Below are 112,537 nucleotides of genomic sequence, written 5' to 3'. Positions count from 1 at the left end.
ACCTCGGTGGTCTGCATCGCGACCTCGAGTTCGGCGAGCGCCTGGTCGAACCTGGTCAGCGCGGCCGCGGTCGCCGGATCCGCGATGTTCCCCCAGGAGGAGGACGCCGCGATGGCGAGTTGCTCGGTGGCCGTGCCGTACCGGACGACCGGCCGGATGATGATCGCTTGTTCGGTCGCTGCGTGGAGTTGCTCCATGGTGCGCAACTCGTTGTTGATACGCAGAACCGCGAACACGGTCGCCAGCAGTACCGGCAGCACCAGAACGATCCCCACCTTGCGGGTGACGGACCAGTTCGACAGGCTGAATTGCCAGGATCGCGGTGCAGCTTCCATCCGCTTCCGTCGCCTCCGCTTCACGAGTGACCCCCGGCGGCGCGTGGCTGCTCGTCGGATGTGGATCAACCCGCATCACAGAACCAACGAAGGGTCTTCTTTTTACCGCGGTGAACATACCGCGCTGCGTGAGTGTGAGCAATCTGGGGTACTCAGTATGTTTTTCTCGAATATGGCGTCACAGAACGCCTTTCGGGGCTTTCGGCCCGTCCGCCCGGAAGCACTTCGGCGACTTCGGATAAAAGGCGCTGGTCACCGTCGGTAACCGGACCGTGATCGTTCCGAGATGGATCCGCCGAGATCCCCGGCGAGTCGCGTCACGGCGTGTCGGACGCACCCTCTCAGTCGGCTCTCAGTCGGCAGGGCCACACTGGTCACATGCGGATTCTGGTAGTCGACGACGACCGCGCCGTTCGCGAATCGTTGCGCCGGTCGCTGACCTTCAACGGCTACACCGTGGATCTGGCGGTCGACGGGGTCGACGCACTGGAGAAGACGACCGCCCAGCGCCCCGATGCGCTGGTGCTGGATGTGATGATGCCACGCCTGGACGGTCTGGAGGTATGCCGCAGGCTGCGCAGTACCGGAGACGACCTTCCGATTCTGGTTTTGACGGCGCGGGATTCCGTTTCCGAACGCGTCGCGGGACTTGACGCGGGCGCCGACGACTATTTGCCGAAGCCGTTCGCGCTCGAGGAATTGCTCGCCCGGCTGCGCGCCCTCCTGCGCCGGACCGGGACCGCTCCCGGCGAGGCCTCCGAGACCCTGTCGTTCGCGGATCTGTCGCTGGATCCGGTGACCAGGGAGGTGACCAGGGACACCAGATCGATCAGCCTCACCCGCACCGAGTTCTCGCTGCTGGAGATGCTGATGGCGAACCCGCGCCGGGTGCTCACCCGCAGCCGGATCCTGGAGGAGGTCTGGGGCTACGACTTCCCGACCTCGGGCAACGCGCTCGAGGTCTACATCGGCTACCTGCGCCGCAAGACCGAGGCCGAGGGCGAGCCGCGGCTCATCCACACCGTGCGCGGAGTCGGCTACGTGCTCCGCGAGACGCCGCCGTGACCCGCGGCAGCACCAGGCGGCCGGTGATCGCGACCCTCGGCAACCCGCCCCGCCCCGAGCACCGCGCGCCGGAGCCGCTGCCGCCGGAGATGCGCCCGCCGACCCCGCTGACCCGCTCGGTCTCGCTGCGCTGGCGGGTCACCCTGCTCGCCGCCTCGGTGGTCGCCATCGCGGTCGCGCTCGCCTCGATCGCCGCCTACGCCATGGTCGCCCGCTCGCTCTACGCCGACGTCGACTCGCAGCTGCGCGCCCGCGCCGCCACGCTCATCGACAACAACTTCGACAGCCTCGGCTTCTACTCGATCATCCTGGCCGGGCTCTACTCCAACGACGTCGGCGTCGCGCTGATCTTCGCCGACGACAAGCAGTACGTCCCCCCGCAGCCGACCAACCCGCCGGTCGGCGCCGACGAGATGGCGGTGGCCGCCGGGCAGCGCGAGTTCTCCCTGCGCACTGTCGACAACCAGCGGGTGCTCGCCCGCCGCACCAACTCCGGCGCGACACTGGTGGTCTCGCAGCGGCTGGAGCCGACCAGGGAGGTGCTCGACCGGCTCGCCTGGCTCATGTTCGTGGTCGGCGGCTGCGGCGTCGTGCTCGCCGCCGCGGCGGGCACCGCGGTCGGCCGTACCGGCCTGCGGCCGATCGCCCGGCTCACCGCCGCCACCGAGCGGGTCGCCCGCACCGACGACCTCACCCCGATCCAGGTCACCGGCGACGACGAACTGGCCCGGCTCACCGAGAGCTTCAACACCATGCTGCGCGCGCTCACCGAGTCGAGGGACCGGCAGCGCAGGCTGGTCGCCGACGCCGGCCACGAGCTGCGCACCCCGCTCACCTCGCTGCGCACCAACATGGAGCTGCTCATCGCCTCCAGCCGCCCGGGCGCGCCCCGGCTGCCCGAGGAGGACATGGCCGAGCTGCGCGCCGACGTCATGGGGCAGATCGAGGAGCTCTCCACCCTGGTCGGCGACCTGGTGGACCTGGCCCGCGAGGACGCGCCGGAGACCGTCTACGAGCGGGTCGACATGGGCGAGGTCACCGAGCGCGCGCTGGAGCGCGCCCGGCGCAGGCGCGGCGCCATCGAATTCGTCGCCGAGCTGCGGCCCTGGTTCGTCTACGGCCACGAGGCCGGGCTGGAGCGCGCCGTGCTCAACGTCCTCGACAACGCCGCCAAGTGGAGCCCGGGCGGGGCCCGGGTCCTGGTCACCATGCGCGAGGTGAGCCGCAACCTGCTCGAGCTCGCCGTCGACGACGCGGGCCCCGGCATCCCGCCCGCGGAGCACGAGCTGGTGTTCGAGCGCTTCTACCGGACCACCGCCTCCCGCTCGATGCCCGGCTCCGGGCTCGGCCTCGCCATCGTCAAGCAGGTGGTGACCAAGCACGGCGGCACCATCACCGTCGATGCCTCCGAGCGCGGCGGCGCGCTCATCCGCATCGTGCTCCCCGGCGAGGGGGGCAGGCCCGAGCAGCTCTCGGGGAACTGATAGCGCCGTCTCAGTCCGTTCTCAGTCGTGATCAGCAGGCTGGGGGGTACTACGAGCAGGACCACCAGCCGAGCAACGAGGATTCGCCGTGACCGAGGAAAACCAGCGCCGCGCGGGAGAGCAGCCCGCGGGTGCCACGCACCCGACCCCGCCGCCACCCGGGCCGGGTTCGCCGTGGGCGCCGGGGCCCTACGGACCGCAGGGCGGGTACAACCCGCCGGGGCCGGGCGGGTTCGGCGCGCCGCACGCTCCCGGGTCCGAGCAGGGGACCGGCGCCTTCGGTGCGCCGCACGCTCCTGGGGCCGAGCGGGGGACCGACACTTTCGGTGCGCGGCACGGGGGTCTCGGTCCGGATCGGGAGGCGAGCGTCTTCGGCGGGTCGGACGGCGGGCGCGGAGCCGATACGGGAGCCGGTGGCTTCGGTCCGGGCGGGCCCGAGCACGCGACCAGCGTGTTCGGCGCGCACCAGGGCTTCGGCTCGGGCGCGCACGAGACGCAGGGGCGGTACGAGCCGGGGGCAGGCCCGGCTACCGGGTCGATCCCGGCCCCCTACGGCCCCGGCCCCGGTTACCCCCAGCCGGGCGGCCCGGTCCCGCCGGGCGCCCTTCCGCCCGCCTACGGCGGCGGCCCGTCGGATCCCGGCCCGGCCAGGCGCCCGCGGCGCACCGCGCTGGTCGCGGGCGCTCTCGCCCTCGCCCTGGTGAGCGGCGGCATCGGCGGCGTGGTCGGCGCCGTCGCGGTCGACCGCGACACCACCTCGAGCGTCGCCAACGCGCTCGACGCCCCGAAACCGAACGTGAACACGGTCTCCAACGCCCCCTCCGGCTCGATTCAGGCGGTGGCCCAGAAGGTGCTGCCCAGCGTCGTGATGATCAAGGTGGCGAGCAACCGCGCCGAGGGTGAGGGCTCCGGCGTCGTGCTCTCCTCGGACGGCCTGATCCTGACCAACAATCACGTCGCCACCGGCGGCGGCACCGGCGCCAGGATGGAGGTCGTCTTCAGCGACGGCTCCACCGCACCGGCGACCATCGTCGGCGCCGACCCGGTCTCCGACCTCGCGGTCATCAAGGCCGACGGCAAGACCGGCCTCACCCCGATCGAGCTGGGCAACTCCGGCGAGCTCCAGGTCGGCCAGCCGGTGATCGCGATCGGCTCCCCGCTCGGCCTCGCGGGCACCGTCACCACCGGCATCGTCTCCTCGCTCAACCGCCCGGTCTCGACCAGCGGCTCCGGCACCGCCCCCGGCGTCAACCCGGTGATCGACGCGGTGCAGACCGATGCCGCGATCAACCCGGGCAACTCCGGTGGCGCGCTCGTCGACGGCGAGGGCAAGCTCATCGGCATCAACACCGCCATCGCCACCCTCGGCGGCGAGACCGGCGGCCAGCAGAGCGGCTCGATCGGCCTCGGCTTCGCCATCCCGGTCGACCAGGCCCGCCGGGTCGCCGACCAGCTGACCAAGACCGGCCGGGCCACCTACGCCCAGATCGGCATCAAGCTGCGCCCGCAGGACACCAGGGCACAGGTGCTCGAAGCGACCCAGGACGGGCCTGCCGCGAAGGCGGGGATCCCGGCCGGTGCGGTCGTCACGAAGGTCGACGATCGGGTCATCGATTCCGGTGACGCGCTGATCGCCGCGGTCCGCTCCCACCAACCAGGAGACAAGGTGACGGTGACCTACACCGACGAACAGGGCAACAACCCGAAGACCGTCCAGGTGACGCTGGACGCCGCACCGGCGGAGGCGGGCCGATGATCCGCGTGCTGCCCGGGGGATCGGTGGGGCTGTCGCCGCTTGGCGCTACGGTGAGCACCATGGAAATCGATGCTCCTGTGGCGGGGCGGGCACTGGTGGTTGTCGTCGACGATCGCACGGCGCACGGCGCCGAAGATTCGATCGGCCCCCTGGTCACCGAACTGCTCACCGAGGCGGGGTTCCTCGTCGACGCCTCGGTCTCGGTGCAGGCCGACGAGGTGGAGATCCGCAATGCGCTGAACACCGCGGTCATCGGCGGCGTCGACCTGGTGATCTCGGTCGGCGGCACCGGCATGTCGCCGCGCGATGTCACCCCCGAGGCCACCTCGCAGGTGCTCGACCGGGAGCTGCCCGGCATCAGCGAGGCGCTGCGCTCCTCCGGCCGGGTGGCAGGCTCGCTCGACGCGGTGCTCTCCCGCGGCCTGGCCGGCGTCTCCGGCAGCACCCTCGTGGTGAACCTGGCGGGCACCCGTGCCGCCGTCCGCGACGGCATGGCCACGCTCAGCCCGCTCGCCAGCCGCGTGGTCGACGAGCTCTCCGGGTTGGCGGAGTAATTCCCACCGGCGACGCCACCGACGTCCCCCGCCCGCATCGGGCGGGGGACGCGGCGCGTCTGGCCCGCATCTTCGGCGACGCACTGCCGGAGACCACCCGCGACGAACGCGGCGACGACGAACGCCGAGACGACTCCGGCGACCACTGGCTGCGCTCCCAGGTGCCACCGCACCACGGTTGAGCCCCCTTCCCGCTTTTGGTAACTCCGCCTTGACATTCGGTCCGGTGTCACTGCGCCCCGACCGGTTGCGCGGCACCGCGCGCAACCCTTCCGGCCGGAACTTCGATAACCGATAAGTGAATGGCGTGCCGCAGCTCGTATGCCGCTTTCCGCACTTCATCGATGCCATCGGGTAGTAGCGATTTGCACTCTTACCGACCGCGATCCCGTCGGTCACACCCCGTGTTCGTGCACGTCGATCACTCGGCTGCGGCGGATGGCATATGACATGCATCACAGTGATCTTTACGAAATCTGGCCGCGCGGTTCGGTTTCCCCCCGCTTAACATGCCCTATGGGATCCGTCCGTTTCGGGCGTCGTTCACTCCGGGTCCGACCTGGAGTGGACGCCTCGTCGGGGTGTATCCCTGTTCCGATCGACCAGACCGGGGCGTTGCGCCGAAATAACAGTCGGTTACATGACGGCAACAAAGGGGCGACAAACTGAGCTGGGCCTGAGAGGACCACGTGCAGTCTCGATGGTCGAGCTGCCTGTTCGAACCTGATGAGGGGAAGTATGAGCGAGAACCGCATCAACGGTCTGCGCCGCGGTGCCCGCGTAGCAGGCGTCGGCGCTGCCGCGGCCGTTGCCATGGGCCTGCTTTCGACCGGCGCCGCCAACGCCGACACCTTCGTGCCGTTGCCGGACGGCCAGAAGCTGGGCCCGGGCGTCACCCTGACCCGCACCGCCGAGACCGCGATCGTGTCGCCGTCGCTGGCGGCCAACGGCGCAGGCCGGACGGTCTGGGTGTCGGGTACCACCACCGCCGACGTCACCGTCACCCCCGAGGGCGAGGTGGGCCCGTTCAACGGCCCCGCCGACGGGCCGGGCAGCAACAACTCCTCGACGCACGGTGCGTCGCAGGTCAACACCGGCTACATCGTCGGCTGCCAGGTCTCCATCGCCGACGACGCCATCGCGGCGGGGCTCTCGGCGGGGCTCGACCTCTCGTCGGGCTCCATCGGGGGCTCGATCGGCCTCGACCTCGGCCCCGGTGAGGTCAAGTTCGTGCAGATCGAAGCGAAGGACATCCTGAAGCCGGGTGTGTACTCGGTGGAGTACCAGGATGTGGAGATCGAGATCCAGGGCTGCGGCGGTTACGCGCAGGCCCGCGCCTACAGCGTCGTCGAGATCATCGGCGACAACTACTCGAAGACCAGCCTGTACGGCCTGCCGTTCAGCATCGGCTGATCTCGACCTCTTCCCGATTCTTCTTCTCGCTGACGCGAATACGACCCTCGAGGGGCAACACAGATGATCAACCGTAAGAACTTGGCGCGGGTGGCAGGCGTAGGTGCCGCCGCCACGGTCGCCATGGGCCTGTTCTCCACCGGCGCCGCCAACGCCGATACCTTCGTCGCCCTGCCGGGCGGCACCATCACCAAGACGCTGTCCGACGGCACCGTGGTGACGGTCAGCCTGGTCGGCGAGTCGGCCAACATCAGCCCGTCGCTGGGCTCCACCCCGGTGCACCGCAACGCGTGGGTCTCCGGCTCCGCGCAGGTGTCGATCGCCGGTGGCGAGGACGTCGGCGGCAAGATCTACCCGGGCTACGTCGTCGGCTGCCAGGTCAACATCGCCGGTGGCGGTGTCGAGGGCGGCCTCTCCGGCAGCATCGAGAGCGACGGAAACGGTGGCGGCACCGGCAACGTCGGTGGTGAGGGCGGCGGCGCCCTGTCGCTCGGCCCCGGCCAGGCGACCTCGTTCTACGTTCTCGATATCGAGAAGCCGGATGACTACGGCGACGAGGATCACGCGACCAACAACTCGTTCAAGGGCAACGACGGCTCGGTGACCTGGGCCGATTCCACCATCGGGCTGAGCGGCTGTGGCGGCTACGCCCAGGCGCGCGCCTTCGTGCGGGTCAAGGTGGAGACCGAGAATGTGCACTCGGTCGTCACCCTGTGGGGTCAGCCCTTCAGCATCGGCTGATCGCACTCCGATCCTCGTGATCACCGGCGGGTCCGTCGCTTCGGCGACGGGCCCGCCTTCGCGTTCCCCGAGCCCGGCGGTCAATGGAACACCACCGTGAGCGCGCTGCTCAGCGAAGCCGCGGCCACCGCGGTGGCGTGACCGGTGTCCATGGCGACCAGCACCACCCGCTCCGCGCCCCTGCCATCCCCGGCCGCCGAGACCAGCACCACGGCCGCGTCGGTGGCGAGGGTGCGCGGCGGACGGTCGGATTCCCGGCCCGCGCCGTCACTCGCCGCGCCGATGACATCCACCCGGTCACCCGCCCGCAGGATGTCGGCGACCGCCGAATCGGCGAGCCGCAGCGGCACGATCCTGGCATCGGGGGAACCGGTCGCGACCCCGGCCAGCCGGGGATTCACGGTGCGTACATCGGTGAAGACCTCGCCTGCCCGCATGGCACCGGTGAGGGTGGCACCCAGGAGGTCGGCCGAGTCGCGCACCACGCCATCCGGCAGCGTGCCCGATGGGTGCGCGGCGGCGCGCAGGTCGGTGTCGGTCAGCAGGCTGCCGGGAGCGATGTCACGGCTCGCGACCAGGATTTCGGTGCGGGCGGCACCCGGGTCACCCCGGAGGAAGAGCGCCCCCGCGAGCAGCGCCAGCAAACCGGCGAGCAAGCGCCGGGCGAGGATGCCGTCGAGCCAGGGCGGGCGGTTGCGGAACGCGTCGAGCACCCGGCTCTCGGAGCCGAGCGTGGAGCGGCGGAGTGCGGAATCGGTGCGAGGCATGGCCGAAGCCTAGGAGCCGGGCACCGGCCGGGAACCGGCTCGAACCGGCCCCTGTGGATAGCGATGACGCTGTGGACAACTCGGCTCGGCCGGCGCTTTCGGCACCGGCCCGAGACCTACGATCAGCTCGCGACAGCAGTACTCGTGCTCGACGAACCCGAGGAGGAAGCCGATGTCGACGGAGAAGAGGCCGCCGGAGCAGTGCTCGTGCTCGACGACGAATCGGAGCTGGACGAGCTCGAATCGGCCTTCGCGGGGTCGCTCGCGGTGGTGGAGCCACCCCGGCTGTCGGTGCGGTAGAAGCCGCTGCCCTTGAAGACGATGCCGACGGAGTTGAAGAGCTTGCGCAGCCTGCCGCTGCACTCGGGGCACTCGGTCAGCGAGTCGTCGCTGAAGGACTGGACGATGTCGAACCGATTGTCACACTGGGTGCACGCGTACGAATAAGTAGGCATCGAGATCCTCCGGGGCTGTGTCGATCTAGCACTCTACCGCCGACACTGCCAACGTTGCCAATCGGTTCCGCATTCCCGGGTCAGGAAGGGCCCCCGGCGGCGCCGAGCGGCGTGAAACCGGCGTTCGGTGTCAAGGCCCATCCCATCCGGCGGTCGTGCGGCTCCTCGGGCAATGCGGGCACGAGTTCCGCATCCCGGACCACCGCGATGAGCCGGGCCGCGGGCGACGCCAGGTCGAGGGAGCGGTCGTAGTAGCCCGCGCCGCGGCCGAGCCGGACGCCGCGGCGGTCGACGGCGAGGGCGGGGACGAGGATCACATCGGCCTCGGCCAGCGCCGCGGGCGGCAGCACCGGTCCGCCCGGCTCGCGGAGTCCGAAGCGGCGGCGTACCAGGTGCTCGGCACCGGTGTAGACGGCCCAGCTCAGCGGGCCCGGCTCGCCGGTGACGGGCAGCAGCACGGTCGCACCGGCCCCGGTCAGCGCGTCGAGCATGCGGAGGTCGCCCGGCTCGCCCCGCACCGGGACGTAGGCGGCCACCGTGGCGGGGCCGGGACCGACCGGCACGGACAGAAGTGTGGTTATCGTCTCGGCGAGCGCCAGTGCCTCGGCATCGTGGTCGGCGGTGGAGAGCCGGTTCCGGCCGGCCAGGATGTCATCGCGCCATGCATGTTTTCCGCGCTCAGCGGGCATCTCCATGAAGGTCACCATAGGCTCAGCGGAATGGCTGGTCGCCGCAGCGGCGGACCCGCGATGTAATGGATGGATAGGGTAGGCGTATGACAGCGAAGGCCGGACGGTCGGGGGATGGCGCGGTATCGGTTTTCCGCACGGCTGTGGTGCCTGCGGCAGGGTTGGGGACGCGCTTCCTGCCCGTGACGAAAACGGTGCCGAAGGAATTGCTGCCGGTGGTCGACACGCCGGGGATCGAATTGGTCGCCACGGAGGCCGCGGACTCGGGAGCCGAGCGGCTGGTGATCGTCACCTCCCCGGGCAAGGACGGCGTCGTCGCGCACTTCGTCGAGGACCTGGTGCTCGAGGGCACGCTCGCGGCGCGCGGCAAGATGGAGGCGCTGGCGAAGGTACGCAAGGCGCCGGGGCTGCTCGACGTGAGCTCGGTGATCCAGGAGGAGCCGCTCGGCCTCGGCCACGCGGTCGCCCAGGCGGAGGCGGTGCTCGACGACGACGAGGACGCCATCGCCGTGCTGCTCCCGGACGACCTGGTGCTTCCGTCCGGTGTGCTCGACGTGATGAGCCGGGTGCGGCGCAAGCGCGGTGGCTCCGTGCTGTGCGCCATCGACGTGCCGAAGGAGCAGGTCAGCGCCTACGGCGTCTTCGACGTCGAGGTGGTGCCGGACGCGGTCAACCCGAACGTGCTCCGGGTCAACGGGATGGTGGAGAAGCCCGCGCTGGCCGACGCGCCGTCCACCTACGCCGCCGCCGGGCGGTACCTGCTGGACCGGGCGATCTTCGACGCACTGCGCCGGATCGAGCCGGGCGCGGGCGGCGAACTCCAGCTCACCGACGCCATCGCGCTGCTGATCGCGGAAGGACATCCGGTTCATGTGGTCGTGCACCGTGGGTCGCGCCACGATTTGGGCAACCCGGGCGGTTATCTTCGAGCAGCGGTCGATTTCGCCCTGGAACGGGAGGAGTACGGCCCGGCCCTTCGGGAGTGGCTGCAGCACCGGCTCGGCCCGGACTGGGATCCCCAGCTGACGACCTACGACTGACGGGCGCGGTCGAATTTCACGGGCGGTGGACACGTCGGGTACGAATGTGTTCGCCGCCCGGATGTACGCACGCCGGTGCCGATGCGGTAGCGGCGGCGTGCGAGAGGAGCAGGGAAGGGCTGGATGCGCTCGGTTGAGGATCAGCAGATCAAGGTGACCGCGGCCGCGGTCGCGCCGAGGCCGGTCCGGGTCGCGATCTCGGAGGCCCAGGGTCTGCTGTGTGCCGAGGACGTCGTCACCGAACGGCCGCTGCCCGGATTCGACCAGGCCGCCATCGACGGGTACGCCGTGCGCAGCGTCGACGTCTCGGCGGCCGGCTCCGACATCAGGGACGAAACCGGCGAGCTGGTCGACCTCACCCTTCCGGTGGTCGGCGAGGTGGTGGCCGGTTCCCGGCAGCCGATCCGGCTGCAGCCGAGGCAGAGCGTCCGGGTGGACACCGGGGCGCCGCTGCCGACGCTCGCGGACGCCGTGCTCCCGCTCGATTTCACCGACGGTGGCCGCGCCCGGATCAAGGTCTACGAGCCGGTGCGCTCCGGCGACTACGTGCGCCGCATCGGCGACGACGTGCAGCCCGGCGACGTTGCGGTGCGCGCGGGAACGATCATCGGTCCCGCGCAGGTGGGGCTGCTCGCCGCGGTCGGGCAGGACAAGGTGCTCGTCCATCCGCGGCCGCGGCTCTCGGTGATCTCCATCGGCGGCGAACTCATCGACATCGATCGCACGCCGGGGCCCGGGCAGGTCTACGACGTGAACTCCTACGCGCTGGCCGCCGCGGCGCGCGACGCGGGCGCCGACGTGAACCGGGTCGGCATCGTCAGCTCCGACCCGCGCAGGCTGCGCGACGTGGTCGAGGGGCAGCTGATGCGCTCCGAGGTGGTGGTGATCGCGGGCGCCGTCGGCGGCTGGGCCTCCGAGCAGGTGCGCGAGGCGCTGGACGGGCTCGGCGAGCTGGAGATCGCCAGGGTGGCCATGCATCCCGGCTCGGTGCAGGGCTTCGGCAGGCTGGGCCGGGACGAGGTGCCGACCTTCCTGCTGCCCGCCAACCCGGTGAGCGCGCTGGTCGTCTTCGAGGTGATGGTGCGCCCGCTGATCCGGATCGCGCTCGGTCGCAGGCATCCCATGCGGCGGGTCATCCGGGCGCGGACGATCATGCCGGTCAGCTCCATGACCGGGCGGAAGGGGTACCTGCGCGCGCAGCTCATGCGCGACGAGACCACCGGCGATTATCTGGTGCAGCCGCTCGGCAACGGCACCAACGGCTCGTCGCACCTGCTGGCCACGCTCGCGGAGGCGAACAGCCTGATCGTCGTCGAGCCGGACGACACCGAGATCCGCACCGGTGACGAGGTGCGCGTCGCGTTCCTCTCCCAGCGCGGCTGAGGCGTGCCGAGTATGAGCGTTCTCCGGGGTGCGCAGCATCCGGGATGGCCGGCCAAGATCGGTCCGGTCATGGTCGCCGCCGGTGAGGTGCGGCTGCGGCCGGTGCGGCTGCGGGACGCCGCCGCTTGGAGCCGGATCCGGCTGCGCGACCGCGACCACCTGGAGCCGTGGGAACCGACCGGCCGCGGCACCTGGGAGGCGCGCAACCACGCCTCGAACTGGCCGTCTCTCTGGTCCGGGTTGAAGGCGGAGGCGCGGCGGGGCGCCATGGTCCCGCTCGCGATCGAGGTGGACGGCGACTTCGCCGGGCAGATCACGGTGGGCAACATCGTGCGCGGCGCGCTGCGCTCGGCCTGGATCGGCTACTGGGTGGCGCGCGACCTGAGCGGAAAGGGCGTGGCCACCGCGGCGCTCGCGCTCGGCCTCGACCACTGCTTCGGGCCGGTCGGGCTGCACCGGGTGGAGGCCACCGTGCGGCCGGAGAACCTGGCCAGCCAGGCGGTGCTGCGGCACGCGGGCTTCCGCGAGGAGGGGCTGCTGCGCCGCTATCTCGATGTGGACGGCGCCTGGCGTGATCACCTCCTGGTGGGTATCACGGTCGAAGAGGTGCTCGGCACCGTGGTCGACCGGATCGTGCGGGAGGGACGCGCGACACCGCTCTGAGCTGCGGTGTCGCACTGCCGAAGGGGATTCGTCATTCGGGGGAAAGGAATACGGTGGCTGCACGCGCCGCGGAACTGGTGGAAATGTGACTGCTGTGGCGCAAGTGCACGGCGCGCCTGCTCGTTGTGATCTCTACCCGGAATTAACCTACGGACGTCGGTGGTGCGTCCCGCGCCGCCGGCACGGAGCCTGTGGGGTGCTCGGCCGGCCGATGAGGGGGCGGGCCGAAGTACCTCCGCGGCGGCCGAACCGCCGCCCCGGACGAGGGCCTGAGCGGTCGCTCGGCGGGGTGCGGGCCGGCCGCGGGCCGAGTGGACCAATCCCGGCGGGGACGGAGGTGTTGACGACATGCCGAATTCGATCCTGTGGATCGGGCTCGTCGTGCTGTGGGTCTTCGTTCTCTTCCCCATGCTCGCCAACCGTCACCCGCGTATCCGGCGCACCACCGACGCCGCGCTGGCGACCCGCGTGCTGTACCGGGGCGGCTCGAAACGCCGCCGCAAGAACGGCCCGCACGATACCGACCCCGACTACCGGCCACCCCGACGCACGAGAAGGCTTCCCCAGAGCGATGATGCGGAGGATCGGATGACGACTTCGGCCGACGAGCCCGTCACCGACGACGAACACACCGTCACCGATCCCCGCGCCGAGAAGGATCGGCCCGCGGACACCGACCAGCCCGATACCGAGGGGGAGACCGCCGCCGCCGCCGAATACGACGCGGACGACGAGTACGACGACGTGGCGGACGCCGACGACCGCACCGACGAGGACGTCGACGACGCGGATGACCAGGACCCGGATCCCGCCGCCGAGGCCGCCGAGTACGAGGACGAGCCCTACGAGGACGACGACGAGTACCGGGACGACGACGCCCCCGAACCCGAAACCGCCGAGGAGGCCGCCACCCGGGTGAGCGCGCGCATCCCGCCTGCCCCCGCCAAGGCCCCCGCGCGCCTCGATGACGACGACCTCTACGAGGACGAGGAGACCGGCTCCGCCGACGAGCAGGACGCGGCGGAGCCCGCCGAGCGCACCGACGACGACTTCGTGCCCACCCGCCGCGGCCGCGGCGGCTACGACCCGGAAGCCGACGCCATCGCTCGCGCCGCTCGCTACACCTTCCGGCAGCGCGCCGTGCTCGGCCTGCTGCTCACCGGCCTGCTCTGCGGCGGCCTCGGCCTCGCCGTCGCCCCCGCGCTGTGGTGGGGCACCGGCCTCAGCCTCGTCGTGCTCGTCGGCTACCTCGCGTACCTGCGCAAGCAGGTGCGTATGGAGGAGGAGATCCGGCGCCGCCGGTCCGCCCGGCTCGACCGCGGCCGCACCCGGACCGAGGACGAAGACGCCGAGCCCGCGGCCCCGCGCCGCCCGGCCCGCGCCGCCGTCGGCATGGACCGGGACACCGCCCGCACCCTGCGCCGCCGCTCCGTCCTGCTCGAACCGGACGACGAAGCCCCCGACTTCGAACAGTTGGAGACCTTCGACCCGGCCGCCGCCCGCGCCCTCCGCAACCGCACCGACGACATGCGCCGCGCCGCGGGCGAATAGTCCCCGATCGGGGCCGTGCTGGGCATCGACCCAGCTCACGGCCCCGATTCGGAGTCTGCGGCGCCGTCCTGATACAGTGTCACAGCGCGGTTCCCAGGAGCCGCACGGGGCTATAGCGCAGTTGGTAGCGCGTCTCGTTCGCATCGAGAAGGTCAGGGGTTCGATTCCCCTTAGCTCCACAAAGTGGCCGTGCTCCGAAGGATTTCCTTCGGAGCACGGCCACTTTCGATCGGGAAGCTTCAGGGCGCGGGGTCGGCGTAGACCGCCTCGACCACCGCGGCGCGGATCGTTCTCCCCATATAGCTGTAGCCACGCCGCAGCACGACGTCGACGAGCAACTGTCCGCCCGGTTCGCCGCGGACCGCGCGCATTTCGTGGACAGCGCGGTCGATGGGCTCCCGCGCTTGGCCGAAGGATCGGACTCCGCAGTTCTCCAGGATCACGTGGATCTCGTCGAGAAGGGAGGAGACGAACGGATCGGTCTCGGCCGGGCGCTGCTCGGCTCGATCGACCAGACGGGTCAGCTGCAGAACCACCGGCAGGAGGTACTCGGTGGCGAGCCCCGCTTCCGCCGCCTCGGCGCGGACCTGCAGCGCCTCGACCAGTTGGCGATTGACCCGGTCCTCGCGCAACCGCCGGTTGAACAGGTCGGTCAGCGCCGTCAGTTCGGCTTTGACGCCGTCGATCCGGTCGGCCAGATCGCTGTCGCTCGACATCGCTACCCCTCCCGCACCTTCACGTACCGCATCTCGCTTTCGCTGTTCGCGACCTCTGCCTGCGTGTAGTTCGCGATGCGGTCGATCATCATTTCGCCGAGATGGCGGCCGTCGACCAGGTCGATCACCTCGACGTGCAGGGTGCCGTCGATGTCGCAGGAGAAGACGAGGCGGACCGGTGAGCCCGCGGGACGACCGGAGAGCTTCAGTTCCGTCGTGCCGAGGATTTTCACGTACTTCGGATCGACACCGTTCTCATCCCCCTCGGTGACCTGCAGTAACAGTGAGGTCTGGCCGTCGGCCACGGTGGCGAACCGGTCGGTGGTGACCTGGCAGGGCACCCGGGAACTCTGCCGCACGATGATGGAGTTCGCGGGAATCCCGCGCTCGTCGTCGGCCACGACCCCGAGCCCGTGCGACACCACGTCGACGATGGTGATGTCGTTGCGACCGGCCAGGACCGGTGCCCGGCCGGTGGCTTCCGAGTGCCGCAGCTCCCCGATGATCGCCGCGCCGAGCGCCACCGCCTCGTCCGGGTGCACGGAGACGTCCGGGGACCTGCCGGTGACGCGCTCGACCAGGTCGCGCACCATGGGCATGCGCGTCGATCCGCCGACCAGCAACACCTTGTCGATCTCGCGGAAGGTGAGCCCGGCGAGCTCGACCGCCTCCTCGAGCTTGTACTCGCACTGCACCAGCAGGTGGCGCGACAGCTGCTCGAACTCGGCCCGGGTCAGCCGGAGCTTGGCCGAATGATCGAGGTGGGTGAGGAAGAGCGTGGTCGAATCGCTGGTCGACAGCCTGCGCTTCGCGTCCTCGGCCCGCTCCCGCAGCTGCGCACCGGCGGCCGAATCCTCCTCGAACCGCTTGCCGCCCGCATGAAGGAAACTCTCCATCGCCCAGGTGATGATCGCGTTGTCGAAGTCGTAGCCGCCGAGCTGCGGGTCGCCTTCGACGGCGAGGACGTCGAAAGTGCCGCCCGAGCACCGCATCACCGTGACATCCAGCGTTCCGCCGCCGAGATCGAAGACGAGCAGGGTGCCGCTGAAGTCCCGGTTCAGCCCGAAGCTCACCGCCGCGGCCGTCGGCTCGTTGACGATGCCGATGACGTTGAGCCCGGCGATCTCGCCCGCCTGCCTGGTCGCGGTGCGCTGAGCGTCGCCGAAGTACGCGGGGACGGTGATGACGGCGTCGACCACGTGCTCGTCGAGTTCGCGCCGCGCGTTGAACACCAGCGATTTCAGGATCAGCGCCGAGATCTGCTCCGGCCGGTATTCGGCATCGCCCGACTCGGGGTAGAAGCGGTAGTCGGGGTTTCCCATGTGGCGCTTGATGAACTGGACGGTGTCCAGGGGAAAGGCGCTCGACTGCCGCTTCGCGTGGGTTCCGACGACAACCTCGGGGCCATCGAAGAGGACCACCGACGGGGTGATGTTTCCGCCGTCCCGGTTCGGGATGATCTGCGGAAGCCCCGACGAACCGATCGCGGAGACCGCGGAGAAGGTGGTGCCGAGGTCGATTCCGATGACCCGCGCGGTCATCGAGCGATCCGGGCGGCGGCCTTCCAGCGCGGCACCCAGCAGGTCGTGTACGTCAGGAAGCCGAGGCCGGCGGCGGCGAGCAGGAACAGGAAGCCCGCACCGGGGACCCCGGAACCGAACAGGACGAACGCCAGCACGATCGCGGCGAACGGGATGCCGACGGCGCGGAGGCTGGAGAAGCCGAAGAGCCCGGGCACCTGCCAGGACATCTCCTCCATGCGGTCCAGGTACTGCTTGATGTCGTGCACCCGGCGGGGGATCTCGGGGTCGTTCGTGTTGAGGTTGCCCGCGCGCTCGATGAGCTTCCGCATGGCCACGATCTCGTCGACGGACGACGCCGCGTAGGTATCGGCGGACTGGATCCGCGGTGTCTGCTCGGCCTTGTCGAGCAGAGCGCTCGCGAGATAGAACGCGACCAGCGGCTCGGCGGGATATGCGGCGTACACCGGCTCCAGCACGTCGAGCGCTTTGTCGGTCATTTTGTGCTGCAGGAAGACGCCGCCGATGGAGATCTGGTAGATGAATTCGTTCGGCGCGATTCGCGCCGCGGCCTGGTAACTGCCGAGGGCATCCGCCCACTGCTGCATCTGTTCCTGGATGACGCCGGTCTGGAAAAGGTAGTCGGCGTTGTTCGGCGCGATCGTCGTCGCCTGCTTGGCCTCGTAGAGCGCGTCCTGCAGCTGGCCGAGTCCGGCATTCGCACGCGCGCGGAGGATCCATGCCTCTGGCGAATTGCCCGTCGAGTGGGTGGCTTCCCGAGCGGCGTAGGCGGCACTGCGGTAATCGCCCCGGCCCAGCGCGGCCCGCGCCTGGGTGACCCAGTCGCCGCCGCCCTGCTGCGCTACCGGCGCGGCGACCCCGCCCGCCGCCAGATCGCGGTCGTAGGCCTGGCGTTTGGCCGGATCGAGCAGGACGTCGAAGGCCTGCCGCAGGAAGGACGTCTTGGTCTCCGCCTCCTGCCGCGTGCTCTGATCGGCGCTGGCGGTTCGCTTGGTCCAGATGCGCGTCTGGCGTTTGTGCGCGTCGCGAACAGCGTCGTCCGAGGCGTCGCGCGCTACGCCGAGAAGATCGTAGAAATCGACCTGTACGGTCACTGACGTACTCCAAATCGGTCGCGGAAATGAGATATCGCGGGCAGCAACAAATGCCCGGCGCCTATCTCTGGAGACACCGCATTTCGTCCACCGACGAGCTGTACTGCACGCGACACAAACTATGGCAGCGGCGGGTGCGGTCGCGCTGTCGCTCATTCGGCCCACATTCGCGCCGACGCGGCTCCGGCCATTCCTGTTCGGCTCTTCGGGAGTGCGATTCCGCCGTTCCGGCGGCGGGCTGCCCGGTGCCGAGCCGGTGTGCCGCACTGTCGTCCGCTGTTCACCGGCCATTCGGACCGGCGGGTCCGACGGCCCCGTACCCTGTGCGCGTGGGGCCGACGGGCAGGGTGCCGAGCACAGCGGCGCGACCGGTCACGGCACTCGCGGCGGTCACCGCCGTCGTGTTCGTGACCTTTCTCGACACCACCGTCGTCAGCGTGGCGCTCGGCGCGATCCGGAACGAGCTGCGCACCGATGTGAGCACGCTGCAGTGGGTGGTCAACGCCTACACGGTGGTCTTCGCCGGGCTCATGTTGGCGGGCGGCTCGCTCGGCGACCGGTGGGGGCGCAAGCGGGTGCTGATCGCGGGGCTGGTGGTCTTCTGCGCGGGGTCGGTGGTGGCGGCGCTCGCGGCCACCGTGCCGCTGCTCATCCTCGGTCGCGCGATCATGGGGGTCGGGGCGGCGGCCTCGGAGCCGGGCACGCTCTCGCTGCTGCGCCAAATCTTTCCGGACGAACGCGCCAGGGCCCGCGCGCTCGGCGTGTGGGCGGCGGCGGCCGGGCTGGCGCTGGCCGCGGGGCCGGTGCTCGGCGGAGTCCTGGTGCACGCCTACGGCTGGCGCTCGATCTTCTGGTTCAACCTGCTGCTCGGGGCGGCGGCGCTGCTCGCGGCGCTGTGGGCGGTGCCGGAGAGCTCGGATCCGCCGGACGGGCCGATCGACTGGGCCGGGTTCGTGCTCGGCGCCGGTTTTCTCGGTGCGGTGATCTATGCCGCCATCGCCGGTGAGCACGAGGGGTACACCTCGGGTCCGGTGCTCGCGCTCTTCGTCGCGGGCGGGCTCGCCTTCGTCGCCTTCGTGGTCGTCGAGCTGCGGGCCCGCGCGCCCATGCTGCAGCTGCGCTATCTGCGGCCACCGGCGGTGCGGAGCGCGTTGGTGGTGGCGTTCGCCGTGTACTTCGGCATCTTCTCCATTTTCTTCTTCACGGCGCTGTACCTGCAGGTGATGCAGTCGTACTCGGGGGCGCGGACGGCGACGGTGTTCGCGCCGATGGCGGTCGCGATCGTGGTCGGGTCGCTCGCTGCGGGGTTCTGGGTGGCGCGGCGCGGGGCGCGGACGCCGATGATCGCCGGGTGCCTCGTCGGGGCCGCGGGCATTCTGCTCACCCGGTCCGCGCTGGCGGGGGCGATCGAGGACGGGCCGCTCGCCGCGGCCATGGCGCTGGCCGGTCTCGGGTTCGGCGTCGCGGTGGTACCGCTGACCTCGGCGGTGCTCTCCGGGCTGCCCGCCGAGCACTCGGGGATGGCGGCGGCGGCGACCAATACGATGCGGCAGGTCGGCTCGGCGGTCGGTGTGGCGGTGCTCGGCGCGCTGGTGAACTCGCTGCTCACCGCGGATCTGAAGGCGCGGATGTCCGAGCTCGGGCTGCCGTCGGAGCTGCAGCCCTTCGTGGTGGACGCGGTGCAGCGGGGCGGAATCCCGGAGGGCACGAACATCACCCCGTACCTGCCGTACCTCTCGAAGCTGAACGACGTGTTGAACACCGGCAAGGTGGCGTTCCACCACGGGCTCGACGTGGCGCTGCTGGTGTCCGCGATCCTGATCCTGGTGGCGGCCGTCGTCACCGCGTTCGACGCGCCGGGGCGCGCGGGTGGGGACCGCTGAGCGAACCCTCGGAATTACATCTGTGCAGTTCGTGCCGTACTTCCGAACGGTACTTCCGAATGGCAACCTCCCTCGACGGATCGCCGGACCGGGAGATCTGGATCACAGTTCGTGAAGGGGTTACTCGAAAGACGCCGGGCTCAGCGTAATTCGGGGTGCACCCGGAAAACTTTGTCGTTCACTGTGGGTTTGCGGAGTGGGCGAGGTGACTGTCAGCTCCGGCCGGTCCGCGCCATTCGAGCAGCGTGAACAGCGGATATATGCAATCTTGTTATTGCACAACGGCATTGAGAGGGACCCACGGGGCTCGGTGGTGCGGGGCTCCGGCAGAGGGAGTGTGGCGAGATCATGATGTCGTGGAACGCGTCCGAGCCGAGGGAAAGGGGCGCCGCGGGACGGGCGGCTCCCCAGGGTGAGACGCTTCGCGATGCCGCGCGCCGGGAGAGCGGGCGCCGCGGCTCCTCGCGGCGCGCGGACGCGCAGCGGGAGGGGCCTGCGCCGGAGCGCGGGCCCGACGTGCCCGGGTTCCCCGGGATGGTGCGGCGGGTGCGCAGTGACGAGTGGGGGCAGGTTCGGTTGCCGCCGCCGGCGGACGGAGCCGTGCCCGAGCGGTTGCCGCGCGGTGGGGTGCCGCAGCAGTGGTCGCATGGGGCTGATTCGGCGCCCGAAGTCGGGCCGGAGCCGTGGTCGCAGGAGGGGGCAGTCCCGCCGCGCGGGGTTGCGCCCGAGCCATGGCATCAGGGTGCGGCAGTCCCGCCGCGCGAAGCGGCGCCTGAGCCGTGGCCGCGAGGTGCGGGACGCTCGCCGCTCGGGGGATCGCCCGAGCCCTGGGTGCAGGGTGGGGAAATCCCGTCGCGTGGGGCGGCGCCGGAGCCGTGGCCGCGAGGTGCGGGACGCCCGCCGCTCGGGGGATCGCCCGAGCCCTGGGCGCAGGGTGGGGGAGTTCCGTCTCGCGTGCCCGCGCCCGAGCCGTGGCCGGTGCGGGACGGGGGACCGCCGGCGCGGGGTGTACCCGACCCGGGACCGTTCGGGCGCGCGGTGGGGCGTCGCGGTGAGATGATGCCCTACGGCGACGGAGCGGGGCGCCCTCGGCAACCCGGTCCGTACGACCCGCCGGGTCGCCGGGGCGAAGCGCCCCACGGCGAAGCGCGGCGCAGCGGAGGGACTTTCGGGGTGGGGCCTGCGGGCGGCGCCCCGCGACGTGGAGGCGGTGCGATGACCGGCGCCACACCGTTCGGTGAGCAGGGGAGCGGCGGGCCGCCGTCCGGGGAGTTCCCGCAGGTCGGGCGGCGAACCGGGGGTGCCCACCGGTCCGGGGAGATCCCCCGGGTGCCGCCGGATGCCTACCGCACCGGCGAGTTCCCGCGCCTCCGCCCGGAGGCGTCCGGTTCGGGAGCACTACCGAGGCGCGCCGACACAGGCGAGGCCGCACGTCCACGTCCCGATGCCCCGCGCTCGGGTGAGCTGCCGCGCGTGCGCCCGGATTCCCCACGCTCCGGTGAGCTGCCGCGGGTGCGTCCGGATGCGGTCGCTCCGGCACCGAGGCGCGCCGACTCCGCGCGCTCCGGCGCACCCCAGCGCCCTGACACCCCCGACTCGGGCGCGCTGCCGCGCGTCCCGCGCTCCGGCGAACTTCCGCGCACCCCCCAGGGCAGACGGCGTGGCGAGGGCCCACCACCCCCTGGCTCCCTGCGCGACGCAGTACGCCGCGACCGCCCCCTGCCCCCGCAGCGCATCCCCCCGCAGCCGAAGAAGGGGAGGGCGTCGGCCCCGCTCTGGCCAGGCATGCTCACCCCCGGCCTCTCCGCCGCGCAGCAACCGGTGCCCGCGAAACCGCGGGTGCGCCGCTCGCTGCTGGTCGGCCTGGTGGCGGTGGCGGGCTCGCTGGCCACCGCGGCGGTGGTGCTCACCTACACCGCGGCGGCGACGAACCCGCGGCAGCCGGTCGCGGCGATCACCGACCCGATCCTCGGCGGCGGCCCCGGCTGCGAGCCGACCAGGGAGAACGGCCTGGTCCGCGGCAACGGGCTCGGTTCCACCGATACCGGCCCCGAGGCGGTCCTCGCCTTCCAGCACGCCTACTACGTGACCCGCTCCGGCATCGCGGCCCGCGCGGTGACCGCCCCGGACGCGGCGGTCTCCACGGTGGAGGTGATCGACGCGGGCATCGCCTCGGTGCCGCCGAACACGCAGCACTGCGTGCTGATCACGCAGATGGCGGACGGCCGCTTCGACGTGGTGATCACCGAGGCCCGCCCGGACGGCGCCGTGCGCACGTACCGCCAGTTCGTCACCGTCACGGTGTGGGAGGGCCGGGTGGTGATCGCCGCTATCGCCCGTCCGTCCTGACCGGGAGCCCGGCCGCGCGGCCCGCCGCGGCGAGCACCTGCTCCAGCATGGCCGGGGTGAGCCTGCCGGTGAAGGTGTTCTGCTGGCTGACGTGGTAGCTGCCGAAGACGTGCAGCGGCTCCCGCTCCGCGCCGCTCGGGGCCAGCGTCACCCGCGCGCCGTGGCCGAAGCGGGGCCGCGGCCGCGGCACCTGCCAGCCGTTGGCGCCGAGCACGGGAAGCAGCGCCTGCCAGCCGAACCCCCCGAGCACGACGACCGCGCGCAGCGTCGGCGCCAGCAACCCGAGTTCCAGCTCCAGCCAGTGCCCGCACCGATCGCGCTCGTCGACGGACGGCTTGTTCTCCGGCGGCGCGCAGTGCACCGGCGCGGTGATCCGGACGCCGTGCAGCCGCAGCCCGTCGTCGGCGGCGACCGCGGTGGGCTGGTTGGCCAGCCCGACGGCGTGCAGGGCGGCGTAGAGCACGTCGCCGCTGCGGTCGCCGGTGAACATCCGGCCGGTGCGGTTGGCGCCGTGCGCGGCCGGTGCGAGCCCGACGACGAGCAGCGCGGCGTCCGCGGGCCCGAAGGCGGGGACGGCCCGGCCCCAGTACGGCTGCTCCCGGAAGGCGGCGCGTTTCTCCCGCGCCACCCGTTCCCGCCAGGCCACCAGCCGGGGGCAGCCGAAACAATCCGCGACGGCGGCGTCGAGCTCCGCGATCGAGTGCACGGCGGTGATCCCGGCGGGATCCGTGATGGGCGCGCGCGCCGATTTCCGGCCGGTCGCCGGTGGCGCTCCGATTCCGTCGGCGGGAACTTCCGGATTACCGATGGTTCACTTTCCCTTCGTCGGCGCAGGAATCTGATACCGGACGTCGATCAATGCCGCGGGAATGACCGGTGCCACGGCCGGGCGATCGATCATCGGATCTCCGGGTTGATAGCATGGCACCTCCGAAGAGCCCCTTGGCTGGAGCTACCCCGGTTTCACCCGAAAGAGTCGATCCATGCAGTTCGAAATCGTCGAGCGGGACGAGACGTGGGTTGCCGGGCTGCCGGTGCGCAGCCCGAAGCGCGCGCTCGGAGAGCTGCGAGACCAGGCGCTGGAGGCGGCCTGGGCAGCGGTGCTGCACCAGGACCTCGGTGGTCCGCTCGCCAGCGCCTACACCGATTACTCGGGTGAGCTCGGGACGTACAACACCCAGATCGTCGGATATCGGTGTTCGTCGTTCGAGGAAGTCACCAGGGGTCATATCGTGGCCAGGTTGCCGCGCGGAAAGTATGCGAAATTCTCGTCGATGGGTAATTTCCCGCAGATTATGACGGATTTGTGGACGCAAATATCGTACGCCGAGGAGCACAATCAGCTGAAGCGCACCTACTCGGGTGATTTCGAGTGGTATCCGCACGCCTACAAGATCGAGCTCTACCTGGCGGTAGAGCCGCGATGACCTACACGATCGCGGTGCGCCCCGAGGCGATCTACGGCGGGCTCGTCGTTCCCCGGGTGCGGCCGAGCTTCAAGGTCAGCAACAGCGACCTGATCGAATTCCTCAAGGATCGGCTGCGCGACCGGGACATCGCCGACCGCGTGCTCTACACCCTCTACGTGCCCGACCCCGCAGGCAGCTACAACGCCGTCGTCTGCCTCGACTACCCGCAGCCTGCCGAGGTGCCGGTCGGCGATGTGCTCGTCCGGGTGCCGAAGGGCGTCTTCGCCCGTTTCGAGCCGAACGGCGACTACCACGACCCGGTCGAGGACGTCTGGGCGCAGGTCGACGACGCCACCGCGTCGGCCGAGATCACCAGGGCGTACCGGGAGGAGATCGAGGTGTGGCGCAAGCCCGACTCGGTCGAATTGTTCATCTCGATACTGGTCTGACCAGCACCCTTCCGCTAGGTTGCCACCAGGTTGCCATGAGGAGACCAACCGGTCTAACCGGTATCACTCCTTATTGTGTCCCGCTCCGCCTCGGGGCGAATTAATAGAAATGTGACATGGTCACGGGAGATTAACCGGATAAGTGGTCAATTCCGGTCGAATGACGGATACTTCCACTGGCGGGCCGACCGGACAGTACGTTCGAGCAGGCTGCCGCATCGGTTCGAGGGCCGCCCGGCGGCGGTAGCAGGAGTTGACTCATGACTGTCGAAACGATCGCAGTCGGCCCCGCCGGCGCACCCGACGACCGTTCCCGGCGCACGACAACCACCGCGGGCGGCCACTTCCTCGACCTGGCCTCCGGCTGCCGCATCCGGCTGGCGACCCCCGCCGCCGAGCCCGGGCTCTGGGCCCGCTACCTGGACGGCGCGCTGCGCACCTACCGGCACTTCGGGGTCGAGGAGGCGCTCGAGCTCTCCGCCACCGCCGACGGCGACACCACCGCGCTCTTCTGCACCGCCACCGACGCCGACGGCCGGATGGTGGCCGGGGTTCGCGTGCAGGGCAGGTATCGCCGGGTCACCGACGCCACCTCGCTGCTGGCCTGGGCAGGCCGCCCCGGCGAGAGCGCGCTGCGCATGATGATGGCGGGCAGGCTGCCGTTCGGCGTCGTCGAGGGGCGCGGCGCCTGGGTCTCGCGGGAGACGCCGTACCGCAACGAGCTCGGCGCCGCGATCTCGCGCTGCCTCGCGCACGCGCCGCGGCTGCTGGACGCGCGCTTCTGCTTCGCCACCGTCGCCTCCTTCACCGCGAGCAGACACGCGGCCAGCGGCGGCCTGACGGCCACCGACATCGCCCCGGTGCCGTACCCGGACGACCGCTACCGCACGGTGCCGATCTGGTGGGACACCAGGCGCTACCGCAGCACCGCGGCGCCCGACCAGTACGCGGCCATGCGGGCCGAGTGGGTCGAGCTCGGCCTACCCGAGCCCGACCCGCGGCCGTTCCATGGCTGCTGAGCCCGGCGCGGAGCACCGGCCGCTCATCATCGACCCCGCCGCCCCCGGCGCCGCGGCCGCCATCGCGGAGCTGCGCGAACGCCCCGGGATCGAGGTCACCGACCTGCGCGCGCCGCTGCGCGCCGAGCTCGCCGAGATCCCGGAGCCCGCGCCGCGGGCCGGGGACCGCTGGGTCTACTACCCGTGGCGCAACCGGCTGCTCGGGCTGCCCGCCGAGCCGGAGTTCCGCGCGGTCCGGCTGAACCGCAACCGGAACAAGCTCACCGCCGAGGAGCAGGCGGTGCTCGGCGCGCTGCGGATCGGGGTGGTCGGGCAGAGCGTCGGCCACGCCGTCGCCTACGCGCTGGCGCAGGAGGGGGTCTGCGGCTACCTGCGGCTGGCCGACTTCGACGCGATCGCGCTCTCCAACCTGAACCGGGTGCCCGCCACGCTCTTCGACATCGGGGTGAACAAGGCGGTGGTGACCGCGCGCCGGATCGCCGAGCTCGACCCCTACCTCCCGGTCGACATCCACCCGGGCGGCGTGCACGGCGACTCCATGCCGGAGTACCTGGCCGGGCTCTCGCTCGTGGTCGAGGAGTGCGACTCGCTCGACGTGAAGCTGCTGGTCCGCGAGCACGCGCGCGCCGTCGGGCTGCCGGTGGTGATGGAGACGAGCGACCGCGGCCTGCTCGACATCGAGCGCTACGACCTGGAGCCGGAGCGCGAGCCGTTCCACGGCATGCTCGGCGGGGTAAAGGCCGCGGATCTGCGCGGGTTGGCCTCCCGGGACAAGGCGCCGTACGTCATGGGCATCCTCGGCGCCGACCAGATCTCCGCCCGGATGGGCGCCAGCATGGTCGAGATCGATGAGACCCTCGCGGCCTGGCCGCAGCTGGGCAGCGAGGTCATGCTCGGCGGCGCGCTGGTGGCCGCCGCGGTGCGCCGGATCGGGCTCGGCGGCGCGCTGCCGTCCGGCCGGGTCCGGATCGACCTGGAGGCCGAGCTGGACCGGGTGGCCGCGCCCGAGATCCCCGCCGCCGCGGCCGCCGCGCCGGACGAGCTCGACCCGCACCTGCCCCCGCCCGACGCCTCGGACGTGCGCACGGTGCTGCACTGCGCGCAGCGCGCCCCCTCGGGCGGGAACGCGCAGCCCTGGACGCTGACGGCGGACGCGGGTGAGATCCGGATCGCGCTGCGCACCGACTACCGCACCGGCCTCGACCACCGCTTCCGCGGCAGCGCCGTCGCGCTCGGCGCCGCGCTCTACAACGCGCGGGCGGCCGCCGCCGCGCTCGGCATCCTCGGCGCCGTAGAACTGCGCGAATCGGACGACGATGGACTGATTGCGAAGTTGCGTCTGGGACGCGGCTCGGATCCGGCGCTCGCCGCCGACTATCCGTGGGCGCTGCGGCGCGAGACCAATCGCAGGCTCGGCGCCGGTGGCGCACTGGACGGGACACTCGCCGCCGAGCTGCGCAACGCCGCAACGGCGGAGGGTGCGATGTTGCGGATCGTCGACGATCCGGACGCGCTCGCCGAGGCGGCCGCGATCCTGGCCGCGTCGGATCGGGTGCGCTACCTGGAGCCCGAGCTGCACCGCGAGCTGTTCGACGAGGTCAGAGCGGTCGGCGATGATCTGGCGGCCGGGATCGATGTGCGCAGCCTGGAGCTCGCGCCGGACGAGCAGGTGGCGTTCGAGGTGGCGCGCCGCCCCGACATCATGGCGAATCTGCGGGACTGGTCCGGCGGGGCCGCGCTGGGCGACAGCACCCGCGACCGGGTGCTCACGGCCGCCGCGATCCTGGTCGTGACGGTACCGGCCGAGACGGTCGACGCGCCGGGATTGACCGCTTACGCCCGCGGCGGCGCCGCCGTCGAGCGGGTGTGGATCGCGGCGCAACGAGCGGGTCTTGCGGTGCAGCCGATCTCCCCGGTCTTCCTGTATGCGCGCGACGTCAGCGAACTGGCCGCGATTTCCCCCGGCTTCGTGGATACACTGACGTCACTTCAGGGACGATTCCTACACCTCGTCGGCGTTCCCGAACGTGAGACCATGGCATTGGCGCTGCGCGTGAGCCGGGCCGCCGACGCGACGGTCCGAAGCAGGCGACGCCCGATGCCGGGCGTGGACACCAGCGGCTAGTGCGATCGGAGACAAGGTGCCTCGGCGGACACTCGACTCACTGGTGACCGAAGTCGCCTCCGAGCTGATGGGTGTCGACGCGACCACGATGGTGGCGGCCACCGAACGGGTACTGGCGACCCTGGTGGAGTACTTCGACGTCGATTTCAGCTATGTCCGGCATACCGACCGCGAACGCCGCGCGACCGTCCTGGTCGCCGAGTGGCCGCCGCGCGAGGACGTGCCGGAGCCGGACCCGCTCCGGGTCGTCTACTTCGACAAGGCCGACTCGGTCTTCAAGGCGCTGGAGAATGCCACCGAGCCGTTCCTGGTGACCAGGGACGACGCGGACTACCAGGAGACCATCCGCCGCGCCTCCGGCCTGCCCTACGTGACCTCGGCGGCAGTGCCGCTGCTCTCCCGCGGCGAGTCGACCGGGCTGCTCGGCTTCATCAAGGTCGGCGACCGCGAGTGGAGCACCCGCGAGCTCAACGTGCTCAAGGCGATCGCCGCGCTCTTCGCCCAGTTGCAGGCCAGGGTGGTGGCCGAGGAACGGCTGCGCTACATCGCGCTGCACGACGACCTGACCGGGCTGGCGAACCGCAGGGCGCTGCTCGAGCACATGGAGGAACGTTTGCGGGCCGGTAGCCCGGGTCCGGTCGCGACCTTCTTCCTCGACCTCGACCGGCTGAAGGCGCTCAACGACTTTCTGGGACACACCGCGGGCGACAATTTCATCCGCTCGCTCTCGGCCCGGCTCCGGGAGAACCTGGACCCGACCGACATGATCGCCCGGCTCGGCGGCGACGAGTTCGTGATCGTCCCGGCCAAGCCGATGGACGCGGTGGCCGCGGAGAACGAGGCCACCCGGATCCAGCAGCTGATCGGGCGCCGGGTCACGGTGGGCGGGGAGTCGGTGAGCCGCGGCGCCAGCGTCGGGGTCGCGCTCGGCATCCCCGGCGAGACCACCGTCGCCGACGTGCTGCGCCGGGCCGACCACGCGCTGCTCTCGGCCAAGTCCGGCGGCGGCAACGGGGTCGCGGTCTTCACCGACGCCATGCGCGCCCAGTTCGAGCTGCAGGACGACGTGGAGCTGAACCTGCGCGGTGCGGTCGCCGACGGCTCGCTGATCCTGCACTACCAGCCCGAGGTGGATCTGCGCACCGGCCGGATCGTCGCGCTGGAGGCGCTGGTCCGCTGGCTGCACCCGACCAGGGGGCTGCTGCCGCCCGGCGCCTTCGTCAGCGTCGCCGAGGCCACCAACCTGGCCGGTGAGCTCGGCCGCTGGGTGATCCGCTCGGCCTGCGCGCAGTTCGCCGAGTGGCGCAGGCGGGGGCTGGCCGCCGACGTCGTCATGCGGATCAACGTGTCGCCGGTGCAGCTGGTCAGCCTGGACTTCGTGGAGCGGATCGAGGACATGCTCCGGCTGTTCGGCATCGATGGCAGCTCGATCTGCCTGGAGATCACCGAACACGTCGTCGTGCAGGACCTCTCGCGCACCCAGGTGACGCTGCGCGGGCTCAAGCGGATGGGCGTGCAGATCGCCATCGACGACTTCGGCACCGGCTACAGCTCGCTCTCGCACCTCAAGGCGCTGCCGGTGGACGCGGTGAAGATCGACCGCGGCTTCGTGCAGCGGCTCGGCGCCAGCGCCGACGACCTCGCCATCGTGAAGTCGATCATCGGGCTGGCCGGGTCGTTCGGGCTCGGCGTCGTCGGCGAGGGCGTGGAAACCCCGGTCGCTGCCCGCACCCTGGTCGGGCTGGGCTGCTACCGGGCGCAGGGGTTCCTGATCGCGCGGCCGATGCCCGCCGAGCAGGCCGAGGTGCACCTGGCCGAGGGGCGGATCCCGCTCGACCTGGATCTGCCGCGGCCGGATCGCAGCGCGCCCGCACGCTGAAGCGCGCGATTCGTCGCCTCTTCGTACGGCGTTCACACGGCGTTGGTCGCCGGGCACGCCGCCGCCTCCACGATCGGCGGGTGCGCATCGTGCAGCTCGCCAATTTCTACGGCCCGCGCTCCGGGGGGCTGCGCACCGCGCTGCACCACCTGGGTGACGGCTACGTCGCCGCCGGTCACGAGGTGGTGCTGATCGTGCCGGGCCCGCGCCGCACCGAGGAGGTGCTGCCGACCGGGGCCGTGCGGATCACGCTGCCCGCGCTGCCGATTCCGGGCACCGGCGGATACCGCGCCGCCGACCCGAGCCGGGTGGCCGACGTGCTCGCCGGGCTGCGGCCGGACGTGCTCGAGGTCTCCGACCGGCTCACGCTGCGCGGTTTCGGCCGCTGGGCGCGGCGCCGCGACGTGGCGAGCGTGATGATCTCGCACGAGCGGCTCGACCGGTTCCTCGGTCAGGTGCTGCCCGGCCCGGCCGCGCGGCGCTTCGCCGACTTCGCCAACCGGCGCACCGCCGAGCAGTACGACGTGGTGGTCTGCACCACCGAGTTCGCCCGCGCCGAGTTCCGCCGGATCGACGCCCCGAACGTTGAGCTGGTTCCGCTCGGCGTCGACCTGGAGCTGTTCAGCCCGAACCGGGTGGACGAGCGGCTGCGCGCCGAGCTCGGCGTGGCCGGGCACCCGCTGCTGGTGCACTGCGGCAGGCTCTCGGTGGAGAAGCGGGTGGACCGCAGCATCGAGGCGGTCGGCGAGCTGGCCGACGCCGGGATCGGCGCCCGGCTGGTCGTCGCCGGGGACGGCCCGCGCCGGGAGGCGCTGGAGCGGCGCGCCCGCCTGCTGCCCAAGCTGCCCGGCGGCGCTCCCGCGGTGCACTTCACCGGCTTCATCACCGATCGCGACCGGGTCGCCGCGCTGCTCGCCACCGCCGACGTCTCGCTGGCGCCCGGCCCGCACGAGACCTTCGGGCTGGCCGCGCTGGAGGCGCTGGCCGCGGGCACCCCGGTGGTGGCGAGCCGCTCCTCCGCGCTCGCCGACATCGTCACCGCGGAGTGCGGCGCCGTCGCCGCCGACCACCCGGCCGCCTTCGCCCGCGCCGTGGACGGCGTGCTCGCCATGCCGACCGCGGGCCGCAGGCTGGCCGCGCGCAGCCGGGCCGAGCAGTTCACCTGGCCGCGCGCGGTCGCCGGGATGCTCGCGGTGCTCGCGCGCTGAGCACGGCAACACCGGAGCAGCAGGCACGTCGAAGTACCCTGCGACAACGGGACGCGCGCCGACGAGAGGAACGTGCTGTGACTGTGGTGGGTATCCGGCGGGGTCGCAAGGTGACCGTGCGGAAGGCGAAAGCACTGGTGACCGGGGCCGCGAGCGGGATCGGGCAGGCTACCGCCGTCGCGCTGGCGAAGCAGGGCGGGCAGCTCGTGCTCACCGATATCGACGAGCCCGGGCTGACCGCGACCGCCGATCTGGTCCGCGCCGCGGGCGGCACGGTGCTCGCCGCCCGCGCGCTCGACATCACCGACTACGACGCGGTCCGCGCGTTCGCCGACGCGGTGCACGCCGAGCACGTCGCGCTGGACATCGTGCTGAACATCGCGGGCACCTCGGCCTGGGGCACGGTCGAGAACCTGGAGCACAAGCACTGGCGGCGCATGGTCGAGGTCAACCTCATGGGGCCGATCCACGTCATCGAGACCTTCGTGCCGCCGATGGTCAGGGCCGGGCGTGGCGGCGCGCTGGTGAACGTCTCCTCGGCGGCCGGGCTGATCGCGCTGCCCTGGCACGCCGCCTACAGCGCCAGCAAGTTCGGCATCCGCGGCGTCTCCGAGGTGCTCCGCTTCGACCTGGCGCCGCACGGCATCTCGGTGCACGTGGTGGCGCCCGGCGCGGTGAACACCCCGCTGGTGCACTCCTTCGACCTGGTCGGCGTCGACAAGGACGACCCGCGGGTGCGGCGGCTGCACGACCGCTTCACCGGGCACGCCGTCGCGCCGGAGAAAGTGGCCGAGGCCATCGTGCGGGGCGTCGAGAAGGACCGCTTCCTCGTCTTCACCTCGTTCGACATCCGCTTCGCCTACTGGTGGAAGCGGAAGTTCGCGCTGCCCTACGAGTTCGTGATCGGGCAGGCGTCGAAGAAGTTCGCCCGGTTGCTGCGCGAGCCGCGGCGCTAGCCGACGCTCTCCATCGGCTCGCAGGGCTCGGCCGGGGCGGCGTCGGTGGTCTCCTGGCAGTTCAGGTGCACGTCGAGCACCCGGGCGCCGGGCCCCTGGTCGCCGAGCCGGTCGCCCTCGTTGGCCAGCTTGCAGCTGCCGAGCGAGAGGCAGCCGCAGCCGATGCAGCCGGTGAGGTTGTCGCGCAGCCGGACCAGCTGGGTGATGCGTTCGTCCAGGTCGGTGCGCCAGGCGGTGGAGAGCGTTTCCCAGTCGCGGCGGGTCGGGGTGCGGCCGGCGGGGAGCCGATCGAGCGCGTCCCTGATCTCGCTGAGCGGGATGCCGACCCGCTGCGAGATCCGGATGAAGGCCACCCGGCGCAGCGTCTCCCTGGTGTAGCGCCGCTGGTTCCCGCTGGTGCGGCGGCTCGAGATGAGACCTTCGCGTTCGTAGAAGTGCAGGGCGGACACCGCTACTCCGCTACGCTCGGAAAGCTGCCCGGGGGTCAGCTCCTTCGCACGCCAATCGGCAGTCGTCATCGGATCCTCCATTCACCTCAACAATACTTCAGGTTCCTTCCGTCCGGGACCGAATCGCCGTGCCGTGCGCCGCCGGTGCGACTACGGTCGGTTCATGGACGAAGGGGAAGGACGCGAGGCGAAGGCCGGGCTCTCGGTGACCTCCGAGGTCGGCCGGCTGCGCGCGGTGCTGCTGCACCGCCCCGGCGACGAGCTGCGCAGGCTCACCCCGCGCAACAACGACCAGCTGCTCTTCGACGCCATCCCGTGGGTCGAGCGGGCGCAGCAGGAGCACGACACCTTCGCGGGCACGCTGCGCGACCGCGGCGTCGAGGTGCTGCTGCTCGGCGAGCTGCTCGCCGAGACGCTCGGGGTCAGCGGCGCCGCGCGGGTCCAGGGCATCGCGGGCGCGGTGGACGCGCGCAGGCTCGGCCACCCGCTCGCCGAGCAGCTCGCCGCGCACCTGCGCGGGGTGCCCGGCCCGGAGCTGGCGAACGTCCTGATCGCCGGGATGACCTTCGACGAGCTGCCGTTCGGCCCGGACACCGCCTCGCTGGTGCGCCGGATGCACCAGGGCGGCGACTTCGTCATCGACCCGCTGCCCAACCTCATGTTCACCAGGGACTCGTCGTTCTGGGTCGGGCCGCGGGTCGCGATCACCGCGCTGGCGCTGCCCGCGCGCGGCCGCGAGACCTCGCTCACCGACCTGATCTACGCCTTCCACCCGCGCTTCCTCGGGGTGCGGCGGGCCTACGAATCGCACACCGCGCCGATCGAGGGCGGCGACGTGCTGCTGCTCGCGCCCGGCGTCGTCGCGGTCGGGGTCGGCGAGCGCACCACCCCCGCCGGGGCGGAGGCGCTGGCCCGCAGCCTCTTCGACGACGACCTGGCGCACACCGTGCTGGTGGTGCCGATCGCGCAGAACCGGGCCACCATGCACCTGGACACCGTCTGCACCATGGTCGACACCGACGCGGTGGTCATGTACCCGGCGGTGCGGGATTCGCTGACCGCCTTCACCATCCGCCGCGAGGACGGCTACGGCGGCCGCACCGGCAACGGCGGGGTGAGCATGGCCGGGCCCGACCCGTTCCTGCCCGCCGCGGCCGAGGCCATGGGCATCGGCAAACTCCGGGTGATCGACACCGGGCTGGACGGCGTCACCGCCGAGCGCGAGCAGTGGGACGACGGCAACAACACGCTCGCGCTCGCCCCCGGCGTCGTTGTCGCCTACGAGCGCAACGAGATGACGAACGCCCGGCTGCGCGACGCCGGGATCGAGGTGCTGCCGATTCCCGGCTCGGAGATCGGCTCCGGGCGCGGCGGGCCGCGCTGCCTCTCCTGTCCGATCGCCCGCGACGAGGTGTGAGACCGTGCTCGAGCTGGAGATCACCCACGATTCCTCGGTGCCGCCGTACGAGCAGCTGCGGATCGGCGTCGTCGCCAGGGTGCGCTCCGGCGCGCTCACCGCGGGCACCAAGATCCCGACCGTGCGGGCGCTGGCCGAGCAGCTCGGGCTCGCCCCGAACACCGTCGCCCGCGCCTACCGCGAGCTGGAGGCCGACGGGGTGCTGGAGACCAGGGGCAGGCAGGGCACCTTCATCGCCTCCTCCGGCGACCCCACCCGCGACCTCGCGGGCCGGGCCGCCACCGAGTACGTCGCCGCGATCCGGCGGCTCGGCCTCGACGACCGCAGTGCACTGCGCTATATCCGCTCCGCGCTGGAGGCCAACCCGCCGACCGGCTGATCAGCGCCAGCTGGGCAGCCAGAGGTGGTCGTGCCAGTTGCCCGGCGTGATCGGCAGGGCGGTCAGGATCGGCCACAGCCAGATGAAGTTCGCGATGACCAGCCCCAGGTAGAGGCAGACGCCGAGCAACCCGAGGCTGTGCCGCTCGCTCGGCGCGCGCGCGGGCCCGGGCACCCCGCGCGGCAGCGGGAGCCGCCGGGCCGGGCCGAGCACGTCGCCGAGCACCAGCGCCACCCCCATCACCAGGAAGGGCGCGAGCGCGACCGCGTAGAAGTAGTACATCTGCCGGTCGAGGGTCAGGAACCAGGGCAGCCAGGCGGCGCCGTAGCCGGCCAGCACCGCGGCGTAGCGCCAGTCCCTGCGCACGATGCCGCGCCAGATCATCCAGGCCAGCGCGGGGAAGGCGATCCACCACAGCGCCGGGGTGCCGACCAGCATGACCGCCTTGACGCACTGCGTCTGGCCGCAGCCGGTGACGCCGCCGTCGGCGTAGTAGTAGAGCATCGGCCGCAGCCCCATCGGCCAGGTCCACGGCTTGGACTCCCACGGGTGGTGGTTGCCCGCCGAGTTGGTCAGCTCGGAGTGGAAGCGCAGGCTCTCGCCGCTGTAGTACCAGAGCGAGCGCAGCGCGTCCGGCACGAACGCGAACGGCCCGCCGGTGCCGACCTGGTTGCCGACCGCCCAGCGGTACACCCCGACCTCGCTCGCGAACCACGCCGCGTAGCTGCCCAGATACACCAGCAGCGGAATCAGCACCAGCGCGTACAGCGCGGGCCCGACGTCCCGCACGAGCGTGCCGAGCCACGGCCGCCGCACCCCGTAGGTGCGCCGCGCCGCTACGTCGAAGGCCACGCTGAGCAGCCCGAACGCCACCACGAAGTAGATCGACGACCACTTGGTTCCGCAGGCGAGCCCGAGCAGCACGCCCGCGCCGAACCGCCACCAGCGCACCCCGACCCGCGGCCCCCACGCGGTGAACTCGGCGCGGCCCTCGAAGTCGGCGAGCGCCAGCCGCTGCCGCACCTCGTCCCGGTCGACGATCAGGCAGCCGAAGGCGGCGACGACGAAGAGCGCCATGAAGATGTCGAGCATGCCGATCCGGGACGAGACGAAGGTCAGCCCGTCCGCGATCAGCAGCAGCCCGGCGATCGCGCCGACCAGCGTCGAGCGCGCCATCCGGCGCACGATCCGGATCACAAGCAGCACCAGCAGTACCCCGGCGACCGCGGCGGAGAAGCGCCAGCCCCAGGCGTTGTAGCCGAAGATCGCCTCGCCGATCGCGATCAGCTGCTTGCCGACCGGCGGGTGCACCACCAGCCCGTACCCCGGGTTGTCCTCGACCCCGTTGCCGGTGAGCATCTGCCACGCCTGCGGCGCGTAGTGCTTCTCGTCGAAGACCGGGGTGCCCGCGTCGGTGGGGTAGCCGAGGTAGATGAACCGGGTGAGCGCCGCGATCACCGTGAGCACGCCGGTGACGATCCAGCCGCGGGCGGTGTCGACCGGGCCGAAGTCCGGGACCGGGCGCCGCGGCGCCGGGCTCGACCGCGCGGGCGGGGGCACGGAGGGCGCCGTCGCGCGCTGGCCGGTCACCTGGGTCACGCCCCGATCGTAGGCGGTGGAGAATGGAGCACCGTGACCGAACCGGGCAGGCTGGTACTGGCGGCAACGCCGATGGGCGAGATCGGCGACGCCTCGCAGCGGCTCCGCGACGCACTCGGCACGGCCGAGGTGATCGCGGCCGAGGACACCAGGCGCACCCGCTCGCTGGCGAAGGCGCTCGGGGTCGAGATCACCGGCCGGGTGGTGAGCTTCTACGACCACGTCGAGGTGGCCCGCATCCCGGCGCTGCTCGGCGAGATCGCCGACGGCAAGACCGTGCTGCTCGTCACCGACGCGGGCATGCCGTCGGTCAGCGACCCCGGCTACCGCCTCGTCGCCGCCTGCGCCGAGCGCGACCTCCCGGTCACCTGCCTGCCCGGCCCCTCCGCCGTGACCACCGCGCTCGCGCTCTCGGCGCTGCCCGTCGAGCGGTTCTGCTTCGACGGCTTCGCCCCGCGCAAGCAGGGCGCCCGCCGGGAGTGGTTCGGCACCCTGCGCACCGAATCCCGCGCCTGCGTCTTCTTCGAGGCGCCGCACCGGCTGGCGGACTGCCTGGCCGACGCCGTCGCGGTGCTCGGCCCCGACCGCCGCGCCGCCGTCTGCCGCGAACTCACCAAGACCTACGAGGAGGTCGTCCGCGGCACCATCGGCGAACTCGCCGCCTGGGCCGCCGACGGCGTGCGCGGCGAGATCACCGTGGTCCTGGCAGGCGCCACCTCGGTCGCCGCGGACCCGGCCGACCTGGTCGCCGAGGTCGAGGCCAGGGTCGCCGCCGGTATCCGGCTCAAGGACGCCTGCGCCGATCTCGCCGCCGAGACCGGCGCATCCCGCCGTGCGCTCTACGACGCCGTGCTCGCCGCCCGCCGCGCCGACGCGCCCGCCTGACCGGCGGGTATGCGGTAAGCGCCCGGACCGCGCATGATCGGGGCATGACCTCTCTGGAGAGCAAGGCCAAGACGTTCCTGGAACTGCACCGCCCCGGCACCCCCGCCGTCCTGCCCACCGTGTGGGACGCGTGGTCCGCGAATCTCGCCGTCGCCGCCGGTTTTTCCGCGCTCACCGTCGGCAGCCACCCGGTCGCCGATTCCATCGGCCGCCCGGACGGTGAGGGGATGAGCTACACCGAGCTGCTCACCCGCGCCAAGCAGATCACCGAATCCGTCGAGGTGCCGGTCTCGGTCGACATCGAATCCGGCTACGGGCTGGAGCCCGCGCAGCTCATCGACGGGCTGCTGGAGGCGGGGGCCATCGGGCTCAATATCGAGGACACCGTGCACAGCGAGGGCAAGCGGCTGCGCGGCGCCGAGGAGCACGCCGAGCTCGTGCGCGGGCTGCGCCAGTTCGCCGACGCCGCGGGCGTGCACGTCGTCGTCAACGCCCGCACCGACCTCTTCCTCCGCCAGGACGGCGACGAGAGCGACCGCGTCGACCGCGCCATCGCCCGGCTGAACCTCGCCGTCGAGGCAGGCGCCGACGTCCTCTACCCGGTCGGCAGGCACAGCGACGCCGACCTCCGCCGGCTCACCTCGGAGCTGTCGAAGCCGGTGAACGCCATCGGCGTTCCGGATGCCCCGAACCTGAAGGAACTCGCCGACGCCGGAGTCGCCCGCGTCAGCTTCGGCCCGTTCCTCCAGGCCGCGCTGGCCAAGGAGGCCGACCGCCTCTTCGGCGCCTGGAAGTAGCGCCGGGCACCGGCGTCCGCCGAGCCGATCGACCCCCCGGGGCGTGCCGAGCAGCAGGTGCTCGGCACGCCCGCGCGGCATCCGGAAACTCTCCGGTGCCGAGGGACCGAAGCGTGGCATCATGGGCGATATGACGACTCGAAAGGGCCATGCCGCGTAGCCGGCCAGGTCAGCTCCGCACCGGCGCCGCCCGATCCCGGATTCCGGCCGCCGATCCCGACATCGATGGATTGTCCTCGCGCGCGCTCCGAGGTCCGCCACCTCGAGCGCACCCGCAACTACCTGAAGCCGGGTGCCGTCGACGCGGCCCTGCGGACGTGGAGAGAGTACGTGCACCGCCCCCGGCGCGAGCTCTGGCGCGACCACGAACACGGCAATGTGTACTGGTCCTACTGCTGCGCCAACCCCTTCGAAGCCCGCGAACTGCTCGACACCGTGCTGGGGGCGATGTCGCCGAGAAGCGCTCGCGAACTCCGGAAGGTCGTCGGCCGAGCCGATGCGGTCTGGGACCGATCAGCCTCGTACGACGGGACTCGCTACTTCGGTTCGATGTAGCGCGGGAAGACCGCCTCGGGCTCCGGCAACTGCACCCCCGCGACGAGGGGAACCGCGATATCGGCGAAGGTCCGGTTCGGCTGGGCGAGGAGATCGAGAATTCGCCCGGCCGAACCCGGGATCACCGGCTGCACCAGGATCGCGACGATCCGCACGAGTTCCAGCGTGACGTAGAGGACTGTGCCCTCGCGGGCGGTGTCCCCGGCCTTGGCGAGCGCCCACGGCTGCTGCGCCGAGAAGTACTTGTTCGCCTCGCCGAGCGTGAGCCAGAGCGCCTCCAGCGCGAGATGCAGCTGCTGCTGGTCGAATTCGGCCCGAACCTGCTCGAGCAGGCCGTTGGCGCGGTCGAGCAGCGCCTGATCCGCCGCGGTGAACTCGCCGGGAGCCGGGACGACGGAGGCGAAGTCGCGGGCGACCATCTTGAGGCTGCGCTGCACGAGGTTGCCGAACTCGTTGGCGAGGTCGGTGTTGATCCGCCCGACGATGGCCTCGTGGCTGTAGTTTCCGTCCTGCCCGTAGGAGATCTCGCGGAGCAGGAAGAAGCGGACGGCGTCAAGGCCGTAGGCGTCGACCAGGGCGAGCGGGTCGACCACGTTGCCGACCGACTTCGACATCTTCTCACCCCGGTTGTACAGAAACCCGTGCACGAAAACGCGTTTCGGCAGCTCCAGCCCGGCGGAGAGCAGGAAGGCGGGCCAGTAGACGGTGTGGAAGCGGGTGATGTCCTTGCCGATGATGTGCACGTCGGCGGGCCAGAAGCGCCGGTAGGAGTCGGATTCGGTGTCCGGGAAGCCGACGCCGGTGAGGTAGTTGGTGAGCGCGTCCACCCAGACGTACATGACGTGGTCCGGGTGGCCGGGCACGGGGACGCCCCAGTCGAAGGTGGTGCGCGAGATGGAGAGGTCCTTGAGCCCGGCCTTGACGTAGCTGACGATCTCGTTGCGCCGGGTCGCGGGGGCGATGAACTCGGGGTGCTCCGCGTAGAGCGCGAGCAGCCGGTCCTGGTAGGCGGAGAGCCGGAAGAAGAAGTTGGACTCCTCGGTCCAGGTGACCGGGGTGTTGGTCTCGGTGGAGTGGCGGGTGCCGTCCTCCCGCAGCGTGGTCTCCTCCTCGGTGTAGAACGCTTCGTCGCGCACCGAGTACCAGCCCGAGTAGTTGCCGAGGTAGATGTCGCCGCTGGCGAGCATCCGCTCCCAGATGGCGACGCTGGCCGCGAGGTGGTCGGAGTCGGTGGTGCGGATGAAGCGGTCGTAGGAGATGTCGAGCGCCTTGTCCATGGCCTCGAAGACGTCGGAGTTCCGCGCGGCGAGCTCCTCCACCGGGACGCCCTCCGCCTGCGCGGTCTGCTGCATCTTCTGGCCGTGCTCGTCGGTGCCGGTCATGAAGAAGACGTCGTATCCGTCGAGCCGCTTGAACCGGGCGAGCGCGTCGGACGAGATGTACTCGTACGCGTGCCCGATGTGCGGTGCGCCGTTCGGATAGGCGATGGCCGTGGTGAGGTAGAAGGCTTCGCTCATGGTGTGTCTACTGTAATGCGCGTGCCCGCCCCGCTTCCCCTCGATATCGCCCGGAGCCTCCGATGAGCCGCACCCGCCCCGCGCCGGAGCCGCCGGAGCCGCTCGCGCCGCTGGTGGACGCGCACACCCACATCGACGCGTGCGGAGCGACGGATCCCGCAGGCGTCGCCGCGCTGGCCGACCGGGCGGCCGCGGTCGGGGTGGGGACGATCGTCACCGTCGCCGACGACCTGGCCGCCGCGCGCTTCGCGGTCGCTGCCGCGCACTGGGACGACCGGGTCTACGCCGCCGTCGCGCTGCATCCGACCAGGGCGAACGCCCTCGACGATGCCGCGAGGGCCGAGCTGGAGCAGCTGGCCGCCGACCCGCGGGTGGTCGCGGTGGGGGAGACCGGGCTCGACTACTACTGGCCGGGCAAGCTGGATGGCTGCGCCGACGTGGAGACCCAGGTGGATGGCTTCCGCTGGCACATCGACCTGGCCAAGCGGCTCGGCAAGCCGCTGATGATCCACAACCGGGAGGCCGACCACGACCTGCTCACCGTCCTGCTGGACGAGGGCGCCCCGGACACCGTGATCTTCCACTGCTTCTCCGGCGACACGGCCATGGCGCAGGCCTGCGTGGCCGAGGGGTACGTGCTGAGCTTCTCCGGCACGGTGAGCTTCAAGAACGCGCACGAGCTGCGCGAGGCGGCCACCGTGGTGCCCGCCGCGCAGCTCCTGGTGGAGACCGACGCGCCCTACCTGACGCCGCACCCGTTCCGCGGCGCGCCGAACGAGTCCTACTGCCTGCCGTACACCGTGCGGGCGCTGGCCGCGGTGCGCGGCGAGGACCCGGCGGAGCTGGCCGAGATCAGCACCGCCAACGCGCGCCGGGTGTACCGGCTGCGGTAACTGCCGATCTTCCGGGTTTCCGGCGATTCATGATCGAAAACAGTAGTGTGTCCCGGGTCACTTTTACCGCGATCAGGGCGTTATCTACCTGCGGCTGCGATACCGCGCCGTGACCTGGAAGGACGCTGTTCACATTCACACGGTTGCCCAGAGCGGCTCGCTTCGTTACCGTCTTGTGACCATGTCGCACTTCACGCGGATCAACCGGTCGCGTTCACCGCTGCTGTACAGCGCGGTGGCCGCCCTGTTGCTCACGCTGATCGTCGGCTCGGCGCTCGCCATCGTGAACCGGAAGACGGTGACCATCGTCGTCGACGGTGAGCAGACCGTCTTCACCACCATGTCCACGGATGTCGGTGGCGTGCTGCGCGCCGCCGGATTCGAGCTGAGCGACCGCGACCTGGTGCTCCCCGGCGTCGGCAACGGGCTCTCGGACGGCGCCACCATCACCGTGAACCGGGCCCGCCAGGTGGAGCTCACCATCGACGGCAAGCCGGAGAAGGTGTGGACCACCGGGCTCACCGCGGGCGACGCGCTGGCCCAGCTCGAGCTCCCCGGCGACATGTACGTGTGGCCCGCCCGCGGCGACCGGCTCCCGCTGGCAGGTGGCTCGCTGCAGATCGCGAGCCCGCGCGCGGTGTCGCTGGCCGACGGCGGGGTGCCCGCGGTGGATCTGCGGCTCGCCGCGCCGACCGTCGGCGAACTGCTCCGGGTCGCGGGCGTGCCGCTGCAGCAGCAGGACACGGTCGAGCCCGCCGCGGCGACCCCGCTGGTCGACGGCATGCGGGTCACCGTGACCCGCACCAGGACCGAGCAGAAGATCGAGACGCTGCCGCTGCCGCCGCCGGAGAACGTGATCGAGGACCCGGAGCTGAACCAGAGCCGCACGGTGGTGGAGAACAAGGGCGTCCCCGGCGTGCAGGACGTGACCTTCGCCGTGACCACCGTGAACGGCGTCGAGATCGGCCGCGAGCAGGTGGGGAGCACGGTGAGCGTGCCTGCCCAGCCGAAGACGGTGCGCAAGGGCGCCAAGCCGGGCACCGAGGTGCCGACGGTGCGCGACGGCGGGGTCTGGGACGCGCTCGCCAAGTGCGAGGCCAACGGCAACTGGTCGATCAACACCGGCAACGGCTACTACGGCGGCATCCAGTTCGACCAGAGCACCTGGGAGCGCCAGGGCGGCACCAAGTACGCGCCGCGCGCCGATCTCGCCACCCGCGAGGAGCAGATCGCCATCGCCGAGGTGACCAGGGCGCGGCAGGGCTGGGGCGCCTGGCCCGCCTGCACCGCCCGGCTCGGCATCGGCGATTGATAGGTTCCCCGGGTGCCCGAACCCGAATCGACCGCAGCCGCTCCCACTCCGCGCGGTGAGGCCGCGCTGCTCGGCCCCGCCGAGGTGCGGGTGCTGGCCGAGCGGTTCGGCATCCGGCCGACCAAGCAGCTCGGGCAGAACTTCGTGCACGACGCCAATACCGTGCGCCGGATCGTCACCGTGGCGGGCGTCGGGCCGGGGGACACGGTGCTCGAGGTCGGCCCCGGGCTCGGGTCGCTGACGCTGGCGCTGCTCGACGTGGTGCACAGCGTGGTCGCGGTGGAGATCGATCCGGCGCTCGCCGACGCGCTGCCGGGCACCGTCGCGGACCGCGCGCCGGGGCTGGTCTCGCGGCTGCACGTGGTGCGCGCGGACGCGCTGCGGGTGAGCGCGGGCCAACTGCCCGCCGCGCCGACCGCGCTGGTGGCGAATCTGCCGTACAACGTCGCGGTGCCGGTGCTGCTGCACCTGCTCGCCGAGCTGCCAGGGCTGACGACGGCGCTGGTGATGGTCCAGGCCGAGGTCGCCGATCGGCTGGCGGCGCCGCCGGGTAACCGGGTGTACGGGGTGCCGTCGGTGAAGGCAGGATTCTATGGCGCCGTGCGCCGGGCCGGTGCGGTCGGCACCCAGGTGTTCTGGCCGGTGCCGCGGGTGGAGTCCGGGCTGGTGCGGGTCGACCGCTACGCCGAGCCGCCGTGGGCCACCGACGCCGCGCACCGCGCGCGGGTCTTCCCGGTGATCGACGCCGCCTTCGCCCAGCGTCGCAAGACCCTGCGCGCCGCGCTGGCGGGCTGGGCCGGCTCCGCCCCCGAAGCCGAGCGCCGGTTGCGCGCGGCGGGGATCGATCCCGCCGCGCGCGGGGAGACGCTGGACACCGCCGCCTACGTCCGGCTGGCGGAACAGGGCTGAATCAGCCGGCCGCCGCAGGGGCCGATGGGTCCGCCCGGGCGAATCGGACAGCCCACCGGAGCGGGTGCTCAGCCGTGGCCGTGCTCGCCGGAATCGGAACCGGTGCCGTGATCGTGGCCGTGCCCGTCACCGGACGCCCGCTCCACCACCGACGCGGTGAACTCCGCGGTGTGCACCCGGCCTCCGTGCTTGAAATCCAGGTACAGCCGGTAATCCCCGGCGCTCGGCGCCTCGGCGTGGAAGGACACCTCGGGACCGGGTGGCGTGCGCCCGACCTCGCCCTCCGGATGAACGTGCAGGTACGCCAGGTCCGCGGCGCGCAGCGCGACCAGGTGGGCATAGGCGCCGAGGTACGGCTCCAGATCGGTGACCGGGACCCCGTCACGCCGGACCGCGAAGCGCAGCGCACTGCCCGCGGTGCTCAGATCACCGGTCAGCGTCACCTCGTACCCGTCCACCCGCGCGACCGCGGCGGGCGGCGGCAGCGGCTGTAGGGCGACCGGCCCGGCGACCTCGACCGCGCGGCTGAGCACCAACTCCTCGGCCCCCTCCGGGGCGAAGTCGGCGAAGACCCGGTAGCTGCCCGGCTCCGCCCAGCTCCAGTCGATGGACCACAGCCCGGCCGCGTCCATCGCCGGATGCACGTGCCGGTATCCGGTGCCGTCGCTGCGCACCGCGATCAGGTGCAGCTTCTCGTCGTGCCTGGTCGCGAAGCGGGTGACCGCGGTGCCGTCGGGGCCGGTGATGCGGAAGCGGAGCGTGCCGGACGTGTCCGGCGCACCTGGCGCCTCGATCGGGGTGAGCGTGTACCCGCCCGCACTGTCCGCGAGACCGGCCGGGGTCGGCTCGTCCGGCACCGAATCCGGCGCCGCCAGCTTGCCGATCCCGAGCGCGGCCGCGAAGACCACGACCAGCGCGACCCCGAAGCCGGCGAGCTTCAGCCGGTCGGACATCAGCGCGCGACCTCGTACCCGGCCTCGTCGACGGCGGCGAGCACGGCGTCGTCGCTCAGCGCGGCGGAGCTCTCCACCCGCACCGCGCCGGACTCCAGGTCGACCTCCACCCCGGTGACCCCGTCGATCTTGCCGATCTCGGACTTCACCGAGGCCGCGCAGTGGCCGCAGGTCATCCCGGTGACGGTGTAGGTGGTGCTCGACATCTCGGCTCCTGTGCTCGTCGGTCTCCCGGCCATACTGCCGGGGGGTATCTCGAAATCCGACCATACCCCCGCCCGGTATGGACCGCAATGCGCGCGGGCCGGGCGTCCGGCCGTGGCACCGGTTAGGCTCGGCTACCGTGCTGTCAGTTGTGCCGAGCCCCCTCACCGTGCGCGCACCCGCCAAGGTGAACCTGCACCTCGGCATCGGCGATCTGCGCCCGGACGGCTACCACGATCTCACCACCGTCTTCCAGGCGCTCTCGCTCGCCGACGACGTCCGGATCACCCCGGCGAACTCGCTCACCGTCAAGGTCACCGGGGAGGGCGCCGCCGACGTCCCGACCGACCGCACCAACCTGGTCTGGAAGGCCGCGGTCCGGCTCGCGCACCTGGCCGGGCGGGCGCCGCTGGTGGAGATCGCCATCGGCAAGGGCATCCCGGTGGCGGGCGGTATGGCGGGCGGCAGCGCCGACGCGGCGGCCGCGCTGGTCGGGCTGGACGCGCTCTGGGAGCTCGGGCTCGGCCGCGACGAACTCGCGGGCATCGCCGCCGAGCTCGGCAGCGACGTGCCGTTCGCGCTGCACGGCGGCACCGCGCTCGGCACCGGCCGCGGCGAGCGGCTGCTCCCGGTGCTGGCCAGGAATGCCTTCCACTGGGTGCTCGCGCTGGCCAAGGGCGGGCTGTCGACGCCTGCGGTCTTCGCCGAGCTGGACCGGCTGCGCGCGCAGGGCGAGCCGCCCCGGCTCGGCGAGCCGCAGCAGCTCATCCAGGCGCTCGCCGGCGGGGACGCCGCCGCGCTCGCCCCGCTGCTCGGCAACGACATGCAGGCGGCGGCGCTCTCGCTGAAGCCGGAGCTGCGCCGCACGCTGCGCGCCGGGGTCACCGCGGGGGCGCTGGCCGGCATCGTCTCCGGCTCGGGCCCGACCTGCGCCTTCCTCTGCGAGAGCGCGGACGCCGCGGTCAATGTCGCCGCCGAACTCGCCGGCGCGGGCGTCTGCCGCAGCGTGCGCACCGCCACCGGCCCCGTCCCCGGTGCCCGCATCGTCCCCGGCGAGGACGCGAAGCAGCACTGACGCGGCCCGCGGCAACCCCGCGCCCACCGGCGCCGAGCGGCCGCTCGGTAATCTGGACCGTCGGTCTCCCGCATTTCCCCGGAAGGATCCATGTCCAACCTGATCAACCTGGAGCAGGTCTCGAAGAGCTTCGGGATCACGCCGCTGCTCGACGGCGTCTCGCTCGGTGTGCACGCCGGGGAGCGGATCGGCGTCGTCGGCCTGAACGGCGGCGGCAAGACCACCCTGCTCGAGGTGCTGACCGGGTTGGAGCCGCCGGACGCGGGCCGGGTGAGCAGGCTGGGCGGGCTGCGGATCGCGGTGGTCACCCAGCGCGGCGTGCTGCCCCCCGGCGCCACGGTCGGGGCGGTGGTGCTCGCCGGGATCGCCGACGAGGCAGGCTTCGCGCACGCGGGCGAGCTGGCCGAGCACGAGTACGCCGCCAACCCGCGGATCCGCGGCGTGCTGGAGGGCATCGGCATCGCCGGGCTCGGCCTGGAGACCTCGGTCGACTCGCTCTCCGGCGGCGAGCGCCGCCGGGTGGCGCTGGCCGCCGCGCTGGTGCGCGAGCTCGACCTGCTCGTCCTGGACGAGCCGACCAACCACCTCGACGTCGAGGGCGTGCAGTGGCTGGCCGAGCACCTGCTTTCCCGGCGCAGCGCGCTCGTCGTCGTCACCCACGATCGCTGGTTCCTCGACACCGTCGCCACCCGCACCTGGGAGGTCGTCGGCGGCAAGGTGGAGAGCTACGAGGGCGGCTACGGCGACTGGATCTTCGCCCGCGCGGAGCGCGCGCGGCAGGCCGACTCCACCGAGTCCCGCCGCCGCAACCTGGCCCGCAAGGAGCTGGCCTGGCTGCGCCGCGGCCCGCAGGCCCGCACCTCCAAGCCGCGCTACCGGGTGGAGGCCGCGGAGGCGCTGATCGCGGATGTGCCGGAGCCGAGGGACAGCGTCTCGCTGGCGAGCTTCGCGCGCAAGCGGCTCGGCCGGGTGGTGGTCGAGCTGGAGGAGGCCGCGCTGGCTACCCCGGACGGCCGCGAGCTGCTCCGCGACCTCACCTGGCGGCTCGCCCCCGGCGAGCGGGTCGGGCTGGTCGGGGTGAACGGCAGCGGCAAGACCACGCTGCTGCGCGCGCTCGCGGGCGATGCCGAGCTGGTCGCAGGCAAGCGGATCCAGGGCCAGACGGTCCGGATCGGCTGGCTGCGCCAGGAGCTCGACGACCTGCCGGTCGAGCTGCGGGTGCTGGAGGCGGTGCAGCAGGTGGCGCAGCGGATCGAGCTGGGCGACGGCTACGAGCTCTCCGCCGGGCAGCTCGCCGAGCGGCTCGGCTTCAGCCCGGCCAGGCAGCGCACCCCGGTGCGCGACCTCTCCGGCGGCGAGCGGCGCAGGCTGCAGCTCACCCGCATCCTGATGGCGGAGCCGAACGTGCTGCTGCTCGACGAGCCGACCAACGACCTCGACATCGACACCCTGCAGCAGCTGGAGGACCTGCTCGACAACTGGGCGGGCACGCTGGTGGTGATCAGCCACGACCGCTACCTGATCGAGCGGATCTGCGACTCCACCTGGGCGCTCTTCGGCGACGGCGGGCTCACCAACCTGCCCGGCGGCATCGAGGAGTACCTGCGCAGGCGCGCCGCGCTCGGTGCGGGTCCCGCCCTCCGCGCGGCGGCGAGCACCTCCGACGAGCCGAAGTCCGCCGTCGACCCGGCCACCTACCGGGCCGCGCGCAAGGAGCTGTCCAAGCTGGAGCGGTCCCTGGACAAGCTCACCGAGCGCGAGCGGACGCTGCACGGCGCACTGCTCGACGCCGCCACCGAGCCTGCCCGGCTGGCCGACCTGAACGCCGAGCTGCTCCGGGTGACCGCCGAGAAGGAGACCACCGAGGAGCGCTGGATGGAGCTGGCCGAGGAGTTCTAGCTGGACTCGGCGGTGCGCCCGTCGACGACCACCGGCAGGCAGGTGCGCACGAAGTCGGCGCCGAAGCCGCTGAGCAGCACGCTGCGGTACTGCAGCTTGGCCCCGCGCCCGGAGCGCTTGAGCAGGTCCCGCACCACGGCCTGGGCCTCGATGATCTGGTACCGGTTCGGGTTGCCGACCGGCTCCCGGTCGAACTCGATCAGCCCGAGCCTGCGCAGGTTGGTCTGGTACTGCTGGATCCGGTTCGGGAAGCGGAGGCCCGCGTGCTCGCCGAGCACGGTGATCCCGGTGATCTTGCGGTCCGAGCCGAGCGTGCGCGGGCGGCCGAGCCGGATGTCGATGGCGGGCTGCGGGCCGTCCAGGTGCAGGAAGCGCAGGACGCGGGCCTCGTCGGGGGTGAGCTCGGCCAGGATGCGCGCGAAGGCCGGGTGCAGCTCGGCGCTCTCGGCGCTGGTGCTCGCGGAGAGCCGGAGCAGCGCGGCGCCCTGCTCGCGCAGCGTCGGCACCCCGCCCTCGCCGCCCGCGTGCTCGGCATCGACCCCGAGCGCCCGGCGCAGCCGCCCGCGTACCTCGGACTCGGCCTCGGCCAGCACCTCGCGCGGCGGTGTCCCGGCCATGCTGCCCCTGACAACGGTCGAGGTGACGCCGAGCGCGGTGTCGACGGTCCATGAGGTCACCTCGGAGGCGGCGGTCCAGGCCACCTTCGCCACCCCGGTGGCGGCGCGCACGGTCTCCCGCGGCGTCACCGGCACGATGCGCCGCGCCTGCCCGCGCACCGCGATCTCGCGGCGCGGCGGGGCGCCGAGCACCTCCGGTTCGGCGTCGTTCCGGGCGGGAACTCCGCCGGTCTCGGGCGCCTCGCCGCCCGGATCGCTCACAGCCATGTGGTTGCCACTCCCGTTCCGAAGACCAGAATATGAGCGTATCCGGCAATCAGCCCGAGCACGCCGCCATGGACGAAAAGCAACCATTCGTCCTGTTTGATCGCGGCGCGCAGCATGTCGACGAAGTCGGGCGGCGAGAGCGCCGACATCTGCTTGGCGATGTACTCGTTGACCTGCTTGCCCTGCTGCTGGTTGAAGTCCGGGTCGGCGAAGGCGATCGGCGCGATCGCCATCGCCTCGCTGGTGAAGGTGTTCTGCAGGGTGTCGTAGTCGCGGCTGCCGAGCATGAACTTGACCGCGGGTCTGGCCGGGCCGAGCGCGCGGTCGGCGGCCGGGCGCAGCGTGTCCTCCAGCATCTGCATGGTGCGGTCCGAGCGCGGGCCGTTCAGCAGCTCGTCGCCGATATTGGCGAGCGTGATCACCTGGGTGGAGACCAGCTCGGCGTAGCCGTCGGTGATCTCGTTCTGCCGTTTGATCAGCAGCCCCTGCCGCCACGGGCACCACCACCTCGGGTAGGCGGGGGCGAAGATCATGTTCAGCCCGACCCAGTTCACCACCCAGCCGATCACGATGCCGCCGATCGGCAGCACCGCCAGGCTGGACCAGCCGGTCAGGTGCAGGATCCCGACGAGTACAACGCCCATCGGGGCGCCGAAATAGAAGCCGAAATTCTGCATGAAGCGCAGTTCCTTGGCGCCGAGCACCTGGAAGAGCTGGTTCAACAGTTGCGGTCGGGCCTGGAAATAGCGGATGACCATCTGCTTCACATCGAGCAGCTGATCGATGTTCTCGCCCAATTCCAGGGTGAGCTCGTGCAGAATATCCGGCAGTTGCTGCTTGACCCGCTCGTGCACCTTCTCGCGTACCTGCGCGGGCAGGTTGAACCAGAGCTGCGGATGCTCGCGCCGCAGAATTTCCTCGACGATGTCGCGGATCTGCGCGTCGGCCACCCGGGTCAGATGTTCGGCCAGCTTTTCCGGGTCCAGCTCGCGATAGAAGTCGGAGACGCTGCCCAGTTTGGAGAGCCCCTTGTCCACCGCGATACTCGCCATCTTGTCGGCGCGCGAAGGGACGATGCCCTGCCAGCCGAGCCTGCCGTCGTAGCTCAGCAGCGGCAGGATCTGAATTCGCTTGGGCAGGTAGGGAAACAGCGCCTTGAGGCCGGGCAACCGGAAGCCGTGGAATGCTATCGGCCGGAACAGCATGAGGATGCCGGTCCAGTTGGTGATATAGCCGATGACGCCGGTGAAAAGCGGGATGGTCAACAACTCGAGGAGAATGGTCGGATGGACCCCGAAAGCACTCTCCAACACGACTTCCTCCTGCCGACACACCAGTGACCGCCGCCGCACCGGCACCCCAAACTAGCACCAGCGAGGCGGCGGAACCGCACGGTGAGCCCGAATGCGCGGGTCCGGCATACCGGTCGCGGGTGCGGGGCAATATTCTGGGGACGGTTTCCATCCGCGGTCGAGAAGTTCGGAGTTGGACGTGGCAGACGACAGAACCGGACGGACCGCCACCGGGCAGTCCGCCCAAGGACAGAATCTGGCCCGGCCCGGCCCCCGCGCGGTGGAGCGCAGCGCGGACGTCGAGCAGCGGCAGATCAGCAACGAGGCGCGGCTGATCCGCGGCGTCTTCCGGGCCGCCGGGGTGGCGGCGGGCTCGGTGGTGCGCGGCGGGCAGTGGGCCGTCGGCACCGGCTACGAGGTGACCCGCGAGATCGCCCAGGCGGCGCTGGACGGCGAGTCCTCCGCCGATATCGCCGAGCGCACCAGCAACGCGCTGCGCTCCATCGCGCGCAGCGCGCTCGGCGTCACCGAGGGGTCGGTGCGCGAGATCGTCAGCTACGTGCCGACGCCGAACGGCAGCGGGAGCAGCCAGCAGCAGCAGGCGCTGGTGATCGGGCAGAACCTGCGCTCGGCCAGCTCCCAGGAGCTGCGCCGCCGCGGCGACGCGCTGCTGGCCCGCTCGGCCGACGTCTACTTCACCGAGGACGTGCACCCGGCATACGACCGGATCCTCGACGAGCTCGCCCCCGACGAGGCCCGGATCCTGCGCTTCATGGCGCTGAACGGCGCGCAGCCCGCCGTCGACGTGCGCACCAACCGCCCGCTCGGCATCGGCTCCGAGCTGGTCCAGGGCGACCTCACCTCGGTGCCGGAGCAGGCGGGCGTGCGCTACCCGGACCGGTCCCGCGCGTACCTGATCAACCTGAACCGGCTCGGCCTCACCCGGACCTCGGACGACCCGGTGGTGCTGAGCCGCTACATGGTGCTCGAGGTGCAGCCGTCGGTGGAGGCGGCGCTGAAGAAAGCGGGGCGGGCGCCGAAGATCGTGCGCAAGAGTCTCCGTCTCACCGAGTTCGGCGAGGACTTCTGCCGCACCTGTTTCACGATCGCGACCTGACCGCCGCGGTGCGTCGCCCGCTGCGGTGATAGCGATCTGATACAAATCTTCGCGATTCGGTCGAGCGTGCCCGAGCGGATGGGATCGTGGAGTCATGGACGAGGAGCGCAGCGAAACGGCCGGTGGCGCGGCCGAGCCACGCGGGGCAGCCGCCCCGGGTGGTGCCCGCTCGCGCCCGGCCGCGGTCTCCGAGCGGCCGCCCGACGCCGACGGGGTAGCGCCGGATCCGCCGATCTCGATGGGCGAGCGGCTGGCGGGCCAGGCCGCGAGCGGCCGGATCGGCGCGGATTCCGACCTCTCGCTGGTCGGGCTCGGCGGACCGGCCGGACCCCCGCCGGCCGACGGCGCCGCGGGGCACCGCGCGACCGCCGACATCGCCGCGATCGAGCGGCTCAAGTTCCGCTACCTGCGCACCATGGACACCAAGGACTGGGACGAGTTCGCCGACACCATGATCCCGGAGGCCACCGCCACCTACAGCGAGTACCTGCAGTTCGAATCCCGCGAGGCGTTCCTGGCCTTCCTGCGCAACACGCTCGGCCCGCACGTCATCACCGAGCACCGCTGCGACCACCCGGAGATCGACGTGGACGGCGACACCGCCACCGGCACCTGGTACCTCGCCGACACCGTGCTGATCCCCGCGCACAACATGCTGCTGCGCGGCGCCGCCTTCTACACCGACCGCTACCTGCGCTGCGACGACGGCCGCTGGCGGATCGCGCACACCGGCTACGAGCGCACCTACGAGGTGGTGCTCTCGCTCAGCGACCTGCCAAGCCTGCGGCTGACCTCCAGCCGCTGGGGGCTGCTCGCCAACGAGGACGGCATCGCCCCGCTGCAGCGCGACCCCGGCGGCACCGCCTAGTCCGCGGCCGCGACGAGCGGCTCGAGCATGAGCCCCTTGTGCTCCTTCTCGATGTACTGCAGCCGCCACTTGTCACTGAAGAGCGCGAGGATCGCGCCGTCGCTGCGGGTGAAGACCTCGACCCCGCGCTGCCGATCCAGCTCCGCCGCGGAGGCGGCGTCGGTGCGCCGCGCGATCGAGTAGCCGAGGAAGTCGAGCTTGGTCTCCACGTTGTACTCGCCGAGCATCCGCGCGGTGACCACCTCGAACTGCATCGGCCCGACCGCGGCGAGCACCGGCGAGGCGTCACCGCGGGCGTCGTTGCGCAGCACCTGCACCACGCCCTCGGAGTCGAGCTGGTCCATGGCCTTGCGGAACTGCTTGTACTTGCCGGCGCTCTCCGCGCGCAGCACCGCGAAGTGCTCCGGCGCGAACGACGGGATCGGCGGGAACTCCACCTTCCGGTCGACGAAGAGCGTGTGCCCCGGCGCCAGCGCGGTGGCGTTCACCAGGCCGACCACATCGCCCGGGTAGGCGGTGTCGACGGTGGTGCGCTCCCGGCCGAAGACGGTGAGCGCGTACTTGGTGGCGAACGGCCGCCCGGTCTGCGCGTGCGTCACCACCATGCCGCGCTCGAACTCGCCGGAGACGATGCGCATGAAGGCGAGCCGGTCGCGGTGCGCGGTGTCCATCCCGGCCTGCACCTTGAAGATCACCGCGCTGAACGGGTCGGTGGTCTCCCGCGGCGTGCCGGCGATATCGGTCCGCCCGCGCGGGGGCGGGGCCAGCTCGATCAGCGTCTCCAGCAGCTGCCGGACGCCGAAGTTCAGCATGGCGGAGGCGTAGATCACCGGCGAGGTGTGCCCGGCGAGGAAGAGCTCCTGGTCGTGGTCCTGTCCGGTGGCGGAGAGCAGCTCGCTCTCCTCGGCGGCGGTGCTCCACGCCTCGCCCTCGCGCTCGGCCGCGCTCGCCGGGGCGACCGACTCCTCCGGCGCGATGGTGGCGCCGCCCGCGGTGCGGGTGAAGTGGATGTACTCGGCGGCGGCGCCGTCGGGGCCGCGGCGCAGCAGCCCGCGGAAATCGCCCGCGATGCCGACCGGGAGGAAGAGCGGGGTCGGGGTGAGCCCGATCCGCTCCTCGATCTCGTCCAGCAGCTCCAGCGGGGCGCGGCCGGGGCGGTCCCACTTGTTGATGACGGTGATCACCGGGATGCCGCGGTGCCTGCAGACCTGGAAGAGCTTGAGCGTCTGCGGCTCCAGCCCCTTGGCGGCGTCGATCAGCATGACCGCCGCGTCCACCGCGGTGAGCACGCGGTAGGTGTCCTCGGAGAAGTCGGAGTGGCCCGGTGTGTCGACCAGGTTGATCACGTTGTCGATGTCGGAGCCCGCGGTGCGGTAGTTGAACTGCAGCGCGGTGGAGCTGACCGAGATGCCGCGGGCCTTCTCCATCTCCATCCAGTCCGAGACGGTCGACTTGCGCCCGGCCTTGCCGTGGATCGCGCCCGCCTCGGAGATCACCCGCGCGTGCAGCGCCAGCGCCTCCGTCAGGGTCGACTTGCCCGCGTCCGGGTGCGAGATCACCGCGAAGGTGCGGCGGCGCGCGACCTCCGCCGGCAGCCCGCGCGGGACGGAGACGACGGCGCCGTCGGGGGAGGCGGTCACTGGATTCGACCTTTCGGGAGCGGATTTGCAACCTGTCCAGCCTACGCGATTCGCGCGTGACCTCCCGATTCCAACGGTGCTGCGCCGCTGGGGTATGGTGGTCGGGTTGTCTCGGCGAGGGTGACCGCCCAGCGTGCACCGTGATCGACGCGGCTCGGCCTTCCGGCCGTCCGGTCGTTTCCATTCGCCCGACGAGTAGACCATCGCGCAGGACGTCCAGCGCGTAGCCCGTGTCCAGCCCGGAAGAGCCGTAGGAGTATTTCAGTCATGTCCGACGTCAACGTCCTCGAGGCCGTCGTACGCACCGAGTTCGGTAAAGGTGCCGCCCGTCGCACCCGCCGCGCGGGCAATGTCCCCGCCGTGCTGTACGGCCACCAGTCGGATCCCCAGCACCTGGCCGTGAACGCCCGGGATTTCGCCGCGATCCTGCGGCAGCACGGCACCAACGCCGTGCTGAATCTGGTGATCGACGGCACGCCGCAGCTCGCGCTGACCAAGTCCGTTGTCGTGCACCCGATCCGCCGCTACATCGAGCATGCCGACCTGCTCATCGTGAAGCGCGGCGAGAAGGTCACCGCCGACGTGAACATCGTCGTCACCGGTGAGGCCGCGGCAGGCACCCTGGTCACCCAGGACGCCACCACCGTCGCCATCGAGTCCGACGCGCTGAACATTCCCGAGTCCATCGAGGTCTCGGTCGACGGCGCTGAAGAGGGCACCCAGATCAACGCCTCCGACCTGTCGCTGCCCAAGGGCGTCGAGCTGGCCGTCGATCCGGAGACCCTGATCGTCAACGTCATCACCGCGCCGGTGGCCCAGGACCTGGAGGCGGAGACCGCCACCGACGAGTCCGCCGAGGCTGCCGAGGGCGACGAGGCCGACGAGGCCGCCGCCGAGAGCGCCGAGTAACACCGGGTCGTGTCCGAACCCGCCGCCGGGCCTGCGCTCGTCGCAGGCCTCGGCAACCCCGGGCCCGAGTACGAGCGGACCCGGCACAATGTGGGCTTCCTGGTCGCCGACGTGCTCGCCGAGCGCGTCGGCGGCCGGTTCGCCGTGCACAAGAAATCCGGCGCCGATCTGCTGCAGGCCCGGCTGGACGGGCGGCAGGTGCTGGTCGCCAAGCCGCGCTCGTTCATGAACGTCTCCGGGCGGCCGGTCGCCGCGCTCGCCCGCTTCTTCTCGGTGCCGCCGACCGAGGTCGTCGTCGTGCACGACGAGCTGGATCTGCCGTTCGGCGCGATCCGGATCAAGCGCGGCGGCGGCGAGGGCGGCCACAACGGCCTGCGCAGCATCTCCTCCGCGCTCACCACCAAGGAGTACCTCCGGGTCCGGATCGGCATCGGCCGCCCGCCCGGCAGGCAGGACCCGGCCGACTTCGTGCTCAAGCCCTTCGCCGCGCCGGAGCGCAAGGAGGTCCCGGTCATCGTCGAGCAGGCCGCCGACGCCGTCGAGCTGCTGCTCCGGGTCGGCCTCGAAGCCGCGCAGAACCAGTTGCACTGAGGGGTCATGGCTTCGAACGCACAGCGCGCCGCCGCGCACCGCATCGCGCCCTTCGTCCTCGGCCCGGTCGGCGGCACCCGCCGGGCGGACGCGGTCCGCCTCGACGGCACCCGAATCCTGCTGACCGGCGCCTCCTCCGGGATCGGCCGGGCCGCCGCGCTGCGTACCGCCGCCCGCGGCGCCGAACTGCTGCTCGTCGCCCGCCGCGCCGACGAGCTGGAGCGGCTGACCGCGGAGATCACCGCCACCGGCGGCAAGGCCGAGTACCGCGCCTGTGACATGGCCGACCAGGCGCAGGTCGCCGAGCTGGTCGAGAGCCTGGACGGCCCGGTGGACGTGCTGATCAACAATGCCGCGCGCTCGATCCGCCGCCCGCTCACCGAATCCTTCGACCGGCTGCACGACTTCCAGCGCACCATGGCGGTCAACTACTTCGGCGCGGTGCAGCTCACCCTCGGCGTCGTCCCCGGCATGCTGGCCGGCGGCGGCGGGCACGTGCTCGACGTCTGCACCTGGACCGTCGCCGCCGACAGCTCCCCGCGCTTCGCCGCCTACCACGCCTCCAAGGCCGCGCTGGCCGGCTTCAACCGCAGCGCCGGAGCCGAATTGGCCGCCGCCGGAATCGCCTTCACCACCATCGGCTACCCGCTCGTGCACACCGCCATGAGCTCGCCGACCGAGCGGTACCGCCGCCTCCCCGGGCTCACCCCCGAGCAGGCCGCCGACTGGATCCTCACCGCCCTGCGCACCCGCCCGGTCCGCATGGTCCCGCGCTACGCCGCCCTGCTCCGGGCCGTCAACCAGTTCTCCCCCCGCACCGTCGACCGCCTGCTCGTCGGCCGCGCCTGACGCTCAGTCCAGGTGTGCCGCGGTGGCGGCGCGGCGCAGCTTTCCGGAGGAGGTCTTCGGCAGCGCGCCCGGCCCGAGCACGGTGACCGAGCGCGGCCGCACGCCGACCTCGGAGAAGACCGCGTGCACCACCTCGCGCTCGAGCCGCTTGACCTGCTCCTGGTCCTCGTGGTCGTTGCTCTCCACGACCACCGCGAAGCTCTCCCGCTTCTGCCCGGCGTCCAGCCGGACGGCGACGGCGTTGCCGGGCCGCACCCCGGGGACCCGGCCCGCGGCGCGCTCGATGTCGGTGGGGTAGATATTGCGGCCGCCCATGATGATGACGTCCTTGATCCGCCCGCAGACCACGATCAGTCCGCGCTCGGTGAAGTAGCCGATGTCGCCGGTGTCGAGCCAGCCGTCGGCATCCTGCGCGGGGCGGAAGCCGTCGACCGTGACGTAGCCCGCGGTCACGGCGGGGCCGCGCAGCTCGATGACGCCGACCGAGCGGGTCGGCAGCGGCTGCCGGTCGGCGTCGACGACCCGCCCCTCCAGCTGGTCGACCAGGTAGCCGAGGGTGGGCAGCGCGCGCACCGGGCCGTGGTGGCCGCGCTGGTCGCGGATCGGGACCGCCTTGCCGATGGCCTCCAGCAGGTCGGCGTCGACCACGTCGACCACCTGGCCGAGCCCGGGGTCGGGGATGGAGACGGCCAGCGTGGTCTCGGCCATGCCGTAGACCGGGGTGAGCGCGGCCGGGTCGAGGCCGAAGCGCTCGCCCGCGACGGCGAGCGCGTCCATGGTGTCCGGGTCGACCGGCTCCGCGCCGTTCCACATGTAGCGCACGCTGCTCAGGTCGTAGGCGCCGTCCTCGGCGCGGGAGAGCCGCCGGGCCAGCAGCGAGTAGGCGAAGTTGGGGGCGGCGGTCACGGTGCCGCGGTACCTGTCGATCAGCTCGGCCCAGAGCAGCGGCTTGGCGAGGAAGTCGAGCGGGGTCACGCAGACCACCTCGGCGCCGAGCTGCATGGGCACGCTGAGGAAGCCGACCATGCCCATGTCGTGGAAGAGCGGCAGCCAGCTCACCATGACGTCCTGGTCGAGCTGGAACTTGACCCGGTCGAACATGGCGTAGGCGTTGACGAAGAAATTGCCGTGCGTGATCCGCACCGCCTTCGGCGACCCGGTGGAGCCGGAGGTCAGCTGCTGCAGCGCGATGTCGTCCTCGCCGGTGGGCAGCGGGTCGGTGTCGGGGCCGTCGTGCAGCCGGTCGATCAGCACCACCTCGATGCCGCGCTCCCGCAGCAGCGGCTCGGCCACCTCGAAGGGCGCGCCGAGCACCACCGCCTTCGCCTCGATCATGCGCAGCACGGTCTCGGTGTCCTGCGCCCAGACGGCCAGGTCGGTGCGGGGCGTCGGCTGGTGCAGCATGGTGATGGAGGCGCCGCGCATCCAGACCGCCTGGCAGGCGGGCGCGATGTCGACCGGCATCCCGGCCAGCACCCCGACCGCGTCGCCGTGCCCGATCCCGGCCGCGGCGAGCCCGCCCGCCATCCGCCGCGCCTGCCCGTGGATCTCCCCCCACGTCTGCCTGCGCGGCTCGTTCGGCTCGCCGGTGACCAGGCCGCGGGGACTGGCCGCACCGGTCGTGTACATCTCGTCGGTGAACCTGCTCACGTTCCACTCCCTCGCCTCGGCCCTGCCCTGCTATCCCGCCGGAGCGGGCGGACGTTAACTCCCGGTGGTGATTCGCCCGGAGGTAGCGAGCGGACGAGTCAGCGCCGCGGTGGGAGCGGTACCCGCTGCAGATCGTGCGCAACCACGAGTTCCCCGTCGAAGTGCCGCCCCGCCTCCCTCCGATGCTCATCCAGGGTGCGGTAGCGCTGCGAGAAATGGGTCAGAACCAGCGTCCGAACCCCGGATTCGGCGGCGACCCTGGCCGCCTGGGCCGCGGTGAGGTGCCCGTACTCGGCGGCCAGGTGCGCGTCGGAATCCAGGAAGGTGGCCTCGATGACCAGCATGTCCACCCCCGCCGCCAGCTCGAACACGCCGGGGCAGAGCCTGGTGTCCATCACGAAGGCGAAGCTCTGCCCGCGCCGCACCTCGCTCACCTCGGCCAGCGTGACCTCCCGGTCGCCGATCGGGAGCGCGCCGGTGCGCTGGAGTTCGCCGACCGCTGGCCCGCGCACCCCGAGCGCGGCCAGCCGCTCCGGCAGCAGCCTGCGGCCGTCCGGCTCGGTCAGCCGGTAGCCGAACGCCTCCACCGGGTGCGAGAGCGCCGCCGTCGTCAGGGTGAACGGCGCCCCCGGCGCGGCGAGCGGGCCTGCCGCCGCGATCGGGTGCTCGGTGAGCTCGACGGTCCGGCGGAAGGCGCTGGCGTCGCAGAGGTTGCGGAACCAGTGCGCGCCGGAGGCCGGGTAGTAGGCGTGTACCGGGTGCGCCACGGCGTCCAGGCTGATCCGCTGCACGATGCCGGGCAGCCCGAGGCAGTGGTCGCCGTGGAAGTGGGTGAGCGCGATCCGGGTGATCGCCGATACCGCGACCCCGGCGTGCGTGAGCTGGCGCTGGGTGCCGTCGCCCGGGTCGAAGAGCAGCCCCTCGCCGTCCCAGCGCAGCAGGTAGCCGTTGTGGTTGCGCTGCCTGGTCGGCACCTGGCTGGCGGTGCCGAGCACGACGAGTTCGCGGGCCGACATCTACAGCGCGGCCACGGCGGCGACGAACCGGTCCAGCTCGGCGTAGGAGACGAAGCAGTGCGGCGAGGCGCGCACCACCGCGTCCAGCCCGCGCTCGGTCATGTCCAGCAGCGTGGAACTCGCGCGGCTCACCGTCACGGTGATGTTCCGCTCGGCCAGCCGGTCCCGGATCGCCTCCGGCGCGATGCCGTCCTTGGTGAACGAGACGATGCCGCCGCGCGCGCCCGCCTTGCCGCCGAGATCACGCACCGTGACCCCGGCCAGCGCGCCCAGCGCTCTGCGCAGGTGCGCAGAGCGGTCCGCGACGGCCGCGTAGACGGCCTCGGGGCCGAGATCGAGCAGGTAGCGCACGGCCGCGCCGAGCCCGAGCCGGGCCGCGACATCGTGCTCCCAGAACTCGAAGCGCCGCGCGTCCGGGGCGAGCTCGTAGCTCTCCGGCCCGGTCCAGGTCGCGCTGTGCAGGTCGAGCCGCTGCGGCTCCATGGTCGCGGCCAGCTCCGGCCGGAGGTACAGGAAGCCGGTGCCGCGCGGGCCGCGCAGCCACTTGCGGCCGGTGGCGGAGAACGCGTCCACGTCGAGTTCGGTCACATCGAGGGGGAGCTGCCCGGCGGCCTGGCAGGCGTCGAGCAGGACCAGCGCGCCGCTCGCGCGGGCCAGCCGCGCCGCCTCGGCGACCGGGTTCACCACCCCGCCGTTGGTCGGCACGTGCACCAGCGAGACCAGCTTGACCCGCTCGTCCAGCATCCCGGCCAGCGCCTCGAGGTCGAGCAGCCCCGATGCGTCGCTGGGAATTCGCTCGACACTCGCCCCCGCCGCCCGCGCGCGCTGGAGCGTGGCGATGGCATTGGCCGCGTAGTCGATGCCGCAGATCAGCACCCGGTCGCCGGGGCCGAGCGGCACCGAGTAGAAGAAGTCGGTCCAGGCCCTGGTCGCGGAGTCGCTCAGCGCGATGGCCCCCGGTACCGTCCCGAGCAGCTCCGCGATCGAGCGCCTGACTCCGTCGAGCTCGTCGATCCGCTCGTTCGCGGCCCGGTAGCCACCGACCTCGGCTTCGCGCCGCAGATGCGCGATCACGGTCTCGGTGACGACGCCGGGCGGTAGCGAGGAGCCCGCGCTGTCCAGGAATACGTGACCGGTGGCCGGGTCGGTGGGGTCGAGCCCGGAGCCGAGGCCCGGGGTGTCGGCGCGGAGCCTGGCGTCGTCCATGTCGCGACCCTATCGGTAGCGGCCGACGGAGTTCCGGCCCTTTTCTTGTCGGCGGACGCCGCTACCCTTGACGGTACGACGCGATCCGGTCCCCGTCCGCGAACACTCGACCCGCTTGCCCGAGCTCGAACGACAACCCGCCGACCGGGTTACCCCGGCCCATCGCAGTGCCCCGCCGGATCGAACCCCCTTGCACAGCAGCAGTACGGATACGAACGACGCACCACGGTGGAGGTTGGCATGTCGGTTACGCTCGAGCACCCGGAACCGCCCGGTCAGACGGTCGATCAGGAGGTCATGTCGTCCCGCGCCGCGGCGGAGGCGTACGTCGGCGGGGTCTGTTTCAAGCTCGGTCCACCGGCGCTGATCGGCGCCGAACTGGAGTGGCTCACCGTCCAGGGTGGGTCTTCGGCGTACTCGACGGACGCCCCCCGCCCCGCCCTGGACGATCTCGCGGCCGCACTCGGCCCGCACGCCCCGCGCTCGCTCGCCCCCGGCTCGCCGGAGCTGGCCCTGCCCGGTGGTAGCCGGGTCACCGTCGAACCCGGTGGCCAGATCGAACTCTCCAGCTCCCCCTACCCCGATGCGCAGGCGCTCTCCGCCGCACTGCGCGCCGATGCCGCCGTGCTCCGCGACCTGCTCGCCACCCGTGGCATCCGCACCGTCTCGCTCGCCGCCGACGCCTCCCGTCCGCCGCGGCGGCTCCTCGAACTCCCGCGCTACCGGGCGATGGAACGGCACTTCGCCGGGATCGGCCCGTTCGGCAAGCTCATGATGTGCAATACCGCGGCCGGCCAGGTCAGCGTCGACGCCGGAGCCGATCCCGCCGAGGTCGCCGCGCGCTGGCACCTGCTGCACGTCGCGGGCCCCGCGCTGGTCGCCGCCTTCGCCTGCTCGCCGCGGTTGAAGGGCGCGCCGGGCGGGGTCTGGGCCTCGCAGCGTATGCGCACCTGGCTGCGGCTCGACCACAGCCGCAGCCGTCCGCCCGCCGAGCAGTGGGCCGACCCCATCGCCGGGTACGCGAGCTGGGCGCTTGATGTCCCGCTGCTCTGCGTCCGGCCCTGCGGCCAGGACCCGGCCGGCCCGAAGTGGACCGCCCCGCCCGGCGCCACCTTCGCCGACTGGCTCTCCGGCGCGCTGGACGACGAGATCGGCCGCCGCCCGGCCACCGCCGACCTCGACTACCACCTGACCACGCTCTTCCCACCGGTGCGCGCCTCCGGCTACCTGGAGATCCGCTACCTGGACGCACAGCCCGGCGACACCTGGAGCACCCCGGTGCACGTCGTCGAGGCCCTGCTCAGCGCCCCCGCGGTGGTCGCGGAGGGCACCGCGCTCGCGGCGCCGACCGCGGGTCGCTGGCAGGAGGCCGCGCACGCCGGGCTCGCCGACCCCGAGCTGCGCGCCTGCGCCGAGGCGCTGCTGCGGCTGGCCGCCGCGCACTCCGGGCAGGCGGCCGAGATCGAGTCCGCCGCCGAACGATGTCGCACCGGTCGCACCCCGCACGACGACGACCCGGAGGTGAAGGCATGACCATCCAGTTCTCCGACAACGCGACGACCGATCGGCTGCGCGGCGAGATCGCCGAGGTGCTCACCAGGGCCCGCGCCCGCACCCTCGCACTCACCGGCTGCCTGGACGACGCCGAGCTGGCCGCGCAGCACTCCCGGCTGATGAGCCCGCTGGTGTGGGATCTCGCGCACATCGGCAACCAGGAGGAGCTCTGGCTGGTGCGCGACGTCGGCGGCCGCGCCGCCGTGCGCGGCGACATCGACGAGCTCTACGACGCCTTCAAGCACGCGCGGGCCGACCGCCCCGAACTGCCGCTGCTCGACCCGGCCCAGGCCCGCGGCTACGTCGGCTCGGTGCGCGACGAGGTGCTCGACGTGCTCTCCAGTGCCCCGCTGCGCGGGAATCCGCTGGTCGAGGGCGGCTTCGCCTTCGGAATGGTCGCCCAGCACGAGCAGCAGCACGACGAGACCATGCTCGCCACGCACCAGCTGCGCACCGGCCCCGCCGTGCTGGCCGCGCCGCCCCCGCCCGCAGCGCGGGTCCCGGTGCGCGGCGAGGTGATCGTGCCGGCAGGCGAGTTCGCCATGGGCACCTCCACCGACCCGTGGGCGCTGGACAACGAACGCCCGGCGCACCCGGTGCACGTCCCCGGCTTCGCCATCGACGCGGCGCCGGTCACCAACGGGGAGTACCTGGCCTTCCTCGCCGACGGCGGGTACGAGCGGCCGGAGCTGTGGTCCGAGCGGGGCTGGCGGCACCGGCTCGACGCGGGGCTGGTGGCGCCGCAGTTCTGGGAGCGCGACGGCTCCGGCACCTGGTGGCGCCGTGCCTTCGGCGCACCGACCCCGCTGCGGCCGAACCAGCCCGTCGTGCACGTCTGCTGGTACGAGGCCGAGGCGTACGCGAACTGGGCGGGCAAGCGGCTGCCCACCGAGGCGGAGTGGGAGAAGGCCGCGCGCTTCGACCCGGAGACCGGGGTGACCCGCCGCTACCCGTGGGGCGATGCCGACCCCGGCGTGGCCCAGGCCAACCTGGGCCAGCGGCACCTGGAGCCCGCCGACGTCGGCGCCTACCCGGCCGGCGCCTCGCCCGCCGGGGTGCACCAGCTCATCGGCGACGTCTGGGAGTGGACCTCGTCCGGGTTCGAGCCGTACCCGGGGTTCCGCGCCTTCCCGTACGCCGAATACTCCGACGTCTTCTTCGGCGGCGACTACCGGATGCTGCGCGGCGGCTCGTTCGGCACCGACCCGGTCGCCTGCCGCGGCACCTTCCGGAACTGGGATCACCCCATCCGCAGGCAGATCTTCTCCGGCTTCCGGCTGGCGCGCGACCTGCGCGCCGGCGAGGGCCGGTGACCGGGGCCGAGCGGCCCGCGCGTTCCGGGGGGCGGCGCTGATGTGCCGTCACCTGGGATACGTGGGCCCCGCCGTGCCCGTCGGCACTGTGCTGACCAGGGGTTCGCACTCGCTGCGGACCCAGGCGTGGGCACCGCGCGACATGCGCGGCGGGGGGACCATCAACGCGGACGGGTTCGGGGTCGCGTGGTGGCGGGAGCCCGATGTCTCCGCCGGGCCGCCGGCCGCCGGGCGCGAACCCGGCGGGCCCGTCGGTGGGGCTGGGCGCGAACCCGATGGGTCCGTCGCGGGGGCTGGGCCCGTGGGTGCCGTCGCGCCGGGGGAGACCCCGGCCGATCAGCGGCCCCGGCCGGAGCCGGTCGTGACCCGCTACCGCAATCCCGCGCCGATCTGGACCGACCCCGCGGTGGACGAGGTGCTCCCGCAGCTCGGCTCCACCGCGGTGCTCGCCGCGGTGCGCTCGGCGACGGTCGGCACCCCGATCGAGCGCACCGCCTGCGCGCCGTTCACCGGCGGCCGCTGGGCCTTCAGCCACAACGGCGTCGTCCCGGACTGGCGGCTCGCGCTCTCCGCCGCCCTCTCGGACCTGGATATCGCCGCCACCACCGCGGGCGCCACCCGCCGCTTCCAGACCATCGACCTGCTCGCCGCCGAGGCCCCCACCGACGCCGCCGCGCTCTGGGTGCTGCTGCGCGGCCTGCTCGGCGCCGTCGAACCCGGCGACGCCGACGGCCCGGCCACCGCGCTGCGCGACCTGGCGGCCGCGGTGCTCCGGCACGCGCCGGAATCCCGGCTCACCCTGCTCCTCGGCAACGGCGAGCGGCTCTGGGCCAGCACCGTCCACCACGGGATGTCCGCGCTGGTCACCGCCGATTCCGCGGTGCTCGCCTCGGAGCCCTACGACGACGACCCCGGCTGGCAGCCCATCGCCGACCACATGCTGGTGACCGCCGCCCCCGGCGACCTCACCGTCCAGCCCCTGCTCGATGCCAAGGAAGGCGCCCCGCGATGACCGCACCGACGCTGGAGATCCACCTGTCCGACGCCGACCTCACCGCCGCGCTCCGCACCGACGCGACCACCGGCCTGACCTCCGCACCGAAGACCCTGCCCCCCAAGTGGTTCTACGACGCCCGCGGCAGCGAACTCTTCGAGCGGATCACCGCGCTGCCCGAGTACTACCCGACCCGCACCGAACGCGCCCTGCTGGAGAGCGTGGTCGACGAGATCGCCGCCGCCGCGCAGGCCGAGGTGCTCGTCGAACTCGGCGCGGGCTCCGCCGCCAAGACCCGGCTGCTGCTCACCGCCGCCCGCGCCGCCGGGCCGCTGAAAACCTATGTGCCGCAGGATGTCTCCGCCGCCGCACTCCGCGAGTCGACCAGGGAGATCGCCGCCGAGTTCCCCGACCTCGCGGTGCACGGCGTGGTCAGCGACTTCACCGACACGCTGCACAACCTGCCCGGCGGCGGCAGGCGCATGGTGGTCTTCCTCGGCGGCACCATCGGCAACCTGGTCCCCGCCGAGCGCGCCGAGTTCCTGGCGAGCATCCACGACGTGCTGGAGCCGGGGGAGCGGCTGCTGCTCGGCGCCGGCCTCGTCATCGACCCCGCGATCCTCGTCCCCGCCTACGACGATGCCGCCGGGGTCACCGCGGAGTTCAACCGCAATGTCCTGCACGTGCTGAACAACCGCCTCGCCGCCGATTTCGAGCCGGAGAAGTTCGCGCACGTCGCGCTCTGGGACGCCGAGCGGGAGTGGATCGAGATGCGGCTGGAAGCGGCCGAGGACATGACCGTCCGGGTCCGCGAACTCGACCTCGAGGTGCGGTTCGCCCGCGGCGAGCAGCTGCGCACCGAGATCTCGGCCAAATTCCGCGTCGACGGCCTGCGCGCCGAGCTGGACGCCGCCGGATTCGACACCGAACACACCTGGACCGACCCGGAGAATCGGTTCGTGCTTGTGCTCGCCGGGCGGCGGTAGCTCAGTCGCCCGCGCCGCCGACGACGGCGGAGAGCCACTCGACAAGGGGGCGCACGTCCTCCCATGCGGTCCTGATCTCGTCGGCGGTGCGCGGCGTCTCCAGCCAGTCCGGGGCGCCGAACTGCCTGCCCGCGGTGATCGACTTGTGCCGGAGCAGGTCGATCCGCGGGTGGTCGGCGGCGAACCCCTTCGGCTTGGTCTTGAGCTTCTCGCCGCCGATGGTGAAGCCCGCGGCGGCGGTGGCCGCCAGGATCGTGCGCAGCTCGGTGCCGCGCACCTCGTCGTCGACGGTGCTCCGCAGCTGCGCCAGCTGTCCGGGCGAGCCGTGGTAGAAACCGCCGCCGACGAACAGCCCCGGCGCCCCGATTTGCACGTACCAGCCGACGCCCGGCGCGGTGTGCACCACCGCGCCCTGCGCCGTCTTGTACGGCGTCTTGTCCTTCGAGAACCGCACGTCCCGGTACGGCCGGAACAGTTTCGCCGGGCCGAAATCGGGCTCCAGCAGTGCGGTCAGCGCGGCCATCGGCTCGCGCACGGCGCTCTCGTACACGTCCCGGTGCGCCGTCCAGAACGATTTGGAATTGTCCGCCTCTAGATCCTCGTAGAAATCCAGGCCGGCCAGCGGGAAACCCGAGAAACCGCTCATACTCGCAAACTACGCCGCGCTCACGGCCAATTCACGCCGGGGATCACGTTGCGGCCGAACGCGAGCTGCACCGCGAGCCCAACAATCATCGCGCAACCCGCCGTGACCGCCGCCCATTTCCCGCGTTCCTCCCTGCGGGTATGGCCGGTGATTCCCAGCGCGATTCCCGCCGGGCCGAAAAGGACGGGGACCAGGAACAGTGCGGCGAAGGCGCAGACGAAACCGAGGATCGCGAAAAGCTGGATCTCCGTCTTCTGCCGTTCCAGGGGTTTGCCGGGCAGGTAGTTCGGGTCGTTCTGCTGCCAGTCGGCGGGGATGCGGACGGTCGCGCCCGCGTCCGGGGTGAGGGCGCCGCGCGGGATGCGCACCGTCTCGCCCGCGCCCTGGTTCACCCAGTTCTGCGGTGCGGGCTGGTCGTTCGCGCGTGGTGCAGGGGCACTCGGGCTGCCCAGCTTCCAGCCGCTCGCCGGAGCCGGGGGAGGGGAAGGGGGGTGGGGGCGGAACGCGTTCTTGGGGTCCCGGGCGGGCGGAGTTATTGCCGGGAAGCCGGTCGGCGGTCCCACCGGTACCGGGCCCGGCCCGGGTACCTGTGGGCCGATCGGCGGGGCCGCCGATGCCGCCGGGGTACTCGGTCTGCCGGGCGCAGGACGGGCGCTCGGGCGAATCGCAGGCACGGGTGGGCCGCCCGCGGGTGCGGGCGGACCGCTCGGCGGAGTCGCGGGTGGACGGGCCGTCTTGTCGTGGCCGATCGGCGCGCCGAACACCGTACTCGGGAGGAAGACGGTCGGCGCGGCAGCCGCAGTGGAGTGCGCCTGCTTGTCCAGCGGGACGTCGTCGGCGACGGCCCCCTGGTCGACAGTCGGCGCTTCGGCCACTTCCGCCGCGGAGAGTTCGACGGTGCCCACGGCTTCGGCCGATTCAGTCGGCGTCCCGACCTCCGCCGCGGCACTTCCGGCTTCGCCGGAAAGTGGCACGTCCGCCGATGTTTCCCCGCCCGCACGCGGCGCCGCACTGTCGCCGGAATCGGCAGCGCTCGTACTCGGCACCACACCTGCGGCGATTCCCGCGGAATCCGCATCCGGTGGCGCCGCGGGCTTCGCGAATCCTTCGCCAGGGGTCCGGCCCTCGACGGTTTCCGAGGGTTCGTTGCCCGATGCCTCGCCCGCACCGAGCTCCTCCGGAGCCGGTTCCTCGGCAGCTCCCGACACCTCCTCGACCGGCGCCCGATCATCCGCCACCGCCGCAGCACCTGCACTCGGCACCGCCTCGGCCGATTCCAGAGCGTCCTCGTCACCACCCGTCGGCTGCGCGTCGCCTGCTTCCGAGGCTTGGTCATCGATCGGCTGCGCGTCACCCGTCTCCGGGGCTCGGTTGTCGGTCGGCTGCGCGTCGCCTGTCTGTGGGGCTTGGTCATCGATCGGCTGCGCGCCGCCCGTCTCCGGGGCTTGGTCGCCGGTCGGCTGCGCGCCGCCTGTCTGTGGGGCTTGGTCGTCGGTCGGCTGCGCGTCGCCCGCTTGCGGTACCTCGTCGTCGACGGACTCTGCGGGTCCATCGGCGGGTGCTTCACCGGCCGCAGGTGCTGCGGTGCCGTCGATCGGCGCCTCGGCATCGGCGGGCTTCGCGGCGGGCGCGTCCGTGGATTCGTCCGCGGCGAGGCCCCCCTCGCTCGGCGCATCTCCGGCCGGGGCGTCCTCGACCGCCGGGATGTCCGCCGACTTCGCAGGCGCGGACTCGCCGCTCGACTCCACGGCCTCGGCACCCGAATCCTCGCCGATGACCTTCGCCACACCGGCCGATTCCTCGGCAGTTTCTCCACCACCAGAGCCTCCCGCACCGGCCCCGGGCGACCCCGGCTCCGGCTCGTGCGGTCGCCGCTCCTGCGGTGTACTCATCAACGCCTCCGTTCGGTCGAGCTACCGGCGGGGTACCCACTCGGGCCGTCACTGTACGTGCGGTAGCTGAGAGCGGCCTGGGGCGGAAACGGGGACGGGCCCGAGGTCACAGAAACCCCGGGCCCGTACCGAACGAAGAACTCAGGCGTTGCCGTTGAACAGCCCCGTGACCGAGCCGTTCTCGAACACCTCGCGAATGGTCCTGGCCAGCAGCGGCGCGATGGAGAGCACCGTGAGCTGCGGGAACTTCTTGTCCTCGGTGATCGGCAGGGTGTTGGTCACCACCACCTCGCGGGCGCCGCAGGCGGCGAGCCGCTCGGCGGCGGGCGCGGAGAGGACGCCGTGCGTGGCGGCGATCACGACGTCGACGGCGCCCGCCTCGCGCAGCACGCGCACGGCCTCGGCGATGGTGCCGCCGGTGTCGATCATGTCGTCGATCAGGATGCAGGTGCGGCCGTCGACGTCACCGACCGGGCGGTGCGACTTGACCTGGTTCGGCACCAGCGGGTCGCGGGTCTTGTGGATGAAGGCGACCGGCGCGCCGCCGAGCGCGTCGGCCCACTTCTCGGCGACCTTCACGCGGCCCGCGTCCGGCGAGACGACGGTGACGTTGTCCAGGCTGTAGTTGGCCCGCACGTGCTCGGAGAGCTGGAAGAGCGCGTGCATGTGGTCGACCGGGCCGTCGAAGAAGCCCTGGATCTGGTCGGTGTGCAGGTCGACGGTGATGATCCGGTGCGCACCGGCGGTCTTCAGCAGGTCGGCGACCAGGCGGGCGGAGATGGGCTCGCGGCCGCGGTGCTTCTTGTCCTGCCGCGCGTAGGGGTAGAAGGGCAGCACCGCGGTGATCCGCTCGGCCGAGCCGCGCTTGAGCGCGTCGATCATGATGAGCTGCTCCATGAGCCACTGGTTCAGCGGCGCGGGGAAGCTCTGCATGACGAAGGCGTCCGAGCCGCGCACCGACTCCTCGAAGCGGACGAAGATCTCGCCGTTCGCGAATTCCCGCGCGGTCTGCGGGGTGACGTGGACGTCCAGCTCCTTCGCGACCTGTTCGGCCAGCTCAGGATGGCTGCGCCCCGCGAAGAGCATGAGGTTCTTCTGGTTGTCGGTCGAGAACGCGGTCACTGCTGTTCGCCATCCTTTTGCTCTGTTGCCTGACTCGCTGTATCGCTGGCCGCGATGGCCTCCGTCGCCGCGTGCGCCGCCGCGGTTCCCGGCCGGTTGCGCGGCACCCAGTTGTCGAGATTGCGCTGCGCTCCGCCCGACACCGCGAGGGCGCCGGGTGGGACGCTTCTGCGCAGTACGGTACCCGCTGCCGTATAGGCGCCGTCACCCACGGTGATCGGCGCGACGAACATCGTGTCGCTGCCGGTGCGCACGTGCGAGCCGACCACGGTGTGATGCTTGCGCACCCCGTCGTAATTGACGAAGACGCTCGACGCGCCGATGTTGCTGTGCTCGCCGATGGTGGCGTCGCCGACGTAGGTGAGGTGCGGGACCTTGGAGTGATCGCCGATGGTGGCGTTCTTGGTCTCCACGAACGCGCCGAGTTTGCCCGATTCGCCCAGTACCGTTCCCGGTCGCAGGTAGGCGAACGGCCCGACGGTCGAGCCCGCCCCGATGGCGGCCCCGGTGCCGTGCGTGCGCACCACCGACGCCCCGTCGCCGACCAGCACGTCGGTGAGCGTGCTGTCCGGCCCGATCTCGGCGTCCTCGCCGATCACGGTGGTGCCGAAGAGCTGCGTCCCCGGCCGCAGCACCGCGTCCCTGCCGATCCGGACACCCGCGTCCACCCAGGTGGTGGCCGGGTCGATCACGGTGACCCCGGCCCGCATGTGCCGCTCCAGGATGTAGCGGTTCAGGGTGCGGGTGGCGGCGGCCAGCTGCACCCGGTCGTTGACCCCGGTGACCTTGGCCTCGTCCACCAGCCGGGCGCCCTGCACGGTGTGGCCGTCCTCGCGGGCGAGCCGGAGCACGTCGGTGAGGTACAGCTCGTGCTGGGCGTTCGCGGTGGAGAGGTGGGTGATGGTGCTGCGCAGCACCCGGGCGTCGAAGGCGTAGACGCCGGAGTTGACCTCGGTGATCGCGGCCTGCTCCGGGGTGGCGTCGGCGTGCTCGACGATCTCCAGCACCTGGCCGTCGGCATCGCGCACGATCCGGCCGTAGCCGTTGGCGTCGTCCGGGACGAAGGTGAGCACCGTCACGGCGGGGCGCTCGGCGTAGCTGCGGTGCTCGTCGAGCAGCGCGGCCAGGGTGTGGCCGTCGAGCAGCGGGACGTCGGCGGAGGTGACGAGCAGGTCGCCGTCGAAGTCCTCCGGCACCGCGCGCAGCGCGCACTGCACCGCGTGCCCGGTGCCGAGCTGCTCCTCCTGCAGGGCGGGCAGGATCTCCCGCCCCTGCTCGGCGGCGACCGCGGCGACCGCGGCGCCGACCTGTTCGCGGTCGTGCCCGACCACGGTGATGAGGTATGCGGGGTCGATCTCGTTCGCCGCATGCAGCGCGTGCGCGAGCATGCTCCGGCCGGCCAGCGAATGCAGCACCTTGGGGGTCTTCGACCGCATTCGCGTTCCGGCGCCAGCGGCGAGAACGACGACGGCGGTCTGCTGTGGCATGGATCTCCCTCGGCTGCCTGTCATCGTGCTGGGCCAAACGCGGGGCCCACGATAGTCACATGTGCGTGCTCCGCCGCCAGGACTCGAACCTGAACTATCTGAACCAAAATCAGAGGTGCTGCCATTACACTACGGCGGATCGTCACACCGGCCGGCTGTGCCGTTTCGGCACGACCCGCCGCTGTGCCCACGGCACGGCATGAATCCTCGCATGCCGACCTCGCTTCCGTCGAACCCGCGCGGCCGCGAGGAAGTGCCCCACTGTTACGCCCGGGACGCTGTCTGGAACAGTTGAAACCTCGGAGGGCCCGGACCCGTGACCGCGGTACCACGACATCGCAGGAGGCGAAGCGATGCCATCGGGTGAGACCCAGCGGCCGCAACGGCCGCGCATGACGGGTACCCAGCGGCGCCAGCAGCTGATCGAGATCGGCCGTTCGATCTTCGCCGAGCGAGGGTACGACGGCACCTCGATCGAGGAGATCGCGCTGCGCGCCCAGGTCTCGAAACCCGTGGTGTACGAGCACTTCGGCGGCAAGGAGGGGCTCTACGCGGTCGTCGTCGACCGGGAGATGTCGATGCTGCTCGACATGATCACCTCCTCGCTCACCCGCAACCGCTCGCAGGAGCGGCTGGAGCAGGTGGCGCTGGCGCTGCTGACCTACATCGAGGAGCGCACCGACGGGTTCCGCATCCTGGTCCGCGACCAGCCCGCGGCAACCGCCGACGGGCGCTACTCCAGCCTGCTCAACGAGGCGGTGAACCAGGTCGCGCACATCCTCGGCAACGACTTCGGGCGGCGCGGTTTCGACACCAGCCTCGCCACCCTCTACGCTCAGGCGCTGGTCGGGATGGTCTCCACCGCCGCGACCTGGTGGCTGGACGTGCGCGAACCGTCGAAGGAAGTGGTGGCCGCGCATCTGGTGAATCTGTGCTGGAACGGTCTGAGCCACCTGGAGGCGGCTCCCCGGCTGACCTCGCAGCGCAGGGCCGAAGCGGGGGACGCGGTCGAGTGTTAGCTCGCGAATTGCGCGGTGCGCCCGGGCGAATGCGCGAATTGCCGGGGGCGGTGCCGCCGGGTGGTACGGTTCACGCATCCTCTCAGTGCTGTTCGGGTGGTAAGTCGGTCTACTTCGGGATGTCGGTCTACTTCAGGATGGCTGGTTTTTGGATGACAGGCGGATCTGATGGCTAGGCAAGCGCGCGCGGAGATCACCCGCGATTCCGTTCTGGCAGGCGCTGCCGATGTCTTTCTGCGCTTGGGATATGCGAACGCGAGCCTGAGCGAGATCATCGCCCAGTCGAACGTCACCAAGGGCGCACTGTACTTTCATTTCGGCTCCAAGGAAGAACTGGCCCGCGCCGTCGTCGATCAGGGCAACGAGCGGCTGATCAGTTCCTGCCAGGGGTTCTTCGATTCCCGCGTGCCCGCCCTGGAGGCGTGCATCGGCATCACCTACGTCGTCGCCGACCTATCGATGAACGACCCGATGGTCGGGGCCATGCTCAAGCTGACCCACCAGATCGGCGACTACCGCGGCGCCCAGGGCGACAACATCGCCAAGACCTGGGGCGAGACGTACCGCGTCCTCTCCGAGCGCGCCATCGCCCAGGGTGACCTGGAGCCCGATCTCGACGCCGAGGTGATCGGCCTGCTCCTCCAGGAGATGACGGCGGGCGTGCACATCACCGCCGTCGGCACCGAGTCGATCGACCAGATGGCGGTCCGCATGGAGCGCGCCTGGTACTTCCTGCTCCCCGCCATCGTGCCGGGGGAGAAGCTCTCCTACTTCCGCGAGTTCGCCGCCCGCAGGCTGCGGAGATATGTGCCGTAGGGGGTAGGCACCCCGCGCCGGGGAGCTGTCACCCAGCACCGATAGACTTTTTTCATGTCTGCCCAACCCCCACCCCTGGCGGGGCTGGCCGCGGCGGCCGGCGCCGATCAGGCGCTGCGCACCGTCGCCGATCTGGTCGGGAAGTCCTCGGTCGCGCTGGTCGCCCCCGGCCCGGCGCGCTCGTTCGTCGCCTCCGCGCTGGCGAACGAGGAGAGCAGGCCGCTGGTGGTGGTGACGGCGACCGGGCGCGAGGCCGACGACCTCACGCTCGAGCTCACGGAGATGCTCGGCGCGAGCGTCGCGCAGTTCCCGTCGTGGGAGACGCTGCCGCACGAGCGGCTCTCCCCCGGCGCCGACACGGTGGGCCGCAGGCTCTCGGTGCTGCGCAGGCTGGCGCACCCGGAAGACGCCGTCTCCGGCCCGCCGCTGCGCGTTGTGGTCACCACGGTGCGCTCGCTCATGCAGCCGATGGCGGCCGGGCTCGGCGATATCGAGCCGGTGGTGCTGCGCCGCGGCGCCGAGTTCGATTTCGACGAATTGCTCACCCGGCTGGTCGAATTCGCCTATTCCCGGGTGGACATGGTCGGCAAGCGCGGCGAGTTCGCGGTGCGCGGCGGCATCCTCGATCTCTTCCCGCCGACCGCCGACCACCCGGTGCGCGTCGAGTTCTGGGGCGACGAGGTGAGCGAGCTGCGCGCCTTCTCGGTCGCCGACCAGCGCTCGCTGCCGGAGATCACGGTGGCGACCGTGGTCGCCCCGCCCTGCCGGGAGCTGCTGCTCACCGAGGCGGTGCGGCTCCGCGCGGCCGAGGTGGCGATCGACAACGCCGCCGACGCGGCGCTCTCCGAGATGCTGGCCAAGCTCTCCGACGGCATCCCGGTCGAGGGCATGGAGGCGCTGCTTCCGGTGCTGCAGCCGGGTGCGCTGCGGCTGCTCACCGAGGTGCTGCCGGAAGGTAGCCACATCCTGCTCTGCGACCCGGAGAAGGTGCGGACCCGCGCCGCGGACCTGGTGCGCACCGGCGAGGAATTCCTCGAGGCGTCCTGGACCGCGGCCTCGTTCGGCGGCACCGCGCCGCTCGGCGCCAACGGCCTCGACCTCGCCGCATCGGCCTATCGCCCGCTGCCCGTCATCCGGGAGAGCGCGGACCGCAACGGCCTGCCCTGGTGGACGCTGAGCCCGCTGGCCTCCGGCGACCCGGCCGAGGTCGAGCTGCCGATCACCGCGGGCGCCACCGCGCGCGGCTCGGACGAACTGGTCGCCATGCTCTTCGCCTCGCTGCGCGCGCACCTCGCCACCGGCGGCCGGGCGGTCGTCGTCGTCGCCGGGCACGGCACCGCCCAGCGCGTGCTGGAGCGGCTCGCCGACGCCGAGGTGCCCGCCGCCGCACTGGATCCGGGCGCCGAGCCCGCGCCCGACGTGGTCGGCGTGCTCTGCGGCTCGCTGCACGGCGGCGTGGTCTTCGGCGGCGCCGGGCTGGTCGTCGTCGCCGAGTCCGACCTGACCGGCAACCGGGTGGCCGCCGCGGGCGAGGGCAGGCGGCTGCCTGCCAAGCGGCGCAACCAGGTCGACCCGCTGGCGCTCGTCGCGGGCGACATGGTGGTGCACGACCAGCACGGCATCGGCCGGTTCGTGGAGATGATCGAGCGCACCGTCGGCGGCGCCAGGCGGGAGTACCTGGTGATCGAGTACGCGCCGGGCAAGCGCGGCCAGCCCGGCGACCGGCTCTTCGTGCCGATGGAGTCGCTGGACCAGCTCTCCCGCTACGTCGGCGGCGAGCTGCCGAGCCTCTCCAAGCTCGGCGGCTCGGACTGGGCGAACACCAAGCGCAAGGCGCGCAAGGCCGTTCGTGAGATCGCGGGCGAGCTGGTGCAGCTCTACGCGGCGCGCCAGGCCGCGCCCGGCCACGCCTTCGGCCCGGACACCCCGTGGCAGCAGGAGATGGAGGACGCCTTCGCCTTCACCGAGACCGTCGACCAGATGACCGCCATCGCCGACGTCAAGGCTGACATGGAGAAGGCGGTCCCGATGGACCGCGTGGTCTGCGGCGACGTCGGCTACGGCAAGACCGAGATCGCGGTGCGCGCCGCCTTCAAGGCGGTGCAGGACGGCAAGCAGGTGGCGGTGCTGGTCCCGACCACGCTGCTCGCCCAGCAGCACCTGCAGACCTTCGCCGAGCGGGTCGCCGGGTTCCCGGTGAACGTCAAGGGGCTCTCCCGCTTCACCGACACGGCCGACGCAAGGGAGGTGCTGCGCGGCATGGCCGACGGCGAGGTCGACATCGTGGTCGGCACGCACCGGCTGCTGCAGACCGGCGTCCGCTGGAAGGACCTCGGCCTGGTGGTGGTCGACGAGGAGCAGCGCTTCGGCGTCGAGCACAAGGAGCACATCAAGGCGCTGCGCACGCACGTCGACGTGCTCACCATGTCGGCCACGCCGATCCCGCGCACGCTGGAGATGAGCCTGGCAGGCATCCGCGAGATGTCCACCATCCTGACCCCGCCGGAGGAGCGCCACCCGGTGCTCACCTACGTCGGCAGCTACAACGACAAGCAGGTCACCGCCGCGATCCGGCGCGAGCTGCTGCGCGACGGCCAGGTGTTCTACGTGCACAACCGGGTCTCCTCGATCGACAAGGCCGCCAAGCACCTGCGCGACCTCGTCCCGGAGGCGCGGATCGCGATCGCGCACGGCCAGATGAACGAGGACACCCTGGAGCGCACCGTGCAGGGGTTCTGGGAGCGCGAGTTCGATGTGCTGGTCTGTACCACGATCATCGAGACCGGCCTCGACATCTCGAACGCCAACACCCTGCTCGTCGAGCGCGCCGACAACCTCGGCCTCTCCCAGCTGCACCAGCTGCGCGGCCGGGTCGGGCGCAGCAGGGACCGCGGCTACGCCTACTTCCTGTACCCGCCGGAGAAGCCGCTCACCGAGACCGCCTACGACCGGCTCGCCACCATCGCGCAGAACTCCGACCTCGGCGCGGGCATGGCGGTGGCGATGAAGGACCTGGAGATCCGCGGCGCGGGCAATGTGCTCGGCGCGGAGCAGTCCGGGCACGTCGCCGGGGTCGGTTTCGACCTGTACGTGCGGCTGGTCGGCGAGGCGGTGGAGGCGTACCGGGCCGCCGCCGACGGCAAGCCGATCACCACCGAGGAGGTCAGGGAGGTCCGGGTCGACCTGCCGGTGGACGCGCACATCCCGCCGGACTACGTCGCCAGCGACCGGCTGCGCCTGGAGGCGTACCGCAAACTCGCCGCCGCGCACGACGATGCGACGCTGGCCGGAGTGATGGAGGAGCTGGTCGACCGGTACGGGCCACTGCCGGAGGAGGTCGGGCGGCTGGTCTCGGTGGCGCGGCTGCGGCTGCTCGCGCGCGAGTACGGGGTGACCGAGATCGCGGTCACCGGCACCACGATCAAGATCGCGCCGCTGACCCTGCCCGACTCCAAGCAGCTGCGGCTGAAGCGGCTGCACCCGAGCGCGAGTTACCGCGCCGCCGCCGGCATCGTGCAGCTGCCCATCCCCCGGGTCGAGGACAGCGTCGGCGCCGACCGCATGCGCGACGTGCAGCTGCTCCAGCTGATCGCCGACCTGCTGCTCGCGCTGGACGGCAAGGCGGCGGGCGCGGTCGACCTGCGGGTGCGCGCCGAGGCCACCGCGCGGTGACCGCCGAGCTCAGCGGCGCGGTCGAGCTCATGGACCGGCTGTGGCGGTTCGGCGGGTGGGAGAGCACCCAGACGCACGATTCGCTGCGGCCGTACCTGCTGGAGGAGACCTACGAGCTGCTCGACGCCATCCAGCAGGGCGATACCGAGACGATCCGGGAGGAGCTCGGCGACCTGCTGCTGCAGGTGCTCTTCCACGCCAGGATCGCCGAGGCGGCGGGGGAGTTCACCGTCGCCGACGTGGCCGCGGTGCTGATCGCCAAGCTGGAGCACCGCAGCCCGCACCTGGCCGCGCCCGAGGCGTTCGCCGGGGTCGCCGAGCGGATCGCCGCGCAGGAGCTGGCGTGGGAGGAGCGGAAGTCCGCGGAGAAGGCGCGGCGCTCCTGCCTGGACGGGATCGCGCTCGCGCAGCCCGCGCTCGCGCTCGCCGAGAAGGTGATCGCGCGGGCCGGGCGGGCCGGGTTCCCGGACGAGCTGATCCCCGAGGAGCTGCGGGTGGTCCGGCTCGGTGGCGACGAGAGCGCCGAGGAGCGGCTGCGCAAGGCCACGCTGCGCTTCGCGGACGTCATCCGCGCCACCGAGGACGCCGCCGAGCGCGCCCGCGGCGCCCGGCTGTCGCTCACCGCCGACGACTGGCGCGCATACTGGCCGGTCTGAACACCGGCTCTCAGCGTGACCTGGACCTCTGTATCGGGTCGCGTTCAGCCTCCTTCGCTATCCTGGCGACAACCTCGAGCCGAGGGCGGGCGGAGTCCGCCGGGAGGGACGTCGGGTCGATGCGCATCGACAGGGTCGCGGAGTATCCGCGACCGGATCACGTGTTGTTCCATTTCAGCGATACCCATCTGGTCGCCGAGGGCGACCTCTACGGCGACGTCGACGCCGAGCGGCCGCTGCGCGCGCTGCTCGCGCACGCCGAGACCACGGGCATCGTCCCCACCGCCATGGTCTTCACCGGCGACCTCACCGACCGCGGCGAGCCGGACGCCTACGCCCGGCTGCGCGCCCTGGTCGAGCCGTTCGCCGCGCGGATCGGCGCCCCGGTGATCTGGGTGGCGGGCAACCACGACGACCGCGGCGCGCTCCGCCGCGGCCTGCTCGACCGCCCCGGCTCCGCCGAGCCGCTGGACGAGGTGCACCTGATCGACGGCCTGCGCGTCATCGCCCTCGACACCACGGTCCCCGGCAAGCACCACGGCGAGCTCACCGACGAGCAGCTGAGCTGGCTGCGCGACGTCCTCGCCGAACCGGCCCCCTTCGGCACCATCCTGACGATGCACCACCCGCCGGTGCCCTGCGTGCTCGACCTCGCCGTCACCGTCGAGCTGCGGGACCAGCGCCGCCTGGCCGCCGTGCTGGCAGGCACCGACGTGCGCGCGATCCTCGCGGGCCACCTGCACTTCTCCACCAGCGCCACCTTCGCGGGCATCCCGGTGTCGGTGGCCTCGGCCACCTGCTACACCCAGGACCTCGCGGTCGAGCAGGGCGGGCAGCGCGGCCGGGACGGCGCGCAGGCCTTCAACTACGTGCACGTCTACCCGGACACCGTGGTGCACTCGGTGGTCCCGATCGATGCGGGCCCGACGGTGGGCGAGCCGGCCACCCCGGCTCAGGCGGCGGCGCGGCTGGCCGCGGCAGGCATCGTGATCCCGCCCGCGGCCCGCATCCCGCACGTCATGCGGCGCCCGGCGCGGACTCCGGAATCGGGTGGCGAGGCGGTGCGCTGACCCGCTCCCACGGTGCGGGCTCCGGGAACCAGCCGTCCAGGAACGCGGAGACCCGGCGCACCCGCTCGGCCTCGGTGACCTCGGGGAAGCTGCCGTCGTTGAGGCAGAAGAAGTCGACGTCCCTGGTGGCGCCGAGCTCGTCGAGCAGCGCGAGCCCGGACTCCGCGGTGGTGTCGACGTAGCGCATCCTGGCCGCCTCCTGCGGCACCGCGCGCCCGGTGAGCAGGGCGTAGTAGTGGTAGAGCGAGTTCGTCACCGAGATGTCGGTGGCGGCGCGGAACCGGCTCGCCGCGGTGCGCGCGAAGTCGGCGGCGAACTCGCTCTCCATCTCGTGCAGCACGCTGCGCCGCAGCGGCACCGGGGTGTGCTCAAGGTGCCGGGTGATGACGGTGCCGAACCGCTGCGCGAGCACTGCCCGGTTCACCCGGGCCGCGTTCTCGAACCCGCTGCGCCGCTCGGTGTTGCGGCCGGGGCCGATCCTGGTGTCGGCCTCGATGAACCGGCTCACCCCGGCCGGGGTGAAGAACATGGACGGCCGCACCGGGCGGGCGAAGAACATGTCGTCGTTGGAGTACAGGAAGTGCTCGGCCAGCCCGTCGATGTGCTGCAGCTGGCTCTCCACGGCGTGCGAGTTGAAGGTCGGCAGCCCGGCGGTGTCGGCGAAGTGCGCGAGCGCGGGGACGACGGTGACCTTCGGGTGCTCGGCCAGCCAGGACGGCGGGGTGGAGTCGGTGCAGAGGAAGATCCGGCGGATCCAGGGCGCGTTCTTCGCCACCGCGCGCAGCGCGTAGCGCAGCTCGTCGATCTGCCGGATGCGGGCGTCCGCGTCGTCGCCCTCGCCGACCACGACCTGCGCGAGCAGCCCGGCGCGGCGGGCGCGGAACTCCGGGTCGGAGCCGTCCACCCAGGAGAAGACCAGGTCGATGTCGAACTCCACGTCGGTGCTCTGCGGCGCGAACATCCCGGTGAGCGTCGGCCAGACCCGATCGAAGAGCAGCACCTGGCCGAACTCCACGTCGGCGAGGTCGAAGACGGTGCGGGTGAGCGCGTTGGGGCGCGGGCAGGTGACGGTGTCGCCGTGGTAGCCCCACAGCTCCAGCTCGACGTGGTGCGCCGGGTCGGCGTCCCGGCCCAGCCGGAACACCGCGGTGTCCAGCGGCTCGACCCGGAAGCCCGCGGCGCTCGCCGAGCTCACCACCCGCGCGACCATGGCGCCGTGCGCCGCGTCGGCGGCCAGGATCAGCCGGTGACCGCGATCCCGGACCAGCACGAACGGCACCTCGGCCGCGGCCAGTTCGGTGCGCAGGTGGATCAGATCGGCCAGCGTCGCGTCGGAGACGGCGAGGTTGCCCGCGGTGCGGTGCGCGGTGATCGGAATCGGCGTGATGTCGGGGGACACCTCGCGGGGCAGGTCGGACGAGAAGACCATGGCGCACTCACCTCACTCGGGACGGGACGCCCAAGGCGTCGGCTTTCGTAACGTGGCCGCTGATATTCGCGCAGCCGAGCCTTGCGGGCGTTTACCCGTGAGTGGCGCGTCGAATCAGGCGACCGTTGCCGGACGGTCGTCGGCCGGTAACCAAGAAGCCCCCGCTGAGCAGGGAACTGTTCACGATGATGCAGGCGTTTCGGGGATCCGTCAATCGGGTCCTCGCCGATGTTAGGATAGCCTCACCATAGTTCCAGGTGAGAAGGAGTGCAGCTCGTGCGGATCGTGATCCTGTTCGGGTCGGAGATGGGGACGGCCGAGTCGGCGGCCGAGGTGATCGCGGGCGAGCTGGCCGCCCATGACGTCTCGCTCTCCGACATGGGCGAGTTCGACGTCGACGACCTGGATCCCGGCGCGCTGCACATCATGGTCTGCTCCACCTACGGCGACGGTGAACTACCAACCAACGCCGAGCCTTTCGCGGCTGCGCTGGACAGCAGGCGTCCCGCGCTCGACGGGCTGCGCTTCGCCGTCTTCGGGCTCGGCGACAGCATCTACGGCCCCACGTTCAACCGCGGCGGCGAGATCATCGCCGAGAAGCTGAGCGCGCGCGGGGCGGTCCAGCTCGGCGAGCACGCGCGGCACGACTCCTCCACCGAGGTGAAGGTGAAGGTGCTGGCCGCGGCGTGGGCCAGGGAGCTGCGCGCGCTGCCGAGCTTCGAACTCGCCACGGCCTGAACGCATCTGCCCGGCGGGATCGCACCGGGCGCCAGCGGCGATGTCGGCCGTGGACTTAAACTGCTGGGGAAGCGCGGGAACAGCCCACCGCGCCGCAGCGATCCCCACGAGGTGACGAAAATGGCAGCAGGAGCGAGCCTGACCGAGCACGACCACACCGCCGACGAGCATCCGGAACTCGAAGCCCTGCCCGTGTGGCCGACCGAGACCATCGCGGTACTGGTGACGACCGACCCGTCCCCGCACGCCATCCCGGTCTCCTGGCCGGTGCGCGCGGGCGACCGGCGCATTCTGATCAGCCTGAAATTCGACCGGGGTTCGCTGGCGCGGCTGCGCGAGCAGCCGCAGGTCGCGCTGCTCATCCTCGGTGGCGGCGACGTCGCGCTCTGCGCGCGCGGCACGGCGACGGTGCTCGCCGACGGGATGCCGGGCGCGAGCGACTATGTTCCGGTACAGATCGATGTCGACACCATCGACGACCATCGGCAGTCGGCGTTCACGGTCGCGCAGGGCATCCAGCGCACGGTGCTCGACGAAGCCGAACTCGACGCGCTGCGCGGCCGGGTGGCCACGCTGCGCGAATGGGCGGAGCAGAACCCGAACACGGAAGGATGACATGAGCGTCACGCTGGCCAAAGGCGGCAACGTCTCGCTGTCCAAGCAGGCACCGAACCTGACGAAGGTCTCGGTCGGCCTCGGCTGGGACGTCCGGACCACCACCGGAGCCGACTACGACCTGGACGCGAGCGCGCTCGCGACCGGGCCGAACCTGAAGGTGCTCTCGGACCTGCATTTCATCTTCTACAACAACCTGCGCTCGCCCGAGGGCACCATCGAGCACACCGGTGACAACCTCACCGGCGAGGGCGACGGCGACGACGAGACGATCAATGTCGACCTCGCGGCGACGCCGCCGAGCATCACCAATATCTTCTTCCCGGTCTCGATCCACGACGCCGACGCCCGCGCGCAGTCCTTCGGCCAGATCCGCAACGCCTACATCCGCGTCACGGACGCCGTGACCGGTGCCGAGCTGGCGCGCTACGACCTCTCCGAGGATGCCTCCACCGAGACCGCCATGGTCTTCGGCGAGCTGTACCGCAACAACGCGGAGTGGAAGTTCCGCGCCATCGGCCAGGGGTACGCCTCCGGTCTGGCGGGCATCGCCCGCGACTACGGCGTGAAGATTTAGCGGCGAGCGGGTTCGTGCCCCGGCACGAACCCGCTCAGTTGTTGCCCGCCGCCAGGCCCAGGGGCGGGGTGTGCGCGTGCAGTGTCACTGTTTCGCGTTCGCGCTGGTCGAGCAGGGCGAGGTAGCGGTGCAGCATGAGCCCGGCGGTAGCCGCGAGCCCCGCGGTGAGGCCCCACCAGATGCCCGCCGCGCCGAGGCCGAGCGGGAAGGCGAGCAGGAGGGCGGCGGGGAGCCCGACGCCCCAGTAGCCGACCAGCGAGAGCCGGAACCCGGCCGAGGTCTCCTTGAGCCCGCGCAGCAGCCCGGTGCCGATGTTCTGCGCGGCATCGAAGAACTGCAACACGATGCCGATCAGCAGCAGCGTGTGCGCCAGCGCGACGGCCGACTCGTCGCCGGTGTCGATGAACGGGGCGAGCACCAGGTCGGGGGCGAAAATGTACACGAGCCCGGTCACCACCGCGACCAGCGCGGCGCCCTGCAGCGCCAGCCGCGCCTGGGTGCGCGCCCGGTCGAACTCGTCCCTGGCCGCCGCGTGGCTGACCAGGATGGAGGCGCCGTGCGAGATGCCGATGGCGACCTGGAACACGATGTAGATGATCTGGTAGACGACATTGTGCGCGGCCAGCGCGGCCGGCCCGATGGTGCCCATGGCCAGCGCGAGCACCGAGAACATCCCCGCCTCGGAGCCGTAGGTGAGCGCGATCGGCACGCCCAGCTTCAGCTCGGCCCGCACCGTGCGCGCCCGCACCGGCCACGGCCTGCGCGGCAGCGCACCGGCGAGCCGCGGGTCCCGCCGCACCAGCACGCCGAAGGCGAGGAACATGGCGAGGAAGACCAGCGAGGTGGCGATGCCGATCCCGGTCAGCCCGAGCGCGGGCAGCCCGAGCCAGCCGTGCGCGAGCGGAAGCGCGAGCCCGAGGTTCAGCGCCACCGAGCCCAGCGTCACCAGCAGCAGCGCCTGCGGCCGCCGCATGCCGACGGTGTACTGCCGCAGCACCTGGAACCACAGGCAGGGCAGCAGCCCGGGCGCCAGCGCGACCATGAACGGCCGCGCCGCCGCGAGCACATCGGCGTCCTGCCCGAGCCACTGCAGCGAGTAGCCGAGCCCGACCAGCACCGCGCCACCGAGCAGCCCGGCGACGGTGGCGATCAGGAAGCTGCCGCGCACGATGTCGCGCACCTCGGCGTCGGCGGAGTCGCCGCGCTTGCCCGCGGCGCCGACCGCGCCCGCGATCCGGTTGCCGCTCGCGGTGATCAGCCCGACGCACATGGTGCGGATCTGGTTGAAGAGCACCAGCGCGAGCCCGCCCGCCGCCACCGCGCCGACCCCGAGCGAGCCCATGAGCGCGATATTCGTGGTGGAGACCGCGATCTGGGCCAGCTGGGTGGTGGCGATCGGGGTGGCGAGCGCGGCCAGCTGGCCCGCGTCCGATCTGCGCATCCGGTCGATCATCGCGCCGCCACGAGGTTCGTGCCCGCGAGCGCGGGCGACCAGCGGTCGAGCAGGGCGCCGACCGCGCGCTCGGCGCCGGGGTCGAGCAGGTCGCGCTCGGCCATCCAGGCGTCGTCGAAGACGGTGTCCAGGTACTTCTCGCCGCCGTCGCAGACCAGCGTCACCACCGTCGAGCCGGGCGGGAACTGCTCCAGCCGGACCAGCGCGGCGTGCACCGAGCCGCCCGCCGAGCCGCCGATCAGCAGCCCGAGCTTCGCGGCGACGGCGCGCGCGGTGGCGAAGGCGTCGGTGTCGGTGACCTTCACGCCCTCGTCCAGCAGCGTGTAGTCGACCGCGGTGCCGATGCTGGCGCCGGGCGGGGTGCCGGTGCCGGACTGCCAGTACGGCCCGCCCTCGCCGCCGAAGGCGATCGAGCCCTCCGGCTCCACCCCGACCACGTACGGCACGTGGCCGAGCTGCCGCAGCCGGGTCGCGGTGCCGAAGAGCGAGCCGCCGGTGCCGACCGCGGAGAGCAGGATGTCGACCCGCTCGACCTCGGCGAGCAGCTCGTCGGCGACCGGGTAGTAGCCGACCGCGTTGGCGTCGTTGTTGTGCTGCTCGGTGAAGTAGGCGCCGCCATCGGCGGCCGCCATCGCCTCGGCGAGATCCTCCCGCGCCGAGGTGGCGAGGCTGTCATCGCCCGCGTCGGCGACGTACACCAGTTCCGCTCCCATGGCTCGCATCGCGCGCAGTTTGTCCTTACAGGCGTGGTGATCGACGACCGCGGTGAAGCGGTACCCACGTTCGGCGGCGACTACCGCGAGGCCGAGCCCGGTATTGCCGGACGTGGACTCGATGATATGACCGCCAACTCCCAGCAAACCACGCCGCTCGGCGTCGAGCACCATCTCCCGCGCCATCCGGATCTTCGCCGTTCCGGTCGGGTTGAAGGTCTCCAGCTTGAGCAGCAGCCTGGTGCCGGTCGCGGTGCGGGCGAGCTCGAACAGCGGGGTACGGCCGATCAGGTCCGTCACGCGCGTGACGAGCGGCATGGGATTGTCTCCTCTTCGATCTCAGGCAGGCGCCGCGTCGAGGCGCCAGCGCAGCGCCTCCCCGTGCTCGGTGAGCACGATCTTCGGCGGCACGGGAAGGTCGTGGAAGGCGGACTCGTTCGAATCCATCTGGTAACCGGCGGTATTCGGGTAGATCAGCAGGTCGCCGGGCTCGGCCCGGCGGGGCAGCGGCACCCGGCGGCGGCTGAGCATGTCGGAGTCGAGGCAGGTGGCCGCGCCGACGCTGGTCGGGGTGCGGACGCCGGGTCGCGGCGGCCACAGCACCGGGTCCGGCAGGTATTCGCTGTCAAACCACTGCTCGGAAAGGCTCAGGCTGGTGCCGTCGACGGTGAGCAGGTCGTAGGGCTCGCCGCCGACCAGCCGCGTCTTCCGGCCCTGTACCCGGAACACCGTACAGCCGGCGCGGTCCAGCAGGGCCCGGCCCGGCTCGACGGCGAGCACGGTGTCGGTGGCGACGAGCCGCTCGGCGAGCCCGCGGTGCCGCAGGATCGCGGTGAGCATGGCCGCGCCCGGCACCGGGAAGTGGTACGGGTAGTAGGAGCCGGGCTCGGTGTCGCCGTGGAACCAGTGCGGTCCGGCCGCCGCGGTGAACTCGGCCCACGCCGCGGCGGGGACGTAATCGACCCCGAAGCCGCCGCCGATGGAGAGCGTGCGGGCCGGGTGCCCGCTCGCCGCCGCGCTCGCCAGCCGATCCAGCAATTCGTGCGCGAACTTCGCGCGCTGCGCGGCGTCGTAACCGGAGAGGTGGAAGCTCAGCCCCTCCCAGCGGACCCGGCCCGCGAGCCCGTCCAGCCGGGCGTGCGCCTCGTCCAGCTCGGCATCGGTGAGCCCGAACCGGCTGGTCGAGCCAGCGGGCAGGGCGCGGAGCAGGATGCGCGGCGGCGGCGCGCCGTCGGTGGCCGCGGGCAGCCGGTCCAGCTCGTCCAGCGCGTCGACCGCGATCAGCGCGCCGTGCCTTGCGGCCAGCCAGAGCAGCTCGTCCGGCTTGGCCGGGCCGGTGACGACGAGCTCGCCGCCGCGCACGCCCTGCGCCAGCGCGCCGACCAGCTCGCCGGTGCTGGCCACGTCGATCCCGGCGCCCGCCCTGGCGCAGGCCCGCGCCACGCAGGCCGCCTTGTTCGCCTTCTTGCCGTAGTAGATCGCGCCGGTGACGCCCGCGGCCTCGAAGGCCGCCCTGAACTCGTGCACCGCGCGCAGCACCCGGTCGGGGAAGAGCACGTGGAAGGGGCCGCCGAGGATGCTCGCGAGCTCACCGAGGAGCACGGGATCGGCCAGCAACCGCTGCTCCCACCGGTCGCGGTGGGCAGGCAGCGGCGCGGCGGCGATCCCGGTCAGTCCCACAGCGGCACCTCGACGCCGCGGCCCTCCGCGATCGCGCGCTCGGCCAGCGCGTGTGCCACCGCGACATCGGTGAGCACCAGCCCGCTGTTGTAGACGAAGATCTTCTCCTCGTCGCTGCGCCTGGCGACCGCGCGCCTGCTCAGGATGCGCGGCAGCTCCGCGTCCACCGCGCGCAGCACGCCGTCCGGGCCCGCCATGTCGGTGCCGGTGAGCGCCATCTGCTCGGCGCTGGTGGCGATCACCCGGTCCGCCCGCTCCAGCGCCGACGGCGCGAGCCCGTACCCGACCAGCACCGCGGTCGATCCCGGCGCCAGATCGGCGGCCTCCAGCGCGACCTCGGTGCCCGGCCCCGCGGTCGCGAGCACCACGTCCGCGCCGCTCGCGGCGGCCACCGGATCCTCGACCACCTCGAGCAGCGCGTGCGGCTGGTGCACCGCCAGGTTCTCCCTGACCGCGACCAGCCCGTCCGGGTGCGTGCCGTAGACCATGAGCTTGCGCAGCTGCGGATTCGCCGCGAGCAGGTGCGGCAGCGCGTTGCGGCCCTGGGTGCCGGTGCCGATCAGCAGCACGCTCTCCGCGCCGCGGCGGATCGTCTCGCGGACCAGCAGCGCCGAGACCGCCGGGGTGCGCAGCGCGCCGACCCTGGCGCAGTCCATCATGGCGATCGGCGCGCCGGTGGTGTCGTCGTAGAGCGTGATCGTGGTGTAGTACCGCTTGGTGCTGCGGTCGTGGCCGGGATCGAACTTGTACGAGGTCTTCATGGCGACCACCCGGCGCCTGCCGTCCCGGCCGAGCATGGCGTAGGCGACCGACCAGCCGTCCGGGTTGGCGACGCTGAGCTTGCGCGGGTTGTCCGATTCGCCCGCGGCCAGCGCGAGGTACGCCTCCTCCACGGCGCGCACCACGTCGGCGGGGGTGATCGGCACGTCGGCCAGATCGCTACGGCTCAGCACACGCAGGGGCGTGCTCCGGTCACGGTTGCTCATCGCTTCCTCGATCATCGGAGGTGTCCCGTTCTGTCACCGTGCGAAACGGGGCAACGATCTGCTGCCCGTACCCATTCTCACGGTTCTCGGCGGCGCGCCTGCGCCGCTCGGGAAGACGAATGTTGACGCGTTTGAGCCACCGGTCGGTGCCGTCGTAGCGCGCGGTGAACGGCACCCGGCCGTGCACCGCCACGTCGTTGTCCACCAGCAGTAGCTCGCCGGGGACGAGCGCGGCCACCCGGCAGACCCGCTCCAGCTCCGCGCTCAGCCGGGCGTAGGCGCGGCGGAACTCGGCGTCGGCGTCGTCCAGCGGGGTGTAGGCGGGGTCGTAGCGGGTGGTGAGTCCGGTTGCGGCATCGGCGGATTCGATATCGCCCTCGTGCCAGAGCGTCGGTAGCGCGGGTGCGGTGGCGCGGTCGTGCGCGTCGCCGTAGGAGACGTCGGGCAGGATCGGCAGCACCGGTGCCGCGAGCAGGCGGCGCTCGGCGGCGGTGAGCTCGACCTGCCGCACCGAGGAGACGGTGGTGCCGACCATGTCGTGGTTGCGCAGGCAGCCGAGCATGAGCAGGTGCGCACGCTCGGGGTGGAAGGCGTCCTCGGTGTGCGGGGCGAGCAGCGTGCTGCTGCTCGCGCCGGATTGCTCGTGCTCGTGCCCGGCGGCCGGGACGATGTTGTTCACCAGCCGCCCGCCCTGCTGGCCCCGCCAGCCGAACGGCTCGCCCGCCGCGGCGGCGAGCAGCAGCATGGCGATATCCAGGCGCAGCGAGGCCGCGGTGGGCGCGGCGGCGCCGTCCCGTCCGGCGGCGGCGCGCCAATTCGCCGGGGTGCGGCCGATTTCCGTCTCGCGCACCGGCAGCCCGCCGACGATGGTCGCGCCGGCGGAGGTGCTCGGCGGGCGCACCGCGGCCGCGATCGAGCCGGGTAGCCCCTGCGCGTAGCGCCGGACCGCCGCGACCACCCGCGGATCGGTCAGCGTCTCGGCGGCGACCCGGTCGCCGTCCAGGCCGAGTGTGATGCAGATCGCATCGGCGGCGGCACGGATCGCGGCACCCGCGGCGGGTGCGATCTCGCGTCGTTCGACGGCTTGCGGGTGAAACGTCCGACGTTCGGAGAGAACGCTTTTCACCGAGTGGGGTCCCTTCTTCGGATCGAGCCGGAGGCAGATGAGACGATTCGAGTCCGAAGGTAGTTGGTCGGCATTGGGTTAAGCAAGGCTTGCCTAATTTGCAAGAACACACATAGCGGTATGACATGACCGGAACGGGCGCCGACGATACCCTTTCGGCAACTTCCGGGCGAATTCCGGCTGCGGCGAGTCGCGCACATGCCGCGCGGCCGAGAACGCGCGAGCATTAGGCTAGCCTGGCCTTGCTGGTGTGTCGACGGCGCGCGGCGAGGGCGTTTGTGACGCACCGGATTACGCGACGCGGCTGTGCGCCGTGCCGGAGCTGAACAGCCGCCTCCGGTCCGGTTGATGACACTGAGTTCGATTGTGCACAGCATCGCCGACCCGGGGAGCGAACTCGGCTCCGCGACAGCGTTTTCCGACTCCGCCGATCGCCGAAGTCCCATCCGGCGACATCGCGCTCAGCACCGCACCGTCGCCCGGCTCACACCGCTCCAGGGCATATTCGCCACGATCAGCCCGCCTACGTCTACGGCTGACAGCAGCCGCGCTGAGCTGGGTATCTACCCATACCCGGCACAATGGACCGGGTGGTGTGGAGAAGAGCGGGTGCGGCGACGCTGATCGTGGCGACCCTGGTGCTCGCCGGGTGCGGGTTCGGGCCGGAGCGGGAGCCGCTGCCGGAGGGGATTCCACCGGGGCCGGGGACCCCGCTGCCGGTGATCGACGTGCACGCCCCGGGGCGGGCGGCGCTGCAGCTCAGGGGCTGGGCGGAGGAGCAGGCGGATCGGATGGCGATCCCGGTGCAGGCGCTGGAGGCGTACGGGTACGCGGCGGCGGTGCTGACGAACTCCCGCCCGGACTGCGGCATCGCCTGGACCACGCTGGCCGGGATCGCGAGCGTGGAGAGCAAGCACGGCACGTACCGCGGCTCGCAGGTGGGGGAGGACGGCGTGATCCGCCCGCCGATCATCGGCATCCCGCTGGACGGCGGCCCCGGCGTCGCCCGGATCGCCGACACCGACCGCGGCGCCCTCGACGGCGACCGCGAGTTCGACCGCGCGGTCGGCCCGCTGCAGTTCATCCCGGAGACCTGGAAGCGCTGGGGCGTCGACGCCAACGGCGACAACGTCGTCGATCCGCAGAACATCGACGACGCCGCGCTCACCGCGGCCCGCTACCTCTGCGCCAGCGGCGGTGACCTCACCTCCGAGCTGGGCTGGCAGCGCGCGCTGATGACCTACAACCAGTCCAACAGCTACCTGCTCACCGTGCGCGACCGCGCCGCCGCGTACAGCATCGGCCGCCGGGTGTAATCGCGTCGGAGTGCCGGTTATCGGCCGGGCCGCAGGAACGATAGGCTCGCAGCGCACGGGTCCGTCTCGTGTGATCATGCCTGTCAGCTGCCGAAGGAGTTCGTTTTCGTGGCCATCATCGAACAGGTCGGAGCACGCGAGATCCTGGATTCTCGCGGTAACCCCACCGTCGAGGTCGAGATCGCCCTCGACGACGGCACCCTGACCAGGGCGGCCGTGCCGTCCGGCGCCTCCACCGGCGAGCACGAGGCGGTGGAGCTGCGCGACGGCGGCGAACGCTACCTGGGCAAGGGCGTCCAGAAGGCCGTCGAGGGCGTGCTGGACGAGATCGCCCCGGCCGTGATCGGGCTGGACGCGGTCGAGCAGCGCACCGTCGACCAGGTGCTGCTGGATCTGGACGGCACCCCGGACAAGTCGCGGCTCGGCGCGAACGCCCTGCTCGGCGTCTCGCTGGCGGTGGCGCGGGCGGCCGCGGAGTCCTCCGGGCTGGAGCTCTTCCGCTACCTGGGCGGCCCGAACGCGCACGTGCTCCCGGTGCCGATGATGAACATCCTGAACGGCGGCGCGCACGCGGACACCGGCGTCGACGTGCAGGAGTTCATGGTCGCCCCGCTCGGCGCGCCGACCTTCAAGGAGGCGCTGCGCTGGGGCACCGAGGTGTACCACGCGCTCAAGTCGGTGCTGAAGAGCAAGGGGCTGGCAACCGGGCTCGGCGACGAGGGCGGCTTCGCCCCTGACGTCGCGGGCACCCGCGAGGCGCTCGACCTGATCGCCACCGCCATCGGCAAGACCGGGCTCACCCTCGGCCGTGACGTGGCGCTCGCGCTCGACGTCGCCGCCACCGAGTTCTACAACACCAGCACCGGCTACACCTTCGAGGGCACCGCGCGCAGCGCGGACGAGATGGCGCAGTTCTACGCCGAGCTGCTCACCGCCTACCCGCTGGTCTCCATCGAGGATCCGCTCTCCGAGGACGACTGGGACGGCTGGGTCGCGCTCACCGACCTGATCGGCGACAAGGTGCAGATCGTCGGCGACGACCTCTTCGTCACCAACCCGGAGCGGCTGGAGGAGGGCATCGTCAAGGGCGCCGCCAACGCGCTGCTGGTGAAGGTGAACCAGATCGGCACCCTGACCGAGACCCTGGACGCGGTCGAGCTGGCGCACCGCAACGGCTACAAGACCATGATGAGCCACCGCTCCGGCGAGACCGAGGACACCACCATCGCCGATCTCGCGGTCGCGGTGGGCAGCGGCCAGATCAAGACCGGTGCCCCGGCGCGCAGCGAGCGGGTCGCCAAGTACAACCAGCTGCTGCGGATCGAGGACGCGCTGGGCGATTCCGCCAGGTACGCGGGCGACGTCGCGTTCCCGCGGTTCGCCTTCGAGGGCTGACGGATCGGTGATCGGCGGTAAGGGATGACGGAGCGGCGGACGCGCGGCGCCGGCCCCGGTGGCCGGGGCGATCGGCGCACGTCGCGGTCCGCCCGCTCCCGCCCCGCCGCCGATCACGCCGCCGCGAGCCGGGCGCCGCGCAGGCGCGCGGAATCGGAGAAGAAGCGCGAGCGGAAGCTCGGTGAGGGTGGCCGCCGCTCCCGCCGCGCCGACCGGCCGGAGCGCACCTTCCTCGGCCTCTCCACCGGCCGGGCGGTGATCCTGGCCATGGTGGTCTTCGGGCTCGGGCTCACCCTCGCGGTGCCGATGCGCACCTACTTCTCCCAGCGCGCCGAGGCCGTGCAGCTCGCCAAGGACCGGCAGCTGCTGGAGGCCGATGTCGCGGAGCTGCGCGATCGTCGTGTGCAGCAGCAGGATCCGGCCTACATCCGCGCCGAGGCCAGGGACCGGCTGCGGCTCGTCCTGCCCGGCGAGACCCCCTACATCGTGCAGGTGCCCGGCATCGAGGCGCCGCCGGTCGCCGCCGCGCCGACCCGCTCGCGCGAACCCGACCCCTGGTACACCGACCTCTGGCGCACCCTCGACCAGCCAGCCCCCACCCCGGAAGGACCCCGGTGACCGCCCCCACCCAGCACGACCTGGAGATCGTCGCCCGGCAGCTGGGCCGGGAGCCCCGCGGGGTGCTCGGCATCGCCTACCGCACCCCGGACGGGCTGCCCGCGGTCGTGCGCACCGCCCCCAAGCTCCCGGACGGCACCCCCTTCCCGACGCTCTACTACCTGACCGACCCCCGGCTCACCGCCGAGGCGAGCAGGCAGGAGTCGGCGGGTGTCATGCGCGAGATGACCGAGCGGCTCACCGCCGACCCCGCGCTGGCCGCCGCCTACCGCGCCGCGCACGAGAGCTACCTCGCCGAGCGCGACGAGATCGAGCCGCTCGGCACCGATTTCACCGGCGGTGGCATGCCGGACCGGGTCAAGTGCCTGCACGTGCTGATCGCGCACGCGCTGGCCAAGGGGCCCGGCGTGAACCCGCTGGGCGACGAGTCGGTGGCGCTCGCCGCCGAGCACGGGCTGCGCGGCACCGCGGTCCCCGCCGACTGGCCCGAGTACCGGGTCCTGCGAGAGGAGAACGAGGCATGAGCAACCGGGTAGCGGCCGTGGACTGCGGCACCAACTCCATCCGCCTGCTGATCGCCGACGTGCAGCCGGACGGCACCCTCGCCGACGTGCACCGCGAGATGCGGATCGTCCGGCTCGGCCAGGGGGTCGACGCCACCGGGGCCTTCGCGCCCGAGGCCATCGAACGCACCAGGGTCGCGCTGGCCGATTACGCCGCCACCATGCGGGAGGCGAAGGTCGACAAGGTGCGCATGGTCGCCACCTCGGCCACCCGCGACGCCTCGAATCGCGAGGACTTCTTCGGTATGGCGCGCGAGCTGCTCGGCACCGTCGTGCCCGGCGCCGAGGCCGAGGTCATCACCGGGGACGAGGAGGCCAGGCTGTCGTTCTCCGGCGCCATCGGCGAGCTCGCCGCCGACGAGGCACCGTACGTGGTGGTCGACCTGGGCGGTGGCTCCACCGAGCTGGTCTTCGGCGACGCCGACGGGGTGCGCGCCGCCTTCTCCGCCGATATCGGGTGCGTGCGCATCACCGAGCGGAGCATGCCGGGGAATCCGCCGACTCCCGACCAGCTCGCGGCTGCCCGTGAGTTCGCCGCCGAGCGGCTCGCCGCTGCCTTCGCCGCCGTGCCGGTGGAGGAGGCGCGGACCTGGGTCGGAGTCGCCGGGACCATGACCACCATCGCGGCGGTCGCGCTGGAACTTCCCGAGTACGACGCGTCGAAGGTGCACCTGAGCAGGCTCTCGCTGGAGCAGGTGCACGCGGTGTCGGATCGGCTCACCTCGCTAGACCACGATCAGCGGGCCGCGCTCGGGCCGGTGCACCCGGGTCGGGTGGATGTGATCGGCGGGGGTGCGCTCATCGTCCGGGTGCTCGCCGATGAGCTGTCCCGACGGGCGGGGATCTCCGAGCTCGTGGTCAGTGAGCACGACATCCTCGACGGGATCGCCCTCTCCATCGCCTGACCCGTGCTGCGCTACCTGGAAGCCGTCCGGCACGGCCAGACGCCGATCAACGCCGCCGGTCCCGCCGTGGCACGGCCCTATCTGCCCGACTCGGAGGTCTTCCTGACCGAGCTCGGCGAGCGGCAGGCGCTCGACGTCGGCCGCCGCTTCGCCGCGCTCCCGCCCGACGAGCTCCCGGACCTGGTGCTCTGCTCCCCGTACCCGCGCGCCCGCCGCACCTGGGAGATCGCCGCCGCCGAGCTTCGCTCACCCCCGGAGTTCCGCATCGATGACCGCCTGCACGACCGCGACCGCGGGCAGTTCCGCGTGATGTCGCAGGCGCGTGCCCGGCTCCTGCACCCCGACGAGGCCGCCGCCGAGGACCGCGACCCACTCGGCTACCGCCCGCCCGATGGCGAGTCTTTTCGTGACGTGGCCGACCGGGTCGGCGCCGTCGTCACCGAACTGCTGGAGCCCGGTCCCGAGCGGGTGCTGATCGTCGCGCACGACGCCGTCGTCCTCATGCTCCGCCAAGTCCTGGAGCGGCTCCCGAACGCGGAGATCCTCGCGCTGGCCGAGCGCGGCTTGGCGGGCAATGGCTCGGTCACCTCCTGGCGCCGCGACCCCGGCTCCGGCTTCCACCTGCTCTCGTACGACGACCGAACCCATCTGACCAGCTGAAACCTCCCTGGTTTCGAGCTGATCATGGGAGGTATTCGCGGTTCGTGCGCCTCCTCCGACTACCGGGCGTCTACCGCCCGCAAGCCGATACCTGGTTGCTGGCCCGGGCCCTCGCCGATGCCGCCCTGCCCCGGAACCCGCGGGTGGTCGACATCTGTACCGGAACCGGCGCCCTGGCCCTCACGGCCGCCCGCGCCGGAGCCACAGAGGTCACGGCCGTCGACATCTCCCGCCGAGCCGTCTCCACCGTCTGGCTCAACAGCCGGGCGCGCGGTCTCCCGATCGAGCTGCTCCGCGGCGACTTCCGCGAGGTGCTCCGCGACCGCACCTTCGACGTCGTCCTCTCCAACCCGCCCTACGTCCCGTGCGCCGACCCCGACCCGGCCCGTGGGCTGGACCGGGCCTGGGACGCCGGCTTCGACGGCCGTTCGGTCCTGGACGACCTCTGCGCGACGCTGCCCACCCTGCTCGCCCCCAACGGCGTCGCCCTGCTCGTCCACTCCGAACTCTCCGACGAGCAGCGCACCCTGCGCATGCTCCGGGAATCCGGCCTCAAGGCGTCCACCGTCGCCCGCTCGCTCACCCCCTTCGGCCCGGTCATGCGCGGCCGCGCGGAGTGGCTGGAGGGGGCCGGGCTCATCGCGCCCGGGCAGCGGGTGGAGGAGCTGGTGGTGATCCGTGCCGACCGCATCGAACAGTGAGCCGGAGCGGCGGCGGGTCACCCTGGAGCAGGGTGGTCCGGCGCTGATCGAGGGGCCGGTGGAGATCATCGGGGAGGACGGCTCGGTCGTGAAGTCCGACCGCTTCCTGGTCGCCCTCTGCCGCTGCCACCGCAGCGACATCTACCCCCTCTGCGACACCAGCCACCGCCGCCGCGCCCGGCGCACCGAGGACTGAAGCGGCTACAGGCCGAGCGAGCGCACCAGGTCGAGCAGCTCGATGCGGAAGAGCTTGCCCGGATTCTGCGATTGCGGACGCAGGTGCCCGTACACCTCCAGCGCGATCGGGCCGTGCATCCGGCCCCACATGCGCAGCGCGAGCGCCAGTGCGGCCGGGGGCAGGTCGGGATAGCCGGTGCGCACTTGTTCGGCGAGCTCGCGATCGAAATCCGACCAGGTCGAATCGCCCTCGGACTGCGTCCGCTTCGCACGCGGCCACGCCGCGGCGGCCAAGCCGACCAAGCCGTCGCAGGCGCGCAGCTCGGCGCCGCGCGCCGGGCCGCCGGGCGGCGGCCGGTACCCCGCGACCGGGTCCCCGTAGATCAGCCGGAACCCGGCCGGGTGTGCCACCGCCCAACCGCGCACCGCCTCGCCCCAGGCCACGATGCGCCCGCCCGGGTCGTCGGCGGGCACCGAATCGCGCGCGGCCTCGAGCAGAACCACCAGTTCGGTGTAGACGTCGGAAATCAGGGTGCTGATCAGATCGTCGCGGGTGGGAAAGTAGCCGTAGAGCGCACCCGCGGTCATTCCCATCTCCCGGGCGATGGCGCGCAGGGTGATCGCGTCCGGCCCGCCTTCGGTGAGCAACCGGAGGGCGGTGCCCTTGATCTCCGCCACCGTCTCCGCACGCAACCGTTCCCGGCGGTTCCTCACTTCGGCCACGGTTGACACCCTACAGCGTGCGGATACTATAACCCGTGTAGTTACTGAACGGCGTGTAGTAGTGAGGAGTGGTGACTGTGCGGATCGGGGTTTTCGGAGCCAGCGGGGTGATCGGCGGCCGGGTGGTGCGGGAGGCAGAGCGGCGCGACCACGAGGTGACGGCGTTCGCGCGGGACGCCGCGCGCCTCCCGGACGGGCTCGGAACGGCTCGGCGGGTGGTCGCGGACTGGCTGGACGCGGATGGCATCGCCGCCGCGATCGCCGAGCTGGACGTGGTGATCAGCGCGGTGAACGTCGGGCACGGCGTCGCCGACACCATCGCGCACGCCGACGATTTCGTGGCCGGAGCACACGCGATGGTGGCGGCGCTGCACCGGCACCCCGGTGTGCGGCTCGTCGTGGTCGGCGGTGGCGGCAGTCTGGAGGTGGCACCCGGACTCCAACTGGTCGATACCGGAGCGGATTTCACCGCGGTGCTGACCGAACGGCTCGGGGTGCCCGCCCAGTACCGCGCGGTGGTACTGGCGCTGCGCGAGGCGCTGGACGTCTATCGGCGGTCGAATCGGAACTGGACGTATCTGAGCCCGTCGTCCGGGTTGATCGAGCCGGGCGAGCGCACCGGCCGGTACCGGGTTGGCGGTGACCAGCTGCTGGCCGGGGACGCCGACATCTCGGCGGAGGACCTGGCAGTGGCGCTGCTCGACGAGGTGGAGGGGGCACGGTTCGTGCAGCGCAGGTTCACGGTCGCCGCCGCCTGATGCGCGAGGCGCAGGCTCCGGCGGCGCTGCGCGGCCGCGCCGAACAGGATCACCGGCGTTCCAGCGGCCACGGCACCGGTGGCTGCCCGTCGACCACCTCGGCCACCAGGTCCGCCCAGTGCGTAGCCAGATAGCCGACGTCGAACCAAGCGGCATGCAACTCCTCGGCGCTCGGCGGTGCCGGGCTGTGCATCGGTGTGCCCGATGATCCATTCCGCGATCTGACAACGCAGCGCCATGCGGCTCGCCTCGAATTCGGCTCCGCAGCCCGCGGAGTGGCCGCGCACGCGGTGCAACATGGCGAGCATCCTGGCTTGCTCCAGCAACCTGGTGCCGTGCCGACCGATCGGGAACCGGAAGGCCGTGGTGTCCGGCGATCGGGATCGGCTGATCCACGGACTCGGGTTCGCCGGATACGTGGAGTGGAGCGCGACGGGGGACTACGCCGCGGTCACCGGGCTTTCGGAGGCGGCGCTGGCGGTCCGAGGTGCGCACCCAGCGCTCGTTGCCTACGCGCAGATGCGTCGCGCGGAACTATCGGCTGCCCGCGGCGAGCCGCAGGACGCATATCGGACTCTGCTCGCAGCGGACGCGGCAACGACCGAGGCGAACGGCATGGAGCCTCCTGCGGCGATGTACTGGTGGACCCCGGGATTCGCCGCGGTGCAGCGCGGCGGGGTGCTGTCGCTACTGGGCGACAATGCCCGGGCAGTGGAGGAAGCGACCGAAGGTCTGTCGGAGATGCCGCCCGCACACCGTCGCACCGAGTGGCTGGCCTCTGCGCTTCGACGAGTAGATCCGGACATGAGCCCGTCGGGCTGAGGCCATTGCCTACTCCAACGGCTCGAGCAGGGAACTCCTCCCCGCCTCCCACGCCTCCAGCAGCACCCGATCCACCTGCTCCTCGAGCAGGTTCGTCACCTGGATCCCGAACACCACCGACTCGGTGAGCTCCGGCTCCTCGGCCACCAGCGGTGCGATCACCTGATGCCGCATGACCTGCTCATGCACCGCATCGGCCTCGACGTGCTCGGCATAGAAGCGCACGCACTCCGGCGCCGCGTCCAGCCGCTCCAGCACCGAAACCATGCGCCGCGACCCCGGCGACGACGTGATCTCCACCGTCGCGAAGTGCCCGACCAGCGCCCCGCGCAATTCCCGGTGCAGCCCGAACAGCGACATCATGTTCACCAGCGCCAGCATCGGCGCGGGCACCACGTCCAGGTAGTGCAGGTACCCGTCGTCCAGTCCGGCCGCAGCCATCAGGTCTGCGTAGAGCTTGGCGTGCACGCGGTCGGCGTGCCCACCCCCGTACTCATCGAACTCCACGGCGACCAGGGAAGCCTTCGCCTGACCCCGCAACCGCGGAATAGCCCAGGCGTACGGATCCGCCTCTTTGTGGTGATAGATAGACCGATGCGTGAAGTACTCCCGCACATGCCACCACTCGGCCCGCTCCAGCAGAAAGGCCCCGACCCCGGCCGGCTCACCCGGCTGCACCAGCAGCGCGTTCAGTTCGGCGTCGAGATCATCCCCACCGGGCACATCGGCCCGCATAGCCGCCAGGAACCGGCGCTCCAACTCAGCGCGAAATGCGAGCAGCCCGGGATCCCACTCCCAGCCGGACGCGACCCCGTCGAACCCCTGATAGTGCAGCTCGTACAGCGTGTAGAGCGCGAGATGCAGATCATCGCCGTACGGATCGACCTCACCCGCGGGCACGGAAACGGAAGTACCCGGCTCCGAGCGCAGCGCGGTGAGCACGGCTTCGGAGAGCGCACCCCGGGCACGCGGCAGGGCGAGACGGGTGCGAACGCTGGTCGTCATAGTGGCCGACTACCCGGATAAACCCAGCTCTACCTGACCCCGGACCCCTTGTCCGCCCGCCCGTTGATCAGATCGGCGAGCCGGTGCAGCGACTCCCGATTGCGCGGCGTCAGCAGCACCCCCTGCACGCGATCGGGCACCAGCACGCCGGGCCCCTTGACAGCTTTCTCGGCCATCTCGATCCGGGTGCGGCCCGGCCCCTCCTCGTGCAGCCGCAACCGGATGTAGGCGGCGCCGAACGGCCACAGCCGAGCTTCCAGCTCCAGTTGATAGGGCTGCTGAACAGCGCGAACGGTGGTGTGGTCCTGCATGGTGAGCGGCCACGGCCCGACGCTGTGGTGGATGCGCGAGCCGACCGCGGGCCACTCCGGGTCGACCGCGCGGATGTGCGAGGCGCCGACGACCCACGACGAGTAGAGCCATCCGTCGGTCAATGTGGCGAACGCCTCGTCGATGGGTACTTCCACGGTGATACCGATCTCGATCACGGGGGCCGAATGCCCTCGCCCGGCCGGGTGAAACCGGCCGGAGTGGCCTACCGGACCGAGTCGGGCGGTATGGGAAGGTGTGGCGCATGGCCGATACAGCGAATATCGAGCAAGCGGAAGTTCCGGAGCGCACCTTCTTCGGGCACCCGATCGGCTTGACCAACTTGTTCGGTGTCGAGCTGTGGGAGCGCTTCTCCTTCTACGGCATGCTCACCATTCTCGGCTACTACCTGTACTACTCGGTGACCGACGGCGGGCTCGGGCTCTCGCAGGACACGGGCGTCGGCATCGTCGGCGCCTACGGCGGCCTCGTCTACCTCTCCACGGTACTCGGCGGATGGATCGCCGACCGGTTGCTGGGAATGGAGCGGACGGTCTTCTACGGCGGCGTCGTCGTGATGGCCGGGCACATCGCCCTCGCCGTGCTGCCGGGGCTGGCCGGGGTCGGCGTCGGGCTGGTGCTGGTCGCGCTCGGCAGCGGCGCGCTCAAGGCGAACGCCTCCTCGCTGCTCGGCACGCTCTACCCCAAGGGCGATGCCAGGGTGGACGGCGGCTTCACCCTCTTCTACCTGGGCATCAACCTCGGTGCCTTCGCGGGCCCGCTGCTCACCGGGCTGCTGCAGCGCGAGTGGGGCTTCCACTACGGCTTCGGCGCCGCCGCGATCGGCATGGCGCTCGGCCTCACCCAGTACGTGATCTTCCGCCGCAACCTCGGCACCGCGGGGCGCGAGGTGCCGAACCCGCTGCCGCGCGGGCAGATCGGGCGGATCGCCGGGGTGCTGGTCGGGGTCGCCGCGCTGGTCGCGGTGGTCTGGCTGCTCGGCTGGGTGCGGCTGAGCAACCTCGCCGACGTCACCACCGGCGTGATCGCCGTCGCCTCGGTGCTCTACTTCGCGATCATCCTGCGCAGCCCCAAGGTGACCCCGGTGGAGCGCACCCGGGTGCGCGCCTTCATCCCGCTGTTCATCGCCAACGCGGTGTTCTGGTCGCTGTTCCAGCAGATCTTCACGGTGCTCGCGGTGTACTCGGACGAGCGGATGAACTGGTCCATCTTCGGCTGGACCGCGCCGTCCAGCTGGATCGGTTCGGTGGAGCCGGTGTGGATCATCGCGCTCTCCCCGCTCTTCGCCCTGCTCTGGACCCGGCTCGGCAGCCGCGCGCCGGGCACCCCGCTCAAGTTCGCGCTCGGCGTGCTCGGCATGGGGCTCTCGTTCTGGCTGTTCCTGCTGTTCGCCGGGGGCGAGGGGCGCAGCACCCCGGCGGTATTCGTGCTGCTCATCATGGCCGGCTTCGCCGTCTCCGAGCTGCTGATCTCGCCGATCGGGCTGGCCGTCACCACCCAGCTGGCGCCGGAGGCGTTCCGCGCGCAGATGATGGCGCTCTACTTCTTCTCGGTCGGCTTCGGCACCTCGATGGCGGGCGTGCTGGCGGGGTTCTACGAGACCGACCGGGAATTCGCGTACTTCGGGCTGATCGGCGCGGTCGCCGTCGTCGCGGGCCTGATCATGGCCGCCCTCGCACCGTGGGTGCGCAGGCACATGGAGGGCGTGCATTGATGCGAGGAACGGAGTCACCATGAGCACGACCCGCACCGGCGGATTGTTCCGGACCAAATCGGTCGAGCAGTCCATCCGCGACACCGACGACCCCGACTCCAAGCTCCGCAAGGACCTGACCGCGTGGGACCTCACCGTCTTCGGCGTCGCCGTCGTGGTCGGCGCGGGCATCTTCACGCTGACCGCGCGCACCGCGGGCAATGTCGCCGGGCCGTCGGTCTCGCTGGCCTTCGTCTTCGCCGCCGTCGCCTGCGGGCTGACCGCGCTCTGCTACGCCGAGTTCGCCTCCACCGTCCCGGTCGCGGGCAGCGCCTACACCTACTCCTACGCCACCTTCGGCGAGCTGGTCGCCTGGATCATCGGCTGGGACCTGATCCTGGAGTTCGCGCTCGCCGCCTCCGTGGTGGCCAAGGGTTGGTCGCAGTACCTGGGCGAGGTGTTCACCGGGATCGAGCCGGTGATCCACCTCGGCTCGGTCGAATTCGATTGGGGCGCGGTGGTTCTGCTCGCGGTGCTCACCGTGCTGCTCGTCGTCGGCACCAAGGTGTCGTCCCGGGTCTCGGCCATCGCGGTGGCCATCAAGCTCGGCGTGATCGCGCTGGTGGTCGTGGTCGGGCTGACCTACTTCGACAAGGACAACCTCTCGCCCTACATTCCGCCGTCGCAGCCGGGCGAGGGCGAGGGCGGCTTGCACCAGTCGCTCTTCTCCTGGGTCACCGGCGCCGGGAGCAGCAACTTCGGCTGGTACGGGCTGCTCGCCGCGGCCAGCCTGGTGTTCTTCGCCTTCATCGGCTTCGACGTCGTCGCCACCACCGCCGAGGAGACCAAGGACCCGCAGCGCGCCGTCCCGCGCGGCATCCTCGGCTCGCTGGCTATCGTGACCGTGCTGTACGTGGCGGTCTCGCTGGTGCTCACCGGCATGGTGCCCTACACCGAGCTGGCCGGCGACGACTCCACGCTCGCCACCGCCTTCGCGCTGAACGGCGCGGACTGGGCGCAGAAGGTGATCTCCATCGGCGCGCTGGCCGGCCTCACCACCGTGGTCATGGTGCTCTTCCTCGGCCAGACCCGGGTGCTCTTCGCGATGTCCCGCGACGGCCTCATGCCGCGCGGGCTCGCCAAGACCGGCCGCTTCGGCACCCCCGCCCGGCTCACCGTGCTGGTCGGCGTCGTCTGCATGCTGCTGGCCGGCTTCGTCCAGTTCGGGACGCTGGAGGAGATGGTGAACATCGGAACGCTCTTCGCGTTCGTGCTGGTCGCCATCGGAGTGCTCGTGCTCCGCCGCACCCGGCCGGAGCTGGAGCGCGGTTTCCGGGTGCCGCTGGTGCCGTTCGTCCCGATCCTCGGCGTGCTCGCCTGCCTGTGGCTGATGGTCAACCTCTCGGTCGAGACCTGGGTGCGCTTCCTGCTGTGGATGGCGATCGGCCTGCTGGTGTATTTTGCCTACGGACGACGGCATTCCCTGCTCAATCGCACGGCGACATCGAGTCCCGCTTCGGAATAGAGGCATCATGCGAAACCTGTGGAGACGGCGCTCCCGCGAACCGCAGCCCGTTCCGCGCCGTCTCCCCGGGGTCACGCAGGTCAACGACTGGATCGACGCCGTCGCCACCGGCCTCTGCGACCACCGCCGGGAGCCGGAGGCCGCGGCCGCCCGCGCCTGCGACGCGCTCTTCACCGCCGCCACCGTCGCCGCCGTCATGGTCGAGCGCGGCAAGCCCTGCCCCGAGTACCGCGCCGTGCACCAGCGCTGCCTCACCGGTGCCATCGAGTTCATGAAGCTGCTCGGCGAAGACACCCTGCGCAGGCACCGCGTGCAGACCCGCACTCCCCTCGGCTGGGACGAACTCGGCCCCGCCGACGCCGTCACCATCGCCGAGCACCTCACCGGCCTCGGTGAAGCACTCCAGATCGCTCTGTGCGCGCTGACCACCGACCCGCGGGTCGGCCCCGACCTCCGCGAAGTCGCCGACGTGCACGGCCTCCCCGCCGCCGCCGTCATCGTCGACTCCTGCTTCTTCATCCGCGCCGACCCCGCGGTGTGAGTTCGGTATCGGACCCGGCGGTCGAATTCCGGTACAGGCGTACGGGTCCGGTACTCTTCTCCGGGGCGCCCCCATAGCCCAATTGGCAGAGGCAGCGGACTTAAAATCCGCCAAGTGTCGGTTCGAGTCCGACTGGGGGCACCGAATTCATACAGGTCGTGCGTAGTTTTCTCCGCCTTCGAACAGGTAGGCGCGGAAGGCTCGCAGGTACTCGTCGAGTTCCCGCTGATCGGCGAACCTGGTTTCGGTGGGATCGAACCATTCGTCCGGTGTCGGGCGCCACGCGATCATGTAGTCGAGCGCTTCGCGCACCAGGGCCCCGTAGGCCGAATCCGTGGCGCAGGCAGCGCGTAGCGCCGGGGCGTGATGCGGCCATCCACGGCCGCGTTCTGCGCGGTGCATGTCCACCAGCGGCCACTGCAGGCCATTGATGTGCGGGATCTCGTCCCACCACGTGGTTTTGGTGCGCGGAGTTTCGCCGGCCCGCACTCGGCCGTTTGCCGCTGTGACGGGCGGCGGGTAGTCGGTGGGCGCACCCCTTCGGTCGATGTCGTGGGTCGGCCCGAGTCCGAGATTTACGGGTGGATACCACACGCCGCGCCACACCGAGACTCCGAAATGGTGGGGATTCACCGGCAGCGGCTCGGCCAGCGAGATGTCGGCGGTGATTCGGTGCACGGGTGGCATCAGTCCGTCGGGGAAAAGATCCGCGACCATCGACAGGCAATCCAGCACGTCGAAGCCGGTCACGCCGACGCCCTGCCAGAACCGGGCGTCGAACGACTCCTGCGGGTCGAATTCGATCCAGAACCGGCGCAGCTTGGTCATCCGCGATCTCCTCCCACCGGCGCCGATGTCGAGCGCCGACCTCGATGATCCCAGGGCCGGGGCCTTCACACTCGGCCTCGTGCGCGACCGTGAACGCCCGGTTCCCGCTCGATGCCGAGCGGTAGCCAAGCACCGCGGTCAGTCGAGGATGAAGAAGAGCATGGTGCCGATCGGCAACGTCAGCACGAGCAGCTGCCCCCAGCCGGTGTCCTGGTAGACGAACCAGGTGATATTGCCCGCCAGGACCGCGCCGAAGAAGATCGCGGTGACGATCCTTCTGCGCCTTGTCCACGGTCGCTTCGGCCGGCCGTACTGCAGTCCGGCCGACACGATGACGAGGACGCCCGCGACGATGCCCGCCATGGCGATCATCTTGGACGCCGCCAGGTCGTGCCAGTCTCCGCTGATCGCCAGCCTGATCAGACCGGCGAGGTACAGGCCGAGCACGGCGAGCGCCGCTGCTCCCCGGAACCTCGGCCGTCGCTGTCTCACCCCTTGTGTAGTCACGATTCGAGCGTAGAAGTCCGGCGGTGGCCGTGCCTGGTTCTTCGGTGCGAGTTCACAGCGAATTCGATTGCCGTATCGAATGGTTGAGCACCTCTCCGGTCACCGGGGTGGAGTTCGAAAAACTCTGCACCGGGTGCGGAGTTTTCTGAAAGAGGTCACCGGGTCGAGCCGAAGTAGGGACGCGGCAGTGGGGCGTCGGCGGCTATCCGGCCCGGCTCGATGATCAGCGCCTGATCGGCGGAGGGGTGAGCACGCCGGGACCGCAAGGTTAAGGTCTGGCTCCAGCGGCCGGTATCGACGTGCGCGGCGAGGGATCGGAGTTCGGCATGGATCCAGTCTTCAGGCGGGCGATCGAGACGCTGTGGGAGTTCACCCGGCTCCGGCACGCGGACCGGGTGACCGATGTGGGGATCGGGCTGGGGAGCCATGATCCGAGCGTCGCGAGCCACGCGGCGGAGCTGTATCACCGCGGGCTGATTCCGCTGATCGTCTTCACCGGGGCCACCACTCCGATCACCGCGCCCAGGTTCCCGCGCGGCGAGGCGGTGCACTACCGCGAGATCGCGCTGGATCTCGGCGTGCCGGAGGAGGCGATTCTGGTGGAGTCGAGGGCGACGAATACCGGGCAGAACCTCGAGTTCTCCCGGGAGCTGCTCGCCGGACGCGATATTCGGTCGGTCACGCTCGTCAGCAAGCCGCAGCAGGCGCGGCGGAGCTACGCGACCTGCCGGAAGGTGTGGCCGGAGGTGGAGACGGTGTGCTCGTTCACCGCACTGCCCTTCGACGAGTACGTCGAGTCGATCGGCGACCTCGATCTGGTACTGACCTCGCTCGTCGGCGAGACGCAGCGGATCTGGGTGTACGCGGAGCGGGGGCTGGCAGTCGCGCAGGACGTGCCCGCCGGTGTTCGCGACGCCTTCGACACCCTGCTCGCGGCGGGCTACACGGGTCGGCTCGTTCGAGATAATTGAACCGCTGATCGACTCGAACATATGTTCGCCAGGGTGTAGCGTCGTGCCATGCCTGAGCCATCCCCACTCGATCGGGCCACCGAGGAACTGCGGCAGACGCAGCGGCAACTGCTGGACGCGGCCGCGTTCGGCAAGCAGCTCTCGCCCGAGCAGCTGGAGCGGGCGGCGGGGCGGATCGGGGAGGCGCTGCGGGCCTATGCGGGGGTCGCGGCGGAGCCTGCGCGGCACGTGTGCGATCGGCCGCGCAGGCACCGGTGATCAGCGGGCGCCGGTGACCTGGGCGTAGGAGTCGGCGACCAGGAAGCCGGTGTGCTCGATCACGACCAGGACCGGAAGGGGATGGTCGAGGAGCGGGCGAATGCCCTGCTCCAGGCGGTAGTGGAACGCTGCCGCGGCGGGGACGTCGCGCTCGGTGATCGCGCCGTTCTCGTCGCGGTACGAGCGGTGCGGAGTAAGCAGCACGGAGTCCGGGCCGCTCGGGGTCCAGCGGAACAGGACGCAGTCGGAAGAGCCGGGCCTCGCGTACGCTACCGAACCCTCACCGTCCGGGCGGAACACGAGTTCTTCGTCCTGCATCGAGGAGTGGTACCCGTAGTCGGAACTCCAGGTACCGATGAGATCCTCGGTCACTCGACGAGGTGCTCTGCGGCTTTGGCGAAATCGCTGCGCAGTTTGTCCTCGCGCTGGGCGCGGACGGCTTCGTCCTGGGTGAAGAGCGCCTGCTTGCTGGTGTGGTAGGTCGGGATGACGACGAGTTTGCTCGCGACCTCGGGGTGCTGGCGTTCGAAGCGGCGCCAGGCGGCTTGGGCGTCGAGGCCGTGGGCCAGGATGACCTTCAGCTTCGGGAGCAGGGCGATGACCTGTTCCAAGGGAGCGATGCCACGGTCGATGTCGGCGGTGGATGGCTTGCGGGTGGTGTACCAGGGGTAGGCGTTCCAGGTGATGAGGTCGCCGATGCGGAGGCCGGAGGTTCGGAAGAACTCCAGGTAGCGTTCGGCGGCCTGGTCGTCGTTCTCCAGGGAGAGGAGGCCGCTGCTCTGCTGGCCGGAGCGGGTCTTGGGGCCCGGGTCGCGGAAGAGGGAGAGCACTCGGGCTTCGGTGCCGCCGTAGATGGGGGCTAGGTGGGGGAGGGGTTCGCCGGTTTCCTCGGTGAGGCGGTCGACGAGGTGGTTGAAGGGGGCGATCGGGCCCTCGTAGCGGGTGGCGAACTGTTCGTCGCGGTAGGTGCTGTCCGCCAGGCGGCGGGCGGTGAGGATGCGTTCCTCCACCTTGGGGGCGGCGGTTTTGCGCGGGGTGGACTTCGCCGCCGCGGTCTTCTTCGCGGGTGCCTTCTTCGCCGGTGCCTTGGTTGCCGCCTTGGCCGCGGTCTTCTTGGCCGGTGCGCTCGGGTCGGCCGTCTTCGCTGCCGCCTTCTTGCGTGGAGCGGCCTTCTTGGCCGGAGCGGTCGCGGGTTCGACCGCCGCGGGCGGCGTCGGCTCGGCCTGCGGTGTCGCGGCGGCAGCCGGGGCTGCTGCGTCCGAAGGCGCGTCCGCAGTGGTGGTCGTGCTCGGCGCATCCACCGCGGGGCCCTCACCCGCAGGCTCGGCAGCCGCTACGAAGCCGTCGGTCGGCGCGACCTTGTCTCCCTCGACGCCTGCGGCGGGCTCTGCGCTCTCGGCAGACTGCGCCGGCGCGACGTCGACCCGCGCGGCTTCGACGGGCGCGACCTCGGTGGCCTTGGCAGGCGCGACGGCGACAGGCGCGGCTTCGACATGCGTGGCGTCGGCCGGCGCAACATCGACAGGCGTGGCTTCGACGGGCGCAACATCGACAGGCGCGGCTTCGACCGGCGTGGCTTCGACGGGCGTGGCGTCGACGGGCGCGACCTTGGTGGCCTTGGCCGACGCGCCGTCGACAGGCGCGGCCTTGTCCGCTTCGGCATCAGCGGCGCCGACGGCAGCCGGGGGTTCAGCGGTCTCGACCGCGCGCACGGGTGCGTCGGAGACCGCGGAATCGGTCGGCCCGGCAACCGGTGCGTCGCTGACAGCCGAAGTGCCTGCGGAGCCATCGGCAGGCGCCGTACCCGCGGAATCGGCGACACCGTCCGCCGAAGAATCCTTCTTCCAGAACAACAAGGCCGCGATAGCGCGCTTCGTCACCCCGCGGGGCGCGTTCCTGCCGGTGGACATCGAGTGGGACTCCGTTTCAATTCGACGGTTCGCGGTCGGTGACACCGACGGGGTAGCCGCCTCGGTCAGATAAGAAACCTGGTCGGTACGGACTACGAGGGTATCCCTGCCGGGGCCGGAATGAACCCCGACGCCAGGAATTCCCGGACATACGCGGCCAGAACTTCCCGGTCGACCGGTCGGCGAAGCACGCCGGTGCCTGACAGCATCGCCTGTGTGTGCTCGTCGCGCCAGTCGAGATGCACCGGCAGCCCGGCGAAATCGGTGGTGAGCAGCGCGGCGCGGGTGAGGGTGTCGTCACCCGCGGCCTCGCGGAGCCGCGATTCCCGCTCCAGGGCGTCCCGCACGCGCTCCAGGGAAACGATCTCGACCGGTACCCCCTGCTCCCGCAGAATGTCGTAGATCGCCGACACCGCAACGGGTTCCGGGTTCACCAGGTGGTAGACGGTCTCGGTGCCCGCCCGCCCCGCCATGGTGACGACGGCGTCGGCGACGTAGTCGACCGGCACCAGCGAGACGGCGGCGTCCCCGAGGTCGGGCGCCATGCCGAGCACGGCGGTGGCGCGCAACAGGTTCCACAGCGCGTCGGAGGTGCTGTTGACCCCGGCCGATGCGGTGCCGCTGATGGTGCCGGGCCGGTAGATGCGGGCGGGCAGCCCGCGCTCGGCGGCCTTGCGGACCAGCTCCTCCGCGGTCCACTTGGACGCGATGTATCCGCTCGCGGGCAGCTCGTCGGCGGTGAGCCTGGTGTCCTCGGTGATCGGCCGGTCGGCGGCGCGGACGGCGGTGTTGATGGTGGAGACGAAGTGCAGCGGCTTGATCCGGCCGGTGCGGGCGAAGCGCAGCACCTCGCGGGTGCCTTCGACGTTGGCCGCGCGCAGCCTGGCGTACGGCTCGATGTGGTTCACCCGAGCCCCGTTGTGGTGCACCACGTCGATCTCGGCGGCGAGCCGCTCGTAGTCGGCGGGGGCGAGGCCGAGCCGCGGCGCGGCGAGGTCGCCGGGCACCGGCCGGACCCGTTCGAAGCCGTCCTCGCGCAACCGGTACCGGCGCAGCGCCGCCAGCACCCGCTCCACCGCCTGCGCCTCGGAACCGGCCCGGACCAGGCAGTACACCGTCGCCGGGGTGCGGTCGAGGAGTGCGCGCAGCAGGTGCGCGCCGAGGAAGCCGGTGGCGCCGGTGAGCAGCACGGCGCGCGGGGTCATGGTGAACGGCGAGATGTCGTCGTCGAGCACGGCGTCGTCGGCGGGGCTCGCGGCGGCCGCGGTCTCGGCGCCGCCGATGTAGCCGGCCACGCCCGCCGCGGTCGGGTCGCCGAGCAGCGCCGCCATCGGCACCCGCCGCCCGAGATCCCTGGTCAGCCGCTGGTGCAGGGAGAAGGCGAGCAGCGAGGAGCCGCCGAGGTCGTAGAAGTCGTCGGTCACCCCGACCTCGGGCAGCCCGAGCACGTCGGCGAAGGCGGCGGCGACGGTGGCCTCCAGCGGGGTGCGCGGGGCGACCAGCGAGCGGGAGGCGAAGACCGGGCTCGGCAGCGCCGCGCGGTCCAGCTTGCCGCTGGTGTTCACCGGCAGTTCGGCGAGCACGACAACGGCCGACGGCACCATGTACGCGGGCAGCGCGGCGCTGACGGCGGTGCGCAGCTCGTCCGGGTCGAGCGCGGCGCCCGGCGCCGGGACGACGTAGCCGACCAGGTGATCGCCGGTGTCGCCGGTCTTCACCACCACCGCGGCCTGGCCGACCCCGGCCCGCGCGAGCAGCGCGGCCTCGATCTCGCCCAGCTCGATCCGGTGCCCGCGCAGCTTGACCTGGAAGTCGCTGCGGCCGAGGTAGTCGAGCGCGCCCTGCGGGCTCCAGCGCACCAGGTCACCGGTGCGGTACATCCTGGTCCCGGCGTGGTCGTACGGGTTCGCGACGAACCGGTCCGCGCTCAGCGCCGCCCTGCCGTGGTAGCCGCGGGCCAGCTGCACCCCGGCCAGGTACAGCTCGCCGACGGCGCCGACCGGCACCGGGCAGAGCCGCGAATCGAGCACGAGCACCCGGGAATTCCACTCCGGGACGCCGATCGGCACCCGCAGCGCGGCGTCGTCGGCCGGGCCGACCCGGTGCTCGGTGATGCTCACCGCGGCCTCGGTGGGGCCGTAGACATTGTGGATCCGGGCGGCGCTGCGCTGCGCGAAGGCGCGGGCGGTCTCCGGGGGCAGCGCCTCGCCGATGACGAAGATGTCGCGCAGCGTGCTCAGCTCGGCCGGTTCGCAGTGCGCGGCGAAGGCAGCCAGCATGGACGGGACGAAATCGGTGAGCGTGCAGCGGTATTCGGCGATCAGGCGGGAGAGCGCGCCGGGGTCGCGGTGCTCGTCCGGCCCGGCGAGCACCAGCGTCGCGCCGGAGCGCAGCGGCAGGAAGTGCCCCCACAGCGAGACGTCGAAGGTGCCCGGCGTCTTCTGCAGGTAGACGTCGGCGGCGGTTACCAGGTACTCGTGCCGCATCCACTCGATCTGGTTGACGATGGCGCGGTGCGTGATCACCACGCCCTTGGGCTTGCCGGTCGAGCCCGAGGTGTAGATGAGGTAGGCGGGGTTGTCCGGGTGCAGCGGGGTCAGGCGATCGGCGTCGGTGACCGGGGTTCCGGCGAAGCCGGAGAGGTCGAGGGTGTCGACCAGCTCGGCCGGGGCCGCCGTGAAGGCGTCCGAGCCGGTGGAGAGGATGCAGACCGGCCGGGCGGAGTCCAGCACGTAGCCGATCCGTTCGGCCGGGTGATCCGGGTCGATCGGCACCCACGCGCCACCGGCCTCGACCACCGCGCAGAGCGCGATGTACTGCGCGAGCGAGCGGCGCATGGCCACCGCGACGACCGCCTCCGGCCCGACCCCGCGCCCGATCAGCCAGCGCGCCAGCCTGCTCACCGCGCCGGACAGTTCCGCGTAGGTGAGCGACCCGCCCGCACCGGTCACCGCGAGGGCGGACGGGCTGGTCGCGGCGAACCGGTGTAGCGGCGCGAGCAGCGATTCCGTCAGTACCGCCCGCACCGGCCCGGTCGACCAGGCGCGCAGCAGCCGCAGCTCGCCCGGCTCGATGACGTCGAGATCGCCGACCACCCGGCCGGGCGCGGCGGCGATCTGCTCCAGCAGCCGCAGGTAGCCGCCGACGAAGCGCTCCACCGTCGCGGCGTCGAAGAGGTCGGTGGCGTAGGTGAAGCGGACCACGATCGGCCCGGGCGCGCCGTCGTCGGTGCGCGACTCCACCACGGCGATGTGCAGGTCGGTCTTCGAGGTCCTCGTCTCCAGGTCGAACCCGGAGAACGCGACGCCCGCCATCGACATGCGCGCCTCGGAGAAGTTCTGGAAGGCGAAGCCGACCTGGTAGAGCGGGTGCCTGCCGGGCGAGCGGAGCGGGTCGACGGCATCGACGACGTGCTCGAACGGCACCTCCGAGTGCGCGAAGTTGGCCAGGTCGCGCTCCCTGGTGCGGCCGAGCAGCGCGCCGAAGCTCTCGCCGGGGTCGACCCTGGTGCGCGAGACGGTGGTGTTGACGAACATGCCGACCACGTCGTCCAGCGCGGCCTCGGCCCGGTTCGTCATCGGCACCCCGATGGTCACGTCGGTGACGCCGGAGAGCCGGGCCATCAGCACCGCGAGCGCGGTGCGCATGACCATGAAGACGGTGGCATTGTGGCGCCGCGCCACCGTGCGCAGCGCGCCGTGCAGCGCGGCCGACGCCTCGCGCTGCACCGAGGCGCCGCGCAGCGAGGCCACGGCCGGCCGCGGGCGGTCGGCGGGCAGCTCGAGATCGTCCGGGATGCCCGCGAGCTCCTGCTTCCAGTAGGCGAGCTGGCGGGCGAGCGGGGACTCCGGGTCGTCGCGGGAGCCGAGCACCTCGCGCTGCCACAGCGAGTAGTCGGCGTACTGCACGGCGGGCGGCTTCCAGGCGGGCGGGGTGCCCGCGCTGCGCGCCGCGTAGGCCGCCGCGATGTCGCGGGCGAGCGGCGCCAGCGACGACCCGTCGGCGCAGATGTGGTGCATGGCACAGACGAGCACGTGCCGGTCGCCGGTGCGAAGCAGCCCGACCCGGAGCGGCACCTCGCGCGCGACATCGAAGCCGCGCCACAGGATTTCGTCCACCCAGGCGGCGACGGCGGGGGAGTCCGGTTCGGCGGTTGCCTCGTGTACCCGGAGCGCGGAGAGCGCCGCGTCGGCGTCGAGCACCACCTGGTGCGGGCCGTCGGCGTCGGCCGGGTACCTGGTGCGCAGCGATTCGTGCCGGATCACCGCGTCGGCGAAGGCGGCGTGCAGCGCGGGGACGTCGAGCGCGCCGGTCAGGGTGAGCGCGAAGCCGAGGTTGTCCACCGCGGAGGCGGTGTCGAACTGGTTGCGCAGCCAGAACCGCAGCTGCGCGGGGGAGAGCGGGATCCGGTCCGGCCGCGCCCTCGGCAGCAGCGGCGCGCGGGCCGGGTCGAAGAGCTCGGTGCGCACGGCGACCGCGAGCCCGGCGACGGTCGGGTGGTCGAAGACCAGCCGCGGCGGCACCTGCGCGTTCAGTGCGTCGCCGAGCCGGGCCGCGACCTGGGTGGCGAGCAGCGAATTGCCGCCGACCACGAAGAAGTCGTCGTCGGCGCCGACCCGGGGCCGGTCGAGCACCGCGCGGAACGCCTGCGCCACCAGTTCCTCGCCCGCGCCGGAGGGCGGGCGGTAGGGCGACTCGTCCACCGGGCGGGCGCGCAGCGCGGTGCGGTCCGCCTTGCCGGAGGTGGTCAGCGGGATGCGGTCGAGCAGCGTGATCGAGTTCGGCACCATGTAGCGCGGCAGCACCCTGGCCACCGCGTCGGCCAGCGCCGCCGGATCGGGGGCGCTGCCCGGCTCCGGCTCGAGGTACGCGACCAGCGCGGTGTCGCCACCGGGCGAGCGCCGGTCGACGACCACCGCCGCGCGCACGCCCGGCTGCGCGCTCAGCGCGGCCTCGATCTCGCCGAGCTCGATCCGGAACCCGCGCACCTGCACCTGCCGGTCCAACCGCCCCAGGTACTCGAAATCGCCGGTTCCGTTGCGCCGCACCAGGTCTCCGGTGCGGTAGAGCAGCGCGCCGTTCGCGTCGGCGACGAAGCGCTGCGCGGTGAGCGCGGGCCGCCCGCGGTAGCCGCGGGCCAACCCGGGCCCGCCCAGGTAGAGCTCACCGGCAACGCCGACGCCGACCGGGCGCAGCTTGGTGTCCAGCACCCGGCACTGCACGCCGGGCAGCGCGGCGCCGATGGTCACCGGGGCGCCCGGCGTCATCGGGCCCGCGAGCGTCGCGGCGACGGTGGCCTCGGTCGGGCCGTAGGCATTGAACAGGGCGGTGTGCGCCGCCCAGCGGTCGGCGAGGGCAGGCGGGCAGGGCTCGCCGCCGACCACGAGCACCCGCAGCGCGGGCACGCCCGCGGGGTCGAGCGTGGCCAGCGTGGACGGGGTGAGGAAGGCGTGCGTGACCCCGTGCCCGGCCAGCAGCGCGGCCAGGTCGCCGCCGCCGAGCACGGTGGGCGGCGCGATCACCATGGTCGCCGCGGCGCCGACGGCGAGCAGCAGCTCCAGGATCGAGGCGTCGAAGCTGGGCGAGGCGAAGTGCAGCGTGCGGGCCTCCGGGGTGAGGCCGAAACGCGTGACCTGTTCCACACAGAGCCCGGCGAGCCCGGCGTGCGTGACGGCGACGCCCTTGGGTTGCCCGGTGGATCCGGAGGTATAGATCACGTAGGCGGTATCGGAGGCCCGGAGCACGGTCGGGCGGTCCAGGTAGGAGATCGGGTCCGCGGCTTCGGCGGCGATCAGGCCGGTCGTGTCGGCGGTGTCGACGGTGAGCCAGGAGAGCCGGTCCGGCAGCGACCCGGCGTGCGCCCGGTCGGTCACGCCGAGCAGCGCGCCGCAGTCCCGCACCTGGTAGTCGAGGCGCGCGGCGGGCAGCGCGGGGTCGATCGGCACGTAGGCGGCGCCGGTCTTCGCCACCGCCCAGAGCGTCACCACGGCGTCGATCGAGCGCGGCAGCGCCACCGCGACGGCGGCCTCGGGGGCCGCGCCCCTGGCCAGCAGCACCCGGCCGAGCCGGGTGGAGCGGTCGTCGAGCGCGCGGTAGGTCAGCGAATCGTCCCCGCAGACCACCGCGACACCGTCCGGATTGCGCTCGGCGGCGGCGGCGAGCAGGGCGGCGAGCGTGGCCGCGCGGGCCGCGGGCGCCCGCTTGCTGCGGGCACGGCGCGAGGACGGTGGCGTGTGCCGGGTACTGCTGGTCACGATGAACGTCCTGTCGAGCGAGGCCTAAACGGGCCGAATACTACGGCTGTCGACCACCGCCCGCTACTGCGTGCTCCCCGGTGCGGGGGTTTTCCGAGCGCTGATGGTTTGCCGAGGCAAGAATATTTTTCATAGCCGTTTGGTATGTAGCCAGAAATTCGCGGTGCTTGTCGAGCTCTTTCCGAATGGACGCGCCGGGCACTGTTCGGGGCGGATTTCGTCAAGGGCGGGGGGCAGTTTCGCGGTGCCGAGCGGGGGCATCCGGCGAATACGGCTCGACTATCGAAGGTGTGTGTGATGACCGAAGCGCAATGGGAGATCCCGCCGCTCGACGGCGCCCCCGATATCGCCCGCGGGCGGGGCGCCGGTTCGACGCTCGCGGACACCAGGAACTGGGCGGGCTTCGGGCTGCTCGGCATCGGCGGTCTCGCCGCCGTGATCGCCGCCATCACCTCGCTCGGCGGGTGGTCCGAGGGCGCGCTGTTCCTCGTCGTCATCGCGGTGGTCGCGGTGCTGACCGGCGCCGCCCTGGTCTTCGAGCAGCGCAGGAAGCAGCAGCAGCGCGAGCGCAGCCGGGAGCTCAACGGCGAGGTGTGGCGGCAGACGGTGCCGCCGCGGGTCTGATCGTCAGCCCCGTAGGGTCCGCGCGGCGTCGATCCCGGCCTGCCGCGCGGTGACGATGTCCCTGGCCAGTGCCTGGGTCTCCGCGTCGATTCCAGCGGCCAGCTCGGATTGCGCCAGCGCGACCGCGCGGCCGTGGTGCTCGACCACCAGGTCCAGCCACTGCCCGTCGAACTCCGCGCCCGCCGCCGCCACCGCGGCGATCCGCCCGGGGCCGAGCAGCGCGAGCTGCCCCGACCCCTCCATACCGGTACCGGCCTTCGCGCCGAAGCCGTCGAGCAGCGCGGTGATCCGAGCGGTCTCCGGCCCCCGCTCCTGCCGCAGCGCGACCGCGAGGTCGCGAACCCGCTGATCCGTCGCGCGCTCCGCGGCCAGCCCGGCGATCTCCGCCGACTGCTCCTGCTGCGCGGTCATGCCCTGCAGGAACTCGACATCCCCGCGCTCGAGGCCGTTCCGCACGGTGGTCGGGGCGGGAGCCGGGCCGGAATCGCCGCCACCGCAGCCGGTGGCGAGCAGCGCGGCCGCCGCGACGAGCGCGGCCGCGAGCAGGCGGACGATGATCTTCACCCGGGGTACTGTGCTGCCTCCCCCGCCGGCGGGGAACGGATCGGCGCCGCTCCGGCGGTGAAGATCAATGCCGGTCAGGAGGTCGCGATATCCACGATCAGCCGCGTCGGATTGTTCGCCGTGCGCACCTCGAAGGGTGGCCGGTCACCGCGCACCCCGATGAAGGACTGGGTCTCGCCCTCGAAAACGATGGTCCGGTACACCCCCGTCACCCCCGGCGCCTCCGGGTCGCGCACCGGCTCGGAGTTGTCGAACGGGGTCACGCCGGTGTCGAAGGGATAGGCGGAGCCGAGGATTCGCACCTCGAGGACCGATTCCGCGTCCAGGTCGAGGACCGTTCCGCTGCCGTCCTGCACCGCCCGGTCGGTGTACTCGACCACCCAGCCGGGCGTTCCGGTGCCGCCGAGGTCGTAGACCACCCGCTCGAAGCCGGGGTGGTGGCCGATCCGGACACCGGTGACGGTGAGCATCGCGCCGCGGCTCTTGTCCCCCCGCTTCGGCTGCGCGTCGGCGGGAACCGGCTCGGGCGCGGCGGTGGTCGTGGGGGCGTCGAGCGCGGTGCTGACCGAACCGGGGGAGGGGGCCAGCTCCGGCGAGCCGCTGTCGGCACAGCCGGTGAGCACGGCGGCCACGGCGAGAACCGTCAGCAGCATCGGGGTCCGCATCGGCCGATGGTAGGCCCGCGAGCGGGGCATTTCCGGGATTTGGGCGCGCGCCGCGGTTCGCGGGGGCGGGGTCGGTGCGACATGGGGGCAACGATCCAGCACACTTGAGAGCCGTGGGCGATGTGGACGACGTGCTGGGCCGATTGCGCCGGTATCCGGATGTGGAGGCGGCGAACCTCTATGCCGTCGACGCCGCCGACCGCCTGCTGCTCGACGTGGCGGCGGATGCGCTCGCCGGCGCGGGCGCGGGCCAGGTCGCGGTGATCGACGACGGCTACGGCGCGCTCACCCTCGGCGCCGCCGTCTCACACGACCTGCACAGCATCCGGGTGCACCAGGACGTGCTCACCGGGGAACTCGCGCTCGCCGCCAATGCCCGCGCGCTCGACCTCTCCGGGCGCTACCGCGCCCACCCGCTCGGCCCGTCGCTGCTCACCGGCGCCACCGTCGTGCTGCTCCGGCTGCCGCGCGGGCTGGCCGGGCTCGCCGAGATCGCCGACGCCATCGCCAGGTACGCCGACCCCGGTGTCCTCGTCTTCGCCGCGGGCCGGGACAAGTACCTGACCCCGGCCATGAACGAGGTGCTCGGCGAGAGCTTCACCGAGGTGCGGGCCAGCCGGGGGCGGCAGAAGTCCCGCGCGCTGCTGGTGTCGGGGCCGAAGCCGGTGGGCGAGCCGCCCTTCCCGGTGCGCGAGCACCTGGCCGAGCTCGGCCTCGACGTGGTGGCGCACGGCGCCGCCTTCTCCGGCCCCAAACTCGACATCGGCACCCGCTTCCTGCTCCGGCACCTGGACCGGATGAAGCCCGACGCCCGCAACGCGATCGACCTGGGCTGCGGCACCGGCATCCTGGCGGTCGCGCTGGCCCGCTCGCGCCAGCGGATCACCGTCACCGGCACCGACCAGTCCGCGGCGGCGGTGGCGTCGGCGGTGGCGACGGCGGCGGCCAACGGGGTGGCCGAGCGGGTCCGCGTCGTCCGCGACGACGCCATGGCCTCGCTGCCGCCCTCCAGCGCCGACCTGGTGCTCTGCAACCCGCCCTTCCACATCGGCGCGGCGGTGCACACCGGCTCCGCGATCAAGATGTTCGCCGCGGCGGGCCGGGTGCTCCGGCCCGGCGGTGAGCTGTGGACCGTCTACAACAGCCACCTGAACCACCGCGGCGTGACGGCGCGGCTGGTCGGCCACACCGAGGTGATCGCCCGCAACCAGAAATTCACGGTGACTAGATCGGTACGTGGTTTACGGGACGTAGAACGGTAGAGTCCGAATTGTCCGCTGACCGGGAACTGTTTCCGGGGGGCGGGCGTTGTACGGACCAGCAGTAGACGCGATCCGGACTCGAGAAAGGGATCCCTTGCGTACCTCCTCCAATCCAGTCTTCCGGCGCCTGCCTCGGCAGGAGGGAGTGGGCGGTTACGCGAACTTCGGTTCCGGCGTAGCCGGTGCCGGCCAGTTCGGCCAGCAGCAACAGCAGCAGCCGCACGGCCAGTACCCGCCGCAGCAGTACGGTGAGGCGCCGCAGTACCAGGCGCCGCAGGCCACCAGGTCGATGACGATCGACGACGTGGTGACCAAGACCGGCATCACCCTCGCGGTGCTCGCCGTCTCCGCCGTCATCTCCTACGCCCTGACCAACGCCAACACCTCGCTGGCGCCCGCCTTCGTGATCGGCGGCGGTCTCATCGGGCTGGTCCTGGTGCTGGTGGCGACCTTCGGCAACAAGATGGACAACCCGGCCCTCGTGCTGTCCTACGCCGTGGCGGAGGGCTTCTTCCTCGGCGCGCTGTCCTTCATGTTCACCAATATCGAGTTCGGCGGCGCGGGCGGCAGTGCGCTGATCGGGCAGGCGGTGCTCGGCACCTTCGGTGTCTTCGCGGGCATGCTCGTGGTCTACAAGACCGGCGCCATCCGGGTGACGCCGCGCTTCACCCGGATGATCGTCGGCGCCCTGATCGGCGTCGTGGTGCTGGCGCTTGGCAACCTGGTCGCGAGCTTCTTCATCGACGGCGGCCTCGGCCTGCGGGACGGCGGCCCGATCGCCATCATCTTCAGCCTGGTCTGCATCGCGATCGCCGCGTTCAGCTTCCTGCTCGACTTCGACGCCGCGGATCAGCTGATCCGCGCGCAGGCGCCGGAGAAGGCGGCCTGGGGCGTTGCCTTCGGCCTGACCATCACCCTGGTCTGGCTCTACGTCGAGATCCTGCGGCTGCTGAGCTACTTCCAGAACGACTAGTCACCGACGCGAAGCGGGGCGGTCACCGATCGGTGACCGCCCCGCTTCGCGTCGGT

The 112,537-nt window shown here is 71.8% G+C and carries 105 protein-coding genes and 3 tRNA genes (1 of these 108 cut by a window edge); 67 read left to right on the top strand and 41 right to left on the bottom strand.

The features are described from left to right. A protein-coding gene (locus ACFUJ1_RS27460; RefSeq protein ID WP_378650020.1) for an ATP-binding protein crosses the window boundary here: on the bottom strand, positions 1-335 show its 5' portion. 2,572 nt of this gene lie to the left of the window's left edge; the window shows 335 of its 2,907 coding nt (coding positions 1-335); it begins with the start codon at positions 333-335; its stop codon lies off the left edge, out of view. A 378-nt stretch (positions 336-713) separates the two neighbouring features. Between ACFUJ1_RS27460 and ACFUJ1_RS27455 the strand changes: the two genes are divergently transcribed. The 7 genes from ACFUJ1_RS27455 (at position 714) to ACFUJ1_RS27425 (ending at position 7,348) form a co-directional block, all read left to right on the top strand. Further along, complete coding sequence (locus tag ACFUJ1_RS27455; protein ID WP_233020515.1) at positions 714-1,400, top strand: response regulator transcription factor; 687 nt, start codon at positions 714-716, stop codon at positions 1,398-1,400. Between the two features lie 89 nt (positions 1,401-1,489). Further along, on the top strand, positions 1,490-2,884 hold the full coding sequence (locus ACFUJ1_RS27450) for an ATP-binding protein (RefSeq protein ID WP_378650028.1): 1,395 nt from the start codon (positions 1,490-1,492) through the stop codon (positions 2,882-2,884). Between the two features lie 88 nt (positions 2,885-2,972). Next, positions 2,973-4,640: a S1C family serine protease gene (locus ACFUJ1_RS27445; protein WP_378650019.1), complete on the top strand. Its 1,668-nt coding sequence runs from the start codon at positions 2,973-2,975 to the stop codon at positions 4,638-4,640. Beyond that, positions 4,637-5,194: a molybdenum cofactor biosynthesis protein B gene (locus ACFUJ1_RS27440; protein ID WP_233020514.1), complete on the top strand. Its 558-nt coding sequence runs from the start codon at positions 4,637-4,639 to the stop codon at positions 5,192-5,194. Before ACFUJ1_RS27445 ends, ACFUJ1_RS27440 begins: the two co-directional genes overlap by 4 nt. Further along, positions 5,194-5,376, top strand: coding sequence for a hypothetical protein (locus ACFUJ1_RS27435; RefSeq protein WP_233021016.1), 183 nt, complete (start codon positions 5,194-5,196; stop codon positions 5,374-5,376). Before ACFUJ1_RS27440 ends, ACFUJ1_RS27435 begins: the two co-directional genes overlap by 1 nt. Positions 5,377-5,932: 556 nt before the next feature. After that, positions 5,933-6,607 (top strand): MspA family porin, encoded by a 675-nt coding sequence (locus ACFUJ1_RS27430; RefSeq protein WP_378650018.1) that lies wholly within the window; start codon positions 5,933-5,935, stop codon positions 6,605-6,607. A gap of 63 nt (positions 6,608-6,670) precedes the next feature. Then, the gene (locus ACFUJ1_RS27425; RefSeq protein ID WP_378650017.1) at positions 6,671-7,348 is read left to right on the top strand and encodes an MspA family porin; all 678 of its coding nucleotides are present in this window, start codon (positions 6,671-6,673) and stop codon (positions 7,346-7,348) included. A gap of 80 nt (positions 7,349-7,428) precedes the next feature. Here the strand turns inward: ACFUJ1_RS27425 and ACFUJ1_RS27420 are convergent, their stop codons facing one another. From ACFUJ1_RS27420 to ACFUJ1_RS27410, 3 genes are all read right to left on the bottom strand, one after another. Further along, on the bottom strand, positions 7,429-8,115 hold the full coding sequence (locus tag ACFUJ1_RS27420; protein WP_378650016.1) for an SAF domain-containing protein: 687 nt from the start codon (positions 8,113-8,115) through the stop codon (positions 7,429-7,431). A 122-nt stretch (positions 8,116-8,237) separates the two neighbouring features. After that, on the bottom strand, positions 8,238-8,570 hold the full coding sequence (locus ACFUJ1_RS27415) for an FmdB family zinc ribbon protein (RefSeq protein ID WP_378650015.1): 333 nt from the start codon (positions 8,568-8,570) through the stop codon (positions 8,238-8,240). 80 nt (positions 8,571-8,650) lie between these two features. Continuing rightward, entirely contained in the window at positions 8,651-9,265 is a 615-nt protein-coding gene (locus tag ACFUJ1_RS27410) for a 5-formyltetrahydrofolate cyclo-ligase (RefSeq protein ID WP_378650014.1), read from the bottom strand. Between the two features lie 80 nt (positions 9,266-9,345). Between ACFUJ1_RS27410 and ACFUJ1_RS27405 the strand changes: the two genes are divergently transcribed. From ACFUJ1_RS27405 to ACFUJ1_RS27385, 5 genes are all read left to right on the top strand, one after another. Continuing rightward, positions 9,346-10,299: a UTP--glucose-1-phosphate uridylyltransferase gene (locus ACFUJ1_RS27405; protein ID WP_378650013.1), complete on the top strand. Its 954-nt coding sequence runs from the start codon at positions 9,346-9,348 to the stop codon at positions 10,297-10,299. Between the two features lie 123 nt (positions 10,300-10,422). After that, positions 10,423-11,682, top strand: a complete 1,260-nt coding sequence (gene glp, locus ACFUJ1_RS27400; protein ID WP_378650012.1) for a gephyrin-like molybdotransferase Glp — start codon at positions 10,423-10,425, stop codon at positions 11,680-11,682. 12 nt (positions 11,683-11,694) lie between these two features. Continuing rightward, positions 11,695-12,345, top strand: coding sequence for a GNAT family N-acetyltransferase (locus ACFUJ1_RS27395; RefSeq protein ID WP_378650011.1), 651 nt, complete (start codon positions 11,695-11,697; stop codon positions 12,343-12,345). Positions 12,346-12,693: 348 nt separating this feature from the next. Beyond that, positions 12,694-13,896: a gephyrin-like molybdotransferase receptor GlpR gene (gene glpR, locus ACFUJ1_RS27390; protein ID WP_378650010.1), complete on the top strand. Its 1,203-nt coding sequence runs from the start codon at positions 12,694-12,696 to the stop codon at positions 13,894-13,896. Between the two features lie 106 nt (positions 13,897-14,002). Further along, positions 14,003-14,075: transfer RNA gene (locus tag ACFUJ1_RS27385), tRNA-Ala, on the top strand. A 60-nt stretch (positions 14,076-14,135) separates the two neighbouring features. On the opposite strand, the gene grpE is transcribed toward ACFUJ1_RS27385, so the two are convergent. From grpE to ACFUJ1_RS27370, 3 genes are read right to left on the bottom strand one after another with little or no spacing between them, the layout of a single operon-like run. Next, positions 14,136-14,612: a nucleotide exchange factor GrpE gene (grpE, locus tag ACFUJ1_RS27380; protein ID WP_378650009.1), complete on the bottom strand. Its 477-nt coding sequence runs from the start codon at positions 14,610-14,612 to the stop codon at positions 14,136-14,138. Positions 14,613-14,614: 2 nt separating this feature from the next. Next, positions 14,615-16,153, bottom strand: a complete 1,539-nt coding sequence (locus ACFUJ1_RS27375; RefSeq protein ID WP_378650008.1) for an Hsp70 family protein — start codon at positions 16,151-16,153, stop codon at positions 14,615-14,617. Next, the gene (locus ACFUJ1_RS27370) at positions 16,150-17,247 is read right to left on the bottom strand and encodes a tetratricopeptide repeat protein (RefSeq protein WP_378650007.1); all 1,098 of its coding nucleotides are present in this window, start codon (positions 17,245-17,247) and stop codon (positions 16,150-16,152) included. Before ACFUJ1_RS27370 ends, ACFUJ1_RS27375 begins: the two co-directional genes overlap by 4 nt. 329 nt (positions 17,248-17,576) lie before the next feature. Between ACFUJ1_RS27370 and ACFUJ1_RS27365 the strand changes: the two genes are divergently transcribed. After that, positions 17,577-19,130 (top strand): MFS transporter, encoded by a 1,554-nt coding sequence (locus ACFUJ1_RS27365; protein WP_378650005.1) that lies wholly within the window; start codon positions 17,577-17,579, stop codon positions 19,128-19,130. Positions 19,131-20,915: 1,785 nt separating this feature from the next. Next, the gene (locus ACFUJ1_RS27360; protein ID WP_378650003.1) at positions 20,916-21,479 is read left to right on the top strand and encodes a hypothetical protein; all 564 of its coding nucleotides are present in this window, start codon (positions 20,916-20,918) and stop codon (positions 21,477-21,479) included. On the opposite strand, the gene ACFUJ1_RS27355 is transcribed toward ACFUJ1_RS27360, so the two are convergent. Next, the gene (locus tag ACFUJ1_RS27355) at positions 21,460-22,212 is read right to left on the bottom strand and encodes a uracil-DNA glycosylase (protein ID WP_378650027.1); all 753 of its coding nucleotides are present in this window, start codon (positions 22,210-22,212) and stop codon (positions 21,460-21,462) included. The genes ACFUJ1_RS27360 and ACFUJ1_RS27355 overlap by 20 nt on opposite strands. Positions 22,213-22,462: 250 nt before the next feature. Between ACFUJ1_RS27355 and ACFUJ1_RS27350 the strand changes: the two genes are divergently transcribed. From ACFUJ1_RS27350 to ACFUJ1_RS27320, 7 genes are all read left to right on the top strand, one after another. Next, positions 22,463-22,906: a GyrI-like domain-containing protein gene (locus ACFUJ1_RS27350; RefSeq protein ID WP_233020470.1), complete on the top strand. Its 444-nt coding sequence runs from the start codon at positions 22,463-22,465 to the stop codon at positions 22,904-22,906. Further along, positions 22,903-23,337 carry an effector binding domain-containing protein gene (locus ACFUJ1_RS27345; protein WP_378650001.1) on the top strand — a complete coding sequence of 145 codons (435 nt, stop codon included), beginning with the start codon at positions 22,903-22,905 and terminating at the stop codon, positions 23,335-23,337. Before ACFUJ1_RS27350 ends, ACFUJ1_RS27345 begins: the two co-directional genes overlap by 4 nt. Before the next feature lie 260 nt (positions 23,338-23,597). Beyond that, positions 23,598-24,356, top strand: a complete 759-nt coding sequence (locus tag ACFUJ1_RS27340) for a hypothetical protein (protein ID WP_378649999.1) — start codon at positions 23,598-23,600, stop codon at positions 24,354-24,356. Next, the gene (locus ACFUJ1_RS27335; RefSeq protein WP_378649997.1) at positions 24,346-26,481 is read left to right on the top strand and encodes an Rv1355c family protein; all 2,136 of its coding nucleotides are present in this window, start codon (positions 24,346-24,348) and stop codon (positions 26,479-26,481) included. The genes ACFUJ1_RS27340 and ACFUJ1_RS27335 overlap by 11 nt, the downstream gene beginning before the upstream one ends. 43 nt (positions 26,482-26,524) lie before the next feature. Continuing rightward, on the top strand, positions 26,525-28,360 hold the full coding sequence (locus tag ACFUJ1_RS27330) for a putative bifunctional diguanylate cyclase/phosphodiesterase (protein WP_378649995.1): 1,836 nt from the start codon (positions 26,525-26,527) through the stop codon (positions 28,358-28,360). Between the two features lie 80 nt (positions 28,361-28,440). Then, positions 28,441-29,568, top strand: coding sequence for a glycosyltransferase (locus ACFUJ1_RS27325; RefSeq protein WP_378649993.1), 1,128 nt, complete (start codon positions 28,441-28,443; stop codon positions 29,566-29,568). Between the two features lie 110 nt (positions 29,569-29,678). Next, a complete protein-coding gene (locus ACFUJ1_RS27320) occupies positions 29,679-30,524 on the top strand; it encodes an SDR family oxidoreductase (RefSeq protein WP_378650026.1) in 846 nt (281 codons plus the stop codon). Here the strand turns inward: ACFUJ1_RS27320 and soxR are convergent. After that, complete coding sequence (soxR, locus tag ACFUJ1_RS27315) at positions 30,521-31,042, bottom strand: redox-sensitive transcriptional activator SoxR (protein ID WP_378649991.1); 522 nt, start codon at positions 31,040-31,042, stop codon at positions 30,521-30,523. The two genes, ACFUJ1_RS27320 and soxR, sit on opposite strands and share 4 nt — an antisense overlap. A gap of 94 nt (positions 31,043-31,136) precedes the next feature. Between soxR and ACFUJ1_RS27310 the strand changes: the two genes are divergently transcribed. Continuing rightward, the gene (locus ACFUJ1_RS27310; protein ID WP_378649989.1) at positions 31,137-32,390 is read left to right on the top strand and encodes an arginine deiminase; all 1,254 of its coding nucleotides are present in this window, start codon (positions 31,137-31,139) and stop codon (positions 32,388-32,390) included. A gap of 4 nt (positions 32,391-32,394) precedes the next feature. Beyond that, positions 32,395-32,769: a GntR family transcriptional regulator gene (locus tag ACFUJ1_RS27305; RefSeq protein WP_378649987.1), complete on the top strand. Its 375-nt coding sequence runs from the start codon at positions 32,395-32,397 to the stop codon at positions 32,767-32,769. On the opposite strand, the gene ACFUJ1_RS27300 is transcribed toward ACFUJ1_RS27305, so the two are convergent. Next, entirely contained in the window at positions 32,770-34,368 is a 1,599-nt protein-coding gene (locus ACFUJ1_RS27300; protein ID WP_378649985.1) for a dolichyl-phosphate-mannose--protein mannosyltransferase, read from the bottom strand. A gap of 33 nt (positions 34,369-34,401) precedes the next feature. Between ACFUJ1_RS27300 and rsmI the strand changes: the two genes are divergently transcribed. The 3 genes from rsmI to ACFUJ1_RS27285 all read left to right on the top strand — a co-directional run bounded on the left by rsmI (position 34,402) and on the right by ACFUJ1_RS27285 (position 36,605). Then, positions 34,402-35,253, top strand: a complete 852-nt coding sequence (gene rsmI / locus ACFUJ1_RS27295) for a 16S rRNA (cytidine(1402)-2'-O)-methyltransferase (protein ID WP_378649983.1) — start codon at positions 34,402-34,404, stop codon at positions 35,251-35,253. 44 nt (positions 35,254-35,297) lie between these two features. Next, the gene (locus ACFUJ1_RS27290) at positions 35,298-36,050 is read left to right on the top strand and encodes an isocitrate lyase/phosphoenolpyruvate mutase family protein (RefSeq protein WP_233020460.1); all 753 of its coding nucleotides are present in this window, start codon (positions 35,298-35,300) and stop codon (positions 36,048-36,050) included. Positions 36,051-36,275: 225 nt separating this feature from the next. Next, complete coding sequence (locus ACFUJ1_RS27285) at positions 36,276-36,605, top strand: hypothetical protein (RefSeq protein WP_378649981.1); 330 nt, start codon at positions 36,276-36,278, stop codon at positions 36,603-36,605. Here the strand turns inward: ACFUJ1_RS27285 and metG are convergent. Then, positions 36,587-38,122, bottom strand: coding sequence for a methionine--tRNA ligase (metG, locus tag ACFUJ1_RS27280; protein ID WP_378649979.1), 1,536 nt, complete (start codon positions 38,120-38,122; stop codon positions 36,587-36,589). The genes ACFUJ1_RS27285 and metG overlap by 19 nt on opposite strands. A gap of 62 nt (positions 38,123-38,184) precedes the next feature. Here metG and ACFUJ1_RS27275 point away from each other — a divergent pair, with 62 nt between their 5' ends. The 3 genes from ACFUJ1_RS27275 (at position 38,185) to rsmA (ending at position 41,236) form a co-directional block, all read left to right on the top strand. Beyond that, positions 38,185-39,015, top strand: coding sequence for a TatD family hydrolase (locus tag ACFUJ1_RS27275; protein WP_378649977.1), 831 nt, complete (start codon positions 38,185-38,187; stop codon positions 39,013-39,015). Between the two features lie 181 nt (positions 39,016-39,196). Next, entirely contained in the window at positions 39,197-40,327 is a 1,131-nt protein-coding gene (locus ACFUJ1_RS27270) for a transglycosylase family protein (RefSeq protein WP_378649975.1), read from the top strand. Positions 40,328-40,339: 12 nt separating this feature from the next. Continuing rightward, the gene (gene rsmA, locus ACFUJ1_RS27265; RefSeq protein ID WP_378649973.1) at positions 40,340-41,236 is read left to right on the top strand and encodes a 16S rRNA (adenine(1518)-N(6)/adenine(1519)-N(6))-dimethyltransferase RsmA; all 897 of its coding nucleotides are present in this window, start codon (positions 40,340-40,342) and stop codon (positions 41,234-41,236) included. 68 nt (positions 41,237-41,304) lie between these two features. On the opposite strand, the gene ACFUJ1_RS27260 is transcribed toward rsmA, so the two are convergent. Both ACFUJ1_RS27260 and ACFUJ1_RS27255 read right to left on the bottom strand, forming a co-directional pair. Then, entirely contained in the window at positions 41,305-42,189 is an 885-nt protein-coding gene (locus ACFUJ1_RS27260) for a hypothetical protein (RefSeq protein WP_378649971.1), read from the bottom strand. After that, the gene (locus ACFUJ1_RS27255) at positions 42,189-42,395 is read right to left on the bottom strand and encodes a heavy-metal-associated domain-containing protein (RefSeq protein WP_233020454.1); all 207 of its coding nucleotides are present in this window, start codon (positions 42,393-42,395) and stop codon (positions 42,189-42,191) included. The genes ACFUJ1_RS27260 and ACFUJ1_RS27255 overlap by 1 nt, the downstream gene beginning before the upstream one ends. Positions 42,396-42,532: 137 nt before the next feature. Between ACFUJ1_RS27255 and ACFUJ1_RS27250 the strand changes: the two genes are divergently transcribed. Next, positions 42,533-43,468 carry a 4-(cytidine 5'-diphospho)-2-C-methyl-D-erythritol kinase gene (locus ACFUJ1_RS27250; RefSeq protein WP_378649969.1) on the top strand — a complete coding sequence of 312 codons (936 nt, stop codon included), beginning with the start codon at positions 42,533-42,535 and terminating at the stop codon, positions 43,466-43,468. A 90-nt stretch (positions 43,469-43,558) separates the two neighbouring features. Next, the gene (locus tag ACFUJ1_RS27245; protein ID WP_378649967.1) at positions 43,559-45,367 is read left to right on the top strand and encodes an ABC-F family ATP-binding cassette domain-containing protein; all 1,809 of its coding nucleotides are present in this window, start codon (positions 43,559-43,561) and stop codon (positions 45,365-45,367) included. On the opposite strand, the gene ACFUJ1_RS27240 is transcribed toward ACFUJ1_RS27245, so the two are convergent. Together ACFUJ1_RS27240 and ACFUJ1_RS27235 are read right to left on the bottom strand one after the other, a co-directional pair. Next, entirely contained in the window at positions 45,364-46,251 is an 888-nt protein-coding gene (locus tag ACFUJ1_RS27240) for an Abi-alpha family protein (protein ID WP_378649966.1), read from the bottom strand. The two genes, ACFUJ1_RS27245 and ACFUJ1_RS27240, sit on opposite strands and share 4 nt — an antisense overlap. After that, positions 46,242-47,609 (bottom strand): hypothetical protein, encoded by a 1,368-nt coding sequence (locus tag ACFUJ1_RS27235; RefSeq protein WP_378649965.1) that lies wholly within the window; start codon positions 47,607-47,609, stop codon positions 46,242-46,244. The genes ACFUJ1_RS27240 and ACFUJ1_RS27235 overlap by 10 nt, the downstream gene beginning before the upstream one ends. Before the next feature lie 133 nt (positions 47,610-47,742). On the opposite strand from ACFUJ1_RS27235, the gene ACFUJ1_RS27230 reads away from it, so the two are divergent. Together ACFUJ1_RS27230 and ACFUJ1_RS27225 are read left to right on the top strand one after the other, a co-directional pair. Continuing rightward, positions 47,743-48,660 (top strand): Abi-alpha family protein, encoded by a 918-nt coding sequence (locus ACFUJ1_RS27230; protein WP_378649964.1) that lies wholly within the window; start codon positions 47,743-47,745, stop codon positions 48,658-48,660. A gap of 373 nt (positions 48,661-49,033) precedes the next feature. Continuing rightward, positions 49,034-49,528: a nuclear transport factor 2 family protein gene (locus tag ACFUJ1_RS27225; RefSeq protein ID WP_378650025.1), complete on the top strand. Its 495-nt coding sequence runs from the start codon at positions 49,034-49,036 to the stop codon at positions 49,526-49,528. On the opposite strand, the gene ACFUJ1_RS27220 is transcribed toward ACFUJ1_RS27225, so the two are convergent. Then, a complete protein-coding gene (locus ACFUJ1_RS27220) occupies positions 49,525-51,168 on the bottom strand; it encodes a peptide chain release factor 3 (RefSeq protein WP_378649963.1) in 1,644 nt (547 codons plus the stop codon). The two genes, ACFUJ1_RS27225 and ACFUJ1_RS27220, sit on opposite strands and share 4 nt — an antisense overlap. Positions 51,169-51,435: 267 nt before the next feature. On the opposite strand from ACFUJ1_RS27220, the gene ACFUJ1_RS27215 reads away from it, so the two are divergent. The 3 genes from ACFUJ1_RS27215 to ACFUJ1_RS27205 are packed head-to-tail and all read left to right on the top strand — an operon-like array spanning position 51,436 to position 53,517. Beyond that, positions 51,436-52,077 (top strand): 50S ribosomal protein L25/general stress protein Ctc, encoded by a 642-nt coding sequence (locus tag ACFUJ1_RS27215; protein ID WP_378649962.1) that lies wholly within the window; start codon positions 51,436-51,438, stop codon positions 52,075-52,077. Between the two features lie 9 nt (positions 52,078-52,086). Next, positions 52,087-52,668 (top strand): aminoacyl-tRNA hydrolase, encoded by a 582-nt coding sequence (gene pth / locus ACFUJ1_RS27210; protein WP_378649961.1) that lies wholly within the window; start codon positions 52,087-52,089, stop codon positions 52,666-52,668. 6 nt (positions 52,669-52,674) lie between these two features. Further along, complete coding sequence (locus tag ACFUJ1_RS27205) at positions 52,675-53,517, top strand: SDR family NAD(P)-dependent oxidoreductase (protein ID WP_378649960.1); 843 nt, start codon at positions 52,675-52,677, stop codon at positions 53,515-53,517. A gap of 3 nt (positions 53,518-53,520) precedes the next feature. Here ACFUJ1_RS27205 and ACFUJ1_RS27200 read toward each other — a convergent pair whose 3' ends face one another. The 3 genes from ACFUJ1_RS27200 to ACFUJ1_RS27190 form a co-directional block, all read right to left on the bottom strand. Beyond that, entirely contained in the window at positions 53,521-55,167 is a 1,647-nt protein-coding gene (locus ACFUJ1_RS27200; protein WP_378649959.1) for a fatty acyl-AMP ligase, read from the bottom strand. Positions 55,168-55,265: 98 nt separating this feature from the next. After that, entirely contained in the window at positions 55,266-56,183 is a 918-nt protein-coding gene (locus ACFUJ1_RS27195) for a ribonuclease Z (RefSeq protein WP_378649958.1), read from the bottom strand. Continuing rightward, a complete protein-coding gene (locus tag ACFUJ1_RS27190; protein WP_378649957.1) occupies positions 56,184-57,389 on the bottom strand; it encodes an aminotransferase class V-fold PLP-dependent enzyme in 1,206 nt (401 codons plus the stop codon). Positions 57,390-57,629: 240 nt separating this feature from the next. Between ACFUJ1_RS27190 and egtA the strand changes: the two genes are divergently transcribed. From egtA to egtD, 4 genes are read left to right on the top strand one after another with little or no spacing between them, the layout of a single operon-like run. Continuing rightward, the gene (gene egtA, locus ACFUJ1_RS27185; protein ID WP_378649956.1) at positions 57,630-58,922 is read left to right on the top strand and encodes an ergothioneine biosynthesis glutamate--cysteine ligase EgtA; all 1,293 of its coding nucleotides are present in this window, start codon (positions 57,630-57,632) and stop codon (positions 58,920-58,922) included. Continuing rightward, on the top strand, positions 58,919-60,256 hold the full coding sequence (gene egtB, locus ACFUJ1_RS27180; RefSeq protein ID WP_378649955.1) for an ergothioneine biosynthesis protein EgtB: 1,338 nt from the start codon (positions 58,919-58,921) through the stop codon (positions 60,254-60,256). The genes egtA and egtB overlap by 4 nt, the downstream gene beginning before the upstream one ends. Before the next feature lie 40 nt (positions 60,257-60,296). Further along, positions 60,297-61,268: an ergothioneine biosynthesis protein EgtC gene (locus ACFUJ1_RS27175; RefSeq protein WP_378649954.1), complete on the top strand. Its 972-nt coding sequence runs from the start codon at positions 60,297-60,299 to the stop codon at positions 61,266-61,268. Next, positions 61,265-62,236 (top strand): L-histidine N(alpha)-methyltransferase, encoded by a 972-nt coding sequence (gene egtD, locus ACFUJ1_RS27170; RefSeq protein ID WP_378649953.1) that lies wholly within the window; start codon positions 61,265-61,267, stop codon positions 62,234-62,236. The genes ACFUJ1_RS27175 and egtD overlap by 4 nt, the downstream gene beginning before the upstream one ends. 1 nt (position 62,237) lies before the next feature. Here egtD and ACFUJ1_RS27165 read toward each other — a convergent pair whose 3' ends face one another. From ACFUJ1_RS27165 to ACFUJ1_RS27145, 5 genes are all read right to left on the bottom strand, one after another. After that, the gene (locus ACFUJ1_RS27165) at positions 62,238-62,882 is read right to left on the bottom strand and encodes a DUF2461 domain-containing protein (protein ID WP_378649952.1); all 645 of its coding nucleotides are present in this window, start codon (positions 62,880-62,882) and stop codon (positions 62,238-62,240) included. A gap of 20 nt (positions 62,883-62,902) precedes the next feature. Beyond that, entirely contained in the window at positions 62,903-64,669 is a 1,767-nt protein-coding gene (locus ACFUJ1_RS27160) for a hypothetical protein (RefSeq protein WP_378649951.1), read from the bottom strand. A gap of 246 nt (positions 64,670-64,915) precedes the next feature. Continuing rightward, on the bottom strand, positions 64,916-65,896 hold the full coding sequence (locus ACFUJ1_RS27155) for a ribose-phosphate diphosphokinase (protein ID WP_233020436.1): 981 nt from the start codon (positions 65,894-65,896) through the stop codon (positions 64,916-64,918). Next, complete coding sequence (gene glmU / locus ACFUJ1_RS27150; RefSeq protein WP_378649950.1) at positions 65,893-67,383, bottom strand: bifunctional UDP-N-acetylglucosamine diphosphorylase/glucosamine-1-phosphate N-acetyltransferase GlmU; 1,491 nt, start codon at positions 67,381-67,383, stop codon at positions 65,893-65,895. Before glmU ends, ACFUJ1_RS27155 begins: the two co-directional genes overlap by 4 nt. 68 nt (positions 67,384-67,451) lie before the next feature. Then, a tRNA-Gln gene (locus ACFUJ1_RS27145) sits at positions 67,452-67,522 on the bottom strand. Positions 67,523-67,775: 253 nt separating this feature from the next. On the opposite strand from ACFUJ1_RS27145, the gene ACFUJ1_RS27140 reads away from it, so the two are divergent. From ACFUJ1_RS27140 to ACFUJ1_RS27120, 5 genes are all read left to right on the top strand, one after another. Further along, the gene (locus ACFUJ1_RS27140) at positions 67,776-68,402 is read left to right on the top strand and encodes a TetR/AcrR family transcriptional regulator (protein WP_378650024.1); all 627 of its coding nucleotides are present in this window, start codon (positions 67,776-67,778) and stop codon (positions 68,400-68,402) included. A gap of 168 nt (positions 68,403-68,570) precedes the next feature. Further along, positions 68,571-69,218, top strand: coding sequence for a TetR family transcriptional regulator (locus tag ACFUJ1_RS27135; protein WP_378649949.1), 648 nt, complete (start codon positions 68,571-68,573; stop codon positions 69,216-69,218). 54 nt (positions 69,219-69,272) lie between these two features. Further along, complete coding sequence (gene mfd, locus ACFUJ1_RS27130) at positions 69,273-72,890, top strand: transcription-repair coupling factor (protein ID WP_378649948.1); 3,618 nt, start codon at positions 69,273-69,275, stop codon at positions 72,888-72,890. A 29-nt stretch (positions 72,891-72,919) separates the two neighbouring features. Further along, the gene (locus ACFUJ1_RS27125) at positions 72,920-73,546 is read left to right on the top strand and encodes a MazG family protein (protein ID WP_378650023.1); all 627 of its coding nucleotides are present in this window, start codon (positions 72,920-72,922) and stop codon (positions 73,544-73,546) included. Positions 73,547-73,665: 119 nt separating this feature from the next. Continuing rightward, a complete protein-coding gene (locus ACFUJ1_RS27120; RefSeq protein ID WP_378649947.1) occupies positions 73,666-74,616 on the top strand; it encodes a phosphodiesterase in 951 nt (316 codons plus the stop codon). Here the strand turns inward: ACFUJ1_RS27120 and ACFUJ1_RS27115 are convergent. Then, the gene (locus tag ACFUJ1_RS27115) at positions 74,564-76,045 is read right to left on the bottom strand and encodes a stealth family protein (protein ID WP_378649946.1); all 1,482 of its coding nucleotides are present in this window, start codon (positions 76,043-76,045) and stop codon (positions 74,564-74,566) included. The two genes, ACFUJ1_RS27120 and ACFUJ1_RS27115, sit on opposite strands and share 53 nt — an antisense overlap. 276 nt (positions 76,046-76,321) lie before the next feature. Here ACFUJ1_RS27115 and ACFUJ1_RS27110 point away from each other — a divergent pair, with 276 nt between their 5' ends. The 3 genes from ACFUJ1_RS27110 to ACFUJ1_RS27100 all read left to right on the top strand — a co-directional run bounded on the left by ACFUJ1_RS27110 (position 76,322) and on the right by ACFUJ1_RS27100 (position 77,975). Continuing rightward, positions 76,322-76,783 carry a flavodoxin domain-containing protein gene (locus ACFUJ1_RS27110; RefSeq protein WP_378649944.1) on the top strand — a complete coding sequence of 154 codons (462 nt, stop codon included), beginning with the start codon at positions 76,322-76,324 and terminating at the stop codon, positions 76,781-76,783. 120 nt (positions 76,784-76,903) lie between these two features. Further along, entirely contained in the window at positions 76,904-77,398 is a 495-nt protein-coding gene (locus ACFUJ1_RS27105) for a pyridoxamine 5'-phosphate oxidase family protein (protein ID WP_233020428.1), read from the top strand. A gap of 1 nt (position 77,399) precedes the next feature. Beyond that, positions 77,400-77,975 (top strand): TerD family protein, encoded by a 576-nt coding sequence (locus ACFUJ1_RS27100; protein ID WP_378649942.1) that lies wholly within the window; start codon positions 77,400-77,402, stop codon positions 77,973-77,975. A 34-nt stretch (positions 77,976-78,009) separates the two neighbouring features. Here the strand turns inward: ACFUJ1_RS27100 and ACFUJ1_RS27095 are convergent, their stop codons facing one another. From ACFUJ1_RS27095 to ACFUJ1_RS27075, 5 genes are read right to left on the bottom strand one after another with little or no spacing between them, the layout of a single operon-like run. Then, the gene (locus ACFUJ1_RS27095; protein WP_378649940.1) at positions 78,010-79,416 is read right to left on the bottom strand and encodes an MATE family efflux transporter; all 1,407 of its coding nucleotides are present in this window, start codon (positions 79,414-79,416) and stop codon (positions 78,010-78,012) included. An 8-nt stretch (positions 79,417-79,424) separates the two neighbouring features. Next, positions 79,425-80,459, bottom strand: coding sequence for a PLP-dependent cysteine synthase family protein (locus ACFUJ1_RS27090; protein WP_378649938.1), 1,035 nt, complete (start codon positions 80,457-80,459; stop codon positions 79,425-79,427). 21 nt (positions 80,460-80,480) lie between these two features. Then, positions 80,481-81,821 carry a Y4yA family PLP-dependent enzyme gene (locus ACFUJ1_RS27085; protein WP_378649936.1) on the bottom strand — a complete coding sequence of 447 codons (1,341 nt, stop codon included), beginning with the start codon at positions 81,819-81,821 and terminating at the stop codon, positions 80,481-80,483. Next, positions 81,812-82,807 carry an ornithine cyclodeaminase family protein gene (locus ACFUJ1_RS27080; protein WP_378649934.1) on the bottom strand — a complete coding sequence of 332 codons (996 nt, stop codon included), beginning with the start codon at positions 82,805-82,807 and terminating at the stop codon, positions 81,812-81,814. The genes ACFUJ1_RS27085 and ACFUJ1_RS27080 overlap by 10 nt, the downstream gene beginning before the upstream one ends. Continuing rightward, positions 82,794-83,933, bottom strand: a complete 1,140-nt coding sequence (locus ACFUJ1_RS27075) for a TauD/TfdA family dioxygenase (RefSeq protein ID WP_378649932.1) — start codon at positions 83,931-83,933, stop codon at positions 82,794-82,796. Before ACFUJ1_RS27075 ends, ACFUJ1_RS27080 begins: the two co-directional genes overlap by 14 nt. A 581-nt stretch (positions 83,934-84,514) precedes the next feature. Between ACFUJ1_RS27075 and ACFUJ1_RS27070 the strand changes: the two genes are divergently transcribed. From ACFUJ1_RS27070 to ACFUJ1_RS27035, 8 genes are all read left to right on the top strand, one after another. Continuing rightward, entirely contained in the window at positions 84,515-85,249 is a 735-nt protein-coding gene (locus tag ACFUJ1_RS27070) for a lytic transglycosylase domain-containing protein (RefSeq protein ID WP_378649930.1), read from the top strand. 108 nt (positions 85,250-85,357) lie between these two features. Further along, positions 85,358-86,644, top strand: a complete 1,287-nt coding sequence (eno, locus tag ACFUJ1_RS27065) for a phosphopyruvate hydratase (protein ID WP_233020418.1) — start codon at positions 85,358-85,360, stop codon at positions 86,642-86,644. A gap of 24 nt (positions 86,645-86,668) precedes the next feature. Then, on the top strand, positions 86,669-87,262 hold the full coding sequence (locus tag ACFUJ1_RS27060) for a septum formation initiator family protein (RefSeq protein WP_378649928.1): 594 nt from the start codon (positions 86,669-86,671) through the stop codon (positions 87,260-87,262). After that, positions 87,259-87,786 (top strand): DUF501 domain-containing protein, encoded by a 528-nt coding sequence (locus tag ACFUJ1_RS27055; RefSeq protein WP_378610318.1) that lies wholly within the window; start codon positions 87,259-87,261, stop codon positions 87,784-87,786. Before ACFUJ1_RS27060 ends, ACFUJ1_RS27055 begins: the two co-directional genes overlap by 4 nt. Then, positions 87,783-88,730, top strand: a complete 948-nt coding sequence (locus ACFUJ1_RS27050) for an exopolyphosphatase (RefSeq protein WP_378649926.1) — start codon at positions 87,783-87,785, stop codon at positions 88,728-88,730. Before ACFUJ1_RS27055 ends, ACFUJ1_RS27050 begins: the two co-directional genes overlap by 4 nt. A 3-nt stretch (positions 88,731-88,733) precedes the next feature. Continuing rightward, positions 88,734-89,390: a histidine phosphatase family protein gene (locus ACFUJ1_RS27045; RefSeq protein ID WP_378649924.1), complete on the top strand. Its 657-nt coding sequence runs from the start codon at positions 88,734-88,736 to the stop codon at positions 89,388-89,390. Positions 89,391-89,434: 44 nt separating this feature from the next. Next, positions 89,435-90,091, top strand: a complete 657-nt coding sequence (locus tag ACFUJ1_RS27040; RefSeq protein WP_378649922.1) for a HemK2/MTQ2 family protein methyltransferase — start codon at positions 89,435-89,437, stop codon at positions 90,089-90,091. Continuing rightward, complete coding sequence (locus ACFUJ1_RS27035; RefSeq protein WP_378649920.1) at positions 90,069-90,287, top strand: CDGSH iron-sulfur domain-containing protein; 219 nt, start codon at positions 90,069-90,071, stop codon at positions 90,285-90,287. The genes ACFUJ1_RS27040 and ACFUJ1_RS27035 overlap by 23 nt, the downstream gene beginning before the upstream one ends. Positions 90,288-90,292: 5 nt before the next feature. Here ACFUJ1_RS27035 and ACFUJ1_RS27030 read toward each other — a convergent pair whose 3' ends face one another. Further along, positions 90,293-90,991 carry a TetR/AcrR family transcriptional regulator gene (locus ACFUJ1_RS27030; protein WP_378649919.1) on the bottom strand — a complete coding sequence of 233 codons (699 nt, stop codon included), beginning with the start codon at positions 90,989-90,991 and terminating at the stop codon, positions 90,293-90,295. Positions 90,992-91,062: 71 nt separating this feature from the next. Between ACFUJ1_RS27030 and ACFUJ1_RS27025 the strand changes: the two genes are divergently transcribed. Beyond that, positions 91,063-91,749, top strand: a complete 687-nt coding sequence (locus ACFUJ1_RS27025) for an NAD(P)-dependent oxidoreductase (protein WP_378649918.1) — start codon at positions 91,063-91,065, stop codon at positions 91,747-91,749. Between the two features lie 49 nt (positions 91,750-91,798). Here ACFUJ1_RS27025 and ACFUJ1_RS27020 read toward each other — a convergent pair whose 3' ends face one another. After that, complete coding sequence (locus ACFUJ1_RS27020) at positions 91,799-91,942, bottom strand: hypothetical protein (RefSeq protein ID WP_378649917.1); 144 nt, start codon at positions 91,940-91,942, stop codon at positions 91,799-91,801. Positions 91,943-92,046: 104 nt separating this feature from the next. Between ACFUJ1_RS27020 and ACFUJ1_RS27015 the strand changes: the two genes are divergently transcribed. Further along, positions 92,047-92,571 (top strand): hypothetical protein, encoded by a 525-nt coding sequence (locus ACFUJ1_RS27015; RefSeq protein ID WP_378649916.1) that lies wholly within the window; start codon positions 92,047-92,049, stop codon positions 92,569-92,571. 9 nt (positions 92,572-92,580) lie between these two features. Here ACFUJ1_RS27015 and ACFUJ1_RS27010 read toward each other — a convergent pair whose 3' ends face one another. Then, the gene (locus ACFUJ1_RS27010) at positions 92,581-93,576 is read right to left on the bottom strand and encodes an iron-containing redox enzyme family protein (RefSeq protein WP_378649915.1); all 996 of its coding nucleotides are present in this window, start codon (positions 93,574-93,576) and stop codon (positions 92,581-92,583) included. Between the two features lie 29 nt (positions 93,577-93,605). After that, complete coding sequence (locus ACFUJ1_RS27005) at positions 93,606-94,064, bottom strand: SRPBCC family protein (protein WP_378649914.1); 459 nt, start codon at positions 94,062-94,064, stop codon at positions 93,606-93,608. Between the two features lie 86 nt (positions 94,065-94,150). Here ACFUJ1_RS27005 and ACFUJ1_RS27000 point away from each other — a divergent pair, with 86 nt between their 5' ends. The 4 genes from ACFUJ1_RS27000 (at position 94,151) to ACFUJ1_RS26985 (ending at position 97,806) form a co-directional block, all read left to right on the top strand. Continuing rightward, the gene (locus ACFUJ1_RS27000; RefSeq protein ID WP_378649913.1) at positions 94,151-95,620 is read left to right on the top strand and encodes a peptide MFS transporter; all 1,470 of its coding nucleotides are present in this window, start codon (positions 94,151-94,153) and stop codon (positions 95,618-95,620) included. Positions 95,621-95,639: 19 nt separating this feature from the next. Beyond that, positions 95,640-97,124: an amino acid permease gene (locus ACFUJ1_RS26995; RefSeq protein ID WP_378649912.1), complete on the top strand. Its 1,485-nt coding sequence runs from the start codon at positions 95,640-95,642 to the stop codon at positions 97,122-97,124. A gap of 7 nt (positions 97,125-97,131) precedes the next feature. Further along, positions 97,132-97,665 (top strand): hypothetical protein, encoded by a 534-nt coding sequence (locus ACFUJ1_RS26990; protein WP_378649911.1) that lies wholly within the window; start codon positions 97,132-97,134, stop codon positions 97,663-97,665. Between the two features lie 67 nt (positions 97,666-97,732). Continuing rightward, a tRNA-Leu gene (locus ACFUJ1_RS26985) sits at positions 97,733-97,806 on the top strand. Positions 97,807-97,812: 6 nt separating this feature from the next. Here the strand turns inward: ACFUJ1_RS26985 and ACFUJ1_RS26980 are convergent. Together ACFUJ1_RS26980 and ACFUJ1_RS26975 are read right to left on the bottom strand one after the other, a co-directional pair. Beyond that, positions 97,813-98,493 carry a hypothetical protein gene (locus ACFUJ1_RS26980; RefSeq protein WP_378649910.1) on the bottom strand — a complete coding sequence of 227 codons (681 nt, stop codon included), beginning with the start codon at positions 98,491-98,493 and terminating at the stop codon, positions 97,813-97,815. 138 nt (positions 98,494-98,631) lie between these two features. After that, a complete protein-coding gene (locus ACFUJ1_RS26975) occupies positions 98,632-98,985 on the bottom strand; it encodes a hypothetical protein (protein WP_378649909.1) in 354 nt (117 codons plus the stop codon). A gap of 341 nt (positions 98,986-99,326) precedes the next feature. On the opposite strand from ACFUJ1_RS26975, the gene ACFUJ1_RS26970 reads away from it, so the two are divergent. Both ACFUJ1_RS26970 and ACFUJ1_RS26965 read left to right on the top strand, forming a co-directional pair. Then, positions 99,327-99,971 (top strand): YdcF family protein, encoded by a 645-nt coding sequence (locus ACFUJ1_RS26970; RefSeq protein WP_378649908.1) that lies wholly within the window; start codon positions 99,327-99,329, stop codon positions 99,969-99,971. A 48-nt stretch (positions 99,972-100,019) separates the two neighbouring features. Continuing rightward, positions 100,020-100,229: a DUF6374 family protein gene (locus ACFUJ1_RS26965; RefSeq protein ID WP_378649907.1), complete on the top strand. Its 210-nt coding sequence runs from the start codon at positions 100,020-100,022 to the stop codon at positions 100,227-100,229. On the opposite strand, the gene ACFUJ1_RS26960 is transcribed toward ACFUJ1_RS26965, so the two are convergent. The 3 genes from ACFUJ1_RS26960 to ACFUJ1_RS26950 form a co-directional block, all read right to left on the bottom strand. After that, complete coding sequence (locus ACFUJ1_RS26960) at positions 100,230-100,601, bottom strand: hypothetical protein (protein ID WP_378649906.1); 372 nt, start codon at positions 100,599-100,601, stop codon at positions 100,230-100,232. Continuing rightward, positions 100,598-102,139, bottom strand: coding sequence for a hypothetical protein (locus ACFUJ1_RS26955; RefSeq protein ID WP_378649905.1), 1,542 nt, complete (start codon positions 102,137-102,139; stop codon positions 100,598-100,600). Before ACFUJ1_RS26955 ends, ACFUJ1_RS26960 begins: the two co-directional genes overlap by 4 nt. Before the next feature lie 92 nt (positions 102,140-102,231). Further along, a complete protein-coding gene (locus ACFUJ1_RS26950) occupies positions 102,232-108,393 on the bottom strand; it encodes an amino acid adenylation domain-containing protein (RefSeq protein ID WP_378649904.1) in 6,162 nt (2,053 codons plus the stop codon). A gap of 297 nt (positions 108,394-108,690) precedes the next feature. On the opposite strand from ACFUJ1_RS26950, the gene ACFUJ1_RS26945 reads away from it, so the two are divergent. Further along, positions 108,691-109,017: a hypothetical protein gene (locus ACFUJ1_RS26945; RefSeq protein ID WP_378649903.1), complete on the top strand. Its 327-nt coding sequence runs from the start codon at positions 108,691-108,693 to the stop codon at positions 109,015-109,017. Positions 109,018-109,020: 3 nt separating this feature from the next. On the opposite strand, the gene ACFUJ1_RS26940 is transcribed toward ACFUJ1_RS26945, so the two are convergent. Continuing rightward, positions 109,021-109,581, bottom strand: coding sequence for a DUF305 domain-containing protein (locus ACFUJ1_RS26940; RefSeq protein WP_378649902.1), 561 nt, complete (start codon positions 109,579-109,581; stop codon positions 109,021-109,023). Positions 109,582-109,655: 74 nt separating this feature from the next. Then, complete coding sequence (locus ACFUJ1_RS26935) at positions 109,656-110,246, bottom strand: hypothetical protein (protein ID WP_378649901.1); 591 nt, start codon at positions 110,244-110,246, stop codon at positions 109,656-109,658. Positions 110,247-110,359: 113 nt separating this feature from the next. Between ACFUJ1_RS26935 and ACFUJ1_RS26930 the strand changes: the two genes are divergently transcribed. Together ACFUJ1_RS26930 and ACFUJ1_RS26925 are read left to right on the top strand one after the other, a co-directional pair. Further along, the gene (locus ACFUJ1_RS26930) at positions 110,360-111,508 is read left to right on the top strand and encodes a class I SAM-dependent methyltransferase (RefSeq protein ID WP_378649900.1); all 1,149 of its coding nucleotides are present in this window, start codon (positions 110,360-110,362) and stop codon (positions 111,506-111,508) included. Positions 111,509-111,602: 94 nt separating this feature from the next. Then, the gene (locus tag ACFUJ1_RS26925; protein WP_378649899.1) at positions 111,603-112,481 is read left to right on the top strand and encodes a Bax inhibitor-1/YccA family protein; all 879 of its coding nucleotides are present in this window, start codon (positions 111,603-111,605) and stop codon (positions 112,479-112,481) included. Positions 112,482-112,537: the final 56 nt, after the last annotated feature.

This window comes from Nocardia sp. NPDC057227 (assembly GCF_042669725.1).
In the GTDB taxonomy this organism is placed as follows: domain Bacteria; phylum Actinomycetota; class Actinomycetes; order Mycobacteriales; family Mycobacteriaceae; genus Nocardia; species Nocardia asteroides_A.
The sequence above is the reverse complement of the archived record's forward strand: the minus strand, read 5'-3'. Positions and strand labels throughout refer to the sequence as shown.

Excerpts from the sequence above, each read along its gene's own strand:
- ACFUJ1_RS27455 (WP_233020515.1), top strand. The coding sequence starts at position 714 with ATGCGGATTCTGGTAGTCGACGACGACCGCGCCGTTCGCGAATCGTTG.
- ACFUJ1_RS27450 (WP_378650028.1), top strand. The coding sequence starts at position 1,490 with ATGCGCCCGCCGACCCCGCTGACCCGCTCGGTCTCGCTGCGCTGGCGG.
- ACFUJ1_RS27440 (WP_233020514.1), top strand. The coding sequence starts at position 4,637 with ATGATCCGCGTGCTGCCCGGGGGATCGGTGGGGCTGTCGCCGCTTGGC.
- ACFUJ1_RS27430 (WP_378650018.1), top strand. The coding sequence starts at position 5,933 with ATGAGCGAGAACCGCATCAACGGTCTGCGCCGCGGTGCCCGCGTAGCA.
- ACFUJ1_RS27425 (WP_378650017.1), top strand. The coding sequence starts at position 6,671 with ATGATCAACCGTAAGAACTTGGCGCGGGTGGCAGGCGTAGGTGCCGCC.
- ACFUJ1_RS27420 (WP_378650016.1), bottom strand. The coding sequence starts at position 8,115 with ATGCCTCGCACCGATTCCGCACTCCGCCGCTCCACGCTCGGCTCCGAG.
- ACFUJ1_RS27415 (WP_378650015.1), bottom strand. The coding sequence starts at position 8,570 with ATGCCTACTTATTCGTACGCGTGCACCCAGTGTGACAATCGGTTCGAC.
- ACFUJ1_RS27410 (WP_378650014.1), bottom strand. The coding sequence starts at position 9,265 with ATGGAGATGCCCGCTGAGCGCGGAAAACATGCATGGCGCGATGACATC.
- ACFUJ1_RS27405 (WP_378650013.1), top strand. The coding sequence starts at position 9,346 with ATGACAGCGAAGGCCGGACGGTCGGGGGATGGCGCGGTATCGGTTTTC.
- glp (WP_378650012.1), top strand. The coding sequence starts at position 10,423 with ATGCGCTCGGTTGAGGATCAGCAGATCAAGGTGACCGCGGCCGCGGTC.
- ACFUJ1_RS27395 (WP_378650011.1), top strand. The coding sequence starts at position 11,695 with ATGAGCGTTCTCCGGGGTGCGCAGCATCCGGGATGGCCGGCCAAGATC.
- glpR (WP_378650010.1), top strand. The coding sequence starts at position 12,694 with ATGCCGAATTCGATCCTGTGGATCGGGCTCGTCGTGCTGTGGGTCTTC.
- grpE (WP_378650009.1), bottom strand. The coding sequence starts at position 14,612 with ATGTCGAGCGACAGCGATCTGGCCGACCGGATCGACGGCGTCAAAGCC.
- ACFUJ1_RS27375 (WP_378650008.1), bottom strand. The coding sequence starts at position 16,153 with ATGACCGCGCGGGTCATCGGAATCGACCTCGGCACCACCTTCTCCGCG.
- ACFUJ1_RS27360 (WP_378650003.1), top strand. The coding sequence starts at position 20,916 with ATGCTCACCCCCGGCCTCTCCGCCGCGCAGCAACCGGTGCCCGCGAAA.
- ACFUJ1_RS27350 (WP_233020470.1), top strand. The coding sequence starts at position 22,463 with ATGCAGTTCGAAATCGTCGAGCGGGACGAGACGTGGGTTGCCGGGCTG.
- ACFUJ1_RS27345 (WP_378650001.1), top strand. The coding sequence starts at position 22,903 with ATGACCTACACGATCGCGGTGCGCCCCGAGGCGATCTACGGCGGGCTC.
- ACFUJ1_RS27340 (WP_378649999.1), top strand. The coding sequence starts at position 23,598 with ATGACTGTCGAAACGATCGCAGTCGGCCCCGCCGGCGCACCCGACGAC.
- ACFUJ1_RS27335 (WP_378649997.1), top strand. The coding sequence starts at position 24,346 with ATGGCTGCTGAGCCCGGCGCGGAGCACCGGCCGCTCATCATCGACCCC.
- soxR (WP_378649991.1), bottom strand. The coding sequence starts at position 31,042 with ATGACGACTGCCGATTGGCGTGCGAAGGAGCTGACCCCCGGGCAGCTT.
- ACFUJ1_RS27310 (WP_378649989.1), top strand. The coding sequence starts at position 31,137 with ATGGACGAAGGGGAAGGACGCGAGGCGAAGGCCGGGCTCTCGGTGACC.
- ACFUJ1_RS27290 (WP_233020460.1), top strand. The coding sequence starts at position 35,298 with ATGACCTCTCTGGAGAGCAAGGCCAAGACGTTCCTGGAACTGCACCGC.
- ACFUJ1_RS27285 (WP_378649981.1), top strand. The coding sequence starts at position 36,276 with ATGGATTGTCCTCGCGCGCGCTCCGAGGTCCGCCACCTCGAGCGCACC.
- metG (WP_378649979.1), bottom strand. The coding sequence starts at position 38,122 with ATGAGCGAAGCCTTCTACCTCACCACGGCCATCGCCTATCCGAACGGC.
- ACFUJ1_RS27275 (WP_378649977.1), top strand. The coding sequence starts at position 38,185 with ATGAGCCGCACCCGCCCCGCGCCGGAGCCGCCGGAGCCGCTCGCGCCG.
- ACFUJ1_RS27270 (WP_378649975.1), top strand. The coding sequence starts at position 39,197 with ATGTCGCACTTCACGCGGATCAACCGGTCGCGTTCACCGCTGCTGTAC.
- ACFUJ1_RS27260 (WP_378649971.1), bottom strand. The coding sequence starts at position 42,189 with ATGTCCGACCGGCTGAAGCTCGCCGGCTTCGGGGTCGCGCTGGTCGTG.
- ACFUJ1_RS27255 (WP_233020454.1), bottom strand. The coding sequence starts at position 42,395 with ATGTCGAGCACCACCTACACCGTCACCGGGATGACCTGCGGCCACTGC.
- ACFUJ1_RS27245 (WP_378649967.1), top strand. The coding sequence starts at position 43,559 with ATGTCCAACCTGATCAACCTGGAGCAGGTCTCGAAGAGCTTCGGGATC.
- ACFUJ1_RS27240 (WP_378649966.1), bottom strand. The coding sequence starts at position 46,251 with ATGGCTGTGAGCGATCCGGGCGGCGAGGCGCCCGAGACCGGCGGAGTT.
- ACFUJ1_RS27215 (WP_378649962.1), top strand. The coding sequence starts at position 51,436 with ATGTCCGACGTCAACGTCCTCGAGGCCGTCGTACGCACCGAGTTCGGT.
- ACFUJ1_RS27205 (WP_378649960.1), top strand. The coding sequence starts at position 52,675 with ATGGCTTCGAACGCACAGCGCGCCGCCGCGCACCGCATCGCGCCCTTC.
- ACFUJ1_RS27195 (WP_378649958.1), bottom strand. The coding sequence starts at position 56,183 with ATGTCGGCCCGCGAACTCGTCGTGCTCGGCACCGCCAGCCAGGTGCCG.
- ACFUJ1_RS27190 (WP_378649957.1), bottom strand. The coding sequence starts at position 57,389 with ATGGACGACGCCAGGCTCCGCGCCGACACCCCGGGCCTCGGCTCCGGG.
- egtA (WP_378649956.1), top strand. The coding sequence starts at position 57,630 with ATGTCGGTTACGCTCGAGCACCCGGAACCGCCCGGTCAGACGGTCGAT.
- egtB (WP_378649955.1), top strand. The coding sequence starts at position 58,919 with ATGACCATCCAGTTCTCCGACAACGCGACGACCGATCGGCTGCGCGGC.
- ACFUJ1_RS27175 (WP_378649954.1), top strand. The coding sequence starts at position 60,297 with ATGTGCCGTCACCTGGGATACGTGGGCCCCGCCGTGCCCGTCGGCACT.
- egtD (WP_378649953.1), top strand. The coding sequence starts at position 61,265 with ATGACCGCACCGACGCTGGAGATCCACCTGTCCGACGCCGACCTCACC.
- ACFUJ1_RS27165 (WP_378649952.1), bottom strand. The coding sequence starts at position 62,882 with ATGAGCGGTTTCTCGGGTTTCCCGCTGGCCGGCCTGGATTTCTACGAG.
- glmU (WP_378649950.1), bottom strand. The coding sequence starts at position 67,383 with ATGCCACAGCAGACCGCCGTCGTCGTTCTCGCCGCTGGCGCCGGAACG.
- ACFUJ1_RS27140 (WP_378650024.1), top strand. The coding sequence starts at position 67,776 with ATGACGGGTACCCAGCGGCGCCAGCAGCTGATCGAGATCGGCCGTTCG.
- ACFUJ1_RS27135 (WP_378649949.1), top strand. The coding sequence starts at position 68,571 with ATGGCTAGGCAAGCGCGCGCGGAGATCACCCGCGATTCCGTTCTGGCA.
- mfd (WP_378649948.1), top strand. The coding sequence starts at position 69,273 with ATGTCTGCCCAACCCCCACCCCTGGCGGGGCTGGCCGCGGCGGCCGGC.
- ACFUJ1_RS27125 (WP_378650023.1), top strand. The coding sequence starts at position 72,920 with ATGGACCGGCTGTGGCGGTTCGGCGGGTGGGAGAGCACCCAGACGCAC.
- ACFUJ1_RS27120 (WP_378649947.1), top strand. The coding sequence starts at position 73,666 with ATGCGCATCGACAGGGTCGCGGAGTATCCGCGACCGGATCACGTGTTG.
- ACFUJ1_RS27115 (WP_378649946.1), bottom strand. The coding sequence starts at position 76,045 with ATGGTCTTCTCGTCCGACCTGCCCCGCGAGGTGTCCCCCGACATCACG.
- ACFUJ1_RS27105 (WP_233020428.1), top strand. The coding sequence starts at position 76,904 with ATGGCAGCAGGAGCGAGCCTGACCGAGCACGACCACACCGCCGACGAG.
- ACFUJ1_RS27100 (WP_378649942.1), top strand. The coding sequence starts at position 77,400 with ATGAGCGTCACGCTGGCCAAAGGCGGCAACGTCTCGCTGTCCAAGCAG.
- ACFUJ1_RS27095 (WP_378649940.1), bottom strand. The coding sequence starts at position 79,416 with ATGCGCAGATCGGACGCGGGCCAGCTGGCCGCGCTCGCCACCCCGATC.
- ACFUJ1_RS27090 (WP_378649938.1), bottom strand. The coding sequence starts at position 80,459 with ATGCCGCTCGTCACGCGCGTGACGGACCTGATCGGCCGTACCCCGCTG.
- ACFUJ1_RS27080 (WP_378649934.1), bottom strand. The coding sequence starts at position 82,807 with ATGAGCAACCGTGACCGGAGCACGCCCCTGCGTGTGCTGAGCCGTAGC.
- ACFUJ1_RS27070 (WP_378649930.1), top strand. The coding sequence starts at position 84,515 with ATGGACCGGGTGGTGTGGAGAAGAGCGGGTGCGGCGACGCTGATCGTG.
- ACFUJ1_RS27060 (WP_378649928.1), top strand. The coding sequence starts at position 86,669 with ATGACGGAGCGGCGGACGCGCGGCGCCGGCCCCGGTGGCCGGGGCGAT.
- ACFUJ1_RS27050 (WP_378649926.1), top strand. The coding sequence starts at position 87,783 with ATGAGCAACCGGGTAGCGGCCGTGGACTGCGGCACCAACTCCATCCGC.
- ACFUJ1_RS27020 (WP_378649917.1), bottom strand. The coding sequence starts at position 91,942 with ATGCACAGCCCGGCACCGCCGAGCGCCGAGGAGTTGCATGCCGCTTGG.
- ACFUJ1_RS27015 (WP_378649916.1), top strand. The coding sequence starts at position 92,047 with ATGGCGAGCATCCTGGCTTGCTCCAGCAACCTGGTGCCGTGCCGACCG.
- ACFUJ1_RS27010 (WP_378649915.1), bottom strand. The coding sequence starts at position 93,576 with ATGACGACCAGCGTTCGCACCCGTCTCGCCCTGCCGCGTGCCCGGGGT.
- ACFUJ1_RS27000 (WP_378649913.1), top strand. The coding sequence starts at position 94,151 with ATGGCCGATACAGCGAATATCGAGCAAGCGGAAGTTCCGGAGCGCACC.
- ACFUJ1_RS26995 (WP_378649912.1), top strand. The coding sequence starts at position 95,640 with ATGAGCACGACCCGCACCGGCGGATTGTTCCGGACCAAATCGGTCGAG.
- ACFUJ1_RS26990 (WP_378649911.1), top strand. The coding sequence starts at position 97,132 with ATGCGAAACCTGTGGAGACGGCGCTCCCGCGAACCGCAGCCCGTTCCG.
- ACFUJ1_RS26980 (WP_378649910.1), bottom strand. The coding sequence starts at position 98,493 with ATGACCAAGCTGCGCCGGTTCTGGATCGAATTCGACCCGCAGGAGTCG.
- ACFUJ1_RS26970 (WP_378649908.1), top strand. The coding sequence starts at position 99,327 with ATGGATCCAGTCTTCAGGCGGGCGATCGAGACGCTGTGGGAGTTCACC.
- ACFUJ1_RS26965 (WP_378649907.1), top strand. The coding sequence starts at position 100,020 with ATGCCTGAGCCATCCCCACTCGATCGGGCCACCGAGGAACTGCGGCAG.
- ACFUJ1_RS26955 (WP_378649905.1), bottom strand. The coding sequence starts at position 102,139 with ATGTCCACCGGCAGGAACGCGCCCCGCGGGGTGACGAAGCGCGCTATC.
- ACFUJ1_RS26945 (WP_378649903.1), top strand. The coding sequence starts at position 108,691 with ATGACCGAAGCGCAATGGGAGATCCCGCCGCTCGACGGCGCCCCCGAT.
- ACFUJ1_RS26935 (WP_378649901.1), bottom strand. The coding sequence starts at position 110,246 with ATGCGGACCCCGATGCTGCTGACGGTTCTCGCCGTGGCCGCCGTGCTC.